General features: G+C 34.7%; 114 protein-coding genes, 3 tRNA genes and 2 pseudogenes (2 of these 119 cut by a window edge). 37 read left to right on the top strand and 82 right to left on the bottom strand.

What is annotated here, in order from left to right; genetic code table 11:
* From ACYQ3P_RS11215 to ACYQ3P_RS11185, 7 genes are all read left to right on the top strand, one after another.
* Window positions 1-44 (top strand) — tRNA-Leu (locus tag ACYQ3P_RS11215); it begins 37 nt to the left of the window's first position.
* A 357-nt stretch (window positions 45-401) separates the two neighbouring features.
* Window positions 402-1,466, top strand: a complete 1,065-nt coding sequence (gene mtnA, locus ACYQ3P_RS11210) for an S-methyl-5-thioribose-1-phosphate isomerase (RefSeq protein ID WP_460177951.1) — start codon at window positions 402-404, stop codon at window positions 1,464-1,466.
* Window positions 1,463-2,431 carry a polyprenyl synthetase family protein gene (locus tag ACYQ3P_RS11205; protein WP_460177950.1) on the top strand — a complete coding sequence of 323 codons (969 nt, stop codon included), beginning with the start codon at window positions 1,463-1,465 and terminating at the stop codon, window positions 2,429-2,431. The genes mtnA and ACYQ3P_RS11205 overlap by 4 nt, the downstream gene beginning before the upstream one ends.
* A complete protein-coding gene (gene surE, locus ACYQ3P_RS11200; RefSeq protein ID WP_460177949.1) occupies window positions 2,432-3,187 on the top strand; it encodes a 5'/3'-nucleotidase SurE in 756 nt (251 codons plus the stop codon).
* Window positions 3,171-4,550, top strand: coding sequence for an NAD(P)/FAD-dependent oxidoreductase (locus ACYQ3P_RS11195; RefSeq protein WP_460177948.1), 1,380 nt, complete (start codon window positions 3,171-3,173; stop codon window positions 4,548-4,550). Before surE ends, ACYQ3P_RS11195 begins: the two co-directional genes overlap by 17 nt.
* 376 nt (window positions 4,551-4,926) lie before the next feature.
* On the top strand, window positions 4,927-5,820 hold the full coding sequence (gene htpX, locus ACYQ3P_RS11190; RefSeq protein ID WP_460177947.1) for a protease HtpX: 894 nt from the start codon (window positions 4,927-4,929) through the stop codon (window positions 5,818-5,820).
* Between the two features lie 13 nt (window positions 5,821-5,833).
* Complete coding sequence (locus tag ACYQ3P_RS11185; RefSeq protein WP_460177946.1) at window positions 5,834-6,067, top strand: amphi-Trp domain-containing protein; 234 nt, start codon at window positions 5,834-5,836, stop codon at window positions 6,065-6,067.
* A 28-nt stretch (window positions 6,068-6,095) separates the two neighbouring features.
* Here ACYQ3P_RS11185 and ACYQ3P_RS11180 read toward each other — a convergent pair.
* The 10 genes and pseudogenes from ACYQ3P_RS11180 to ACYQ3P_RS11135 form a co-directional block, all read right to left on the bottom strand.
* Window positions 6,096-6,257: pseudogene (locus ACYQ3P_RS11180) on the bottom strand (glycosyl transferase family 1); the annotation flags it as partial.
* A gap of 146 nt (window positions 6,258-6,403) precedes the next feature.
* A complete protein-coding gene (locus ACYQ3P_RS11175) occupies window positions 6,404-6,556 on the bottom strand; it encodes an iron dependent repressor, metal binding and dimerization domain protein (protein WP_460178089.1) in 153 nt (50 codons plus the stop codon).
* A gap of 63 nt (window positions 6,557-6,619) precedes the next feature.
* Window positions 6,620-6,745: a hypothetical protein gene (locus tag ACYQ3P_RS11170; protein ID WP_460177945.1), complete on the bottom strand. Its 126-nt coding sequence runs from the start codon at window positions 6,743-6,745 to the stop codon at window positions 6,620-6,622.
* On the bottom strand, window positions 6,742-7,404 hold the full coding sequence (locus ACYQ3P_RS11165) for an HD-GYP domain-containing protein (RefSeq protein ID WP_460177944.1): 663 nt from the start codon (window positions 7,402-7,404) through the stop codon (window positions 6,742-6,744). Before ACYQ3P_RS11165 ends, ACYQ3P_RS11170 begins: the two co-directional genes overlap by 4 nt.
* Entirely contained in the window at window positions 7,401-8,153 is a 753-nt protein-coding gene (locus ACYQ3P_RS11160) for a diguanylate cyclase (RefSeq protein WP_460177943.1), read from the bottom strand. Before ACYQ3P_RS11160 ends, ACYQ3P_RS11165 begins: the two co-directional genes overlap by 4 nt.
* Window positions 8,154-8,174: 21 nt before the next feature.
* Entirely contained in the window at window positions 8,175-10,331 is a 2,157-nt protein-coding gene (gene feoB / locus ACYQ3P_RS11155) for a ferrous iron transport protein B (protein WP_460177942.1), read from the bottom strand.
* Window positions 10,328-10,555 carry a FeoA family protein gene (locus ACYQ3P_RS11150; protein ID WP_460177941.1) on the bottom strand — a complete coding sequence of 76 codons (228 nt, stop codon included), beginning with the start codon at window positions 10,553-10,555 and terminating at the stop codon, window positions 10,328-10,330. Before ACYQ3P_RS11150 ends, feoB begins: the two co-directional genes overlap by 4 nt.
* Window positions 10,552-10,782: a FeoA family protein gene (locus tag ACYQ3P_RS11145; protein ID WP_460177940.1), complete on the bottom strand. Its 231-nt coding sequence runs from the start codon at window positions 10,780-10,782 to the stop codon at window positions 10,552-10,554. The genes ACYQ3P_RS11150 and ACYQ3P_RS11145 overlap by 4 nt, the downstream gene beginning before the upstream one ends.
* Window positions 10,783-10,795: 13 nt before the next feature.
* Entirely contained in the window at window positions 10,796-11,926 is a 1,131-nt protein-coding gene (locus ACYQ3P_RS11140) for a carbohydrate porin (protein ID WP_460177939.1), read from the bottom strand.
* Window positions 11,923-12,228, bottom strand: a complete 306-nt coding sequence (locus tag ACYQ3P_RS11135) for a DUF2325 domain-containing protein (protein ID WP_460177938.1) — start codon at window positions 12,226-12,228, stop codon at window positions 11,923-11,925. The genes ACYQ3P_RS11140 and ACYQ3P_RS11135 overlap by 4 nt, the downstream gene beginning before the upstream one ends.
* Before the next feature lie 948 nt (window positions 12,229-13,176).
* Between ACYQ3P_RS11135 and ACYQ3P_RS11130 the strand changes: the two genes are divergently transcribed.
* Window positions 13,177-13,431 carry a tyrosine-type recombinase/integrase gene (locus ACYQ3P_RS11130; RefSeq protein WP_460178088.1) on the top strand — a complete coding sequence of 85 codons (255 nt, stop codon included), beginning with the start codon at window positions 13,177-13,179 and terminating at the stop codon, window positions 13,429-13,431.
* A gap of 153 nt (window positions 13,432-13,584) precedes the next feature.
* On the opposite strand, the gene ACYQ3P_RS11125 is transcribed toward ACYQ3P_RS11130, so the two are convergent.
* A tRNA-Ala gene (locus ACYQ3P_RS11125) sits at window positions 13,585-13,657 on the bottom strand.
* 468 nt (window positions 13,658-14,125) lie between these two features.
* Between ACYQ3P_RS11125 and ACYQ3P_RS11120 the strand changes: the two genes are divergently transcribed.
* Window positions 14,126-14,731: a hypothetical protein gene (locus tag ACYQ3P_RS11120; RefSeq protein ID WP_460177937.1), complete on the top strand. Its 606-nt coding sequence runs from the start codon at window positions 14,126-14,128 to the stop codon at window positions 14,729-14,731.
* Here the strand turns inward: ACYQ3P_RS11120 and ACYQ3P_RS11115 are convergent.
* The 11 genes from ACYQ3P_RS11115 to ACYQ3P_RS11065 form a co-directional block, all read right to left on the bottom strand.
* The gene (locus tag ACYQ3P_RS11115; RefSeq protein WP_460177936.1) at window positions 14,705-16,159 is read right to left on the bottom strand and encodes a DegQ family serine endoprotease; all 1,455 of its coding nucleotides are present in this window, start codon (window positions 16,157-16,159) and stop codon (window positions 14,705-14,707) included. The two genes, ACYQ3P_RS11120 and ACYQ3P_RS11115, sit on opposite strands and share 27 nt — an antisense overlap.
* A gap of 12 nt (window positions 16,160-16,171) precedes the next feature.
* Window positions 16,172-16,816 (bottom strand): fructose-6-phosphate aldolase, encoded by a 645-nt coding sequence (gene fsa / locus ACYQ3P_RS11110; protein ID WP_460177935.1) that lies wholly within the window; start codon window positions 16,814-16,816, stop codon window positions 16,172-16,174.
* A complete protein-coding gene (locus tag ACYQ3P_RS11105; protein WP_460177934.1) occupies window positions 16,813-17,601 on the bottom strand; it encodes a YkgJ family cysteine cluster protein in 789 nt (262 codons plus the stop codon). Before ACYQ3P_RS11105 ends, fsa begins: the two co-directional genes overlap by 4 nt.
* Window positions 17,582-18,739, bottom strand: a complete 1,158-nt coding sequence (locus tag ACYQ3P_RS11100; RefSeq protein WP_460177933.1) for a (Fe-S)-binding protein — start codon at window positions 18,737-18,739, stop codon at window positions 17,582-17,584. The genes ACYQ3P_RS11105 and ACYQ3P_RS11100 overlap by 20 nt, the downstream gene beginning before the upstream one ends.
* A 5-nt stretch (window positions 18,740-18,744) precedes the next feature.
* On the bottom strand, window positions 18,745-20,250 hold the full coding sequence (locus ACYQ3P_RS11095; protein ID WP_460177932.1) for an Rne/Rng family ribonuclease: 1,506 nt from the start codon (window positions 20,248-20,250) through the stop codon (window positions 18,745-18,747).
* Window positions 20,247-22,673: a TIGR03936 family radical SAM-associated protein gene (locus tag ACYQ3P_RS11090; protein WP_460177931.1), complete on the bottom strand. Its 2,427-nt coding sequence runs from the start codon at window positions 22,671-22,673 to the stop codon at window positions 20,247-20,249. Before ACYQ3P_RS11090 ends, ACYQ3P_RS11095 begins: the two co-directional genes overlap by 4 nt.
* A gap of 235 nt (window positions 22,674-22,908) precedes the next feature.
* The gene (locus ACYQ3P_RS11085; RefSeq protein ID WP_460177930.1) at window positions 22,909-25,413 is read right to left on the bottom strand and encodes a cellulose synthase subunit BcsC-related outer membrane protein; all 2,505 of its coding nucleotides are present in this window, start codon (window positions 25,411-25,413) and stop codon (window positions 22,909-22,911) included.
* Entirely contained in the window at window positions 25,410-26,492 is a 1,083-nt protein-coding gene (locus ACYQ3P_RS11080; RefSeq protein ID WP_460177929.1) for a family 8 glycosyl hydrolase, read from the bottom strand. The genes ACYQ3P_RS11085 and ACYQ3P_RS11080 overlap by 4 nt, the downstream gene beginning before the upstream one ends.
* Window positions 26,482-28,692, bottom strand: a complete 2,211-nt coding sequence (locus tag ACYQ3P_RS11075) for a cellulose biosynthesis cyclic di-GMP-binding regulatory protein BcsB (RefSeq protein WP_460177928.1) — start codon at window positions 28,690-28,692, stop codon at window positions 26,482-26,484. The genes ACYQ3P_RS11080 and ACYQ3P_RS11075 overlap by 11 nt, the downstream gene beginning before the upstream one ends.
* Window positions 28,693-28,713: 21 nt before the next feature.
* Window positions 28,714-29,208: a PilZ domain-containing protein gene (locus tag ACYQ3P_RS11070; protein WP_460177927.1), complete on the bottom strand. Its 495-nt coding sequence runs from the start codon at window positions 29,206-29,208 to the stop codon at window positions 28,714-28,716.
* Entirely contained in the window at window positions 29,205-30,929 is a 1,725-nt protein-coding gene (locus ACYQ3P_RS11065; protein WP_460177926.1) for a glycosyltransferase family 2 protein, read from the bottom strand. Before ACYQ3P_RS11065 ends, ACYQ3P_RS11070 begins: the two co-directional genes overlap by 4 nt.
* A 332-nt stretch (window positions 30,930-31,261) precedes the next feature.
* On the opposite strand from ACYQ3P_RS11065, the gene ACYQ3P_RS11060 reads away from it, so the two are divergent.
* From ACYQ3P_RS11060 to ACYQ3P_RS11050, 3 genes are read left to right on the top strand one after another with little or no spacing between them, the layout of a single operon-like run.
* Window positions 31,262-32,980 (top strand): proline--tRNA ligase, encoded by a 1,719-nt coding sequence (locus ACYQ3P_RS11060; RefSeq protein ID WP_460177925.1) that lies wholly within the window; start codon window positions 31,262-31,264, stop codon window positions 32,978-32,980.
* On the top strand, window positions 32,967-33,527 hold the full coding sequence (locus ACYQ3P_RS11055; protein ID WP_460177924.1) for a Ppx/GppA phosphatase family protein: 561 nt from the start codon (window positions 32,967-32,969) through the stop codon (window positions 33,525-33,527). The genes ACYQ3P_RS11060 and ACYQ3P_RS11055 overlap by 14 nt, the downstream gene beginning before the upstream one ends.
* Window positions 33,488-33,835, top strand: coding sequence for a Ppx/GppA phosphatase family protein (locus ACYQ3P_RS11050; protein ID WP_460178087.1), 348 nt, complete (start codon window positions 33,488-33,490; stop codon window positions 33,833-33,835). Before ACYQ3P_RS11055 ends, ACYQ3P_RS11050 begins: the two co-directional genes overlap by 40 nt.
* Window positions 33,836-33,875: 40 nt before the next feature.
* Here ACYQ3P_RS11050 and ACYQ3P_RS11045 read toward each other — a convergent pair whose 3' ends face one another.
* Together ACYQ3P_RS11045 and ACYQ3P_RS11040 are read right to left on the bottom strand one after the other, a co-directional pair.
* Window positions 33,876-35,003: an ISNCY family transposase gene (locus ACYQ3P_RS11045; protein ID WP_460177923.1), complete on the bottom strand. Its 1,128-nt coding sequence runs from the start codon at window positions 35,001-35,003 to the stop codon at window positions 33,876-33,878.
* Window positions 34,975-35,130 carry a helix-turn-helix domain-containing protein gene (locus tag ACYQ3P_RS11040; RefSeq protein WP_460177922.1) on the bottom strand — a complete coding sequence of 52 codons (156 nt, stop codon included), beginning with the start codon at window positions 35,128-35,130 and terminating at the stop codon, window positions 34,975-34,977. The genes ACYQ3P_RS11045 and ACYQ3P_RS11040 overlap by 29 nt, the downstream gene beginning before the upstream one ends.
* 191 nt (window positions 35,131-35,321) lie before the next feature.
* On the opposite strand from ACYQ3P_RS11040, the gene ACYQ3P_RS11035 reads away from it, so the two are divergent.
* The 3 genes from ACYQ3P_RS11035 to ACYQ3P_RS11025 are packed head-to-tail and all read left to right on the top strand — an operon-like array spanning window position 35,322 to window position 37,037.
* Window positions 35,322-36,068 (top strand): thiamine pyrophosphate-dependent enzyme, encoded by a 747-nt coding sequence (locus ACYQ3P_RS11035; RefSeq protein ID WP_460177921.1) that lies wholly within the window; start codon window positions 35,322-35,324, stop codon window positions 36,066-36,068.
* Window positions 36,053-36,592, top strand: a complete 540-nt coding sequence (locus ACYQ3P_RS11030; RefSeq protein WP_460177920.1) for a 2-oxoacid:ferredoxin oxidoreductase subunit gamma family protein — start codon at window positions 36,053-36,055, stop codon at window positions 36,590-36,592. Before ACYQ3P_RS11035 ends, ACYQ3P_RS11030 begins: the two co-directional genes overlap by 16 nt.
* Complete coding sequence (locus ACYQ3P_RS11025; protein WP_460177919.1) at window positions 36,582-37,037, top strand: N-acetyltransferase; 456 nt, start codon at window positions 36,582-36,584, stop codon at window positions 37,035-37,037. The genes ACYQ3P_RS11030 and ACYQ3P_RS11025 overlap by 11 nt, the downstream gene beginning before the upstream one ends.
* Here the strand turns inward: ACYQ3P_RS11025 and ACYQ3P_RS11020 are convergent.
* From ACYQ3P_RS11020 to ACYQ3P_RS11010, 3 genes are read right to left on the bottom strand one after another with little or no spacing between them, the layout of a single operon-like run.
* Window positions 37,027-37,572, bottom strand: coding sequence for a hypothetical protein (locus ACYQ3P_RS11020; protein WP_460177918.1), 546 nt, complete (start codon window positions 37,570-37,572; stop codon window positions 37,027-37,029). The genes ACYQ3P_RS11025 and ACYQ3P_RS11020 overlap by 11 nt on opposite strands.
* Window positions 37,538-40,150 carry a BamA/TamA family outer membrane protein gene (locus tag ACYQ3P_RS11015; RefSeq protein ID WP_460177917.1) on the bottom strand — a complete coding sequence of 871 codons (2,613 nt, stop codon included), beginning with the start codon at window positions 40,148-40,150 and terminating at the stop codon, window positions 37,538-37,540. The genes ACYQ3P_RS11020 and ACYQ3P_RS11015 overlap by 35 nt, the downstream gene beginning before the upstream one ends.
* Before the next feature lie 37 nt (window positions 40,151-40,187).
* Window positions 40,188-44,045: a translocation/assembly module TamB domain-containing protein gene (locus ACYQ3P_RS11010; protein WP_460177916.1), complete on the bottom strand. Its 3,858-nt coding sequence runs from the start codon at window positions 44,043-44,045 to the stop codon at window positions 40,188-40,190.
* A 134-nt stretch (window positions 44,046-44,179) separates the two neighbouring features.
* On the opposite strand from ACYQ3P_RS11010, the gene ACYQ3P_RS11005 reads away from it, so the two are divergent.
* From ACYQ3P_RS11005 to ACYQ3P_RS10990, 4 genes are read left to right on the top strand one after another with little or no spacing between them, the layout of a single operon-like run.
* Window positions 44,180-45,193, top strand: a complete 1,014-nt coding sequence (locus tag ACYQ3P_RS11005; protein WP_460177915.1) for a DUF3108 domain-containing protein — start codon at window positions 44,180-44,182, stop codon at window positions 45,191-45,193.
* 2 nt (window positions 45,194-45,195) lie between these two features.
* Complete coding sequence (gene uvrA / locus ACYQ3P_RS11000; protein ID WP_460177914.1) at window positions 45,196-47,718, top strand: excinuclease ABC subunit UvrA; 2,523 nt, start codon at window positions 45,196-45,198, stop codon at window positions 47,716-47,718.
* Window positions 47,693-48,637, top strand: a complete 945-nt coding sequence (locus ACYQ3P_RS10995) for an RluA family pseudouridine synthase (protein ID WP_460177913.1) — start codon at window positions 47,693-47,695, stop codon at window positions 48,635-48,637. Before uvrA ends, ACYQ3P_RS10995 begins: the two co-directional genes overlap by 26 nt.
* Window positions 48,634-48,996, top strand: coding sequence for a hypothetical protein (locus ACYQ3P_RS10990; protein WP_460177912.1), 363 nt, complete (start codon window positions 48,634-48,636; stop codon window positions 48,994-48,996). The genes ACYQ3P_RS10995 and ACYQ3P_RS10990 overlap by 4 nt, the downstream gene beginning before the upstream one ends.
* Window positions 48,997-49,496: 500 nt before the next feature.
* On the opposite strand, the gene ACYQ3P_RS10985 is transcribed toward ACYQ3P_RS10990, so the two are convergent.
* Window positions 49,497-50,084, bottom strand: a complete 588-nt coding sequence (locus tag ACYQ3P_RS10985) for a hypothetical protein (RefSeq protein WP_460177911.1) — start codon at window positions 50,082-50,084, stop codon at window positions 49,497-49,499.
* 311 nt (window positions 50,085-50,395) lie between these two features.
* Here ACYQ3P_RS10985 and tolQ point away from each other — a divergent pair, with 311 nt between their 5' ends.
* The 10 genes from tolQ to ACYQ3P_RS10935 are packed head-to-tail and all read left to right on the top strand — an operon-like array spanning window position 50,396 to window position 60,213.
* Window positions 50,396-51,019 (top strand): protein TolQ, encoded by a 624-nt coding sequence (tolQ, locus tag ACYQ3P_RS10980; protein ID WP_460177910.1) that lies wholly within the window; start codon window positions 50,396-50,398, stop codon window positions 51,017-51,019.
* Window positions 51,007-51,411, top strand: coding sequence for a protein TolR (gene tolR, locus ACYQ3P_RS10975; RefSeq protein WP_460177909.1), 405 nt, complete (start codon window positions 51,007-51,009; stop codon window positions 51,409-51,411). The genes tolQ and tolR overlap by 13 nt, the downstream gene beginning before the upstream one ends.
* Window positions 51,412-51,458: 47 nt before the next feature.
* Window positions 51,459-52,058, top strand: coding sequence for a cell envelope integrity protein TolA (gene tolA, locus ACYQ3P_RS10970; protein ID WP_460177908.1), 600 nt, complete (start codon window positions 51,459-51,461; stop codon window positions 52,056-52,058).
* A complete protein-coding gene (locus ACYQ3P_RS10965; RefSeq protein ID WP_460177907.1) occupies window positions 52,055-53,275 on the top strand; it encodes a hypothetical protein in 1,221 nt (406 codons plus the stop codon). The genes tolA and ACYQ3P_RS10965 overlap by 4 nt, the downstream gene beginning before the upstream one ends.
* Window positions 53,275-54,444 carry an exo-beta-N-acetylmuramidase NamZ family protein gene (locus tag ACYQ3P_RS10960; protein WP_460177906.1) on the top strand — a complete coding sequence of 390 codons (1,170 nt, stop codon included), beginning with the start codon at window positions 53,275-53,277 and terminating at the stop codon, window positions 54,442-54,444. Before ACYQ3P_RS10965 ends, ACYQ3P_RS10960 begins: the two co-directional genes overlap by 1 nt.
* On the top strand, window positions 54,437-56,248 hold the full coding sequence (locus tag ACYQ3P_RS10955; RefSeq protein WP_460177905.1) for a sugar phosphate nucleotidyltransferase: 1,812 nt from the start codon (window positions 54,437-54,439) through the stop codon (window positions 56,246-56,248). Before ACYQ3P_RS10960 ends, ACYQ3P_RS10955 begins: the two co-directional genes overlap by 8 nt.
* 36 nt (window positions 56,249-56,284) lie before the next feature.
* The gene (gene ilvC / locus ACYQ3P_RS10950; RefSeq protein WP_460177904.1) at window positions 56,285-57,298 is read left to right on the top strand and encodes a ketol-acid reductoisomerase; all 1,014 of its coding nucleotides are present in this window, start codon (window positions 56,285-56,287) and stop codon (window positions 57,296-57,298) included.
* The gene (locus tag ACYQ3P_RS10945; RefSeq protein ID WP_460177903.1) at window positions 57,295-57,918 is read left to right on the top strand and encodes a phosphatidylserine decarboxylase family protein; all 624 of its coding nucleotides are present in this window, start codon (window positions 57,295-57,297) and stop codon (window positions 57,916-57,918) included. Before ilvC ends, ACYQ3P_RS10945 begins: the two co-directional genes overlap by 4 nt.
* A complete protein-coding gene (gene pssA / locus ACYQ3P_RS10940; RefSeq protein ID WP_460177902.1) occupies window positions 57,915-58,709 on the top strand; it encodes a CDP-diacylglycerol--serine O-phosphatidyltransferase in 795 nt (264 codons plus the stop codon). Before ACYQ3P_RS10945 ends, pssA begins: the two co-directional genes overlap by 4 nt.
* Window positions 58,687-60,213, top strand: coding sequence for a 2-isopropylmalate synthase (locus ACYQ3P_RS10935; protein WP_460177901.1), 1,527 nt, complete (start codon window positions 58,687-58,689; stop codon window positions 60,211-60,213). The genes pssA and ACYQ3P_RS10935 overlap by 23 nt, the downstream gene beginning before the upstream one ends.
* Here the strand turns inward: ACYQ3P_RS10935 and ACYQ3P_RS10930 are convergent.
* From ACYQ3P_RS10930 to ACYQ3P_RS10895, 8 genes are all read right to left on the bottom strand, one after another.
* The gene (locus ACYQ3P_RS10930) at window positions 60,191-61,108 is read right to left on the bottom strand and encodes a PP-loop family protein (RefSeq protein WP_460177900.1); all 918 of its coding nucleotides are present in this window, start codon (window positions 61,106-61,108) and stop codon (window positions 60,191-60,193) included. The genes ACYQ3P_RS10935 and ACYQ3P_RS10930 overlap by 23 nt on opposite strands.
* Window positions 61,098-61,298 carry a ubiquitin family protein gene (locus ACYQ3P_RS10925; RefSeq protein ID WP_460177899.1) on the bottom strand — a complete coding sequence of 67 codons (201 nt, stop codon included), beginning with the start codon at window positions 61,296-61,298 and terminating at the stop codon, window positions 61,098-61,100. Before ACYQ3P_RS10925 ends, ACYQ3P_RS10930 begins: the two co-directional genes overlap by 11 nt.
* A 6-nt stretch (window positions 61,299-61,304) precedes the next feature.
* Window positions 61,305-62,036 carry an ATP-binding protein gene (locus ACYQ3P_RS10920; protein WP_460177898.1) on the bottom strand — a complete coding sequence of 244 codons (732 nt, stop codon included), beginning with the start codon at window positions 62,034-62,036 and terminating at the stop codon, window positions 61,305-61,307.
* Window positions 62,037-62,039: 3 nt separating this feature from the next.
* Complete coding sequence (locus ACYQ3P_RS10915; RefSeq protein ID WP_460177897.1) at window positions 62,040-62,783, bottom strand: prepilin peptidase; 744 nt, start codon at window positions 62,781-62,783, stop codon at window positions 62,040-62,042.
* Entirely contained in the window at window positions 62,771-63,091 is a 321-nt protein-coding gene (locus tag ACYQ3P_RS10910; RefSeq protein WP_460177896.1) for a hypothetical protein, read from the bottom strand. The genes ACYQ3P_RS10915 and ACYQ3P_RS10910 overlap by 13 nt, the downstream gene beginning before the upstream one ends.
* A gap of 3 nt (window positions 63,092-63,094) precedes the next feature.
* Window positions 63,095-64,444: a TatD family hydrolase gene (locus ACYQ3P_RS10905; protein WP_460177895.1), complete on the bottom strand. Its 1,350-nt coding sequence runs from the start codon at window positions 64,442-64,444 to the stop codon at window positions 63,095-63,097.
* A 1-nt stretch (window position 64,445) separates the two neighbouring features.
* Entirely contained in the window at window positions 64,446-65,648 is a 1,203-nt protein-coding gene (locus tag ACYQ3P_RS10900; protein WP_460177894.1) for a 2,3-bisphosphoglycerate-independent phosphoglycerate mutase, read from the bottom strand.
* 505 nt (window positions 65,649-66,153) lie between these two features.
* Window positions 66,154-66,774, bottom strand: a complete 621-nt coding sequence (locus tag ACYQ3P_RS10895) for an IS1634 family transposase (RefSeq protein WP_460177893.1) — start codon at window positions 66,772-66,774, stop codon at window positions 66,154-66,156.
* Window positions 66,775-66,853: 79 nt separating this feature from the next.
* On the opposite strand from ACYQ3P_RS10895, the gene ACYQ3P_RS10890 reads away from it, so the two are divergent.
* A complete protein-coding gene (locus ACYQ3P_RS10890) occupies window positions 66,854-67,300 on the top strand; it encodes a transposase (RefSeq protein ID WP_460176030.1) in 447 nt (148 codons plus the stop codon).
* A pseudogene (locus ACYQ3P_RS10885) lies at window positions 67,278-67,955 on the top strand (IS256 family transposase); the annotation flags it as partial. The gene ACYQ3P_RS10890 and the pseudogene ACYQ3P_RS10885, both read left to right, overlap by 23 nt.
* A 40-nt stretch (window positions 67,956-67,995) precedes the next feature.
* On the opposite strand, the gene ACYQ3P_RS10880 reads toward ACYQ3P_RS10885, so the two are convergent.
* Together ACYQ3P_RS10880 and ACYQ3P_RS10875 are read right to left on the bottom strand one after the other, a co-directional pair.
* Complete coding sequence (locus ACYQ3P_RS10880; protein WP_460177892.1) at window positions 67,996-68,820, bottom strand: IS1634 family transposase; 825 nt, start codon at window positions 68,818-68,820, stop codon at window positions 67,996-67,998.
* A gap of 237 nt (window positions 68,821-69,057) precedes the next feature.
* Window positions 69,058-69,699: a peroxiredoxin gene (locus ACYQ3P_RS10875; protein WP_460177891.1), complete on the bottom strand. Its 642-nt coding sequence runs from the start codon at window positions 69,697-69,699 to the stop codon at window positions 69,058-69,060.
* 104 nt (window positions 69,700-69,803) lie between these two features.
* Between ACYQ3P_RS10875 and tilS the strand changes: the two genes are divergently transcribed.
* Window positions 69,804-71,204, top strand: a complete 1,401-nt coding sequence (gene tilS, locus ACYQ3P_RS10870; RefSeq protein ID WP_460177890.1) for a tRNA lysidine(34) synthetase TilS — start codon at window positions 69,804-69,806, stop codon at window positions 71,202-71,204.
* Window positions 71,171-72,337 carry a PDZ domain-containing protein gene (locus ACYQ3P_RS10865; RefSeq protein ID WP_460177889.1) on the top strand — a complete coding sequence of 389 codons (1,167 nt, stop codon included), beginning with the start codon at window positions 71,171-71,173 and terminating at the stop codon, window positions 72,335-72,337. The genes tilS and ACYQ3P_RS10865 overlap by 34 nt, the downstream gene beginning before the upstream one ends.
* On the opposite strand, the gene hemW is transcribed toward ACYQ3P_RS10865, so the two are convergent.
* Window positions 72,273-73,412 (bottom strand): radical SAM family heme chaperone HemW, encoded by a 1,140-nt coding sequence (hemW, locus tag ACYQ3P_RS10860; RefSeq protein ID WP_460177888.1) that lies wholly within the window; start codon window positions 73,410-73,412, stop codon window positions 72,273-72,275. The genes ACYQ3P_RS10865 and hemW overlap by 65 nt on opposite strands.
* 18 nt (window positions 73,413-73,430) lie before the next feature.
* Between hemW and ACYQ3P_RS10855 the strand changes: the two genes are divergently transcribed.
* Window positions 73,431-74,411, top strand: a complete 981-nt coding sequence (locus tag ACYQ3P_RS10855) for a radical SAM/SPASM domain-containing protein (protein ID WP_460177887.1) — start codon at window positions 73,431-73,433, stop codon at window positions 74,409-74,411.
* Between the two features lie 489 nt (window positions 74,412-74,900).
* Here the strand turns inward: ACYQ3P_RS10855 and ACYQ3P_RS10850 are convergent, their stop codons facing one another.
* The 13 genes from ACYQ3P_RS10850 to ACYQ3P_RS10790 form a co-directional block, all read right to left on the bottom strand.
* Window positions 74,901-75,596 (bottom strand): MBL fold metallo-hydrolase, encoded by a 696-nt coding sequence (locus ACYQ3P_RS10850; RefSeq protein WP_460177886.1) that lies wholly within the window; start codon window positions 75,594-75,596, stop codon window positions 74,901-74,903.
* A 218-nt stretch (window positions 75,597-75,814) separates the two neighbouring features.
* On the bottom strand, window positions 75,815-75,958 hold the full coding sequence (locus ACYQ3P_RS10845; RefSeq protein WP_460177885.1) for a hypothetical protein: 144 nt from the start codon (window positions 75,956-75,958) through the stop codon (window positions 75,815-75,817).
* Window positions 75,959-75,961: 3 nt separating this feature from the next.
* A complete protein-coding gene (locus ACYQ3P_RS10840) occupies window positions 75,962-76,207 on the bottom strand; it encodes a transposase (RefSeq protein WP_460176823.1) in 246 nt (81 codons plus the stop codon).
* Between the two features lie 25 nt (window positions 76,208-76,232).
* Window positions 76,233-76,658 carry an IS110 family transposase gene (locus ACYQ3P_RS10835; RefSeq protein ID WP_460178035.1) on the bottom strand — a complete coding sequence of 142 codons (426 nt, stop codon included), beginning with the start codon at window positions 76,656-76,658 and terminating at the stop codon, window positions 76,233-76,235.
* Between the two features lie 12 nt (window positions 76,659-76,670).
* Window positions 76,671-76,829, bottom strand: a complete 159-nt coding sequence (locus ACYQ3P_RS10830) for a hypothetical protein (RefSeq protein ID WP_460177884.1) — start codon at window positions 76,827-76,829, stop codon at window positions 76,671-76,673.
* A gap of 731 nt (window positions 76,830-77,560) precedes the next feature.
* A complete protein-coding gene (locus tag ACYQ3P_RS10825; protein ID WP_460177883.1) occupies window positions 77,561-78,388 on the bottom strand; it encodes a site-2 protease family protein in 828 nt (275 codons plus the stop codon).
* Complete coding sequence (gene rimO / locus ACYQ3P_RS10820; RefSeq protein ID WP_460177882.1) at window positions 78,385-79,683, bottom strand: 30S ribosomal protein S12 methylthiotransferase RimO; 1,299 nt, start codon at window positions 79,681-79,683, stop codon at window positions 78,385-78,387. The genes ACYQ3P_RS10825 and rimO overlap by 4 nt, the downstream gene beginning before the upstream one ends.
* Window positions 79,662-80,657 carry a thiamine-phosphate kinase gene (thiL, locus tag ACYQ3P_RS10815; RefSeq protein ID WP_460177881.1) on the bottom strand — a complete coding sequence of 332 codons (996 nt, stop codon included), beginning with the start codon at window positions 80,655-80,657 and terminating at the stop codon, window positions 79,662-79,664. Before thiL ends, rimO begins: the two co-directional genes overlap by 22 nt.
* Before the next feature lie 610 nt (window positions 80,658-81,267).
* Window positions 81,268-83,673, bottom strand: coding sequence for an endopeptidase La (gene lon / locus ACYQ3P_RS10810; protein WP_460177880.1), 2,406 nt, complete (start codon window positions 83,671-83,673; stop codon window positions 81,268-81,270).
* Between the two features lie 107 nt (window positions 83,674-83,780).
* Window positions 83,781-84,641, bottom strand: a complete 861-nt coding sequence (gene galU, locus ACYQ3P_RS10805) for a UTP--glucose-1-phosphate uridylyltransferase GalU (RefSeq protein WP_460177879.1) — start codon at window positions 84,639-84,641, stop codon at window positions 83,781-83,783.
* A gap of 26 nt (window positions 84,642-84,667) precedes the next feature.
* Window positions 84,668-84,753: transfer RNA gene (locus ACYQ3P_RS10800), tRNA-Leu, on the bottom strand.
* A 40-nt stretch (window positions 84,754-84,793) separates the two neighbouring features.
* On the bottom strand, window positions 84,794-86,446 hold the full coding sequence (gene ilvD, locus ACYQ3P_RS10795) for a dihydroxy-acid dehydratase (protein WP_460177878.1): 1,653 nt from the start codon (window positions 86,444-86,446) through the stop codon (window positions 84,794-84,796).
* An 11-nt stretch (window positions 86,447-86,457) separates the two neighbouring features.
* Window positions 86,458-86,682, bottom strand: coding sequence for an HP1242/YdcH family protein (locus tag ACYQ3P_RS10790; protein ID WP_460177877.1), 225 nt, complete (start codon window positions 86,680-86,682; stop codon window positions 86,458-86,460).
* A 947-nt stretch (window positions 86,683-87,629) separates the two neighbouring features.
* Here ACYQ3P_RS10790 and ACYQ3P_RS10785 point away from each other — a divergent pair.
* Both ACYQ3P_RS10785 and ACYQ3P_RS10780 read left to right on the top strand, forming a co-directional pair.
* On the top strand, window positions 87,630-89,030 hold the full coding sequence (locus ACYQ3P_RS10785; protein WP_460177876.1) for an alginate export family protein: 1,401 nt from the start codon (window positions 87,630-87,632) through the stop codon (window positions 89,028-89,030).
* Between the two features lie 286 nt (window positions 89,031-89,316).
* Window positions 89,317-90,093, top strand: a complete 777-nt coding sequence (locus ACYQ3P_RS10780; protein ID WP_460177875.1) for a S1/P1 nuclease — start codon at window positions 89,317-89,319, stop codon at window positions 90,091-90,093.
* Here the strand turns inward: ACYQ3P_RS10780 and ACYQ3P_RS10775 are convergent.
* A complete protein-coding gene (locus ACYQ3P_RS10775; protein ID WP_460177874.1) occupies window positions 90,077-90,874 on the bottom strand; it encodes a TIGR02757 family protein in 798 nt (265 codons plus the stop codon). The genes ACYQ3P_RS10780 and ACYQ3P_RS10775 overlap by 17 nt on opposite strands.
* Before the next feature lie 442 nt (window positions 90,875-91,316).
* Between ACYQ3P_RS10775 and leuC the strand changes: the two genes are divergently transcribed.
* Complete coding sequence (gene leuC, locus ACYQ3P_RS10770) at window positions 91,317-92,582, top strand: 3-isopropylmalate dehydratase large subunit (RefSeq protein ID WP_460177873.1); 1,266 nt, start codon at window positions 91,317-91,319, stop codon at window positions 92,580-92,582.
* Here leuC and ybeY read toward each other — a convergent pair.
* The 29 genes from ybeY to ACYQ3P_RS10625 all read right to left on the bottom strand — a co-directional run.
* Window positions 92,571-93,047 carry an rRNA maturation RNase YbeY gene (gene ybeY, locus ACYQ3P_RS10765; protein WP_460177872.1) on the bottom strand — a complete coding sequence of 159 codons (477 nt, stop codon included), beginning with the start codon at window positions 93,045-93,047 and terminating at the stop codon, window positions 92,571-92,573. The genes leuC and ybeY overlap by 12 nt on opposite strands.
* The gene (locus ACYQ3P_RS10760) at window positions 93,019-94,545 is read right to left on the bottom strand and encodes an HD family phosphohydrolase (RefSeq protein WP_460177871.1); all 1,527 of its coding nucleotides are present in this window, start codon (window positions 94,543-94,545) and stop codon (window positions 93,019-93,021) included. The genes ybeY and ACYQ3P_RS10760 overlap by 29 nt, the downstream gene beginning before the upstream one ends.
* Window positions 94,514-95,380 carry a PhoH family protein gene (locus ACYQ3P_RS10755; protein WP_460177870.1) on the bottom strand — a complete coding sequence of 289 codons (867 nt, stop codon included), beginning with the start codon at window positions 95,378-95,380 and terminating at the stop codon, window positions 94,514-94,516. Before ACYQ3P_RS10755 ends, ACYQ3P_RS10760 begins: the two co-directional genes overlap by 32 nt.
* Window positions 95,381-95,479: 99 nt before the next feature.
* Window positions 95,480-96,235: an SPOR domain-containing protein gene (locus tag ACYQ3P_RS10750; protein ID WP_460177869.1), complete on the bottom strand. Its 756-nt coding sequence runs from the start codon at window positions 96,233-96,235 to the stop codon at window positions 95,480-95,482.
* Window positions 96,232-97,269, bottom strand: a complete 1,038-nt coding sequence (gene queA / locus ACYQ3P_RS10745) for a tRNA preQ1(34) S-adenosylmethionine ribosyltransferase-isomerase QueA (RefSeq protein WP_460177868.1) — start codon at window positions 97,267-97,269, stop codon at window positions 96,232-96,234. The genes ACYQ3P_RS10750 and queA overlap by 4 nt, the downstream gene beginning before the upstream one ends.
* Window positions 97,256-98,257: a SpoIID/LytB domain-containing protein gene (locus tag ACYQ3P_RS10740; RefSeq protein ID WP_460177867.1), complete on the bottom strand. Its 1,002-nt coding sequence runs from the start codon at window positions 98,255-98,257 to the stop codon at window positions 97,256-97,258. The genes queA and ACYQ3P_RS10740 overlap by 14 nt, the downstream gene beginning before the upstream one ends.
* Window positions 98,254-98,469, bottom strand: coding sequence for a DUF2905 domain-containing protein (locus ACYQ3P_RS10735; RefSeq protein ID WP_460177866.1), 216 nt, complete (start codon window positions 98,467-98,469; stop codon window positions 98,254-98,256). The genes ACYQ3P_RS10740 and ACYQ3P_RS10735 overlap by 4 nt, the downstream gene beginning before the upstream one ends.
* A complete protein-coding gene (locus ACYQ3P_RS10730) occupies window positions 98,462-99,007 on the bottom strand; it encodes an epoxyqueuosine reductase QueH (RefSeq protein WP_460177865.1) in 546 nt (181 codons plus the stop codon). Before ACYQ3P_RS10730 ends, ACYQ3P_RS10735 begins: the two co-directional genes overlap by 8 nt.
* Entirely contained in the window at window positions 99,007-100,002 is a 996-nt protein-coding gene (gene ruvB / locus ACYQ3P_RS10725; RefSeq protein WP_460177864.1) for a Holliday junction branch migration DNA helicase RuvB, read from the bottom strand. Before ruvB ends, ACYQ3P_RS10730 begins: the two co-directional genes overlap by 1 nt.
* The gene (ruvA, locus tag ACYQ3P_RS10720; RefSeq protein WP_460177863.1) at window positions 99,992-100,564 is read right to left on the bottom strand and encodes a Holliday junction branch migration protein RuvA; all 573 of its coding nucleotides are present in this window, start codon (window positions 100,562-100,564) and stop codon (window positions 99,992-99,994) included. Before ruvA ends, ruvB begins: the two co-directional genes overlap by 11 nt.
* A 4-nt stretch (window positions 100,565-100,568) precedes the next feature.
* Window positions 100,569-101,045 carry a crossover junction endodeoxyribonuclease RuvC gene (gene ruvC / locus ACYQ3P_RS10715; protein ID WP_460177862.1) on the bottom strand — a complete coding sequence of 159 codons (477 nt, stop codon included), beginning with the start codon at window positions 101,043-101,045 and terminating at the stop codon, window positions 100,569-100,571.
* A complete protein-coding gene (locus ACYQ3P_RS10710; RefSeq protein ID WP_460177861.1) occupies window positions 101,042-101,647 on the bottom strand; it encodes a D-sedoheptulose-7-phosphate isomerase in 606 nt (201 codons plus the stop codon). Before ACYQ3P_RS10710 ends, ruvC begins: the two co-directional genes overlap by 4 nt.
* Before the next feature lie 13 nt (window positions 101,648-101,660).
* Window positions 101,661-102,143: an HIT family protein gene (locus ACYQ3P_RS10705; protein WP_460177860.1), complete on the bottom strand. Its 483-nt coding sequence runs from the start codon at window positions 102,141-102,143 to the stop codon at window positions 101,661-101,663.
* Between the two features lie 45 nt (window positions 102,144-102,188).
* The gene (locus tag ACYQ3P_RS10700; RefSeq protein ID WP_460177859.1) at window positions 102,189-102,332 is read right to left on the bottom strand and encodes a hypothetical protein; all 144 of its coding nucleotides are present in this window, start codon (window positions 102,330-102,332) and stop codon (window positions 102,189-102,191) included.
* Window positions 102,333-102,454: 122 nt separating this feature from the next.
* Complete coding sequence (locus ACYQ3P_RS10695; RefSeq protein ID WP_460177858.1) at window positions 102,455-102,688, bottom strand: DUF5615 family PIN-like protein; 234 nt, start codon at window positions 102,686-102,688, stop codon at window positions 102,455-102,457.
* Complete coding sequence (locus ACYQ3P_RS10690; protein WP_460178086.1) at window positions 102,678-102,902, bottom strand: DUF433 domain-containing protein; 225 nt, start codon at window positions 102,900-102,902, stop codon at window positions 102,678-102,680. Before ACYQ3P_RS10690 ends, ACYQ3P_RS10695 begins: the two co-directional genes overlap by 11 nt.
* A 16-nt stretch (window positions 102,903-102,918) precedes the next feature.
* The gene (locus tag ACYQ3P_RS10685; protein ID WP_460177857.1) at window positions 102,919-103,515 is read right to left on the bottom strand and encodes a uracil-DNA glycosylase; all 597 of its coding nucleotides are present in this window, start codon (window positions 103,513-103,515) and stop codon (window positions 102,919-102,921) included.
* A 164-nt stretch (window positions 103,516-103,679) separates the two neighbouring features.
* Complete coding sequence (locus ACYQ3P_RS10680) at window positions 103,680-104,531, bottom strand: NAD(+)/NADH kinase (protein WP_460177856.1); 852 nt, start codon at window positions 104,529-104,531, stop codon at window positions 103,680-103,682.
* Window positions 104,531-104,938, bottom strand: coding sequence for a tRNA (adenosine(37)-N6)-threonylcarbamoyltransferase complex ATPase subunit type 1 TsaE (gene tsaE, locus ACYQ3P_RS10675; protein ID WP_460177855.1), 408 nt, complete (start codon window positions 104,936-104,938; stop codon window positions 104,531-104,533). The genes ACYQ3P_RS10680 and tsaE overlap by 1 nt, the downstream gene beginning before the upstream one ends.
* Window positions 104,935-105,378 (bottom strand): signal peptidase II, encoded by a 444-nt coding sequence (gene lspA, locus ACYQ3P_RS10670; RefSeq protein ID WP_460177854.1) that lies wholly within the window; start codon window positions 105,376-105,378, stop codon window positions 104,935-104,937. Before lspA ends, tsaE begins: the two co-directional genes overlap by 4 nt.
* A complete protein-coding gene (gene ileS, locus ACYQ3P_RS10665; RefSeq protein WP_460177853.1) occupies window positions 105,362-108,103 on the bottom strand; it encodes an isoleucine--tRNA ligase in 2,742 nt (913 codons plus the stop codon). The genes lspA and ileS overlap by 17 nt, the downstream gene beginning before the upstream one ends.
* 33 nt (window positions 108,104-108,136) lie before the next feature.
* Window positions 108,137-108,550 carry a nucleoside-diphosphate kinase gene (gene ndk / locus ACYQ3P_RS10660; RefSeq protein WP_460178085.1) on the bottom strand — a complete coding sequence of 138 codons (414 nt, stop codon included), beginning with the start codon at window positions 108,548-108,550 and terminating at the stop codon, window positions 108,137-108,139.
* Entirely contained in the window at window positions 108,550-109,488 is a 939-nt protein-coding gene (mdh, locus tag ACYQ3P_RS10655) for a malate dehydrogenase (RefSeq protein ID WP_460177852.1), read from the bottom strand. Before mdh ends, ndk begins: the two co-directional genes overlap by 1 nt.
* A complete protein-coding gene (fabD, locus tag ACYQ3P_RS10650; protein ID WP_460177851.1) occupies window positions 109,485-110,399 on the bottom strand; it encodes an ACP S-malonyltransferase in 915 nt (304 codons plus the stop codon). Before fabD ends, mdh begins: the two co-directional genes overlap by 4 nt.
* Window positions 110,396-111,577 carry an FAD-binding protein gene (locus ACYQ3P_RS10645; RefSeq protein ID WP_460177850.1) on the bottom strand — a complete coding sequence of 394 codons (1,182 nt, stop codon included), beginning with the start codon at window positions 111,575-111,577 and terminating at the stop codon, window positions 110,396-110,398. Before ACYQ3P_RS10645 ends, fabD begins: the two co-directional genes overlap by 4 nt.
* Window positions 111,568-112,350 (bottom strand): electron transfer flavoprotein subunit beta/FixA family protein, encoded by a 783-nt coding sequence (locus ACYQ3P_RS10640; RefSeq protein WP_460177849.1) that lies wholly within the window; start codon window positions 112,348-112,350, stop codon window positions 111,568-111,570. Before ACYQ3P_RS10640 ends, ACYQ3P_RS10645 begins: the two co-directional genes overlap by 10 nt.
* Window positions 112,351-112,824: 474 nt before the next feature.
* Window positions 112,825-113,019: a hypothetical protein gene (locus tag ACYQ3P_RS10635; RefSeq protein WP_460177848.1), complete on the bottom strand. Its 195-nt coding sequence runs from the start codon at window positions 113,017-113,019 to the stop codon at window positions 112,825-112,827.
* A 259-nt stretch (window positions 113,020-113,278) separates the two neighbouring features.
* Window positions 113,279-114,352 carry a glycosyltransferase family 4 protein gene (locus ACYQ3P_RS10630; protein WP_460177847.1) on the bottom strand — a complete coding sequence of 358 codons (1,074 nt, stop codon included), beginning with the start codon at window positions 114,350-114,352 and terminating at the stop codon, window positions 113,279-113,281.
* A protein-coding gene (locus tag ACYQ3P_RS10625; RefSeq protein ID WP_460177846.1) for a glycosyltransferase family 2 protein crosses the window boundary here: on the bottom strand, window positions 114,306-115,343 show its 3' portion. The gene runs 639 nt beyond the window's last position; the window shows 1,038 of its 1,677 coding nt (coding positions 640-1,677); the start codon falls outside the window, past its right edge; its stop codon occupies window positions 114,306-114,308. The genes ACYQ3P_RS10630 and ACYQ3P_RS10625 overlap by 47 nt, the downstream gene beginning before the upstream one ends.

Genomic DNA, 115,343 nt, shown 5'->3' with positions numbered 1-115,343 from the left:
ATCCAGTGGGTAACACCGTGTGGGTTCAAATCCCACCTCTCGCATTTAATATTAAAATTTTTCAGTATATTCATATAGTTCCACATTAAAAATTAAAAATATTTTCAATTACTTTCTTTAACTTCAAAAATATAAAACACATTCATAACTGTAAATCCAAATGTTGCGAAAGATAGCATAGCAATCCTAAACATCGTCACTGCAAACCTTTGAAAAAAAAGAAAAAATCTCCTCTCTTAGTAATCCTCAAGAGGAAGTTACCAAACCTAAGTTTAGTTGAGGCTTGCAATGATATGTTCACAAGGGTTTTATGTACAAAGCTCTCAATTTAGGTTTAAATTGTTGGATTTTTTTAAGGTTGTTCATGTTACAAGATTTAAATCATCAAAAATTGTTATAATATGCCTATGCTTCAATCAATCAAGTGGGAAAATGATACAGTTTACATACTTGACCAAAGACTTCTTCCAGAAAAGATAGAGTATCTCAAATGCACGCATTATGAAGAAGTAGCTAATGCAATTGAAAATCTTTCAATACGGGGCGCTCCTGCGATAGGTATCGCAGCTTCAATGGCTATTGCATTGGCTTCATTGAATATTGAAGCAACAGATGTAAATGAATTTTACAAAAAATTAAAACCTGTTCTTCAAAGAATACTCTCAACAAGACCAACAGCGGTTAATATTCGCTGGGCGGTGGAGAGAATTGATAAAATCATTCACAATAATCTTAATGCCTCTATTGATGAGCTACAATCAATTATTAAAAACGAGGCTTTGAAAATTCAGCAGGAAGACATAGAGATAAATAGAAAAATTGGTGAGTATGCACTGCCTCTTTTCAAAGATGGTTGCACTGTTATGACTTACTGTAACGCTGGGGCTCTTGCAACAGGAGGTTATGGAACTGCTACAGCAGGAATGTATCTTGCAAAAGAGCAAGGGATAAAATTTAAAGTGATTTCATGCGAGACAAGACCTGTGCTTCAAGGGGCAAGAATAACAACATTTGAACTCATGCAGGCAGGAATTGATGTTACTTTAATAACTGACAATTCTGATGGAGCTATTTTAAGAAGCGGTGCAGTTGATTTTGTAATTGTAGGGACTGACAGAACAGTAAGAAATGGAGATGTGGCAAACAAAATAGGCACATACTCATTAGCTGTGCTATGTAAGGAAAATAAAGTTCCCTTTTATGTTGCAGCACCTGTATCAAGCATAGATTTATCAATTGCATCAGGAGATGAGATTCCTATTGAAGAAAGAATTGCTGATGAGGTGACAACTATCAAGGGAGTTAGAATAGCTCCAGAGGGTGTGAAAGTTATTAATAGAGCTTTTGATATAACACCTGCAAAATATGTAACAGCTATAATTACCGAGAAAGGTGCATTTTTGCCAAAGCATATAAAATATATCTCCAACGACAAAAAAATTGAAAAACTGAGGCTTAATCTGTGAATTTAAGGGAGATTCTTCAAAGATACGAAGGAGAACTAAAGGAAGTTGAAAAGGAACTTGTAAACATATTTCAGTCTGATGCAGCCCTGATTCCTACAATTGGCTCTTACATTATAAGCTCAGGTGGCAAAAGGCTGAGGCCTCTTTTTCTTCTTATGTGTTCGGACCTTGCAGGATATAAAGGATACAAAAGAGTGATTCTTGCTGCAGTGATTGAGGCATTACATACTGCAAGTCTACTTCATGATGATGTTGTTGATGAGGCTGAGCTCAGAAGAGGCAAAAAATCTGCAAACAGGATATGGGGAAACCAAACAGTCATTCTTCTTGGCGATTATCTTTATGCAAAAGCTCTTCATATAAGCGTTGCACAGGAAAGCCTTCCGATAATGGAAGCCCTATCTCGTGCGACCTATCAAATGGCAGAGGGTGAAATTCTTCAGCTTATGAAGACAGGGGATCCAACAATCACATTTGAAGATTATATAAAAATAATAACAGGAAAAACAGCTGGGCTTATCACAGCAGCATGCAGAATTGCAGGAATTCTTGCTAAGTTATCCAATGAAAAACTACAAGCCCTGACTGATTTTGGATACCACATCGGAGTAGCATTTCAAATGGTTGATGATATTCTTGACTATGTTGCTGAAGAAAAAGCTCTTGGTAAAACTCTTGGTAAAGACTTGATGGAAGGTAAAATCACCTTGCCTTTGATTGAACTTTTAAAAAAGGCTGATGAAAAAGAAGAGATTGTAACAATTTTGAAAAAAGATAATTTTTCTGACGAAGACCTTGCAAAAATCTTAAATTATCTTAACAAATACAACTGCATTAGCTCCTCAATGCAGATAGCTAAAAATTATGTTGAAAAAGCAAAGGATTCACTTAAGGTTTTTCCAGATTCTCCTGAAAGAGATACTCTTTTTAAAATAGCAGACTATGTTATTCAGAGGAATAAGTAAATGGCTTTGATACTTTTGACAAATGATGATGGATTTTTCTCAAAAGGCATCCAAACTCTTTATGAGACATTGAAGGAAATTGGAGAAGTTGTCATTGTTGCTCCTGACAGAGACCGTTCTGCAGTAAGTCATGCCCTTACAATGCACAGACCTCTTAAGGTTGATTTAATCAAAGAAAATTGCTACAGCTTAAACGGCACTCCTACAGACTGCGTTGTTCTTGGCGTGAAAAAAATACTTCCCCGTGAACCTGACCTTGTAGTATCGGGAATAAACAAAGGAGCAAACTTGGGCGAGGATATCACTTACTCTGGAACAGTTTCTGCTGCAATTGAAGGAACAATTCTTGGAGTGCCATCTTTTGCTATTTCCCTTGTAGGTGAAAGACCTTTTAAATATGAGACTGCCTGTTACTTTGCCTTAAAAATTGCAAAGTTTATTCTTGAAAAAGGACTTCCTCAGGACACGCTTTTAAATGTCAATGTTCCAAATAAAGCTTTGCAAGAGATAAACGGAATAAAAGTAACAAGACAAGGAAAACGCTCATACGAAAACTCAATCCACGAAATTTTCTCACCGTGGGGAGAAAAGCAATACTGGATAGGTGGTGGAGTAGTATCATGGCATAGAATGGAAAACACAGATATTCAGGCAATAATGGAAGGATTTGTGTCTGTCACTCCCCTTCACATAGATTTAACAAACTACAATGCTTTGGATTATCTTATAAAAAATGGGATTGAAAAACAAATATGATGTCGTCATTGTCGGAGCTGGACCTGCTGGAATATTCACTGCATTAGAGCTTGCCAAAAACTCTAACCTAAACATTTTGATTGTTGAAAAGGGCAAAAGTATTGAGCAAAGGCATTGTCCCATGCAAAAAACTGGAAAATGCATGGATTGTCCAGTTTGCAGTATTATTAGTGGTTGGGGTGGTGCTGGAGCATACAGCGATGGAAAGCTTAATTTATCAACAGAAATTGGTGGATTTTTAAACAGATACATTTCAAAGGATGAACTTCAACAACTTATTGATTATGTTGACAGGGTTTATATTCAATACGGAGCACCTCAAAAAATCTTTGCTCCTGATATAGAAACAGTTGAAAAAATAAAGAATGAGGCATCAAAATACGGACTATTGTTTGTTCCCACAAGAATTAGACACATTGGAACTGAAAAATGCTTTGAAGTATTGAAATCAATTAAAGAGTCTCTACAGCAAAAGGTTGACTTCATTTTCAACATACCTGCAGAAAAAATTATTGTTGAAAGCAAGAAGGTGAAGGGTATTACTTTAAAAAATGGAGAAAGTGTCAGTGCTCGTTTTGTTGTACTTGCACCGGGAAGAGCTGGAAGTGCATGGCTTGAGGCAGAAGCAAGAAGGCTTAAGCTGAAGACAGAGCTTAATCCAGTTGACATAGGTGTAAGAGTAGAAGCACCTGCTTCAGTTTGTGACCCTCTCACAAGTATTTGTTATGAGCCTAAGTTTATATATTATTCAAGAACTTTTGATGATGTTGTTAGAACTTTCTGCGTCAATCCACACGGAGAAGTCGTAAGGGAAAACATAGATGGCATATGGACAGTAAATGGCCATAGCTATTCAGACAGAAAAACAGACAATACAAACTTTGCCATTCTTTCAAGCACATATTTTACAGAACCTTTTAAAGAACCAATTTTATACGGGCAAAGCATAGCTCGCCTTGCTAACTTTCTTGGACAGGGTGTTTTAGTGCAAAGACTTGGAGACCTTAAAAAAGGAAGAAGATCAACACCTGAGAGAATATCTCGCAATGCAATTCAGCCTACCCTTAAAGATGCAACTGCAGGAGATTTAAGCTTTGTTCTTCCTTATCGCTATCTTGTGAATATACTTGAAATGCTTGAAGCCCTTGATAATATCATGCCCGGAATAAATTCTTCCCATACACTTCTTTACGGAGTTGAAGTTAAGCTTTATAGTATGAGGTTGAAACTGAACAGCTCTCTTGAAACAGAGATAAAAAATCTTTTCGCTGCAGGTGATGGAGCAGGTGTTTCAAGAGGTTTGATTCAAGCTTCTGCATCTGGTATTATTGTGGCAAGAGAGATTTTAAAAAGATATGGATAAATTTTTGTAAAACTTTCTTCGCCCTGATCATAAATCACTGTAAGCGAAATAATCTTTCTCCCTGCTTTCCGTAATTTCCAAGATGCGAGAGCACAAAGTCCCCTAATCAATCTCGTTTTTCTCCATAGATTTAGAGAATAGATTGCTTCGCATCCTTCGGATGCTCGCAACAACAAAAAATAAAGGTGATGCTCAGATGACTGCAAAAATTACTTAATTTTCAAATGGTTATAGCAATTATTGATTTCTATCTGTATTTTGGGAAAAATATTAAACTTTATTGTCAAAAAATAAACTTGCATGATAAAATTTTTATAGATCAAGCTTTCAAATCATGATAATCTTAAATCTTAATATTAAATTAGTGAGGTGAAAAATGAAGAGAATACTATTGTTTCTGGCAACAAATATTGCTGTTTTATTTGTACTATCCTTAGTTTTAAGGATTCTAAATGTAGAGCCATATCTTACTTCTGTAGGCTTGAATTATCAATCATTGCTAATTTTTGCAGCAGTTTTTGGAATGGGTGGTGCTTTTATTAATCTTGCTCTATCAAAAACATTTGCGAAAATGCTTACTGGTGCTCAAGTGATTAAGACACCTTCAAATGATGTTGAAAGATGGCTTGTAAGAACAGTCTCTGAGTTAGCGCAAAAAAGTGGAATTGGTATGCCTGAGGTTGCCATTTATCAGTCTGATGATATGAATGCCTTTGCAACTGGAATGAGAAGAAACAATGCCTTAGTAGCTGTATCAACTGGTTTGTTAAGAAGAATGAATCCAGAACAGATAAGAGCTGTACTTGCACACGAAATAGCACATATAAAGAATGGAGATATGATTACGCTTACCCTTATTCAGGGTGTTATTAACACATTTGTCATATTTATATCTCGTGTTGCAGGATACATTGTAGACAGACACATATTAAAGAACGAAGAAGGATATGGAATAGGATATTTTGTTACAACAATTATTACCCAGATATTATTCGGAATACTTACCTCAATTATTGTCCTTTGGTTCTCCCGTATGAGAGAATACAGAGCTGATTTCGGAGGTGCTCAATTAGTTGGGAAAAAACCTATGATTCAGGCACTTGAATCACTGAAAAAAGCTATAGACGAACCTTTGCCAGATCAATTAAGAGCATTTGGAATTAAGGGAGGAAAGAAAGGTGGATTTGCTGCTTTATTTGCAACACACCCAGACCTTGATGACAGAATACAAGCTTTGGAGTCAAAGAATTTACCTGAATATATTCCATAAAGGAGGTTAAGCCATGTCAGAGAAAAATGTAATGTTTGAAATGGAGGAGAAGAAAACAAAAGCTGAAATTATCTCATTTCTCCGCTCACTTGCAGAACAGATTGAAGCTGGAAAAATAAAATTTGAAAATATGGAAGAGGAAATTCCAATTCCTGAGCAGATGGAACTTGAGGTAAAAATTGAAAGAAAAGATAAGAAAGACAAACAGGAGATAAGTGTAGAGGTAGAATTACAATGGAGACTATAAACTAAATATAAATCAATTCTTTTTTGTATACAGTTGCAGCTGTTTGCAGAGCATTTATCTCTAAATCGCTGTCAGGAGGAAGTAAAAGTATACGTATATCAGGATTGTTTCCTGCTCCCTCTTTAACTTCTGACAAAACTTTATCTGATTCTGGGTCATCAGTTGCTGTTCCTCCTGCAAGAATTAATTGGCATTGGTAAAGCAAAAATACTGAGAACCAGTTTTTCTCAAACCAATCAAACATTTAAAACCTTATTAACCTGAATTTCATGTGGAGGCTATCAATGTTAAAATTAAAGTTTCAAAGAACATAGCCATCTCATATGCTTTTTGATTTTATCTTGAAAAATTTCTTGTAAATTCTATTATTTTTTCTATTGTCTCTGAAGATGGGTCATGCTCAATTTTATGAACATCTCTAAGTGCGGTTTCAGGACTGACTTTCAAAATTTGGGTTAAAAAATTGTACAAAATCTTTTTTTGTTTTATATTTGTTTTTCAATTTCAAGTTCTTTTTCAGTCAAAGAAATAAAGCCATATTTTGATAATTGATTAATCCTTTCGTTTGCAATTGCCACATCCATGACAAACTTTACCTTTTTTCATGGAGCGGTATATAAGATACACCGCTCCTATAAGTATAAAGCCTGCCATGAAAATTTCAAATAAATCTGTCATATCACAGCTCCCAACCAAGTTTTTACATTATCTTTAATTGCAATAAAAGCTTCAACGACTAAAGGGTCAAACTGTGAACCTGAGTTTTTCTTTATTTCTTCTAATGCCTTATCAAAACTATAGGCTTTTCTGCATGGTCTATCCTGAAACATAGCAGAAAAAGCATCTGCCACAGCTATTATTCTTGCACCAATTGGTATTTCCCTACCCTTTAATCCTGCTGGATAACCCTTTCCGTCCCATCTTTCATGATGATAAAGGACCATATCTGTTACACCACCTTTAGTATTAAAAAATTTCACTGGTCTCAAAATATTTGCTCCTATTTCAGGATGTTTTCTAATCCACTTCCACTCCTCATCTGTCAATTTATCTGGTTTCTGTAGTATGCTATAAGGTATTCCAATTTTTCCTATGTCATGCAAATGTCCAGCAATGTGAATAATATCAGCATGTTCGGTTCTAAATCCCAAAGCAAGGGCTATCATATAACTTAGCACTGCTACTTGTTCAGAATGATTCCGAGTAAATGGATCTATTGCATCTACGGCATTGCCGAGGCATTCGCATAATTGATGCAAAGTATTAAAATCACAATTTTTAACTTCTAAATCATTAAAAACTTCCTTCAATTCAATTGAACAAACAACTGGTTTCATAAATCACCTCCAATTACAACCTTGTTTCTTCCACTTTTTTTAGCATCGTAAAGATATTTATCAGCAAGTTCAATAAGTTCATACTGGTCTTTTGGAGGTGGCAATCCTGCCACGCCAAAGCTTACTGTAATTTTTTCTCTTAAAAGATTAAAAAAATGTTGCTCTACCGCTATTCTCAATCTTTCAGCTATGTTGTAAGCATCATTTAAAAATGTTCCCTTCAACAAGATTAAAAACTCCTCTCCTCCCCAACGACAAAGAACATCTGATCTCCTTAATTTTTGCCCAAAAATCTGTGCAATCTCCTTTAAAACTTTATCTCCTACATTATGTCCGTATTTGTCATTGATTTTTTTGAAATAATCAATGTCTGCAATTGCCAAACTTAGTGGTACTCCGTATTTTTTAAATTTTTCAATCTCAAAATCCAAGATTCGTTCAAAATATCTTCTGTTTAGACATTTTGTCAGTGTATCAAAAATTGCCTCATTTTTAAACACTTCATAATAACTTTTAATTGGACAGACCTTTATTTCAGAAGCCAGTTTTTCATCAAAAGCAATCTTCATATTGTCAACAACTACAACAACTTTACCAGTTACATGCTTATCCCTGTGGACAAGTTCAATTAATTTTCCCTCTCTTAATCCCATATCCATTAATCTTTTTATCTGTTCTGAGCCTTCACTGATATTCACAATCTCTGCAATCTCACCTAAATACATATCATTTAATGAGATTGTTTTCATGGTTTAAGCCTCCGAAGAGGTTTAAAATCCCATAATTCCTCCAACCTGATAAATAATAAATGCAACAGTCCATGCTACTGTTGAGTGAAGCAGAATTGCAAGTCCATATATCTTCCATGTTCCAAACTCCTGCCTCATTGCTGCTGCGGTTACTACGCAGGGCCAATAAAGAAGAACAAAGACTAAAAAGGCATATGCACTCAATGGAGTAAATACCTGCTGGAGCCTTTCTTTAAGAGGTGTTGTCTCTTCCTCCTCTTCTGCAGAAATTGTTTTAATTTCAAATCCAAAGAGATTTTCAAATCCTTCCAACACAGCCTTTCCAAAAGCAAAAACTTGCTGTTTCAAATCATCTGATATACTGCTTTCTTCCTCCTTTTCTTCTTTTTCAGTAATATAAATCTGTGCCATTGTGCTTACAACAACTTCTTTTGCCATGATACCAGAGACAAGTGAAGCTGAGGCTTGCCAATTTCCAAATCCCAATGGTTCAAAAACAGGACTTAATGTTTTTCCAATTTTACCTAACGCAGAGTTTTCTTTCTCTACTCCGAATGGAACATTAAGTAAAAACCACATTAAAACTGATACTCCGAGTATGTATGTTCCTGCTTTTATAATGAAATGCTTTAGTTTTTGCCATGTGTGAATCATCATATCCCTAAAAGTAGGAATACGGTACGGTGGAAGTTCCATTATAAATACAGGTGCAAAACCTTTGAATAGGCTCTTTTTGAGCACAAATCCCAAGATAACCGCAACAAATATACCTAAAACATACAAAGACCAAAGCACTGTTGCTCCATGACTTGCAAAGAATGCGCCTATGAAAAGAACATAAACTGGAAGCCTTGCACCACAAGACATAAGAGGAGCAAGAAGGGCTGTAAGTTTTTTGTCCCTTTCAGTCTCCAAAACTCTTGTAGCATATATGGATGGAACATTGCATCCAAATCCTAAGATTAAAGGAATTATAGATTTTCCGTGAAGTCCTATTGTATGCATAACTTTGTCCATAACAAATGCAACCCTTGCCATATAACCACTTCCCTCAAGAAAGGTAAGAACAAACATTACCATTGCAATAAGAGGAACAAATACTAAAACAGAGCCAACTCCAGCTATTACTCCTTCAGTTAAAAGGGAAATAAACCAATCTGAAGCACCACCTGAACTCAACAAATGGGCTGTCCATTTAATGAGAAAATCATTAAAAAATCCATCAAGCCAATCACTGAAGGGTTTAGAAAAATCAAAGGAGACCTTAAAAACAAACCATAGGGCAAAAAGAAAGATAGGAATTCCCAACCATCTGTTTAGAACAATCTTGTCAACCTGCTCAGTAAAATCTTTTCTTTTTAGATTTTTTTGAGAAATCACCTCCTTTGCAATTCCATGAGCAATTCCATATCTTATATCAGCAAGCATTGATTCAGGCTCCTCACCGTGAACCTTTACAATATGGGTCTCAGCTTTCTTAATAAAATTCTCATCTCCCTTTAGTCCTATTTCCCTTAAGACAACCTCATCCCTTTCAAGCAATTTAAGGCACAACCAACGACTTGGATATTTGCCTAAAACTCCGGGGTCTTTAATTTTTAAAGGTTCTTCAATTATTTTTATAGCCTCTTCAATGTCCTCTCCATAGTTAAACTGCTTTTGATGATATTGCCTTTGTTCTTTTAAAAGAGAAACTATTTTTACAGCATTAAGAAGTTCTTTTATTCCCTCTTTCTTTGTTGCAACAGTAGGGACTATTTTTATTCCTAAAAGGTTCTCCAGTTTTTCAATATCAATTTCTATACCCTTTTTCTTAGCTTCATCGTAAATGTTTAAAGCCATAACAATTGGTATTCCAAGCTCCATAATCTGTATTGTTAGATAAAGGTTTCTTTCAAGATTTGTTGCATCAACAACATTTATTATTAAGTCAGGCTTCTCCTTAACTAAGAAATCCCTTGCAATAACCTCTTCCTGTGTGTATGGACTTAAGCTATACGTTCCCGGTAAATCAAAGAGATTAATGGAAATGTCCTCAAATCCAAATTTAGCTGTTTTCTTTTCAACAGTGACTCCGGGCCAATTTCCAACTTGAAGACTTGTTCCTGCAATTGCATTAATGAGGGTTGACTTGCCTGAGTTCGGATTTCCTGCAACAGCAACAGTTATCTCTCTCATTCTATCACCTCCACTTCAATGTTTTCTGCCTCTGATTTTCTTAGGGAAAGATGATAATTTTTAATGACAATATCAATTGGATCTCCTAATGGTGCTACTTTTTCAACCTTTAAAATTTCACCGGGCACAACTCCCATATCCATAAGTCTCCTCTTTATAATTCCAGAAGAATTATTTGATTTGATTTTTGCTTTCTGTCCAACTTTAAGTTCGCTGAGTTTCATTCAGTCCTCCTAACCATTATTTTCATTGCCATGCCTCTGCCAATTGCTATTCTTGAGTTATCAATTTTTATAAGAATAGGACCACCTCTCTGATTATCAATTACTTCAACAACCTTTCCGGGATGAAAGCCTAATGCTGTGAGATGAGAAAAAATACCCTTTCCTTTACTTATAACATCAATTATTATGCCTCTCTCATTACAACCTAATAGTGCAAGGGGTATCATCCTACGCTCCTCCTTAAAAGTGAATATTAAATCTAACTCCATAGATATTTGCTGCTTTCTTTCCATTTTCCCTTTCTTTGTCCTGCACATACTGATAATCAAGGGTAAGGTCAGAGCTTAAGAATTTGTAGCTGAATAGATTAAACTTTACATATCCTTCAAATACTTGGCTTGAGCTTAAATCAGCCTTTGAAGGAGACTTTAAATATGCATATCCTACTCCTACTTCATCGTCCTTCCTTCCCCAAACACTTCCCTTAAGATTCAATCCAAATGAGACCATTCTGTTGTAATCAACTTGCGCAGAGTCATCCTGCCAGCCTGCCCTTAGAAATGCTCCAAGTGTCTCCTTCACAAGCTCTTGGTCAAAGGATACTCCTATGCCTTTCAGTGCCTTATAGTTTTCTTCATCCCAGTCTAAAAATCTCTTGTTTGTTGTGTATGCATAAAGCCTGTAGTTACCCTCGCCCAAAGATGTCTCAAGCTTGTATCCAACCTGTGCACCTATCCAGTTGTAGTTTCTCTCAGCCTCATTCTTTGAACGCATTCCAACAACCCTAAAATGAAATCCATTTATTTCAAACTCTCCTGCAACTCCATAGTCATAATTTGGAAGATTTGCAAGGGGATTGTTAACCAATGCCTCATTCATAAACTGCCCAATTTCATCATTTGCAAAGGCATTGTCATCAATAAAGGATGTTGAGCCAATTATTCCAGCTGTAAATTTAAGGGATGTCTCCTTTGCAAGTTCAAACTTATGGGAGTACCAAAGCTCCAGAAGATGGTCCCTTGAGCGACCATTAATGTTTTTTAGGTCAATGAAAACATCATCTGCATTTGAGGATAAAGTGAAAGGATAGCTTGAATCCTTAAAACCACTTCCCTTAGCAAAGCTCGCTCTTAAGAAAAATTCATCATTTTCAGTTGGTCTCAAAGATACATTAAAATCAATAACTGCAGAGCCACGGTCTTGTCTTTTCTTTTTTGTCTCATCATCCAAGTAACCCTTGCTCATATTGAGCCACTGATAAACTGTTGTTGCTGTTCCTGAAATTGAAAACTTCTCTGTAATGTCTGCTGCATTTAAATGAAATGGAATTAGAAGAATTAATAAAGATAGAACAAGAAAGAAAACTCTCATGCCAAACCTCCTTTTTCATATAATTTTTTGAGTTGCTCAAGACATTTTCTTAATGTGCATAAGCCACAACTATGTGCCATAAAACATGGAATTCCTTTTGTTTTTGCATAACTTACAACTTCATGCTTAACTGGATGGGCAATCTTATCCGTAAATATAAGAACTGCATCTACTTTGCCAATCTTTTTAGTTACATTCTTAGCTCCTTTAGTATAAACCTTCAGTTTTACACCCATCTTTTTCGCTTCATTTTCATAATGTTCAACAAGCCTATCCATTCCTCCAAGAAGCATTATACTCATTTTAAACCTCCATTTTTTTATTTTAAAAATGTTTTATAGTTCTAATTATAACAAATCAATCTAATATTGTCAATATCGCAAAAAATTATTTTAAAATCAAAATATTAGTTGAGATATTAATGAATCAAATGTTTTAATAAAAAATAAATGCAAAATTTAAGAATAAAATGAAAACTTATGAAAATTTATATTGAATGAATAAGTTGTCAATATTGTATAAAAAGAGCTATTTAGAAGATAAAAATCAGGCATTGAAAACTCTGAAGTGCAAGCTCGAAAAAACTATTATAACTTCATTGATTTCTTCTACTTTAAGATTACCAACTTTAAATATACGATTAAGTCTTTTATTACTTGGCTAACTTAAAATTCCTTTTTTCAAAATCCTCATAAAAAATTGAAATTGCATGACTGGCTTTATTTGTTTGTATATTTATCTGGCAAAGAATTATGTCATTACCTTCCAAAGTTGAAACAACTAAAGCTATTCGCCTTTTAACTTGTGTTAGTTCAGAAAAAGGAAAGGAAAAGGAACAATCACGACTTCCCTTTTAAAAACTCTGCCATGTCTTATACTCTTTTGGGTTCATCCAATCTTTTTTGAGAGAGGATTCACAAAGTCTGCTTGAAGTCTCTCTTTTTCATCATTTATTTGGAAATAGGAAAAAATGGTTAACCATTAATTTGCAAATAACTACAATTTTTAAGGGTTTCAAAGAATTTTAAAGAAATATATAATTGAGATTGATATCTTTTTTGTTATTCTTGCTTAAAACGATTTGATTTTTTATATTTTTGATATGGCATTTCTTTTGTATACCTTTTCATTATTTAACCAGAAAGAAACTTAATTAGGAAGTGAAATTATGTTATCAGTATTAAAATTTTTTAAATCCAAAACAATGGTAAAAATGGGACTGAAGATTCGGAGTTATTAAAAAATGAAACATTGAACTTGTCTCAGGTATAAACGCGGTTAAGGATATACTGAGAAGACTTGATACAGACTATATCTTTGTAAACCCCGATACAGGAAACCGATATATAGACATTAAAAAAAGTTTTGCAAAAGCATGCAAATGTGCAGGAATTAAGGATTTTCACCTCCATGATCTAAGGCACACCTTTGCAAGTCATCTTGTAATGGCAGGAGTAGACCTTACAACAGTATCAAGGCTTTTAGGACATAAAACCATAACCTGACCTTGAGATATTCACACCTTGCACCTGAACACATGAGCAGAGCAGTAGACATCCTTGACAGCCATATAAACAAAAAATCAACTGCATATTTACTGCATAGTTTGGCAGGTAAGTAAGCATGTCTAAGGCAGGCAAGTCATTGATTTTCAAGAATGGAGCTGAGGGGAGTCGAACCCCCGACCTCTTGAATGCCATTCAAGCGCTCTCCCAACTGAGCTACAGCCCCGTTCTTTAAAAATAACATATCTTTGTGGTTATTTGTCAAATAAATTGTTCTGTTCTCTAATGTCATCGTATGTTAGATATATGGACATTGCGAGATATTTTATTTCTGAGGCTACACTTTCTTTTTATGAGATTGCTTCGCCTGCCTGTCGGCAGGCTCGCAATGACCCCTTCCTTCGACATTGCGTGTCCGAGCAGAGCGAGGAGGAAGCAATATCGTCGTCATAGTGACATAGAGCGACAGTGCTACAGAACGACAGAACTTATTTTAAGAAGAGATTGCTTCGGTAGACCTTTGGTCTGCCTCGAAATGACCCCTTCCCTTGTTATTGCGAGGAGCGAAGCGACGAAGCAATCTCAAAACATTCGTAAGAAGTAAAAAGTGAGGCGCAAGGGGTGAAAGGTAAAAGACGAGATTGCTTCGCATCCTTCGGATGCTCGAAATGACAGCAAAAAATAAAATTTTCAAATGGTTATATCAATTATTGGATTTCTATCGCTATTTTTCGGATATAATATTTCTGCAATGGTTAATTTTATGATACCTCGCTCTGGGGAAATACTTTTGTGGGATAATGTTGATGAATTAAAAAGATTGATAGATAAAATAGACTTTATTTTCAAAGAGTTCCCAGATAAATTTCAGGACACGAAATTACTTGCGGAGGAAGTAAAAGAATATATTGTACAGGTTGACCCTTTCTTTGATATTTACTCCAAAAAAGTTTGTTCATGCTGCACGCACATATGTTGTTTGAACAAAAATAGCAGATATGAGTATGATGATTTGATTTACATTTTAGCATTAAGAGAAAAATTTCCAATACCAGACAGAAATCTTAAAGAAACAGAACCATGCTACCTTCTTACAGAAAAGGGATGTAAAATTCCGCGTTATCTCAGACCTCTTAGATGCAACTGGTATCTGTGTAAAGAGCTTTACAAGGAGATGGAGTCAGCACCTGCAAGAGTTTTTAGAGAATTTTCAAATACTTTTAGTAAAATGCTTCAAGTAAGACAGCAGATGCTGAACTCCTTTTTTCAGTCATTATTTGACATTCAAAACAATATATGAAACAACTCCGTTTCTGTAAAACCAAACCACAGCCCTGTCTTTTGTTGTATTCGCAATTTTCATAAAGTCTTTTACATTCCTTATTTTTTGGTTGTTGATTTCCATGATTACATCACCACGACCAAGCAATCCGTATGCAGGTGAGTCTTGGTCAATTGAAGAAACAACCACTCCGCTGATTCTCTTGGGAATGTTTAGCTGATTTCTTATTTTGTCTGTAAGTTCTTCAACTTGTATTCCTGAAAGTACTGATTCGCCCATAGCAACTTTCTGTTCAGAGGGTTGCTCTCCAATAGTTACGCTAAGTGTATATTTTTTACCATCTCTTATTATTTCCATCTGTACTGTTTTGCCTGGAGGTGTATTGCCAACAAGATTTCTAAGATGGGCAGCATCTTCTACATTTTTTCCGTCAAAGCTTATGATTACATCTTTCATTTTAAGACCAGATTTTTCAGCAGGGCTTCCTTCCTGAACATCTGTCACAATTGCTCCTTTTATTTCCCTCATACCAAGAGTTTGAGCGATATCAGAGGTAACATCATGAATACTGACTCCGAGCCATCCACGAATTACTTTTTTGTGCTTTATTATATTTTCCATAACTACTTTAGCCATGTTGCTCGGAATAGCAAAGCCTATTCCCTGATATCCTCCAGTTGTGCTAAAGATAGCAGTGTTAATTCCAACGAGCTCTCCCCGAACATTTACAAGTGGTCCACCAGAGTTTCCGGGATTAATTGCTGCATCTGTTTGGATAAAGTCTTCATAGTCTGCAATTCCAACATTTGCCCTGCCTGTTGCGCTTACTATTCCGCTTGTAACAGTAAGATTGAGTCCATAAGGATTTCCGATAGCAATGACTGTCTCGCCAACCTTAAGTTTTTCAGAATCTCCCCATTTTATGGCTCTTATTTTGTCTGCTTTGATTTTTATTACCGCAATGTCAGTCTTTGCATCAAACCCTATTACTGTGCCGTCAAAAACTCTCTTGTCATAAAGCTTAACCTTAATTTCATCAGCGCCTTTTATGACATGGTAATTAGTAAGAATGTATCCAGACTCATCAACTATTACTCCAGAGCCGAGAGAAGTCTGTGTGAATTCCCTTTGTCTGTCAAATAGTCCTTCAAACTCGTCACCAAAAAATCTTCTGAAAAAGGGATCATTAAAGGGAAATGGCATGGGCTGTCTTTTTATCTTTTTAGTTGTATAGATGTTGACAACTGATGGTTGTACAGCCTGAACCACCTCTGCCATCGCATTTCCTATTTTTGAAAGTAACTCCTGCGATTCTTTTGAAATTTGATAATCTTGTGAAAATCCTTTTGGCTGAATATCAAATTTTGATGCAATCACAAGTCCTATGGTTATACCAATCAATATCAGAAATATTCCCGGTAAAATATACTTCCTGTTTAACCTCATATCGGATACCTCCTATTTTTTAAGCTTTTCCCAATCCTTAAGAAATTTTTCAATGCCTATGTCAGTAAGTGGATGTTTTATGAGTTGCTTAATTACAGAATATGGGATAGTAGCAATATCTGCTCCTATTCTTGCTGTCTCAAGCACATGCAATGGGTTACGAATGCTTGCTACAATCACTTCTGTGTCAAAGGCGTAATTTTCAAAAATGATTTTAATATCTCTTATTAAGTCCATTCCAAAATGACTGATATCATCAAGCCTTCCGACAAAGGGACTCACATAAGTTGCACCTGCTTTTGCTGCAAGAAGTGCTTGAGTGGGAGAGAAAACCAGTGTTACATTTGTTTTAATTCCTTCCTTTGAAAGTTTTTTTACTGTCTTAAGTCCATCCTCTGTCATAGGAATTTTGATCACTATGTTTGGGTGAATTTTGCTTAATTCAAGTGCTTCTTTGAACATATCTTCATGTTTCAATGATACAGCTTCAGCACTAACAGGACCATCAACTATTTCACATATTTCTTTGAGAAGGCTTATGGGTTCTCTGCCTTCCTTTGCGATAAGAGAAGGATTTGTAGTAACTCCATCAATAACTCCAACTTCCCATGCTTTTTTAATTTCCTCAATATTTGCTGTGTCAATAAAAAATTTCATTCCTCATCCTCCTGTGTAACCTTGATTATAAAGTTTTCTCCTTCTTTTTCTATTATTAAACCATAAACAGGTGCTAATTCAAATAAAGAACGACCTAAAAGCAAGGGTATTAAATCCTCATTAATTGATAATTTTTCTTTAAGCCAATCCCTCACGGAAGAGTCGTAAAGTATCATTTCAGCTATTTTTTCTATGTTTTCCTCTTTACCTTTTTTCAATTTGCTTATCAGTTCATCAAATCTTGCAAGGGAACAGTTTTTTTCATGCTTATCTATAATATCGTTAATAAGCTCTATGCTTCCAAATAGATTTTTTCTCGTAAGTCTTCTTTCTTCAAGTCCTGTAATTGTAATATTTTGTGACCAGCATTCATATTCACGACATACAGTAGGTCTATTTTCATATATTGTGCATCCTTCCTCGGGGTCATAAAACAGACACATAAAACTACCGAAAATTGGACGAATTTTTATGAGCTCCATTGAGCTGTAATAAGTATCTGCATCAATGGATGAGCGAATTTTTTCGTCTTCTCTGATTGTATAAATATCCTTTTCTGAAATGATACCTTTTGTAAGCAACGGCATATCTTCTTTTAGTATCACAGGGGTGTCTCTTCTACAGCATTCTCCGCACCTTTCACATGCTGTTTTTTGTGAAAATTTCATTTTTTTGGGTTGACCATCAGGTGTATAGCCGGTTACTGTATGGGATTTCTTGGCAGACGGTTTATAAACTGTACCATCTGGTAAAACTATCTCTAAATTAGGGTCTTTTTCTGTCATCTTTTTCTCCTTTTATGAGATTGTTTATAAATTCTGCGTAATGCAAAATTTTTTTATTTTTAAGAGCAAAATTAAACTGAATCATACAATTTGGGCAAGAGCTTATTATTATGTCCACCTTTTGATATTCTAAAACTTTTTTCCCCAGAATATCCATAGACTGCTTTTCAAATAAGAAAGAAAATAGTCCTGCAAATCCACAACAACCATCTTTTTTCTTGATGCCAAAATCTTTTAGTAATGATAGAATTGATTCTGTTTCTTTTGTATAATTTTTGGAATGGCATGAAACATGAAAAATCGTTGATAGTGACTGATAATTGGTGGATAGGGTTTGATGAAAAGTTATATCAGAGATTAAATCTGCAAGTTTTAAAACTTTTATCTCATCGCCAGTGAAATCTTTGTAAACATCAGAAATAAAATGGGCACAAGTAGGACATGGTGTGATTACTCCATCAATATTGAAATAATTGTAAATTTCTATGTTTTTTCTTGCAAGCTTTATCATGTCCTCTTTAAATCCTGCAGATAAAAGCGGTGCACCGCAGCAGTATTGTTTTGGTATGATAACTTCAAAATCTGCGAATGTCAGGAGATTTATGAGGGCTTCTGAAATAAAAGGAAAGTGGAAGTTTGTTGTGCATCCTAAAAAAAGTGCAACTCTTCCCTTTGGTCTGACTTTATTGAATATTCTAAAAGCTTCGTTGTCAAATTTTTTATTAGGAAAAAAAGAAAATTTTTCAAGGAAGTTTGTAGGCAATTTTTTTTGTTTTTTTAATAAATTTACAATTGGTTTAATCTGGTTTACTGTTCTTATTAGAGAAAAGAATGCTCTGGGATAAAGTGAAAAGTATTTAAAAAGTAATCCGCTTAAGCCCTTATGCATTCTCTCTCTCGCCTCGTAAACAAGATATGGCACATTCACATCAAGGGGGCAGTTGTTTGAGCAGTCTCCGCACAAAAGGCAACTGAAAACTCTTTCCCTTAAATTTGTGCTTTCTTTGATTTTATTTTCTTTGAAATAGCTTATGAGTTGAGCCCTTCCTCGTGGAGAAAAGGCTTCATTAAGAAAAATGGAGTAACTTGGACAAATATTTTTACATTTTCCGCATTTATTACATTCTACAAAGTTCATTTTTCTTAGGTTGGGATGTTTTGATGAATGTGGTAGTTTTCCTGATGGAGATTTGAGTCTTTTTTAATGGTAATTCTGATTTTTTTGCTATTTTCAAGCTCTTCCAGAGAGTCCCTCTCCTCATCAGTGAGCAGGTCTGCTACTTGAGGATTGGTTAAAACAGTGATTTCAGTTCCTTCAGGCACAGTAAGATATCTGAGCTTTCTTAAAATCTCATAAGCTACAGACCTTATGCTTTTAATTCTTCCCTTTCCTTCACAATACGGACAGCTGTCGCACAATATTTCTTCAAGACTCTCTCTTGTTCTTTTTCTTGTCATCTGAACTATTCCAAGTTCAGTAATATTGTATATCGTTGTCTTTGCCCTGTCCTTTTTTGTTGCCTCAGAGAGGGCATTTATGACCTTCTGTTTGTTCTCTTCCTTTTCCATATCAATAAAATCTATCAAGATTATTCCACCAAGATTTCTTAATCTTATTTGATAGGCTATTTCTTTGACTGCCTCAAGATTTGTACGAAGAATGGTATCTTCAAGATTTTCTTTACCAACGAATTTTCCTGTATTTACATCAATTACATTCATTGCCTCTGTCTGGTCAATTACTATGTAACCACCAGATTTCAACCACACTTTTCTTCTTAAAGCTCTGTCAAGATCAACTTCTATTCCAAAGGCATCAAATAATGGCTCGTCTCCTTCGTAAAGTTCTATTTTTTCAGTAAGGCGAGGGAAATAAATTTCTGCAAATTCTTTAAGTCTTTTCCATTCCTCGTAACTGTCAATAATCAATCTGTCTACATTCTGGGTCATAAAATCCCGCAGACTTCTCAATACAAGGTCAAATTCGCTATGAATTAAAGAAGGGGCATGGGCTTTGTCTTTCTTTTTCTGGATATTGTCCCAAAGCAAAAGGAGAAAATCTATATCTTTTTGAATTTCCTCTTCTGTGGCATCTTCGCTTACTGTTCTCATAATTAGTCCAAAACCAGAGGGTTTAATTCTTGTAGCTATCTCCTTAAGCTCTTTTCTTTTATCCTCATCCTCTATTTTTCTTGAAATTCCAATGTGTTCCATGCCAGGCATCAGCACGACATATCTACCCGGCAAGGTTATCCTTGATGTTACTCTTGCACCTTTTGTTCCGATAGGGTCTTTTGCAACTTGAACAAGAATCTCCTGTCCTTCTTGAACAAGCTCCTCAATGGATGCATCTTTGACATCAAGTCTTGAGAGAAACTCTGTATCTTCCTCTGCTTCCAAAAAGGGATAAAGCTCTTTGATTCCTCCCCTTATATCATCAACATAAAGAAATGCAGCTTTATCCAAGCCAATGTCAATAAAGCATGCCTGCATGCCTTTTAATACTTTTACAACTCTGCCTTTGTATATATTGCCTACATAGCTTGAGTCTCCCTTTCTTTCGGTATAAAACTCAACAACCTGCCCACCTTCAAGAAGGGCAACCCTGCATTCTTGCTTGCTTACATTAATTAAAAGTTCATTGCTCAAGGTTCTAATACTCCTCCGTTTTGTCTGTAAATCCTTACTCTCTTTATATATAGGTCAGTTGCGGGTATTTCAAAAATATTTTCAACAATCTCTGTAATTCTTGCCTTAATTTCTCCATCTTTAACTATTATACACACTTCTTCAGGATTAATCTGAATTTTTTCAACAAAATCTGAAAGAGGATAAGCTTTTTCTTTTCTTTCAATCACTTTATTTTGTAGTTTTTCAGTATTAATTGGAGCAAATCCATGTTCTGACTTTATTATGTATTCGTAACGGTTAATAAAGGCACTGATAGATGGAGTCTGGGGGGAAATTACTTTTGCAGATTTTATCTTCAAGCCTTCAGGCAAAAGTCTGTTCATTCTTTCAATGTATTCTTCTTTAAACTCTCCGTAAATTTTTAAGTCAAAATACTCTGCATCGGATTCTATCCCAACAGAGAGGGAAGGACCAAAGGAAATTTCGGGCTTTGGATGAAATCCTTTTGATAAAACAAATGGTATCTTTGCCATTCTCAAAACTCTTGTAAGCAGGTTTCCAAGTTCAAGCTGGGAAAGATATTTTAAAGAGTCTTTTTTTATATGGCAAAATCTCACATTAGTGATTTGTTCTGAAAGAACAGAATCTGAAAGAATGATGCTTGCTGTTTCAGGCTCATTTTTTTGTGAATGAATATTGCATTTTTCTATACCACATAAGGAGCATTTCTGTAAGCATTCTTCAGTACTTTGAAGGTTTAATGCTTTTTCAAGCTCTTTCTGAAGAAAATCTTTTTTTACTCCTGCATCAATAAAATCCCATGGAAGCTGGTGGTTGGTGGATGGTGATTGGTGAATGGGATAATTTTTTTGGGCATATTCAAATAAATCTATGCCTGTTTCATTCATTGCATCAAGCCATCTGCTGAAGTTAAAATGCTCTGTCCATGCCGAAAAACTCTCTCCCTTAAGCCATGCACTATAAATAACTTCACCAACTCGTTCATCACCCCTTGAAAGTCCTGCTTCAAGAATACTCATTTGAGGGTCATGGCCTTTATAATGAATTTTGCTTTTGTGGAATGAATTTTTTATGAAATCAAGCTTTTCCCTCATCTCTTCAAATCCAATTTGTCCAAGCCATTGAAAAGGAGTATGAGGTTTTGGAATAAAAGGAGACGCAGTTACATTAATGTCAACGAATTTTTTTGTATAATTTTTAGCAAGTTTTAAAATTCTTCTGCTTAAATTTACAATTTCTTCAATATCTTCTTCAGTCTCTGTTGGAAGTCCTATCATAAAATAAAGCTTTATGCTGAGCCATCCTTCTTCAAAAAGAATTGAGCAAGCCCTTTCAATATCTTCATTTGTTATATTTTTATTAATTACGCATCTTAATCTTTCGGTAGCTGCCTCAGGTGCAATTGTAAATCCTGTTTTTCTTGTAAATTTTATCTTCTGCGCAAGCTCTTTTGTAACTTTATCAGCCCTTATTGATGGTAGGGATATAGCGATTCCCTGTCCGGTAAAAGTATTGTTTAAAGAATCAACAAGCTCCATCAAATAAGGATAATGTCCGATGCTAAAGGAAAGTAAAGAAAGTTCTTCGTAACCAGTATTTTCTATAGACTTAACCGCAAGCTCTAAAACATTTTTTAGATTTCTAATCCTCAAAGGTCTATAAATCATGCCTGCCTGACAAAATCTGCATCCTGAAGGGCATCCCCTTGATACTTCAATGGAAACTCTGTCATGAACAATTTTTGCATATGGAATTGGTGGGACAGTTGGAAAATCAGCTTTATCTAAATTTTCAACAAATCTTCTTTTTACAGGCTTTTTCCCAACAAAGGGAACATAAAAACCTGAAATATTGCTTATTTCAAGCAGTAAATCCTCTTTTGTTCCTCCATTCTTTTTCCAATCTCTGTAAACATTTACAAGTTCAACAACTGCCTCCTCACCTTCTCCAATTAAAAAAGCATCTATAAATTGAGACATTGGCAAAGGATTCAATGCACAAGGTCCACCTGCAACAACTAAGGGATATTCTTTACTTAGTCTTTCTGTCCATCTTAAAGGAATTTGAGATAGATCAAGCATATTTAAGACAGTTGGATAAGAAAGCTCATACTGAAGACTAAAACCAATAATGTCAAATTCTTTAAGTGGAGTTTTTGTCTCAAGGGATGCGAGCGGTATCTTGTTATTTTTCATGTATTCAGCCATATCAACCCACGGATAAAAAACCCTTTCAGCATATACATCGGGCATTTTGTTTAAAATGTGATAAAGAATTTTTAAGCCAAGATGGGACATTCCAATTTCATAGATATCTGGAAAACAAAGAGCAAATCTTATAAAATTTTTGCCTTGTTTTTTTATGGCATTAATTTCGCTGTTTATGTAGCGGGTTGGTTTTTCAAATTTGAGCAGATTCATTTTTTAATTTTAATTGGTTGCTAAGAGTTATTTCAAAAGTTATAATATTTCCAAGCAAAATTAAAAGATTTTTAAGTATCATTGCGAGTTCTTTAGTTACTTCAGACCTTTGTTTCGTTATGGAGAATGCTTGGAAGCTTGAGCAGTGGTAACCACTCACAATGAAGCTTGAGAATCGCATAATTTTAGTTGTAATAAATAAGTCTATCAGTTAAAAAATTTTTATCGTATCAAATTAAAACAAATCAAAAAATAGTGAACCACCGATTAAAAATTCATTATATCCTCTGTTGACATTGCCCTTAAAGAAAAAGACCGCCTTACCAAAATTAAGATTTTTCTCTATGTATGCTTCAAGGGAACCACCAAGTTTTCCTTTCTTGCTACCAGCGTAGTTACTATTAAAGTCATCAACAGCAGGCTGGGTTTCAGGATACGGACCATTTAAAGGATATTTTGGTGAATCTTTTGTTTTTTCGTATATGTATCCAATGGCGGTTTTTATATCAATGTTTTCTGTGCAGCATTTTTTTTCTGTGTATCTGAAGCTTATTCCCGGCATAAGGAAAACCTGCGGACTATAATATCCACCGTGACCATATGTAAAATAGTTAGTGTTTTTGCTATAGTGATCAAATACCAAGAATAATCCAAGATTAACAGTCCTTTCTTTATCTAAATCCCTATAAGCACCGAAACTAATCGTACTTGAAAAATGGTTATTATTTATGACATTTTTACCTTTTAAAATATCATACTGTGCTTTTACAGTAAACCAAAGAGGTTTTGAAAGTTTAAAAGAATATTCTCCAGACACACCCGTAGATAATACCATTCCCCATTTGTCGTTTGTATAAGGGTCTTTCTGTCCAATATAGGACAAAATTGAGTCATTGACTTGCTTTCTGAATAAATTTATTTTCCAATCTTTATCATAAATAATGAAATCAATAACTGGAGTAGGACTATAAAGAGCGTTGAGAGGAGATGAACCAAGTATAATGACTAAAGAAGGAATTCCATCTTTTTTAAAGGTTATTTCAGGTTTAAGAGTCAATTTACTGTCTATTGGAGTTTGTAAAGCAGGTTTTCCATCTAAAGAAAGATAATATCTGCCAATTTGTGCTTTTTCTGAAATACTTCCTGAGTTCAAATGTTCACCTACTATGGAAAATATTAAAACATTACTATTTGGAAACGGATAAATAAGGCTGATTCTGTTTTCAAATATTTTAATCTTAGACAGTCCGCTTTCTCCTTTTTTGTACCTGTAAGAAGGTGAGATTTGGATTTTCATATATTTTTCTCTGCTGTAGCATGCTTGTTCATCTCTGTAACTAACAAAAGATGCTGTGACAGGCATACCCTCTTTGCAGTAATAATCTGAAGCAATTTTTTTCAATACTTCATCTTCCTTTTCACTTAGCATTTTCATTAAAGAAAATGCTTTTTCCCTTTGTCCATCATCAAGTAACTTACCTATTGAGGTTGAGTAAACTGTAGATTTAATGCTTGAGTCCAAGATTTTGCTGTTTTTTTCTGAAAACTCTAACGCTTCATCAATTTTATTTTGAGAAAGAAGCGTAAAAATAAGTCCCCTTAATGCATTTTGTTCTGAGGTTTTATTAAATAGCTCCCTGAATATTTCTTCAGCCTCTGGATATTTTTTATTGCTGTAGAAATGCCACCCTAAAAATTCCTTTGCAAATAAGTTTTCTGGGTCTAATTTAAGTATCCTTTGCGCATAATCAAACTTTTTTGCCTCATCTATATCTTCTCTTGAGAGATTTTTCTGAAGGATGCTGATCTCTAATTTTTCTAATTTATTAACAAACAATGTCTCTTTGCTGAAATGTGACCACTGTTGTTCTTTTAAATTTGCGAATTGTTCATATTCAATGTAAGATGACAGTTCTGCGACTATTCCATATCTGAGTTCAACAGGAATGTCTTCGCAATTAAGTAATAAAAAAAGCGTCTCCTGTCCCATCTTTTTATCAAAGGGTAGAATTTTCTTTGCTGCCTCAAAAAATATATCTGCCATGTAACATCTATTGGGTTTTTCTATGTGCCTTTGAATAAATTTCTTTAGTTCCTTATTATCTCCTGTTTTCTTTGCTTGTTCATAATCTTTGCTAACAATCTCCCTCTCTAAATCTAATAAATCTATCTCTATATTAAATTTTTTTGCTATTTCTAATGCTTGTTCAGGATTACCAGTTGCTCTCAATGTTAAAACAAAACCTTTAATGGAGTTTTTATCTTCTGGATAGTATTTAAAAAGTTTTTCAAAGTAATCCATTGCTTTTTTAAAGTTTTTATTGTTGTAATAATGCCAAGCAAGAAACTCCAGGGCTGATTTATCATTTGGTGCAATATCTAAAATTCTATTGGCATAATTTACTTTATCTAATTCAGAAACTTCTGATGTCCAAAGCAGTCTTTTTAGTTTGTCCTTTTCAGATACAACATCAGGTTTTAAGTGTATTTTTTGAGGTTTTAGTTTGGGAATTTCCCCATAAGTAATTCCTTCTTTTAGAGACTCCTCTTTTTTTGTATCTTTGGTTTCAATGGTAATGCCTGTTTTATCTTTTCTTTCAATTATTATTTCCCCTTGTTTTTCAACTCCCCTTTGTTCCCTTTGAAATGGTTTTGGAATTTTAGGAAAGGAAATAGGCGGTTCAGCAAAGGCTGTGAGCACTGTAAAAAATATTGTCATTACTGCTACTAAGGTTTTCATCTTTTTCCTACCATTGAACACAGTAAAAATAAACTCCATGAATAGTAATTTCTCTCTTCATTTCTTAAAATTTCTTTGGCTTTTGCAAATAACTCATCTGATAGCTTTTTATCTCCTATTGCTTTAGCTATCAGACTATAAACTGCATAAAAACCAGCAGGTGCATTACAATTTTTGTTTATTTGTTCGTCCTGAAGATAAATTTCAGCTGGTATGCAATTATTTTTTTTGTAAATTTCAATTAGTGAAAAGTAATCTTTTGTTTTTTCTTTTATTTTCTCTCTGTTGCTCAATGCCAGATAAAGTGGAACTCTGATTGCATCAAAGCCAAAATTTTCATATTTTAATTTGGCTTCTTCATCTGAGATTTGGACTTGCTTTTTGATTCTGATTTCATTGTTTTCTAATTCAATCCAGTTTGGAGGAAAGGCAAAAATACCAAATTTTGCCCTTCCTAAGATGAAAAGAGAACTTTCAATGATTTTTTCCCAGAAATCCCTTTCATCTAATAATGCAAAAAGTTCAAAGGCAGGAAAGATAAAGTAGGAAGGATTTACAGTAATAGTTTTTTCAGAATAAAAGCCATAATAACCCGGTAAAAGTAAATGCATGCCTGAAAAATTTATATAAAGGTGTTTCTTTATATCCGAAAGGATTGAAAAAGCCTCATTTTTGTAATCTATTCTGTTAAATTTTTCAGAAGCCTTCAGTAAAGCAAATGCAATTAATATATCTCCATCTGTTGCATTGTTGTAATCAATTACATTCCATTCACCATTTGGTCTCTTTCCCCATTGCCACGCAAAAAGTTTATCATTTTTTCGGACTTGCAGGTTATCCTTAGTCCATCTCCAAACTTTTTCAAAGGTTTCCAAATCATTAAACTCCAAAGCAAAAAGCATTCCATATCCTTGACCTTCAGAATGGGAGATTTGATTATTATGATAATCAATAATTCTGCCATCGGAAGAAATAAACTCTTTTTTAAAGGATAACCAGAAATCTATCATTTCTTCAGCCTGTAAGTTTTGAACTGTAAAAATCATAAGCAAAACAAGCAAAACTGCTTTAACTTTCATGTTTCTTTAATCTTAATTTCATAATTCCCTTGAGTAACTTGAATAATAAGAAACTGAATAAAATAAAGGTAATCAACAACGTGACTATTGTAATATAAGGATGCTTATAAACAAAATAGCTTAAAGAGTTGATCATTCCAAGCCTTCCAATGTAATATCTATCCCCATGCTTTGCAGATATTATAAATTTAAACTTTTCACTTTCAATATCTGCTTCAGGATTCAAAAGAACCGTATTTCCATCAACTAAAGCTTGCACTGATGGATTAATAAGCAGATAAGAAGATTTTTTCAGCGTTTCATGGTCGTATGAAGTAAGAATTAAAATGGTTTTTCCATTTTTCCACGGCGACTCTATTTCAGTTAATAATGCCCAATTTTTGTCCATAAAGCCTGAGAAATTGGCTATTTCTCTCTCTCCTTGAATATCGTATCTCAAAAATTCCTCAGAAAAATCTACCGGTAAAATTTTACTAAAAAGCTGTATGGCTCTGTATTCCCATGATTTGAGTTTTCTTTTTGTATCTGTCAAGGCATTGCTAAGCACATAACCTTCTGAATTCTTGAATGGAACTTTTGATTTTATTTTTTCCGGTAATTTTTCAAAATTACCTATTATTAAAGCATTACCATCAATTTTATCTGGATTTGAGATTATGTTAATGTTAACAAATGGTGATTCAGCTTTCTGAGTTAATGCACCAATAAGATTTAAGGCAGATGATATCTCTGATTCACTTTTTTCAAGAAGAACTAAAGCATTGTTTGTTGTTTTAATAAATGGAAATCCATTAGCAAATAATAATTTTAAATCTGGCATAGCAACCCATCTATCCACATTCGGCACCACAATCTTTGAATCGTCAAAGATTGTAAGTAAAAGGTTTTCTGTTTGGACAAAGGCGCAAGGGTCTTGGCTTTGGGGAGTCAGAACCGGAATGAAGGAAATTTTATTATATCCCTTTTTGAAGTCTGTCATAGGTATTTTGATCACATAGTCCTTTATATAACCACCCTTTGAGTTGTCTAATGAAATCGGTTGTATAAATTTTCCATTAACTGAAATATTTATCATGCTACTTGGTCTCATTCCACTTCCATAGGAAAAGTTCAGCAGAATTGTTAAGAAGTCGTTTGGCTTAAGAAAAGCCTCTGAAGGCATGTTAAATTCAAGGTCTACTGAACCGGCATATATTCCTTTTAACATTCGGGTTTTGTAGCCTAATTCCTTGAAAAGATAAACTTTCCCTAATTGCAGGAAATTTGTCATCGGCGATTTTTTTGAAGTATAATTTGAAATTGTTTCAACTTTGATTGCTGGCATTTTTATAAATCTGAAATCTATGAAAGAAAAACTTTCAATTAGGTAATTCAATTTTTTCCTATCATCCGATGATAAGGCAACAACTGCATATTTTTGACCCTGTGGATGGGACAATATTGAGATGCCATCTGCGGTTATTCTTTCTCCTAATAATTTCCTTGTAAATTGATTTGTACCTATAATCACATTGTCCATATCATTTTTGATTTCTTTGCCTATTTGAAATTGAACAGGTCTGTATTTTAGCCTTAATGCTATTGCAGATGCTGTTTTCATTGCAGATAATATATTTTCATCATTAAAATTTTCAACTACTAAGTTAACTGCATAAGATGGAAAAATTTTGTCATCAAACAAAAATTCGTCAATTGAACTCAGAAGCATTGGTATTTCTTTTTGGGTATAATCAATGTTTAAAACCGCTCTGTCAAAAAATAAAGTTGTCCACAATTCTTCTGCTGCAGGGTCTTCGCAAAATTCCTGCGAGTGCTGAGCAACCTTAAAGACAAGTTCGTTGTAGATAGGTTTGATAAGATTTACTGGAATCTTAATTTTCATCTTTCCCTCTGGCAATTTGTTTGAGAGCCTTACTTGACCAATTGGCTTATTGTTAAACCAAATTGATAGCTGGGATCTATTCTCAATGAGGGAGATTGAATTTATAATTTCCAATTCAAGCTCTGCACTTGTAATATTCCATCTTTCGGGAAAAGGTAATTTCAAAGAATATGAGTTTGATATTCCTTTTAAAGTTACAGGTTCTACATAAACAACTTTGGACAAAGGTATAGAAATCTTCTCTGCATTCGCAGAAATAGGATTAACTATTAATGCTAAAAGAATCAAAAAAATAGTTAAAATTTTGTCTTTAAACATTTTACGCATTTTCCTCCTATTTTAATAATATCTATTGCCCTTTTTAAATACATATTCACACGCAACTAAAAATCCCTTTAATCCTCTGCTAAAGAGGAAGAAAAAGTTTGTAAATATTGTTTCAGATTTTTCCCTTTCCTGTAAAAATTTTTCCCATCTGTCGCTGTAACTGTAAACATATTCAACAATTTGGTCAAAACTGTTTCTTTCGGAAAATAAAAATCCTACTTCTAATTTGTCATTTTCAATATTAAACCTCTTAACTAAGGCTTCAAACTCAAAAATTTTACCATCAGGAGCTTTGATTTTTAAGTAACAAAGTTGATTTAGTTTAATTTTTTCAAACTTAAAGTTTGAGATGAATTTTATTCCAGATAACGATAAATCGTCTATTTTTCCCTTAATGACTATATTTAAATCTTTGAATTTCACCTCCGCCTCGTCATAGGCTTTTATTCTATGCCATCTACGCAGCTGCCTTGCTTCATACAAAGCACCGATGCTACTTACTATCAAAAAATGCTAAAGAAAAGCCAAGCAAAGCCAACAGTAAGGTAAGCCCTCTCATTAGGAATTGAAATAAACTTTATGAGACCGATTGGAATAGCAATTAAAAGAAGTGCTAACATTATAAAATAACCAGCAGAATATCTATTTAAAAAGCTTTCTGTTAATGTTCCTCCTTTTGGAGTAACTTTGAATTGAGGAAAACGGGGATTTAGAAAAACTCCTATAATCGGCAAGATAAGATATAAACTCTGTACAGTTTCAAATATCTCGCTAAAAAATGGTCTTCTGATATGACCATACCTGTAGTTAGCAAAAACTCCTGCTGCCCAAAGATAAGGAATTGTATAGATAAAAATTTGCTGAATGCTTGCATTATATATTGACATTCCAAAAGCTATATAGAAAAAGGGTGCTACCAAAAAGATATTCCTTGCAAATCCAAAAAACCAAAACACAATGCTATTGAGATAACATAGTCTCTGGGCTAATGATAACCCTTTGATCAAAATTGGATTTTTCAATAAAAATATCTGAACCATTCCCTGTGCCCATCTACTTCTCTGAAGAAGAAAATCGTCAAAGGTCTCGGGAGATAAACCTGCTATCATAGGTTTATCAAAATAAACACTATTGTATCCCTTTGAATGAAGAGTTAAAGCTGTTTCAGCGTCCTCAGTTATAGTCTCACCGGCTATTCCTCCAACTTCCATTAAATATTTTCTTCTTAGAACAGCTGCGGAGCCGCAAAAAAATGCTGCATTCCAGAAGTCTAATCCCTTTTGTATTCCCCTGTAAAACATCTCGTTTTCCCATGGAATTTCCTTTGATATTTTAAGATTTTTCTCTAAGGGAGAGGGATTTACAAAAAAATGTGGAGTCTGGACCAAAAAGAGCTTTTCATCTTCAAGAAAGTAGGCTACTGTTTTTTTGAGAATATCCTTTGTAGGAACATGATCACAGTCAAGTATTAAAATTAAATCTCCTGGTTGTGGTTTATGCTCGCTATAACTAAACCAAAGTCCATCATAGTCAGTATTGTTTTCATAGCCATCCTTAGTTAGAAACAATGCATGGTTGATATTACCTGCTTTTGCATGAACATTTTTTTCCCTTGTAATGTAGTTTATCTTCAGTTCCTGGGCAATCTTTTTAAACGTCTCATGCCTTTCCCAAGCCTCCCTTGCCTTTTGGGGATTTTTATCATTTCTTTTCTGTAAAGTTCCTCCATCATCTAAAATGTAGATATTTAGTTTTTCAGCAGGATATTCAATTTTCTTGCAGGCAATACATGTGATTTTAACAATGTTTGGGTCTTCATTATAGGTAGGAATGAAAATATCAACAACTGGTAGGTCTTGTCTTGATGTATCAACCTGCTTAATTTTTCTTTCCAAAGGATGAATGTATACAAAAGCACCAAGAAGAAAAATAAGAATTGCATATGTTTCAGCAAGATAGAGAGCATACATCGGAATACTTTCAACCAGCGTTGTATATCCGAGTGTGTCAAAAGTTCTGAAAAACCAGTATCTTAAAACAAGAAAAGTAGTTGCTGAGATGACAGTAATTCTGAAAATTGGATTTTTTGAAAATAGTTTGCTTTGAGATAACAGAATCACGAAAAATACAGTTCCATAGGCAAGAAAAGCTTGAAATTTGTAGTCCGCATTTATAAGAGCGATATTTATTAGAAAAACTGCGATGAGTAGCAACGAAAATTTTCTCATATAGAATATGATAAAGAATTTTTCTTGAATTTACAAGCTGCGATTTTTTTCAAAATGTGGGTACATTGCTGTCAATGTGAGTCTCTTTTTTAAGCAATAGCATGGCAATATAGAGCAAAGTTTATCTTAATTTGCTTATGACGAGAAGCCATTCGCGAGCCAAAGGCATGGCAAATCTGAGTAAAGGCAACATAAATTATTTAATTTTCAAAGATTTATAGTAATTTTCAGATTTATTTCACCATTTTGAGAAAATCACTGGCACTCATTTTTAATCTGTTTATGATATACTTATTTATAAAACTTTTGAATTGAAATGATGGAGGTTTTTTATGAGATATTCCAATCTATTTATTCCAACAATGAGAGAAATTCCTTCTGGTATCAACGCGGTTTCTCATATTCTCATGTTGAAAGCTGGATATGTAAGGCAATTAGCTGCTGGACTGTTTATTTTTCTACCCCTCGGTTGGAGAGTATTAAATAAAATAAATACAATTTTAAAGGAAGAAATGGAAAGAATTGGTGCACAGGAAATATCAATGCCTATTCTGCATCCAGCTGAAATATGGCAACAGACAGGAAGATGGTATACGATTAAAGAAGAGATGTTTCGTTTGAAGGACAGAACAGGAAGAGATATGTGTCTTGGAATGACGCACGAGGAAATCATGGCATGGATTGCAGCAAAGGAAATAAAGTCCTATAGACAGCTTCCTCAAATATGGTATCAAATTCAAACAAAGTTAAGGGATGAAGCAAGGCCAAGAGGTGGTGTTTTAAGAACAAGAGAGTTTATTATGAAAGATAGCTACAGTTTTGATACAGACTACGAGGGACTTGACAAGAACTATAAATTACATGCAGAAGCCTATCATAGAATATTTACCCGCTGCGGTTTAAAATACTATCAAGTTGAATCAGACCCGGGAATTATGGGAGATATGGAATCTCACGAGTTTATGGCTCCTACTCCAGCAGGAGAGGATGATATAGTTTTATGTGAGAAATGCGGCTATTCTGCTAATATAGAGGTTGCTAAAAGCAATATTGCCCCACCCCCTAAAATTATCATGGAATTCAAAGAAATTCATACGCCCAATAAAAAAACAGTCAAAGAGGTTTCTGAATTTTTAGGCTTTGATGAACGATATTTTATTAAAAGTTTGCTTGTTATAACTGATAAAGATAAAGAGCCTGTATTGGTCTTAATTAGAGGGGATCAGGAAATAAATGAAAAGAAATTGGCAAGAATAATTGGGGAGTTTTCATTTGCAAATCAAGAAGATGCAACGCAAATATTAGGAACAGAAATAGGATTTATAGGACCTTTAAATCACAAAATCAGAATTATTGCAGATAACTCAATTGATAAAGATTTATTCTATATTTCTGGTGCCAATAAGAGAGATTATCATGTTCAAGGAATAGTTCCCAATGAACACTTTAATGCAGAGTGGCATGACTTAAGGAAAGTCAAGGAAAAAGAGAATTGTATCAGATGCGGCTCTCCAATAAAAATTGAAAAGGCGATTGAAATTGGAAATATATTTAAACTTGGAACTAAATACACAGTTCCTCTTAATGCTACATTTTTGGATAAAGATGGCATTGAAAAACCAATTATAATGGGTAGTTATGGAATAGGACCTGCAAGGGTTGCGGCTGCTGCAATTGAGCAGAATAATGATAAAGACGGAATAATATGGCCCAAAAGTATAGCACCCTTTGACATTGAAATAATTCCTCTTAATATGTCAGACGAAAAAACCAGAAAAATCGCAGAAGAGCTTTATGATAAACTTACTGAAATCTACAACAGCTTCGCTGACAGACACATGGAAGTTCTCATTGATGATAGAGATGAGCGACCGGGCGTAAAATTCAAAGATGCAGACCTTATTGGAATTCCAATTCAGGTTGTCATTGGAGAGAAAGGTTTGAAGTCAGGTAATGTTGAAGTAAAAAAGAGAAGAACAAAGGAAAGTAAGATGGTTCCAGTAAATAAAGCTGTGGTTGAAATAATTAGCTCTTACTATGAAACTTACTGAAAATATTGCGGTAATAGATATTGGAAGCAATACAATCAGGCTTCTTGTAGGAAAAATAACTAATACAAAAATCAATAGAATTTTTACTGACAGGGTTGTTACAAGACTTGGAAAAGATATTCCTATAAACAAAAAATTAAACGATGATTCTATAAGAAAATCAATTGAAACAATTGGAAAATTTAAAAAAATTTCTGAAGAATTTCAATGTAAATGTATAATTTCTTTAGGAACAAGTGCGTTAAGAGAGGCTATTAATAGTAAAGAATTTTGTGAAAAAATAAAAATATTATTTGGTCTTGATGTAAAAGTTCTCTCTGGAGAAGAAGAAGCATACTTTACATTAGAAGGGATTAAAACAGCTCTACCCTACACTCTTGCAGATATTTTTGCTGTTGACATAGGAGGAGGAAGCACTGAATGGATTTATGAAAATAAGGGAAAAATTTTAAATGAAAGTATAGATATAGGTGTGCTAAAAGCTAAGGATATTGAGGATGTTAAAAAATTAATAGAAGAAAAAATAAAAAAAATCTTCCTAAAATAAGCCAGCAACAAATATTTGCTACAGGAGGAACTGCTGTAACTCTTGCGATGATGTTTTTAGAATTAAATGAGTATATTCCAGAAAAAATACATCTTACTGAAATTTCAATTGAAAATCTTAGAAATTTTATAAATAAAATTTCTAAACTTCCTGTTATGCAAAGAAATATCATTCCGGGGCTTCCTTCTGATAGGGCTGATATTATTCTTCCCGGTCTTGTTATACTTGAAACAATTTGTAATTTATTAAATACCAAACAAATGATAGTGAGTGATTATGGTTTTATGGAAGGAATATGTTATTACTAAAGTCAAGTCACACTTTATTACTACATTAAAATGTCACATTTTATTTTAAGCTTCTCCTCCAAGGGTGATTAGCTGCAGGTTTATATTTTTTCTTTTCCTTCTGCTCTCTCTGTTCCTCTATATAAGTCCTGAGATTTAAAATCTCTTCTTTCTCTTTAAGTCTCTCTTTTTCTGTCTTATCTAATCCTTTTATTTCTGAATATCCTATACGTTTGCCTTCCCATAATATCTCCATTCTACCGTCTCTAAGTTCACAAACCTCTACCCGTTTGCCTGCAAGGCTCTTAATTCCCTTTACACGAAGTATCTGATAAACTCCTCCACAGTATCTTAATGTGTTGTCTTTGTTCACTTTTCTTGGATGTTTTATTGAAAAGACAAGGTCAAGGTCTTTTTCTTTAGCCACAGGCATATAAAGACTCTCTACAGAAAGAGTGTATCTACTGTTACTCCATGTAAGAAATTCCTCTTTGAGAAACTTGTTAGCCTCATCATAATCCCTTATACCACTTAATCTCATCTCCTTAATAAGCCTGTCCTGAAAAAATCTAAACTTACGTTCAACTCTTCCTTTTGCCTGCGGAGTATTTGCATTGATTAGTTTAATCCCCAATTCATTTAATGCTCTTGCAATCTGGGTTTCTTTATGTTGTACTTCAACATGATAGTGAAGCCCTCCATGTCTTGTTGTCCTAAAGTGAGAGGCTTTATCAGTGTATAAAGCCATAAAGACACCTCTTTGCTCTATATATGCTCTTATTACTGACATATTTGCCCATACTGTCTCAGATGGATGAAATTCAGCATACACAAATCCATCTGCATCATCTATCATTGCTACAAGCCACCATTGCTGCCCAATACCTTCAATCCACCTATGTTGAGATGAATCCATCTGCACAAGCATTCCTGCCTTAGGCATCCTCCTTCTCCTTCGGTATACTTTTCTTTTCTTCTTAGGTTCATGTAACCCTTCCTGTATCAATATCTTTCTTATACTTTCATAGCTTAAGTTAATGTCATGAACATCCTTAAGTTTATCCTTAAAGTGAAGTATGTTGAAATCCCAGTACAAAGACTTTCTCAAGCTTATGATCTCATCCTTGACGGAAGAGTCAATCTTTAGGGCTGTGGGTGGCTCAGGTATTTTCCTTAAAAAGTCCCTCAAAACCCTGAAACTTGAACCTCTCCTTTAGCCTTAAAACCTGTCTGTAACTCAACCCTAATATCTCCTGAGCTTGTTTAAGGGTTAAAAAGCCTGATAAGACTTGATTCATTACTTCAAACCTCTTCAACTCTTCCTCCGTAAAAATGTATTTTTTTCTCCATAAAACCTCCTTCCTTTAGATTGCTTGCCTAAAAGAAGGAGGTTAACATATATGTGACATTTCAATTTAGTAAAAACAGATGACATTTTAATATAGTAACCACAGTTTTATGGAAGGAATAATGAAAAATTATAAAGCTTTTTGTTATAATTAAAGTCATGCAAAAAAAGTTTAGCAGACCAAAATCACTTAAGAATGTTCCTTTTAGATATTGCCCCGGCTGTGGACATAGCATAGCCCATAGGCTGATCGCTGAAGTTATTGACCGGTTTGGAATACGGGAGAAAGTTATTGCAATAGCACCAGTTGGTTGTGCTGTTTTTGCATATGATTACTGGGATTTTGATGTTCTTGAAATTCCTCATGGAAGACCTCCAGCTGCTGCAACGGGTATGAAAAGAGTATGCCCTGATAAGATTATTTTTACATATCAGGGTGATGGTGATCTCGCTGCAATAGGAACAGCAGAAATAATCCATGCAGCTAACAGGGGTGAAAATATTTGTGTATTCTTCATAAATAATGCTAACTACGGTATGACTGGTGGGCAAATGGCTCCTACAACTCTTAAGGGACAAAGAACAACAACCACACCTTTTGGAAGAGACCCCCATCAGGCTGGTTATCCAATTCATGTGTCCGAACTTCTCTCAGGACTTGAAGGCTCATCATTTATTGCAAGAGGCTCTTTGGATAGTTATAAAAATATTGTGATTACAAAAAAATATATTGAAAAGGCATTTAAATATCAGATAGAAAACAAAGGATTTAGTTTTGTAGAAATGCTCTCTCCCTGCCCTACTGATTGGGGCATGACTACTGAACAAGCAATAAAATGGCTGAGAGACAATATGATTACAGAATTCAAATTAGGAGTTATAAAGGATAAATGGAGCAACGAATAATTATCGCAGGTTCTGGTGGACAGGGAATACTTTTCTTAGGAAAAGTAATAGCCCATTCAGCTATGAAGCAAGGCAAAGAAGTAACATGGTTTCCCTCATATGGCGCTGAAATGAGGGGGGGAACAGCTAATTGTATGGTTGTTATCTCAGATGAATTAATAGGCTCTCCAATAGTAAAAAATGCAGACTACGTTATTGCACTAAATGAAGCTTCGTACAAAAAATTTATGGAAAGAGTCATCCCTGGTGGTTGTCTAATATATGATGCTTCATTAATAAAAAATTCTGAATTCAAAAACGATATCAAATTTTATCCAATTAATGCCTCACAAGAGGCTGCTCAAATTGCAAATCCAAAGTTAGCTAATATGATTCTTTTGGGAGCTTTTATCAAAATATCTAATTCTATAAGCATTGATAAAATCATTGAAACAATTGAAGAAACTATTCCGCCAAAAAGAAAAGAAATGATAGAAATCAATAAAAAACTTATCTTAAGAGGTTTTTCAATCCTTGAAAATTAGAAAGGCAAAAATCTCTGATATAAAAACAATTCATAAATTAATCAATGAGTTTGCCAAAAAAGGTGAAATGCTTCCTCGTTCATTAAACGAACTTTACGAAAATGTTAGAGATTTTTATGTTGCAGAGGAAAATGAAATAAAAGGAGTTTGTGCATTACATATTTTATGGGAAGACCTTGCAGAAGTCAGATCCCTTGTGGTTAAAAAAGAATATCAGAAAAGTGGGATCGGAACGAAGCTTGTAAAAAAATGCTTACAAGAAGCGAAATCCCTTGAACTCAAAAGAGTTTTTGTTCTCACTTATATCCCTGATTTTTTTAAAAAAATAGGTTTTAAGGAAGTAGATAAATCAAAGTTACCTCAAAAAATCTGGGGTGATTGTATTAGATGTCCGAAATTCCCAGAATGCGACGAAACTGCTCTTATTTACGAAATTAGGGAATAAAAATTATTCTTATTTCAGCAGTTTGCTTTAATTCTTCAATATGTTCTTTAAGTTTTGTATTTAATTCTTTCTCAAATAAATATTTTTCTATATCGTTCCTTATAGCTTTATACTCATGCCCTTTAAATTTATCTTTATTTTGTTCGTAGTATTCCCTTATTTTAGTTTCAGGTATAATGATTAATGATTTTACTTTAAGGTCAACATAACTGTTAATTATTTCCTCTTCTTTTCCTTCAACAAAAAATTCCTTTGCATTTTTCAGTAGAAGAGTTCTGTTTATTAAGATATTGACAACCTCTTCGCTTTTTATATCAGGAAATTTTTCCTTTAACTTGAGAGCTTCTTTATTAAAATCCTCAAGTGTTATAGCTATGTTATCCACATAAGCAACTAGTCTGTTTACTATTTGAAAATCAGATGCAATTGCTTCGCTGTTGACTGCTATTAACAAAAAAATAATGCTACAAGCCACAAACAGCAAATTACGAAAGAGCATTCTAAAAAGTATGACCAATGCTAAAATGTATTTCACCACGAGATTCTCCTTCTTCTCTATTTAATTTGTATCCATAGTCTATTCTTAATGGTCCTACAGGAGTTTTATATCTTAAACCAACACCTGTGGTGTATTTTAATTTTGAAACACTGGCATCCCCTACTCTACTCCAAAGATTACCAAAGTCAAGAAAATTTATAAGATAAAAGTTTTTTCCGAGATAGGTTCTTAACTCTACATTTCCCATTAAAAAAGCATTACCGCCTGTGGGTTGATTGTTTCTTTTAGGTCCTAAAGTGTTTTGTGCATAACCTCTTACAGAATCTCTTCCTCCCAAGAAATATCTTTCAGATATTGGAAGTTCTTCAGTTTTTCCATAAAGCCAAGCCCAACCAGCTCTAATGGAATTTGCAAGTACAAGCCATTTTGTCAGTTCTGTGTATTTATTAATGTAAAAAGAAGTTTTTAAAAAATTAATTTCTGAACCTAAAAATTCATTGCTTAGTTTTGAAGTAACTCCAGCTAACCAGCCCTTATGCGGATCAAAAGCATTATCTCTGGTATCAAAAATTAAAGAGGCTTTAACTCCACTTATAAACACTCTTCCAATATCAATGTCACTAATCACAACTTCGGGTTTTACATCCCAAGTTTTTGAAGATGTTAACTCATAAAGAAGTTCTGCTTTAAAGGTGTCTGTAAACTTTTTCTCAAATCCTGTTGAAAGTCCTAATCTTTTAATTTTGTAAATGATATCTTTAGTGTCAATGTTTTTTACATTCATTTTCTCTAATATTAAAGAAGATTTAAATGTTAAGTCTTTCCAAAACCAAGGATCAACATATGTTATGTAACTTCTTGATTCTAATGTACTTAATTCAACTCTTGTGAAGATTTGCTTATTTAGACCAAAAAGATTTATATATGAAAGTTCAAAGAAAGCTTTTGCTCTCTCATATTCACCATAACCAAATCCAATTTCAAACGCTCCAGCAGGAATTTCTTCAAAGTTGTAAATCAAGTCAACTTTGTCATTAAGTATTTCTGGAGTAATATCTATTTTTGAAAAAAGTCCTGTTCTATAAAGAGCCTGTCTTTCTTCATCAATTGTATAAGGATTGTATGGCATTCCTTCTTTTGGCAAAAGTCTTTGATAAATGAATTTGGTTTTTGTTTTCTTATTTCCAAGAACAACTGATTTGCCAAAATACTTCTTGCTCTTTGGCTCTACTTCAATGTTTATATAAGCTTTGTCTTCAATAATTTCATAATTTCCTTTTAATACAACATCAGAGTAACCGTTTTTTATATAAACATCCCTGATTTTTCTTCTAATCTCAAGAAAAACTGATTCATTGAAGGGCAAATCTATATAGTCTTTTATTGAATTTAATGCATCTTGCTTTAAAAGGTCATTTTTCACCAATACATTTATAGAAGTTATTTTTATTAATTTGCCCTTCTGAATTCTGAAGATAATGCTTACTTTATCATCTTCTTCTTTAATCTCGGGATTATAAACTTCAGATTTGTAATATCCTTTTGATTTTAAATATTCTTCAATTCTTTTTTTGTCATTTGTAATTTCATCAGGATTAAATGGTTGTCCCTCTCTATTTGCAAGAATATTTTTTAATTCCGTGTCAGATAAATCCTGTGGTTCAAATATTATTTTTTCAACAAATTTTCTTTTTCCTTCGTTAACGAAATATACAATTTTCCACTCATCTATTGTTTTTTCTATTAAAGGGACAATTCTGACATTGAGAAAACCGTTTATTTTATAAAAATTGATAAGGCTGTTAATTGTATCTTTTATAATTATTTCGTCTATTTTGTCTTCAAAATGAGCCATCACTATATCTTTTAAATCTCCTTTTTTTAGATAATCGTTTCCTTCAATTTCCACGGTTAATTTTATTCCTTCTTTAACCCTAATAATTAATTCACCGTCTTTGAAAGTATAATTTATTTCAGAACCGATTAATCCATTGTTTTTCAAATACTTTTTTGTTTTTACTATGAAATTCTCTATCTCAACCCTGTCAAAGGGCTCCCTTGGAGTTAATGGAAAAAGATTTTTAATATGTTCATCTGAGATGCCTTCCCATTTTATATTTTTAATTCTTTCTGGTTCTCCCTCTTTTATTAAAAAGACAATTTTTACATCATGATAAGCATTGGTAATAGTATGAGTTGGAACTATTTGCCAATTAACATTGTTTGCTCTATAACCTCTCTTTGTGAGTTCTGTTTCAATATTTTCTTTAGTTTTTCTTAGAGATAATTCCGTTAACCTGTCTCCTTTTTTTATTTTCAGAAGTTTTTTATAAAATTGCTCTGAAAAATATTCGTTTCCCTTTATTTCTATTTCTTTTATTATGGGCTTTTCTATTACGCGGACTTTCAGAGTCTGATTTTTATATTCAACTACTATATCTTCAAATATGTTTTTTAAAAACAATCTTTTAATTCCTCTGTTAATTTCTTTTTCATCCAATGTCTTATTCTCCTCAACTCCCAAAAGATATAAAAATTCCTTTTGCTCCAACGACCTTAGACCTTCTATTTCTATTTTCTGAATTGCCTTCTCAACATTTATTTCATTAGCCATAGAAGAGGATATTGATAAAAATAGCAACAAAATAAAGCTAACGAAACTCAAAACGGAATTTAATAGCACCTGATAGTCCTCCTATTTCATCTCTTATGCCTACTAAAGAAATACCTTTTTTGATAAAATATTCAATTTTAAAAATATGTTCAACATTTTCACCTGTAGCAGTTGAATAAGTTACTATCATTTTGCCATCCATTAATTTTTTTCCAACCGTTACCTTAGGAGTTATTGAGCCTGTATTTTTTGAAATAGTTGGCTCAACAGTCATAACATCCAGCCCTGTGATGCCTCTTATCCTCTCTTGAATAGTCTCTTGCATTTGACCAGTTATGAACGAAGCTGCTTCAGATGTTCCAGGAATACCTCCAGAACTTTGCCCTAAAACTAATAGATTCAACAACTCTTGTTCAGATAAGGGAGGATTTGAACTTAGTAAAAGATTGAATTGGTCAATATAGCCATTTATATTAAGGCTAACATTGTATTTGTCCACAATAGTTCTTGCGGAAAGATTTATATATGGATTTGTCGGTGATGACTCAGTAAATTGAGCAAGTAATCTTAAAATTTCAAAGCGATTTCCCCTAAAATAAACCCAACCACTTTTAGCATTTATCCAGCCAAGAAAAGAAGGCTCATGCAATGAACCTCTTAATAACAAATCACTGTTTAGAGTCATTATAGCAAGGTTGTTGTTAACAAAAAAATTATTAGCCTGAATTCTTACATTAAATTTAAGTCTGTTCAAAAAGTTTTCGCTTGATGTTACAGCTTTAGCAGAAGAGTTACTAAGAGCTAATTTAGTCCAGTCAAATCTCTCTTCATAGACACCTCTATTTACTTTAACAATTCCTGATAAAATAGGTTGATTGTAATCTCCTGTAAGATATAATTGACCATCCATGTAAGCCCAACATTTTGGTGTAAAAATCCATCTTATATCAGAAATTTTTCCAGATACGGCAAACTGTTTAACTCCAAAATTTTCAAGATAGATAGTGCCAGATGCATCAACTTTGCCTTGTGAAAAATCTCCATAAGCTTTTTCCAGAATTAAACGATTTTCATCAAAGGATATAATAGCATTTATGTTACTAAAAGAAGGAATGTCTTTGCTTAGCGTAACTGTTGCGTTATTAATCTCAATCTCTCCTGCAATTTCAGGATGTTTCTTGCTTCCATATATATATACCTGCATGGAAGCCCTACCCCTTAAGTCATCTACTTTGAACAAAGTTTTAAAGGGTCTCAGGTCTGAGTTACCGTCAAGCAAGATATCAAAATAATCAACTATTCTACCTTTTATTGTTAATTCAGTGGATTGTCCAATTAAAATAATTGGTTCAATATAGACATTTCCGTCTTTTATATTTATTTTTGCCAAATTTTTATTGCTGAAGCCCATTCCATACATTCTACCAAATATCCTGTTCATATCAATTTGAGCATTTAGCTTCTCACCAACAATTTCTCCGTTAATTTTTCCATCAAGAAGAACGACTAAGTCCTCAGGAAGATTGTTTATAAACATGGCAATAAACGAATCAACTCTTGCAGATTTAATATTCCCTCTGAATTGCCATACAGATTTAGTTGGTATACCTTCAACTACAAGCGAAATATTTTTTTGCAATAGAGATTTTATTGAAATATTATTGTCTTCGTAATGAACCGATAAATTGCCAGATATATTTTTACCATTTCTTACTTTTACATTTAGGTTAGAATCTGCTGTGAATTTAGGATTTTTTAATATGCCCTGCAGAATAAATTTTAAATTATCAAGATTCACCTGCTGTAAGTATTTAACTCCTAACTTATCCGTATATTTTTGGGCTAACTGAGTAATGTCAAATAGCTTTGAAGCTCCAGAGAGATTTATGTTGCCGTCAAAATTTAAATATCCCGAAGCATGTAAAGATTGCTTATTGGCAAAAAATTCTGCCCTCTTTATGTGTAGTGAATCCTTATTAATCGCAATATCTGCAGATATCTTGTCTAAAATTTTTTTTGTTCCAATAAATATCGGCTCTGAATACAACTCTGCGGTGACTGTACCTCTTTCTTTAATATGTCCTTTCAGATTCAAATTTGTATTTATTCCGTCATTAAAAGCCTGCACGTAGAAATTTTTTATAGGGATATTTTTTGCGAAAAATTCCATGTCAAATATAGGATTTTGTAATTCAAAAAGGTATTTGGCATTAGGAAATAAAATTTTGCCTTTTATTGAGAAGTCATTAGCTGAAATATTGCTTACAAGAGTATTTTTATTATAAACAATGCTACCAGTTATGTTGTTAAATGAAATTGATTGATTTTTTATACTTTGCTGTAATTCGTCAAAAATTATGTTTATATCATTAGATGTAAAATTCATTTTAATTTCAGGATTATCAAAACCACCATAGATGCTTCCAGTTATATTTGCATCTCCATGGATACCTTTTTGATAAGGAATCAGAAGTTCATCAATATCATTGCTTTTTCCTTTAAAATTAAAAGATAAATAGTTATTTTTGATATCAACATACCCTTCAGCATGGGCTTGTGTTTTATTAAGAGAAAAGTCAAGAGTCTTGAAACGATAAACATTATTTACAGTGTCAAAATCACCCTGTATCCAATTTATCTTTCCTCTTAAATCTTCCGGGGTTTTGGCTGTCCTCATGTAAACAAATGAGCCACAAGGTGAAAATTCTTTGCCTTGAGAGCTAATCCAACCCTTTACCTTTCCTTCTGCAATTCCGGCATTCCAGTGAATTAAATCAAAAACACCACTACTTGATATGTTATTTAGTTCAACAAAAACATAGTGTTCTGTGACTTTTGGCAATGTTATCCAAACATGAGCCTTTGCTTTCCCTCCGTAAAGATTTACATCACCATCTGTAAATTCCAGTATTCCTTTTTTATATAAAGCCTTTGCATTTAATTTTTCTATTTGTATACCCAATATGTTACCATTCTTTAAATTTGCTTTAGCTTGCACTTGAAAATCAGAAAGAGGACCTTGAAGTTTTCCTTTAGATATTTCTATCCAACCATTTAATTTTTCTGAGACTTTTAAAATTTGCATTAATTCTTCAAGGAAAAATTCACCGCCAAAGGATAAATCAAGATTAATTTTATCAAGCCATTTTTTTTCATCTACTAAATTAATCTTGCCATCAATATTAATTTCACCATAACCTGATGGGGTTAAACCAAAGAATTTCATCAAAGATTTTAAAAAAAGTTTCCCTGAAATAATGAATTCTCCCAAAAATTTGCTATAATCCAATTTCCCTTCAGATTTAACAAGAGAGTTTGCATCAAAAATTTTAAGTTCTTTAATAAATAGCTCGCTTTTTCTGATCTTAAAAAAAGCTTTCAGATTAGTATCAACATTTGGATATTTTGATGAAATAATTTTAACATTGGAAATAAAAGATATTTCAGGCTCAGATTTAAGATTTAATCGGCTGTGTATTTCTGAAAGTCTTAAGTTTAAATCATTGTCATATAATAGCGAACCTGTGATACTATTGAGTTCTATATTATTGAACTTGAATTTAAAAGGGAATTTGGATGGTTTTTCTAAATAATCCTCAATATGCTTTATAGTCTTATTAATTGTTTGATAATCAAATGAATATTCGCCTTTATAAATTACTACCCTTCTAATAGGTATTTCCTTATTAAAGAAATTTACAAATCCCGGATAGAGTTTTAACATATCTATTTTTAGATACTGCTCTTCAGAACTACGAATTAATATATTTTCTGCTTCTAATTTCAGCGGGATAAGATTAATATAAATCTTCTCAATTGAAACTTCCATCCCTGTGATATCTTTCAACTCATCAGTCAATGTTTTTTGTAAAAGCGGAGTGATATTAAACTTCACTATTAAGGACAGGACAATTATAAGCAAGAAGACCGCAAAAAGAAAAAATTTTTTACTCAGTCTCAAACTCATCATAATCCTTTCATTCTATCTTTGTTTTATTCTATTGGTCAACTAAGTGTTATACTAATTATATGAAAACAAGATGGATCATAGTTGGGCTAATCATTTCTTTAATAATCCATACAACGCTCTTAGCCTTTCTTGGAAAGGCTAACCTTTCTATTCCCTCATTTGATTTTATTGAAACATACTTTTTTGAAAATAAATCAAAAAATACTACGGCAGTAAAAAATGAAATTCCTAAATCCGATAAAGATATAAATAAATCCTCTGAGTCAGAATCCTCTGAACAAACAGAAGACAATGCTTTAACTAAATCAAATGAAACTATAAACACCTCTTCTCCAACAGATAATGCTATTTCCAAAGAGACGATAGCCAAAAATGAGGACATACAGACAAATTCCAATATTCAGACACCTAATCCTTTTACTCGTTTTCTTAATGAAACAATGAAGTTTGACATATACTGGAGTGGAATATATGTAGGCTCGGCTGTTATATATGTGAAAGGCAATGAAAATGAAATATCAATAACCTCAAAAGTCAATTCAGCAGGTTTTATCTCCAATTTTTACTATGTAAATGACCATGCTCAGAGTAAAATAGAGTACGGAAAGCCAAAATACTTTGCATTAGTGCAAATAGAGGGGAAGCATAGAGGTAACAAAGAAACTTTTTTTGATTATGAAAATAAAGAGATTGTATTTATAAACCACATCAAAAATAATTCTACCTATCACAAGGGTATTGACAAAATTTATATGGATGTCCTTTCGGGATTTTTCTATCTACGAACCAAGCCTTTAAATGTAAAAGATTCTATAGCCATAGATATCTTTGATAGCAATAAATTTGCAACGGTAAATGTGCAAGTAATCAAAGAAGAGAAAATAGAGCTTAACAACAAAGAAGTAGATACAATTGTCATTAAGCCTCAATTAGATACAGAAGGGCTTTTCAAAAGAAAGGGAGATATAATAATCTGGCTCAGCAATGATGAAAATAAAATACCGCTAAAGGTAGAAACAAAAGTTCCAGTTGGAAGAGTAGTAGCAGAATTAAGGAAATATAAAAAACAATAAAGATGCAAACAAGCATCATAGTAAAAGGCGCCAGACAACATAATCTCAAGAATCTTGATATAATTCTTCCAAGAAATAAAATTATTGTCATCACAGGTCCATCAGGCTCAGGGAAGTCATCGCTTGCAATGGATACTCTTTTTGCTGAAGCTCACAGAAGATATCTTCAAAGCCTACCTATTGAGGCAAGAACTATATTTGAACAAATCCAGAAGCCAGATGTTGACTACATAGAAGGACTTTCTCCAGCAGTTTCAATTGAACAGAAAACAATTTATAGAAGCCCTCGTTCTACTGTTGGCACTATTACTGAAATTTACGATTATTTGAGATTACTCTATGCTAAAATTGGGATTCCATATTGTCCTAAATGCGGAAAGGAACTTGCATATCAAGATATCAACAAAATGGTTGAGCAGATTATGAATCTGCCGGTGGGAACAAAAATTCAGATTCTCGCACCAATAATAATTGAAAAAAAAGGTGAACATAAGGCAGAAATTGAAAAAGCAAGGGCAGAGGGATTTATCAGAGCAAGAATTGATGGAAAAATTACAGAGCTTACTCAAGACTTAAAACTTAAAAAAAATGTAAGGCATACAATTGAGCTATTGGTTGACAGAATAATTATCAAAGAAAATTATAAGAAACACATTAAAAGAGCAATTGAACTTGCGACAAAATATTCAAAAACAGTGGTTGTCAATCTTGTTGATGAAAACAAGGATATTTTATTTAGCACAGTTCTCGCATGCCCCACATGCGGAATAAGTTTACCAGAAATAGACCCTAAGCTTTTCTCTTTTAACAGCAAATACGGTGCATGTCCACACTGCAGAGGACTCGGTTACGAAAATATAGCTGATGAGGAGGAGATAGACCTTTTAAATTTAACAAAATGCAGTAGATGTAATGGGCAAAGATTAAGAGCTGAGGCATTGTCAGTAAAAATAAATGGTAAAAATATTGCTGAATTGTCAAATCTTTCCATTGATGAACTTAAAGAATTTTTCTCCGAAATAAAATTAAATTCCTACGAACAGGCAATTGCTGAAAGAATATTGAAAGAGATATTCATCAAATTAGAATTTTTAGAAAAAATTGGAGTCGGTTATCTTAGTTTAGACAGACCATCATTCAGTCTGTCTGGAGGAGAAGCTCAAAGAATAAGGCTTGCTACCCAGCTTGGCTCTCATTTAAGCGGAGTTTTATATGTGCTTGATGAGCCAAGTATTGGATTGCATCCGAGAGATACAGCTAAATTAATAAACAGCATGAGAGAGCTTGCAAGGCGAAATAATACTTTAATTATAGTTGAGCATGATGAAAACACGATAATGAATGCAGATATGGTTTTAGAACTCGGTCCAACTGGTGGCAGAGAGGGAGGTTATTTAATTGCATTGGAGACTCCGGAGGATTTGTTAAAAAATGAAAATTCCATCACAGCAAAATATTTAAAAAAAGCAAATGGGATTCCAATCCCCAAGCAGCGAAGAAAATCTAAGAATTTCATTAAAATCTTCGGAGCTGAAGCCTTTAACTTAAAAAAAATCAATGTGGAAATACCTTTGGGAGTTTTTGTATGCATTACAGGAGTAGCTGGTTCAGGAAAGAGTACTCTTATATATGAAGTCCTTTATAAAGCATTCTTAAAGGAGCGATATAATTCTAATATTGTTCCAGGGAAATATGAAAAGATTGAAGGATTTGAGAACATAGATAAAATTGCCCTTGTTGACCAATCTCCTATTGGAAGAACATCCCGTTCAACACCAGCAACATATACTCAGGTTATGACAGAGATAAGAGAAATTTTTGCATCTCTACCTGACGCAAAGGTAAGAGGATACTCAAAATCTCATTTTAGTTTTAATTTATCAGGTGGAAGATGTGAATCATGTCAGGGTGATGGAATGAAAAAAATCACCATGCATCTACTTCCAGATGTATATGTTCTTTGTGACACTTGTAAAGGTAAAAGATATAAGGAAGAGATACTTAAGATAAAATACAGAGATAAAAATATCAGCGATGTACTGGATATGACTGTCTCAGAGGCAAAGGAATTCTTTTCAGCATTTCCTAAATTAAGTTATAAACTAAAAATTATGGAAGACATTGGACTGGGATATATCACTCTTGGGCAACCTGCCCCTACCCTTTCTGGAGGAGAAGCTCAAAGAGTCAAGCTATCAAAGGAACTGAGCAAAAAACCAACTGGCAAGACATTATACATACTTGATGAACCAACAACTGGACTTCATATGGTAGATATAGAAAGATTGCTAAATATATTACAAAAGCTTGTAGATATGGGAAATACTGTCATTGTAATTGAACATGACCTTGATATTGTAAAATGTGCAGACTGGATAATTGATCTTGGACCTGAAGGAGGAGCTAATGGAGGCTATATTGTAGCTTCTGGAACGCCTGAAGAGATTGCAATGAATTCAAATTCTTATACAGGGCAATTTTTGAATAAAAAATTGGACTATGAGAGAGTTATTCTTAGTTTCTGAGGAAGATCAGGGAAAAAGAGTTGATTTGTTTGTTTCAGAAAAATTAGGCATAACAAGGGTAAAGGCACAACAGCTCATTGAAGAAAATGCAATAACAATAAATAATACTTTAAAACCAAAAAGTTACAAGCTAAAACTTAATGATAAAGTTGAAATTACAACCCCAATTCTTTCATCTGATAATGTTTCAGACCAGTTAGTACCCCAAAACCTTCCTCTTGATATCATTTACAAAGACGAATACATTGTTGTTATGTCAAAACCTGCAGGTATGGTAGTTTATCCCTGTGCAGGACATACTGATGGAACGGTTATGAACGCCCTTGCCTATCATGTTAAAAAACTCGCAACAGTCGGAGGACCGCTTAGACCCGGAGTTGTTCATAGACTGGATAAGGAAACCTCAGGGATAATGGTTATTGCCATAGATGATAAGGCTTATTACAAAATAATTGAACAATTTAAAAAGAGAGAGGTAAAGAAGGAATATCTAACAATTCTATATGGAATAATTCAGGGAAAAGGGAAAATCAGCTTGGCAATAGGAAGAGATGAACATGACAGAAAGAAAATGTCTGTAAAATCAAAAAGAGCAAAAGAAGCCATCACAGAGTGGGAAGCAGTTAAAAATTTTAAAAATTATACCCTCGTCAAAGCAAAAATATTGACAGGAAGAACTCATCAAATAAGAGTTCATTTTTCATCCATTGGACATCCTGTGCTTGGAGATAAAACATACGGAAGGAAGACATATATAGAAATCGGAAGAAAAAAAATTCCTGTGCCAAGACAAATGCTCCATGCCCATATACTTGAATTTACACATCCTATCACAGGAGAACTTCTTCGTTTTGAAGCTTCTATACCAGAGGATATGAAAAACATCCTAAAAATCCTAACAGAGGAAAATAGCAGATGAGTTTACCATCTGAAATACTAAATGAAATCCTTGAAAATACAGAAAAAAACTTTATATGCCTAAGATGTGGAGAATGCTGTTTCAGATGGGCTGTAAAATTTAATAATGGATGGAAAAAGCCTGAAAACAATAAATGTAATTATCTGGAAGATATTTCTATAAACAATGGCACATACATAGAAGCAAACTGCAAAATTTATAAAGACCGTCCAGAACAATGCAAAAATTTTAAAATAGCTTTTGCAACAATATGCCCAATAGGACTCTATAAATGGAGCAATTTAAAAAAATCTAAACCAGACATTCAACTTCCTGAAAGGATAACAAAGATTTTAGAAATTTTGCAAAAATATAGATAAATTAACCTAAATTCTGCTATTCTTAATTGACATTGAGAATGGTTGCCACGCCTTTGGCTCGCAAGAGGCTACTTCGGGTTCTTCATAGCAACGTTTTCCCTTACTTTATTTCTAAGTATACTCTTCCATCATTGAGAGGTATCACCTCTCATTTTACTGCAAGGACTTTCTTTTCCATCATTGCGATTACGTGGGAGGTGAGGAGGAAGCAATCTATTCTTTCTCTATGCAACGGAAATAGAGATCACTTCGGCACCTGAGTGTGCCTCGGATGACAAAAAAGAGGTCATTGCGAGGAGCGACAGCGACGAAGCAATCTCTACTTTGTTTTCTCAATAAAGCCTTATTAGACCCCACTTCATCAACTTTTGAATAAAAAAATTTTAAAATCAATGAGTTATAATTTTTAGATTAGCCTACAAAATTCTCTCGCACTTTCGTAAGTTCTGAAAATCTTATCCCCTACTCCCAATATTCTAAGTATCTTTTTATGTTCCTCCTTAGCTTTGCTCATAATCCTTATTTTCTCCCAAGTATACTGAGGTAATATCATAAAGCAACAACTTTGTCCCTTGTGCTCCCGTCTTATAAAAATCATCTAACACATTATCCATCTTCTCATACAACTTGTCCATTGCCCTGTATATCTCATTTACATGCATATCCTCTTCCCTTAAATCAAACAGTTCCATAAAACCACTTCTTCGTATCCATCCCACTGATGCATACTTACTCCTTGGCTCTATTATCCTGTTAAGCACTACTGCCAAAAGCAAATCTCTTACCTTCTTTGGAAAATGCCTTAACCATCCCAGAAATCCTATCTTCATCATAAATCCTAACAGTAACAGTATATGCCCTACTGAAGTTGCATCCTCAAAAAACTTGTCTTTGTCCACTACAACCTTTTTCTCAGGTGACTTAAGCAGTTGCCTTATTTTGGAAATAAGAGGCTCACCTAAGTGAGTGATATTGGCAATTTTTTCATGCCTAACCTTTTTAGTTTTTTTGTCTCTGTAAGCTTTAGATATTTCGTAGGTTTTGTATTTTTTACCTTTTTTTGTTGACCAAGATTCTTTTACGAACATAGTTACCTCCTTTTTATATTAGTATACAAAAATTAGACAAAAAAGTCAATATTTAAGGGAATAAATAAGCAAAAATAATAAAATTAGATTAGACTACAAAATTGAATGAAAAAAGATATAACTTATTGAATTATAAAGCTTTTGATATCTTTAAAGGCTGAAAATTGATGAAGTTGGGTTAGAGACTGCTTCGCCAAGATTACCACACTATCGCTCGCAACAGGGGGCTCGCAGTGACGATTGTCTATCTCTATTTTTCGGTTTAGATAATTATTTGACATTTGGTTAATAGTTATTTTAATATTTTGGTTATGGAGCTTACGGTAATTGACCTTATAAAGCAAACAGGCTTTGTAGCTAAAGCCGTTCTTTTAATCTTGCTTTTCTTTTCTATTTTTTCATGGGCTATCATTTTTTACAAGTTAAAAGTATTTAAAGCAATGAAAAGGGAAAATGAAAAGTTCTTTAATGCATTGTTGAACACCAATGAACCAAAAGATTTATTTGCAACTGCGAAAAGGTTTGATTTAAGCCCTCTTGCCTCTCTTTATAGAAATGTATTTGTTGAGATATACGGTAAAGATACTTCCAAGCTTGAAACTATTGTAAGAAAATACTCCTCTGATGAAGCAAATAGGATTGAGAGTTATCTTGGTTTTCTTGCAACAACAGGTTCTACTACACCTTTTATAGGACTCTTTGGAACTGTATGGGGAATTATGGATTCCTTTCGTGCAATCGGAATAAAAGGTTCCGCATCATTAGCAACAGTTGCTCCTGGAATTGCAGAGGCTTTAATAACCACTGCTGCTGGTCTTTTTGCAGCCATTCCTGCGGTTATTGCATACAACTACTTTACATCGCATGCAAATAAAATTATAAACGAAGTAAATGATTTCTCCGAGACCCTTTTAAAATATCCATGGAAGGATTAACTCCCCGAAGAAGATCAACCATAGCAGAGATTAATGTAACTCCATTGGTGGATGTAATGCTTGTATTGCTTATAATTTTTATGATTACAGCTCCATTAATGAAGCATGGTATAGATGTTAATCTGCCAAAAGCTAAAGGAAAAAGCATAGAAGAAACAGAGAAAATCAACATTGTTATCACAAAGGAAGGAAAAATTTACTTAAACGATAGTATTGTTAACAAAGATAACCTTCCAAATTTATTAACTTCCTTAAAAAACGATAATACAACAGTGCTTCTCAGAGCAGACAGAGATGTAAATTACGGTCTGGTTGCTGAAGTAATGGGAGAGATAAAATCTGCTGGTATAGAGAGGATTGGAATAGTAACAGAACAAAAAGAAGTCAAATGACAAGCAGGATTTATAATTCGTTTTTCTTGTCTTTGTTTTTGCATTTTTTGCTTTTTTTAATTTTTGCTGTTGTGACAAAAAATTCATATCATGAGGTTCAAAGTATTAGTGTTACATTGATTGAAACACCAAAAACAGCTCTTCAAAGTAGCGAAAATATTCAATCAGAAAATAATCCCAAGTCTTCAGAAACTCTTACTAAGGCAAAAACAGAAAATATCGCAAAGGAAAGAGTGACAGAGAAAAATGCTATAGAAAAACAAAAATTAGAAAATGAAAGACTGCTTCAGGAAAGATTAGCAGCATTGCAAGCCAAAAAAAGAATACTTGAAAAGGCTCAAAAATCTGAAGAAAGAGGTCATGGAGCAATACAGGGTGTGTCATCTGCTCAAGTTTCGCAAACATATTTATCTTTGATTTCTTCGCTTATTCGGCAAAACTGGAACATTCCAGAGACAATTCCAAAAAACCTTGAGGCAATTGTATTAATAAGAATTCTTCCTGATGGTCAGATCATAATTGAAGGGTTTGAGCAAAAGTCTGGTAATGCTATTTTTGATGCTTCCATAATTAGGGCAATTAAAAATTCTTCTCCTTTGCCATCACCAAAAAATGAGATAAAAATCGGCTTGAGGTTTAAACCATGAAAAAAGTTTGTCGTTTCTGGTTTTTGATGATTAGCTTTATCTTGTTATTTATAATAACTATTCACCATTCACCATCCACCATTCACCAAATAAATGCATCTCAAATTTATCTTGATATTACACAGCCTGGAATAAAAAAGCTAACCCTTGCCATTGAAGGTTTTGATAAAACTCCGAAAATCTTTGAGACTATAAAAAACAATCTTGAATTCACAGATTACTTCAAAATCTATGGTCCATTTCCATATAGGGGAGAAAAGTTTGACCCTTCACTATGGAAAGCTACGGATGTAGAAATAGTCATAAGGTCTGATATTCAGGGAAAAATTATAATAAAAGTCTTTACTGTCACATCAGATTCTCCAATATTTGTCCGAGAATACGCTCCAAAGGACGATGAAAATAATGGGAATTTAATATCTGCTGATATTTACAGGCTTCTTACAGGAAAAGAACCACCATTTTTTAACAGGATTATCTTTTTAAGAAAATTTAAAGTCTCCACTGGTATATTTATTAGTAATTGGAATGGTTCTCATATTACAGATACAGGGATTAGAAGAGAAATTATTTCAAGAGCGATTTTAAAGAACAATAAAGTCTTTTTCTCATCACTTCAGCAAAACTCTTGGCATATAGAGGTTTTTGATTTATCCTCAAAAACAAGCAGAGAAATAATTAAAAGCAAAGCCTTGCTTCAGCTGGGAGATGTTATTGATGATTATAGATTTATTTATCTTCAAAATGATGGTGACATATCTCAAATAAAAACGTATGAGCCTTCAGGAAAGGCAAAAACTTTATCAGCTTCAAGATGGATTGAATCTTCTCCAAGAATCTTAGGCAATAGAGTATTTTTTGTCTCAAATAGGGCTGGCTCACCTCAAATTTATGAAATTCAAGACAGCATAAGCATCCGAAGAATAACATTTCAAGGAAGATACAATACAGAACCTTCAATAAGCCCTGATGGCAGTAAAATTGCCTTTTCATCGCTTGTTGGTCATTTTCAGATTAATATTTTGGATTTAATATCTAACTCCCAAACTCAAATAACAAATCAGGGGAATAACGAACACCCTTCTTTCTGCCCAGATGGTCATTTTCTTACAATTATGTCAGACAGAAGGGGCAAGAAAGAGTTGTATCTTATAAGTATTGATGGATTAGTGCAAAAACCCTTAACAATCGGATATCTTCCATATTGCACAAGATAATGGTATATTCTGGAATTGACAGATTTGAAAAGTTGCTTCCTAAAAAATTTCATGGAGCAAAAGCAGGACTCCTCATACACCCTGCTTCTGTAAATAAAAATCTCATTCATACAAAAGATATTCTTCTTCAGAGCAAAAAAATTAAAGTTAGGGCATTTTTCGGGCCCCAACATGGAATATTTGGAAATACCCAAGATAATATGATTGAATGGGAGGGATTTATAGACAAAAACACAGGGCTTCCTGTTTATAGTCTTTATGGACAAACAAGAAAGCCAACTCCTCAGATGCTTCAAGGGCTTGATGTTTTGATTATTGATTTACAGGATGTTGGAGCAAGATATTATACATTTATATGGACAATGAGTCTGTGTATGGAAGAATGCGAAAAATTAGGATTACCAATTATTGTGCTTGACAGGGTAAATCCAATTGGCGGACATATCACTGAAGGTCCAAATTTGCAGGAAGATTTCAAATCCTTTGTCGGACTTCATCCTATCTGTATAAGACATGGAATGACCATTGGAGAACTCGCATTATATTTTAGAGAGCAATTCTATCCAAAGCTTGAACTTAATGTTATACCTCTTAAAGGTTGGCATAGGAAAATTTGGTTTAATGAAACTGGGCTACATTGGGTAATGCCTTCTCCTAATATGCCAACCCTTGATACAGCAGTGGTTTATCCGGGAATGTGTTTTTTTGAAGGAACAATCTTAAGTGAAGGACGAGGCACAACAAGACCCTTTGAAATATTCGGAGCACCATTTATTGAGCCTGAAAAATTAGTTAAAAGACTTAAAGACTTTAAGCTAAAGGGCGCTGTATTCAGACCCCTTTACTTTACACCAACTTTTAATAAATTTACAGGAGAGCTTTGCGGTGGTGCACAGATACATGTTGTAGACAGGGAAAAATTTAAACCTGTTCTTACTGCGGTTGCAATACTTTTGGCAATAAAAGAGCTTTATCCAGAGGTTAATTTATGGAGAAATCCGCCATATGAGTACGAATTTGAGAAACTGCCCTTTGACATCCTTGCTGGCTCTGAAAGATTAAGAAAAGACATTGAAAATGGTACTTCTCTTAAGAATATTGAACTGTGGTGGCAGGAAGAACTGAGTAAGTTTGAACAAATAAGAAAACAATATCTGCTTTATGATTAAAGGCTTTATTCTTGCTGCAGGATTTTCAAAAAGACTTAGACCAATTACAGAGCATATTCCTAAACCTTTGCTACCAATAGCAGGTCAATCTGTTTTAGAACATGTATATGGTTTACTAAAGGATGCAGGGATTTCTAAATTAGGAATAAATCTTCACTACAAAGCAAATGAAATTGAGCAATACATAAAAGAAAAAAATCTGCCCCTTTCCATTTTCTATGAAAAAGACATTCTTGACACCGGCGGAGCATTGTATAATGCAAAAGATTTTCTTAAAGACAGTATATTTATTGTGCATAATTCGGATATATTCTGGGATGGAAACATTGATGAGGCTTTAAATTGGCATATAAAAGAAAAAAATGACATAACTCTTCTTGTCCATGATTTTTCTCCTGACAATAAACTTTTGATTGACGAAGAATTAAACTTTCTGGAAATTATAAACCAATCAACATCAAGCAAAGACAAACCAATTAAATTAGCATATACTGGAGTTTCTATCTACAATCCCCATGTTCTTGAGCTTTTACCGCGAGGACCATCTTCTCTTATACAACTTTGGATAAAATCCAAAGAGTTAGGAGCAAAAGTTAAAGTATTTTGTTCAAAATATAATTTTTGGCACGACATAGGAACACCAATTGGTTACGCTCGGGCAGTTTTTGATAAATTAAAAAGAGAATTTACATCTGTATTTGTCCATCCATCCTCTTCTGGTTGTGAGTTGATCAAGCCAAAAGGATTTGTTGTAGTAGAGAAGGATGTCAAAATTGAAAAACCTTTCAAAGCGGAGAATGTAATTATTCTTCCAAATACAACCTTTTCACCAGAAAACGAACATATTTCAGACTCCATCATTTGTCAAGACTTTATCATTAGCATATCTAAATGGCAGAGGGAAAAGGAAAGCTTAATTGGAGGAGGGTCAACAAGAAGATATTTTAGGGAGAAAAACAAAATTATATGTGTATATGAAGAAATGAACCAAGAGTTTGAGCAAACTATAAAAATAGGAAATTTTTTAAAACAGCATGACTTTCCAGTGCCTGAAATCATTGAAATAGACAAGTCTCATAAAACAATAATCTTTGAGGACCTTGGGAATTTAACGCTTTACAGCTGGCTTCAATGCAAAAGAGAGAAAAAGCAAATAACTGAAATATATAAAAAAATCATTGATAAAATTGTCCTATTGCATGGAAAAATCTCAAAACAAGCTCTTTTGATGGATTTACCAAAATTTGATTATGAATATTTCAGATGGGAAAGCGATTATTTTCTTAAAGAATGTGTAGAATCGGTATTCAAAATTAAAACAAAAGAAATTGACCAAGAACTTCATACAATTGCAGAAAAACTCTCAAAAACAGAGCAAGTGATTCTCCACAGAGATCTTCAAAGTCAAAATATAATTTTAAAGGATGGAAAAGTCTATTTTGTTGACTATCAGAGTGCAAGATGGGGTCCTGCAGGATATGACTTAGCATCTCTGTTGTGGGATCCTTATGTTTCTTTAAATGATGAAACAAGAGACGAAATTTTAGAATGGTATAATCATAAAGCACAGTTAAAAAATGATAAATTCTACGAAGAACTTTCCCTTTGCAGAATCCAAAGACACATGCAAGCACTTGGTGCCTATGGATTTTTATCTTTAAAAAGAGGCAAGAAAAGTTTTTTAAAATTCATTCCTCCTGCCATTAGTCTATTACTACAAGATATTGAGCAATGCAGTATTGAACTGCCTCAGTTAAAAGAACTATTAAAAGTTTTGAATAGTAAGGCTTTAAATGTGTTATAATTGTTAAATTTTTTAAAATTCATTGGAGGTGAATAAATGAAGATTTATTATGATTCGGACGCCAATTTAGATGTGCTTAAAGGAAAGAAGATCGCAATTATCGGATACGGTAGTCAGGGACATGCCCATGCTAATAATCTTAAAGACAGTGGATTTGACGTTGTTGTAGGTGTCAGAAAAGGGAAAAGCTGGGAAAAAGCTGAGAAAGCCGGACTTCAGGTTATGACCGTTGCAGATGCATCAAAAATAGCAGATGTGATAATGATTCTTACTCCAGATGAGCTTCAGGCTGATTTATATAAAAACGAAATTGAACCAAATATGAAAAAAGGTGCATTTCTTGCCTTTGCTCATGGATTTAATATCCATTTCGGACAGATAGTCCCTTCTGCTGATACCAATGTTTTCATGGTTGCTCCAAAAGGGCCCGGACATCTTGTAAGAAGCGAATACTTAAGAGGACGAGGAGTTCCTTGTTTAATGGCAATTCATCAAGATCCATCAGGAATTACTAAAGATATTGCACTTGCATACGCAGTTGGAATTGGTGGCGGAAGGGCTGGAATAATCGAGACAACATTTAAAGATGAGACTGAAACTGACCTTTTTGGAGAGCAAGTGGTTCTGTGCGGAGGCTTAACAGCACTTATCACAGCAGCCTTTGAAACATTGGTAGAGGCAGGATATCCACCAGAGCTTGCATATTTTGAGTGCCTTCACGAAGTCAAGCTTATTGCTGATCTCATTTACGAAGGTGGAATCTCAACAATGCGTTACTCCATAAGTAATACTGCTCAATACGGAGACTTAACAAGGGGTCCTAGAGTGATAAATGATTCCGTAAAAGCTGAGATAAAGAAAATTCTTTCAGAAATCCAGAGTGGTGAATTTGCTAAGGAATGGATACTTGAATGCAAAGTTGGAAAACCTGTCTTTAACGCACTCACAAAGAAGGCAGAAGAGCATCCGATTGAAAAGGTTGGAGAAAAATTAAGAGCAATGATGCCTTGGCTCAAAGAAACAAAGCTTGTGGATAAATCAAAGGCATGATTAGAAAAGAAGGGCTTCCTTACATTGGTGGAGCATTATTTCTATCATCCTTTTTCTATTTGCTATGGCTTACTCCAATTGCAATTGGTTTTATCATCTTGAGCTTGTTTTTTCTTTACTTTTTTCGAGACCCAGAGAGAATACCACCTTCTGATACAGGCGTTGTTGTATCACCTGCTGATGGCAAAGTAATTTTAATAAGACAAGGGAGTAAGGGGCTATGTCCCCACTCCCATACTGAAATAAGCATATTTATGTCTCCACTTGATGTTCATGTCAACAGAGCGCCTTTTGATGGAAAAATAAAAGAAATTGTTTATACTCCGGGTAAATTTTTCTCTGCATTTAAAGAAAGAGCTTACAGGGAAAATGAAAATATAAAAATTACTTTGGCAACGCAGTACGGAGATATAATAGTCAGACAGGTTGCGGGTTTTATTGCAAGAAGAGCAGTTTGTTGGGTTAAGGAAGGAACAGAAATAAAAAAAGGTGAAAGATTTGGAATGATCAAATTCAGCTCCAGAGTTGATATATGTCTTCCTTCAGAATTCAAAATTACGATAAAAGAAGGTGACAAAGTAAAAGCAGGCGAAAGCATTATCGCTGTATTAGAAAAATGATAAAAGTGAAAAGAAAAAAAATAAGAGACTCTCAAAAACAGCCTGCAAGGGGAGTTTATATACTTCCCAATGCACTCACCCTATGCGGAATGCTATTTGGTTTTTATGCAATTATAGCTGCAATAAACGGAAAATTTATCCATGCAGCTTGGGCAATAATTTTGGCTAATATTTTTGACGGACTTGATGGATGGGTAGCAAGACTAACGAGAACCACTACAAGATTTGGGGTTGAACTTGATTCTCTTTCAGACCTCGTTGCCTTTGGTGTTGCACCCTCAATTCTTATTTATAAATGGGCACTTTTTGACTTTAGCAGAGTTGGATTTGCAATAACCTTTCTTTTTGCAGCATGTGGAGCTTTAAGACTTGCAAGATTTAATATTCAAACAAGTGGTAGCAAAGCATTCAAAGGACTTCCTATCCCTGGTGCTGCAACAGTAATAGCAGCTACTGTTTTATTTTGTACTGAAATTCTTGACTACAAACCTGAGAAAGATATAATATTTCTTTTTTTAACAGCATTTCTTGCCTTGCTGATGGTAAGTAGTCTAAGATTTCACGGTCTTAAGGAAGTTGATTTTAAAGAGAAAAAGCCCTTTTGGATTCTGCTTTTCTTCATCCTTCTCTTGTTTTTTATTGTAATTCACCCGCCAATTTCTGTTTTTATACTTGCCTGTATATATGTGGTTTCAGGTATAATTGAAAATATAATCATTTTTATTAAAAAAAGAAAAAAGTTACAAACTAAAAAGGAAGAGGTGAAAGATGAGGAAAATCAAAATATTTGATACAACATTAAGAGATGGAGAGCAATCCCCCGGAGCTTCTATGAATGTTGATGAAAAGATTCAGGTAGCTAAACAGCTCAAAAAACTTGGCGTTGATATTATTGAAGCAGGATTTCCAATAGCATCTCCTGGAGATTTTGAAGCTGTAAACAGAATCGCGAAGGAAGTAAAAGGTGTAACAATTGCTGGACTTTGCAGAGCCAGAAATGAAGATATTGAAAGAGCTGCCGAGGCTCTACAACCTGCAGAACAAAGAAGAATACATACTTTTATCGCCACATCTGACATACATTTAAAATACAAACTTCGCATGAGCAGGGAACAGGTAATAGAAGCTGCTATAAATGCTGTAAAAAAAGCAAGACAATACACAGATGATGTTGAATTTTCAGCAGAAGATGCAACACGAACAGATTGGGATTTTCTCTGTAAAGTTACAGAAGAAGTTATCAAAGCAGGTGCAACAACTGTAAATATCCCTGATACTGTAGGATATATAATTCCCCAAGAATTTGGCGAACTTATTGAATATTTATTTAACAAAGTTCCAAACATAGACAAAGCTACAATAAGTGTTCACTGTCACAATGACTTAGGACTGGCTGTCTCTAATTCTCTTACAGCGATTTTAAAAGGTGCAGGACAAGTTGAGTGTACCATAAACGGAATTGGAGAAAGGGCAGGAAATGCAGCTCTTGAAGAAATTGTAATGGCATTAAAGGTAAGAAACGACTTTTTCAAAGCAGACACCAACATAGTAACTCAAGAAATTTACAGAACAAGCAGACTTGTCAGCAAAATTACAGGTATGGTTGTTCAACCTAATAAAGCTATCGTTGGTACAAATGCATTTGCCCATGAGGCAGGAATCCATCAAGATGGAGTTTTGAAAGAAAGAACAACTTATGAAATAATGAAACCTGAAGACATCGGAATCCCAAGTTCAAAAATTGTTCTTGGCAAACATTCAGGAAGACATGCATTTAAGAAAAGACTTGAGGAACTTGGATTTACTCTTACCGATGAAGAGCTTAACCGTGCCTTTGAAAGATTTAAAAGGCTTGCTGACCAGAAAAAATATGTTTTTGATGAGGACATTGAAGCCCTTGTATCTGATGAGGTTTTAAGAATTACAGAAACCTATGAATTATTAGATATTGATGTATCAAGTGGAACAAAGAAAAAACCATCTGCCTATGTTAAAATGAAAATCAATGGAGATGAAAAGGAAATCTCCATTTCTGGTGATGGACCTGTAGATGCTGTTTATAAAGCAATAACAGAACTTACAGGCTCAAAAGCCTCACTGAACAAATTTGAAATAAAGGCAATAACTGGTGGTACAGATGCACTTGGAGAAGTTACAGTTATTCTTGAGGAGTCAGGCAATACTGTAAGGGGACATGGTTCAGATACGGACATAATAGTAGCTGCTGCAAAGGCTTATGTAAATGCACTAAATAAACTTGCCTTAAGAAACATTAGGATCCAGCAGAAGAGCTAATTTTTATCTTGGATTGGATTTTTTCTCTTAATCTGCAGAAATTGCAGGTTGTTGCTGTAGTTGGATAACCGCATATTTCACATGGATGAAGTTCTGGCTCAGCTGTTAAGAATATTTGTCTTACTTTTAAAAAGTTCTGATAAAATCTTAGTTTTGAGCCAGGAGAATGCTCCTCAAGTTGATTTAGAAGTTGTTTATAAAATATAGAAGTTGCTCCAACACTAAATGGACATTCATCGCGAATATATTTTATCTTGGCATTTATCGCATAAGAAGCCATTTCCCTTTCAGTACAAAGAACAAGGGGCTTGATTTTTTGGACTAACTTATCTTTAGAACTCAAATTAGGTGTCTGTCTTCCGAGATAGTCTGTCTTCCAATCAAGAACATTATTTAATAATGTAGCTACCTCATCATCAAGATTGTGTCCTGTGGCTAAAATAAATCCTCCTTCGTATGCAACCTTATTCATTATGTATCTCTTTATCATTCCACAAACCGAGCATGCTGGCCGACGCACTATCTTTGAAATATCCTTAATTCCATAACCATTGAAATATTCCCTTACATCCTCAATTTGAAGCTCAAGTCCGTGTAAATTTGCAAAATTTTTAGTATATTCCTCTGATTTATCAGAATAATCATTGATTCCTAATTGAATATAAAGTCCTTTTGTTTTATAGCCTAACCGATTTAATATATGCCAGAGACTTAAGCTATCCTTTCCTCCTGAAACAGCCACCATGACTTTTTGTCCATTTGCTATGAGATGATAATCCTTTATTGCTTTTTGAACTCTGCGCAAAATAAATTCATCAAAACATTTTGTGCAAAGAGAAAGATTATATGCTTTTAATTTAACAACTGCCTTTTCACCGCACATTTTACAGCGCACGATTTCCTCCAGAAATCACGGGGATTATTTCAACCTCGCAGTCCTCTAAATGCTCGTCAATTGGACAAAGCTCATCATCCTTAACCAAAATATATGCCTCTTCGTTTAACCCAAGAGTTTTTAAAATTTCTATTCCTCTTATTTTGCCTTCAAAATAGTATTTTTTATCAGCAAGTATAACAGTTACCATGCTTTATCAAACCATTAGGCTCAAAATAAAATAATAGGCAGACCTTCCTGATGTGCCATGATTAATTGACCATTCGTGGGCTTTTTTTAAAAGTTCAGGCGCAGGAATATTAATACTTTGTCTTTTTGCATATTGTTTTACAATTTCTAAATACTGCTGTTCTGAAAATCTATAAAAACCTATTTTCAAGCCAAATCTCTCAAGAAGAGAGACTCTCTCCTGAAAAGCATCCTCTGGAAAAAGTTCATCATCTGAGGAATAAGAAGGCAAAAGATTTCTTCTATTAGAAGTTACATATATAACTGAATTTTCAGGTATTTCCTCAATTCCTCCATCCATTACGATTTTTAAATTTATAAATTCCTCCTCATTTTCTTTAAACGACAAGTCATCAATGAAGAGAACAAATCTTAAACTATCTTGCTCATAAACAATGTCATAAAGAAAAGGAATTGTAGCTATATCTCTCTTTAAAACCTGAATAAGTCTGAAAGGCGAGTCATTAAAATAATTTATCAATGCCTTCACAAGGCTTGTCTTTCCAGTGCCCCTCTCTCCCCAAAGCAAGACATTATTCACTTTTTTGCCTTCAATAAATCGCTTTGTATTTTTAATGACCAGCTCCTTTTGTCTTTCAATTCCTAAAAGTTCATCCATCTGAACTTTGGGCAATCTTTTCACAGGCTTTAAGAATTTTTCCTTCCCATACCAAACAAATGCGGAATTGCTATCAAACACTTTTCACCCCAAATACCATTTTAAAATTGTCTCTCCAATAAATAAACTTATTATCGCACCAAGCGAAAGGAAAGGACCAAAAGGAATTTTTCTGTTCCCAGTTTTTTTCATCATTACAATTCCAACAATTGAACCAAAAAGACTTCCAATAAAAACCGTAAGTAATGCAAACTTCCATCCAAGAAAAGCTCCAACTGCAGCATTTAGTTTTATATCTCCTCCTCCCATTCCTCCCCTGCTTAAAACTGCGACTATAAATAAGCTTCCACCTCCGACAAGAATGCCAATCAAAGATTCCTTTATCCCGAATGAAAGGGCTGAATGTTCAAAAGGAAGAAAGGAGCAAATTATACCCAATATTATTAGTGGAATGGAAATAATATCTGGTATTATTTGAAAATCAAGGTCTATAAAGCTTATAACTATCAAAGCAGAGATAAAAATTAATACAAAAAATATCTCAACAGACAGCCCGAATTTAAGAAAAGACAATACATATAAAACACCAGTGAGAAATTCAACCACTGGATATCTAAAAGAAATCTTCTCTCCACAATATGAACATTTTCCTTTAAGAAGAATGTAACTTACCAAAGGTATGTTATGATAAGGCTTTATCGCATTATCACAAGCTGGACAAAATGATTTTGGTAAAATTATTGATACTCCTCGTGGAATTCTATAAATACAAACATTGAGGAATGAGCCAACTACAAGGCCTAAAACAAAAAAAATTAGAATCTCCATCTACTCATCTCTTCCAATTCAGAAAGTCTTTTCTTTTGAACTTCTATTTGAGCCTCAAGTTCCCTGATTTCTCTCATTAGAAATGAAATTTTTTCATCTTCGCTTAAATTTATATCTTTTCCAAAGGAATCATACACTTCCTTACCAATTTTTTTTAGCAATTCATCCCTTTTTTCATTAAGTTTGTTTAGTTCTGCGATAATCTTGAGGACATTAAGCTCAATCTTTACTCTTTCTGAAATAATCTCTGCCCAGAATTTAAAATTTTTAAGTCCCTGTAAAAAATCTCTTTTAATGGTCTCTATCATGCCCTACCCCACTTTATCAAGATGTCTGACTTTAAATCTTACTCCAATAGAATTAGCAATCTCTTCGCATTTCTTAACATCAACTTCTTTCATATCAACCACTGTCACCTGAACATCAGGAATATATTTTTTAGCCTCTTTTATAAAATCAATAACTGCCTGATAGGCATTTGGAAAATGCGGATTACATATTTTATTATAAGTTTCCTCATCCTGTGCATTCAGACTTATTGATATTGAATCAACCAGACCTTCAATCTCAGGCAAAATGTTTCTTCCATGTATCAAATTTCCATGTCCATTGGTATTTATTCTTATTTTACCACCTTTTTCCTTAATCCATTTTCCAACTTCCTTTATTAAATCAAGTCTCAAAAATGGCTCACCGTAACCACAAAATACTATCTCCTTGTATGCCTTAGGCTCGCCAATTGCCTGAATAACTTCCTCGGCAGAAGGCTCTTTCTCAAGCCTAAGGTTATGACCTTTTACATAGTCAGTATGAAATCTTACGCAAAATTTACAAACATTCGTGCATCTGTTTGTTACGTTGAGATAAAGGGAGTCTCTGATTTTATATGCAATCTCACCTTTTGGAATATCTCCAATACCAAAAAGCCTGTAAGCATTCACTTTAGTTATTCTTTCAATGTCTTCAACTGTGACTCCTCTTATTTCCGCGAGTGCTTTGGCAGTATAGACCAAATAGGCAGGTTCATTTCTTTTGCCCCTGAAAGGCTCTGGTGCAAGATATGGAGCATCGGTCTCTATTAGTAAATAATCATCAGGCACAAAGTTAGCAACTTCCTTAATTTTTTTACCATTTTTAAATGTGACTACTCCTGAGACTGAAATCATAAATCCAAAATTTATAACCTCTTTTGCCTGTTCAACATTTCCGCTGAAGCAGTGCATGACACCTTTGCGGACTCCTGAGTTCTTTATAATTTTCATTGTATCCTCAAATGCTTCGCGAGAATGTATTATTACAGGAACTCCAACTTCTTTGGCAATCTCAAGTTGTTCTATAAAAGCCTTCTTTTGAATATCTCTTGGAGAGTGGTCATAATGATAATCAAGTCCGATCTCTCCAATAGCAACTACTTTTGGGTGTCTACTAAGCTCATATATTTTTTTTATTATCTTTCCATCAAAATCCTTTGCATCATGAGGGTGAATTCCTACAGAGGCATAAACCATTGGATAGGTGTCAGCAATTTCAACTACCTTTTCAAGACTTTCAACATCAGAGGCAATTGTGATGATAGTATTCACTCCTGCATCGTATGCTCGCCTTATTACATCTGAGATATCATTTTCAAACATTTCAAGATGGCAGTGAGTGTCTATCATACTATGCACCATACTTTTTGAGTCTTAATGAGTTTGCAAGCAAAAGCGGCATTATTGCCACTGCGGGGATAATTCCAAGTTCACCTTTTAGGCACTCCCTTTCAGTAAAGCTTTGAACCGTACCTCCTAAAACATAGGGTGATTTAATAAGCAATGGAACAGGATGCCAGCTATGACTCTTAAGCAAAGATGGAGTAGAATGGTCTCCTGTAATGACTAAAACATCTGGATTTAATGATAGAAATTCAGGAAGATATTTATCAAACTCCTCTATTTTTTTCGCCTTAGCCTCAAAATTACCATCTTCACCGTATGAGTCAGTCTTCTTTATGTGAACAAATATGAAATCATAGTCCTTATAAACATTTTTTAATACCTCAATCTCTTCTTTAATGTCTCCTTCAACTGGAATTGTTTCCATTCCTAAAAGCTTTGTAATACCTCTGTACATTGGATAAACTGCAATTGAGCAAGCCTTTAATCCATATTTCTGCTCAAAGGATGGAATATCAGGCAAGGATGAAAAACCCCTAAGAAGGACAAAATTTGCCCTTTCTTCGTTTTTTAATATTTGAGAAGCAAGGTCTATGAACTTCTTAGCAATTTCAGCAACTTTTTCAGCTTGTTTATCAAATGGCACAGGTTCAAGGGGTGCTTTGCCTTCTTTCTGAGGATCAGTGTCCTTTACCATTGCTTCACTCTCTTTTATTTCATGGGAAAATCTCATTACAAGGCAAAATCTGTGTTCCTTTCCCGGTTTCAGAATAATTTCAACACCTTCAATTTCTTTTATCTGCGATGCAAGTAAGCCTGTAAGTTCAACATTCTTTTCAGTTGGTATTCTTCCAGCCCTTCTGTCAACAATAACTCCATCTCTGATTGTTGCATAATTGCATCTTATCGCAACATCTGTCTTCTTAAGCTCTATTCCCAAACCCAGAGCTTCAAGTACACCTCTTCCAATCTCGTATTTCAATGGATCATATCCAAAAACTCCAAAATGTCCAGGTCCACTTCCTGGAGTTATTCCATAGCTAACAGGAACATGAAGTCCACAAGCAGAAACCCTCGCCAGTGCATCAAGATTTGGCTTATTGGCTGCTTCAAGCTCAGTTTTTCCATTTATCGGCAATCCTCCAACTCCGTCAAGAAGAAGAAAAATTATCTTTGTATTGTTTTTTTGAACCAAAGAAGTAATATTCATCTCATGCCTCCAAAGAGAAATAATAATTATGATAACAAAAAAAGCCTGTTTAAAGCATCTATAAAACTTAAGATAGATAACAATGCATCACTGCAATCTGAATTCTATAAGGTTGTTTCAGTGTTTTGGGACAGCCATAAAATTAAAAGGGGGAGACTTATTATCAAATCATTTCAAAGAGGTTTTTACTTTTCTGGTCATTGAGAGAGGTCGCCATGCTTCGACTCATTATATATTTTGCAACCTAAGCAATCTTGCATTTTAATGTCCAACAAAGAAAGTTCACACACTCCGCCTTCGGTAAGGCTTGCAATACCTACCTCATCGTAATTACGATGAGTAATAGCGACGAAGCAATCTCGGTTTTATGTCCTATATGACAAGCTTGCGAGCATGCAGAAGCTTCCAATGTCAGCTCAACAAAATTTTTATATAAAAAACTCACTTTAGCCCCACTTCATCAACTTTTGAATAAAAAAATTTTAAAATCAATGAGTTATAATTTTTAGATTAGCCTACAAAATTCTCTCGCACTTTCGTAAGTTCTGAAAATCTTATCCCCTACTCCCAATATTCTAAGTATCTTTTTATGTTCCTCCTTAGCTTTGCTCATAATCCTTATTTTCTCCCCCTCTATCTCAAAACCTCCTATCCCTATCTCATAAAATTTGTCCAAACACTTCTTCAGACTGTTTTCTTTGCTCTCCCTTAACCATCCTTTCTCCTTCAACTCATCCATTAGCCTGTTTAACACTGTCTGGGCTACCACACATAAAAATATATGCGTCCTTACTCTCCTGTCTTTATAATGATATATCGGTCTTATCTCTACAAAATCCTTTAACTGCTTGAATGCATCCTCCACTGTCTGTAATTCCTTATACTGCCTCTCTATCTCTTCATCTTCTTCCTTCATTAATGTCGTCTGCAAAATATACTTCCCACACATATCATATGCCTTCTTTATAGCTTCTTGCTTTGCTATTATCTGAAATCTGCCTTCTTCGTATCTGAAATCATAATAATTCTCAGCTCCACTTTTTGTCAGTTTCCTTTGCGCCCTCCTCAGTATTTTCTCCCTGTCTCTTAGCTTTCCTCTTTCTACCATCTGCCTTACTTTTTCCAATGCCTCCCTGCCCCTTTTAAGTATGGAGGTTATAATAAAATTGTGTCTATTGTGCAGATATTTTTTGGATTAGAGGAAAATGGGAACTAAAAAGAATAATAGCAAAAAAAAAACAATTTATGGAATAACCTTAAAAAAGGAGGAATGGGAAGTGATAAGGCAGTTTGGGCTTGAAAATTTTATTAAAGAAATTGCAGAGATGCCACCTCAGGAAAGCATTAAAGTTTTAGCTGAGATGCTTTTTAATTTATTGATGAAGAAAGAAAGAGATTTTTTTGTAGAGGCAGACTCTGACAACAAATCAAATGGGTTTTATCAAAGACAGCTCGGATGTATGTTTGGAAATTTAAATTTGTCAGTGCCAAGAGACAGACAGGGAAGATTTCGCTCCGCAGTGCTACCACCTCATTGGAAAAGATTTGACAAAGATTTTGAGGATTTCATCCTAAATCTGATTCTGCAGAGTTATTCTCCATCAAAAATCAAAAGTCTTCCAGAAAAGCATGAATCTTCCATATTCTCCTGAGCAAATAGAGGAGTTAAAAGAGGAGTTATACAGTAAAGCAAAAGAATTAGTAAGCCAAGAACTGCCTTCTGATTGTTTTGCCCTATTTTGTGATGCATATCATACAGAGATGAAGGATGAAAGCAGAAGAATTCGTAAAGCAGTCATCTATACGGTTTTAGGGATAGATATGCAGATGAAGAAAGATTTGTATGGGTATTATGTTTTTATTTGCTCAGAAGACAAAGGAGATTGGCTCAAGATATTTAACAATCTGATTAGCAGGGGATTGAGGAGAGTAATGATAATTGTCTGTGATGATTTTCCAGGGTTTAGTGAGGCTGTAAAAACCTTATTTCCTCAAACTGACCATCAACTTTGCCTTGTTCATATGCAAAGAAATATTTACAAAAATATGTCAAAGGCTGATGCAAGGCAGTTTAGTGAAGAGATTAACAGAATAAAACACATAGGCGATTATGAGGATACTGTCAGGGAATTTGAAGATGTGCTAAAGAGATTTGAAAAGAAATATCCTGCCTATATAAAGATGCTAAATAGCAAGAAGGAGAATTATTTTTGTTACAAGAAATATCCAGAAGAGATAAGAAAGCACATATATACAACGAACGCGGTAGAGAATATAAATAGCAGGCTGGAAGTCTTAAGGGTAAACTCTGGAGGGTATTTTCAATCTGAGAAAACTGCATCAGTGGCTATATATGTGATAGTAGATAAAATAAGAAAAGGCAGATGGAGCAAACCGATGGCTGTATCTCGTGGGGTATTGTATGAACTTCAACAAATGTTTCAGATGAGATTTGCGCATGAGACACAAAATTCTTGACAACTGTCTCTATAACATCAAAATGCACTGGAAATTTATTCTCGTTCAAACATAAACACAACAATACTTGCTTTTTATCGGGCTTCCCATCCCTTGAGTATCCATATCTTGCAAGCCCCAGAGGTCCTTGACCCTCAAAGTATACTGAGGTAATATCATAAAGCAACAACTTTGTCCCTTGTGCTCCCGTCTTATAAAAATCATCTAACACATTATCCATCTTCTCATACAACTTGTCCATTGCCCTGTATATCTCATTTGCATGCATATCCTCTTCCCTTAAATCAAACAGTTCCATAAAACCACTTCTTCGTATCCATCCCACTGATGCATACTTACTCCTTGGCTCTATTATCCTGTTAAGCACTACTGCCAAAAGCAAATCTCTTACCTTCTTTGGAAAATGCCTTAACCATCCCAGAAACCCTATCTTCATCATAAATCCTAACAGTAACAGTATATGCCCTACTGAAGTTGCATCCTCAAAAAACTTGTCTTTGTCCACTACAACCTTTTTCTCAGGTGACTTAAGCAGTTGCCTTATTTTGGAAATAAGAGGCTCACCTAAGTGAGTGATATTGGCAATTTTTTCATGCCTAACCTTTTTAGTTTTTTTGTCTCTGTAAGCTTTAGATATTTCGTAGGTTTTGTATTTTTTACCTTTTTTTGTTGACCAAGATTCTTTTACGAACATAGTTACCTCCTTTTTTATTTAGCATACAAAAATTAGACAAAAAGTCAATATTTAAGGGAATAAATAGGCAAAAATAATGAAATTAGATTAGACTACAAAATTGAATGAAAAAAGATATAACTTATTGAATTATAAAGCTTTTGATATTTTTAAAGGCTGAAAATTGATAAAGTTGGGTTTAGATAAAAAAAGCGCCCGATTGGGCGCCTGAGAAGTTGTTTTCTATTGCCTTTGATATTAAAGCTTTTTGTAGCAGAACCACCAATCAAAGCATTCATACTGTTTTGGTCTTTCCTGAGCTGTCTTCACATCTGATGCAGGTGGAATTATAACCTTGTCTCCAATGAGTTCATTGTTGGGCCAACCTGCAGGAATTGCAACTTTATTTGCATCTGATGTTTGAAGTGCCTTCACTGCCCTTACAATTTCATCAATATTTCTTCCAATTTCCTGAGGATAGTAAAGAATAAGTCTTAAAATTCCATTGGGATCAATTACAAACACCGCTCTTATTGTGTTTGTTCCTTTAGCTGGACTTATCATGCCAAAAGACTTTGCAACTTCTCCCATGTCATCTGCGATGATTGGAAAAGTAATCTCTACGCCAAGTTTTTCCTTAATCCATTCCACCCATTTGATATGGGAGAATACTTGGTCAATAGAAAGACCAATAAGCTCACAATTAAGGGCTTTGAACTCGTCCATTCTTTTCTGAAATGCAACGAATTCAGTTGTGCATACCGGTGTAAAATCTGCTGGATGGCTAAAAAGAACAACCCATTTTCCTTTGTAATCAACTGGGAAGTTAATAACTCCATGAGTGGTTTTTACTTTTCTGTCCTCAATTTTTTCGCCAATTAATGGCATTCTTGTTTCCATGCAACACCTCCTAAATGATTTTATTTATAATTAATATAAATTAAAAATAGATAAAATGTCAATCCCTTTTAATTTATTCTTTAAAATCTGTTAAAATTAACTTCATGAACATTGTTGATAAAGTAAAAAATACTGTTGAAAAGTTCAATATGCTCTCCCTCAATGATCATGTTCTTGTAGGTCTGTCAGGTGGTCCTGATTCAGTTTGTCTTTTAAACATCCTTAAATTATTTAAGCAACAATATAAACTAAAAATCTCAGCTGCATATATTGATCACGGATTGAGACCTGAAGATGTTCCAAAGGAAATAGAATTTTGTAAAAAAATGTGCGAGGAATTAGATATTCCATTTTATACTCAATCAATTCCAGTTAAAGATTTTGCAAGACAGGAAAAAATTAATATTCAGGAAGCTGCCAGAATTTTAAGATACGGAGCCCTTGACCAGATAAGTTTAAACATTAAAGCCCATAAAATTGCTGTTGCCCACAATGCAGATGATCAGGCAGAAACTGTAATCATGAGGCTTTTAAGAGGCGCAGGTCCAGCAGGACTGTCTGGAATTCCTCCTGTTAGAAAAAAAATTATTCGGCCTCTCATTGAAGTTGAAAGAGCCGAGATAGAGAATTTTCTAAAAGAAAAAAACATCCCATATATCATTGACCCTTCAAATGAATCTCTTAAATACCTAAGAAACAAAATAAGGCACACTTTAATGCCTATAATAAAGTCCATTCAGCCGCATGCAACAAAAATTATTTCAAGAACCGCTGATATCCTTAGGGAAGAAAATGATTACATAAATGTAGCAGTGACAAAGGCTCTAATGAGACTGATGAGTAGAAAAACTGACTATAAGGTTGAACTTTTTGTTAATCCAATGGAAGTTTTAAATGTGGTCATCTTACGAAGAGCATTAAGGGTTGCAATTGATAGCGTTAAAAATTTAAAGGGCATTGATTTTGAACATATTGAACAGATTATAACTCTTATCAAAAAAGGGAAGCCCGGTGACAGAATTTATCTGCCGAAAGGAATCAGAGCAATAAAGGGTTACTCCACGCTTATTATAACTTCTGAACCACCTAAAAAACTTTCTACTTATACAATTGATCAGCCTCAGGAAATATTTCTTGAAGAAGCATCGCTTAGTTTAAGCATCAAAGAATTTGAACTAAATCAATTAAATCAAGATTTACAAGCCCTTAATTTTGGTGATGGAAAAAAAATTGCATACATTGATGCTGATAAAATAAAATTTCCCTTAATTGTTAGATGCAGAAGACCAGGTGATTATTTTTATCCTTTCGGTTTTGGTAAGAGAAAAAAACTTCAGGATTTCTTTGTGGACGAGAAAATTCCAAGAGATGAAAGAGATATAGTTCCAATTATTGAAAGTGAAGGTAAAATTGTCTTTATTGCAGGATACAGACTTGACGACAGATTTAAAATTGGAGATAATACTAAAAGATGCTTAGAAATAAAAGTCATACCAAAAATTTAATTTTTTTCTTTGTATCTGTTTTTATATTGCTTTTTGCGCATTCATCAAACGCTCAAGAAGACGTTTCAAAATTATTAAAAGACAAAATTGACCTTATTCAACAAAAATATTTCAATTCAATCGTATCCTTTCCAAAAGCAGTCGCAGTTGCCATTGATAAAAATATTGCCTTAATTCCAGCTTCAGCTCTTGATGAGCAAAAAAACCTATCCATAATCGCATTAGATTCAAAGCTTAATATAGCTGTTGTGAAACTTCCCACTGAGCAAACTCCTGTTAATTTCAAAGCTACAGATAAATTTGAAGAAGTTTATTTTCTTTTAACGATTTTTGAACAGCCCATAATTATACTCATTAAGGGAACTCAAAGGGATAATAAAATTGAAATAGATGGACATTATCCTTTGGGGTCATTGCTTCTTTCCTTTGATTTATCGCCTGTTGGAATCATTGTTAAGAATGAACCTTTCTCTGAGGCTTTAGTTATTAGTTCTGTTTATCCTGAAATAAATAAAATGATTTACAGAAAACCCGGCTGGATGGGACTTCAAGCTCAAACAATTAACGAAGAACTCAGCAAAATTTTTAATGTGTCAGAAGGCGTTGTTATAACAAACATCTATGAAGGCGGACCATCTGATAAAGCTGGACTGCAAAGAGGTGATGTGATTACAGAAGCCAATGGTCATAAAATTAAAGATTTAAAAGATTTGCAAAATCTTTTGTCTACTAAATTTGCTGGTGAAACTTTAATGTTGAAGATAATAAGAGACGGAAGTCAAAAAATTGTTAATGTAATACTTGAAGAACCACCAGAAAGCTTGTCTTCAACAAAAAATCAAGCTATACAGGGAATAAAAGGCGTTAATATAGCGGAAATTCCTGATTCTCTGAGAAAAAATATACCAAAATCCATCAAAGGCGTCTTGGTAAGCAAGATTGAAGAGCTTAGCCCAGCTCTTGGAATTCTCAAGGAAGGCGATATTATTGTTGAAATAAATAAAAAACCTATTAACAATACCAAAGATTTCAATGAAACCGTTGCACAATCTACAAACAGGGATTTACTTATCCTTGTTTACAGACAGGACAGTTTTCAATATGTAATAATACCCGCTCAAAAATCTCGTTAGAAATTAACATTCCTTTGTCTGTAAGTCTAACATTATTCCCGATTATTTTGACCAGTTGCTCATTTTGGAAATCTTTAAAAATTTTTAACAAACATTTTCTCTTAACAATAATGCCTTGTCTTTTACGTAACCCGAGAAATACTCTTTCCTTTAAAGTTTCTGCTCTATTTACTACATAATCATCTATCCAAGCTAATTGATTATCCAGCAAAGCTTTTGAATAGCTAAACAAATCTGCGGGATTGTGAAATCTTTTATCAGCTATAAATGAATGGGCTGAAGGACCGATTCCGAGATAGGATTTTCTATTCCAGTAGCTCAAATTATGCTGACATTCAAATCCTTTCTTTGCAAAGTTTGATATCTCGTATTTTTTTAATCCATTTGCCTCAAGAAATTCTGTGGCAGAGATATACATTTCAACAATCTCATTCTCATCTGGCATTTTTAGTTTACCCTGCATGATTTCCTCATACAGCTTCGTTTTCTCTTCAATGGTCAACTCATATATTGAAATATGTTTAATTTCAAAGCTTAAAGCGATTTTCAAATTTTCTATCCAATCTTCAACTCTTTGAAAAGGAATACCATAAATCAGATCAATGGAAACATTCAAAAATTCCTTGTTCAAGGCAAAATTTACAGCATCAAGTGCTTCTTTTGAATTATGAATTCTTCCCAGTGTTCTAAGCTCATTATCTCTAAATGACTGGACTCCTATGCTTATCCTATTTACACCTAAATCTTTAATAACTGAAAGTTTTGTATTGTCTATTGTTCCCGGATTAAGCTCCATTGAAAACTCAGCATTATGACATACCTTGTAATTCAACTTTAACCCATTAATAAGCTTGCTTAATCCCTCAGAGCTCAAGCACGAAGGCGTTCCACCGCCTATGTAAATGGTTTTAAGTTCATGTGGAATTTTTGCTGTTAGCTCCATCTCCTTTAAAATTGCCTTAATATAGAGCTTTTCCAAATGATGATTCCACTGGATAGAGTAAAAACTGCAGTATTTACATTTTTGCACACAAAATGGAACATGCAAATAAAGTGATTGAAAAAACTCTTTCATAATTCTATAATATCTCAAATGAAGCTTTTAGAAAAATTTCTAATGCCTCGGCTTTCATGGATTCAACTTGAAGTGTCTGGCTTGTGTAATGCGTCATGTTTCTACTGTCCCCACACAACATACAGAAAAAAATGGAAAGGTAGAAATTTTTCTATCTACGAATTCCAAAAGATAGTTCCATATATAGAAAAAGTTGATTTACTCTATCTTCAAGGATGGGGAGAACCATTCTGCAATCCTGAATTTTTCAAATTTGTAGAGATTGCCAAAAAATTAGGATGTAAAGTTGGAACAACTACAAATGGGATGTTGATTAAAGATAGCGATGTAGAAAGAATAATAGATTTGCAGATGGATGTAATTGCATTCTCACTTACAGAAAATAAAACCAATGATAAAATGAGAGAAGGCACTAAGATAGAAAAGGTTCTTAAAGTGATTGAACAAATCAATGAATTAAAAATTAAAAATTCTTCATCAAACCCAATAATCAATATTGCATACATGTGTCTTAAATCTAATTTTTCTGAACTTGATGAAATTCCAGATACCTTTCACTCTAAAGGTATAAGTACAGTTGTTGTAAGCTTCCTTGACTTTATTCCTAATGAATCTCTCAAGGCAGAAGCGATACTTCCTCAGACTGAGGAAGAATTTAAAAATTTAAATGAAAAAGCCTTAGAGATTATTGAAAAATCAAATAAATATAATTTATCCTTATCTTTTAATATTCCTCATCCATCCCATAGACGAGCAATGTGCACAGAAAAACCCTTATATACGCTATTTATAAACTCGCTCGGATATGTCTCTCCTTGTGTATTTACCGGTATTCCTGCAGAAAGAAATGAAAATATTTATTTTGGCGATATAAACAACAAAACACTTCCAGCTATTTGGAGACAAAGGGAATACAAAAAATTCAGAAAAACTCACTGCTCATCAAATCCTCCCTCTGTCTGCAAAACATGTCCAAAATTAAGAATATTTAATCCATAAAGATATGGATACCGAGAACGGATATAGACATTTGTCAATGCGAACTTAAGATCCAAAAATAGCGATAGAAATCCAATAATTGGTATAACCATTTGAAAATTAAGTATTTTTTGCTGTCATTGCGAGCATCTGAAGGATGCGAAGCAATCTCTTTGAAGGGAAAATGGCAAGATTGCTTCCTCCTCGCTTCGCTCGGAGTCGCAATGACGAGGAGGAGAGAGACTGCTTCGCCCCATCGAGGGACTCGCAGTGACGGTATGGTGAATTGCCACGCTATCGCTCGCAACAGGGGGCTCGCAGTGACGATTGTCTATCTCTATTTTTCGGTAAGACTTCCCGAAGGTGAAGAGTTACAATCTCTTTATTGCAAAAAGAATGTGAGATTTATGCGGGACTTTGCTCCTTGCAATGACTAAATGGTAGATGTCTGCCCACCGATGGAATAAATTCACTCAATAACATCTGAAAATCACACAAATTAGGAAAAATTTATTCTTCCTTTAAAATTTCTACCCTGACCTTGCCTTTTAAGAGTTCTTTAAAAAGATGAGCATCTTTTTCAGTTCCAACAATTTTTCCATAGTGCATTGGTATTGCCAGTTTTGGGTTGATTGCAAGAGCTGCTTCCACTGCATTTTTAACATCCATAACATATGTTCCTGAAACAGGTAAAAGAGCTATATCAGCTTTGATATCTTTCATCTCTGGGATAAAATCTGTATCACCGGGAAAGTATATTCTGTTACCCTTTATAGTGAAAACAAAGCCAACCCATTCATTTGCTTTTGGATGGAATTTTAATCTTTCCTTTACCACATTGTAGGCAGGAACAACTTCTATATCTACTCCTTTTACCTTTATTTTGTCTCCGGGTTTGACAATCCGTATATTACCAGTCAGCTTAGAAGCACAATCAGGTGTGGTAACTATAATAGTGTCTTGTGATTGCAATTTTTTTACATCCTCTGGAGAGCAATGGTCAAAATGGGGATGAGAAATTAGAATTATGTCTGCATAGTCATTCTTTTTCAGTTTAAAAGGATCAGTAATAATCACTTTTTCGCCGACAAATTTAAAGGTATCATGCCCCAGCCAATGAATATTTTCTAAAATATCAGAAGCTGAGGCAGTGTAACAAAAAAGTATGTTAAAAAAGAAGATTAAAAAGAGAACCAATCTTTTCATTTTTAAACCCCCGTTTTTTCTTTTTATTTTTTATAAAAAATGAGCAAAAGTCAAGTATCACTTGACTAATGGATATACTTTGCAATTAATAAGAACCTAACTTGTCCGATTTTTAAGCATCATTGCAAGCGATTCAACCTTGCTTTTTTATTGAGATTGCTTCGGATGTGGAGACTGTTGCGAGCCGAAGGCGTGGCAATCTCTCGCAATGTTCCGTGTTAATTTGTCAAGTATTTTTTTCCATTCATTGCAATTTCTTCATTGTATGGTATCCCACTTTTTAAAACTCCATATACCTGCCTTATTAGTTTATGGGCTACTGCTATCAATGCCTGTATCTTGCTCTTGCCCCTTTGTATCATCCTCTAATACAATGCTTTGCATGCCTTATTATATCTCATCGCTGACATCGCTGCCATATACAATATCTTCCTTATATATGCACTCCCCTTCTTCTGTATCCTCCCCTTTTTCTTTACACTCTTGCCCGATTCATATACTCTCGGGCTTATCCCTATATAACTGCCTACTGCCTTTACTCTGTCAAAATTTTCAAAACATCCAAGCATTGATACTGCTATGCATGCTGTCCTCTTGCCAACTCCAGGCACACTATCCGCTAACTTTATCTGTTTCTCATAACTGGCCTACCGCCAATTCTTCCAATTCCTTCTCCATCTTCTGTATTGTTTCCTCTGCATTTTTTATGAGCTCGTTAAAATTTTCTATTACTGTATCTACCATTATCGGTTCATATCTTAATGCTTCTCTTTGATTCTTTAAACAATTAAGATGTTTCTGAATCTTCGCAAGGCAAGTTAATAGTATCTTAATCTTCCGCTGGGGTTCATCCATTGGTTTAAATAATCTTATCTCTTCGCAAATCTCCACACACTCAGCTATCACTGCAGAGTCTATTTTGTCTGTCTTCGCTCTATTAAACTTTGCATCCGCAAGTTTCTTTGTCTGCAGCGGATTCAAAATTGCTACCTTATACCCTTGCTCATATAAGGCATGGGCTAATTTTAAATGATAAACCCCTGTATGTTCCATAACAACCAGTATATCCTCTTTTCAGCAGTCAGGTAGCTCCTTTTTCAAAGCCTTATGCAACTGCTCTGCATGATTCTTTAGATTGAAAGAAGCTCTTTTACCTTTACCTCTTTCCCTAATTGTTACTGCTATGGTATCCTTTGCCACATCTACTCCAACTATGAACTTCTCTTTTGTCATTTCTCTTCCTCCATTTGATTTTTTTGTTTTTCTTCCCTTATCCTATCATCGTGGGAACTCATTCAGGCTGTCTGAGCCTAATGTTCCGTTCAGGCTTAAGGGAAGGGAGAAGGTGGGGGACAACATTGCGAACGGTCTTTAAGACCTATGACAAATCGTCCTTGCCCACCTTCTTTCTTCCTTTTATTTTAACTTATCCCTGTTTAGTGTCCATATATTTATCATACGATGACAAAGGAAGGGGTCATCGCGAGCCTGCCGACAGGCAGGCGAAGCAATCTCGTAAAAAGAAAGTATAGCCTCAGAAATAAAATCTCTCGCAATGTCCATATATCTAACATACGATGACTAAGAAGGAGGAACCCTCGCAATGATTTTCCTTTTCAGTCATTGCGATCGAAGCGAGGCAATCTCGTCTTTTTCATGAGATTGCCACGCTTGTCAGTCGACAGTCTCGTCATTACAGGAGAAAAGCCTGCGTAATTATCGTACTACGAGTCATTGCGAAGTATTCTCACGCCGCATCATTACGAGGCAGACCGAAGGACTACCGAACCAACCTTAAAGCCTACTGCAAACAGAAGGCTTTGCGACCTCTTGAAATGAGCAAAAAATGAAATTCATCGCAATGGTACGCAAAAACTGCAAAAAGCAAGGAAAAGTCATGTCTATAAGTGATGGATTGAAGGATTGCCATGATATAGCTCTCAAGTACATAACAATGGGAATGATTAAAACTTAAAAGGTGCTGGAATAAAAGTTAGAATAAAAACAATGAAAGAGAGCATTCCGATAATTTGTCTACTCTTTGACAGTCTTTCTTCCCATATCATAATTGGCGGATGATCTACGCCTAAAAGAAGAAGAAGCAAAGACCATACAAGCCAGCCATACCAGTAAAAAGCTCCTAAAATAGCAATTGCAATCAAAAATGCCCTTGAAATATAAGCATGCAATCTTCCAAACAAAGCATATGCAATATGCCCTCCGTCAAGTTGCCCAACAGGTATAAGATTCATTGATGTTACAAATAGTCCTATCCATCCAGCAAAAGCTATTGAATGAAGAAGAACATCATGTCCTTCGGGAACATTGCCAATAATAATTTTTACAAGAATTGAAAACAATATTGAATCACCAAGAATAAACATATCATCTTCTGTGCTAACAGGAACTATCTGTGACATATTAAGTCCTACAATACAAGCTATTAAAGATAAAACAGAGCCTACAAGAGGACCTGCTGCTCCAATGTCAATCAATGCTTTTCTTGTGAATATTGGCGACTTCATTTTAATGAAAGCACCAAAGGTCCCAATAATTGATGGAGCTGGAATAAAATAAGGTAAAGTTGCCTTAGTTCTGTGAGCTTTAGATGCAAAATAGTGTCCCATCTCGTGTCCAAGAAGAATTGTCATTATACTTACTGAAAAAGGATATCCTTCAAAAATTCTGTTCGGCTCTCTGAATATATTAATTCCCTGCTGAAGCGTTCCAGCAAAGAGTGTTGTAAATATAGTTGCAACAAATAAGATTAAGGGAACTAAATACTTTTTCACTTAACAATAACTCCTTTAACATCATATTCATAAGCTTCTGATATTAAAACTTTCACCCTTTCTCCAGCCTTTATTCCTTTTATATCATCCAATATCACTACTCCGTCTATTTCTGGAGCATGACAGTAAAGTCTTGCAATGGCAATATCGCCATCAAGATAATCTACCAAAGCATCATATTTATTGCCAACAAGAGCTCTGTTTTTTTCAAGTGAAATTATAGCTTGTCTTTCCATGATTTCCTCATATCTTCTATCTTTTACATGCTCAGGAATTTGACTTTTCATACTGTAGGCTTTTGTTCCTTCTTCCTTTGAGTATTTAAACACTCCCAAACGATCAAACTGAACTTCCTCAATAAAATCAACAAGTCTGTGAAACTCATCTTCTGTCTCAGTAGGAAATCCAACTATAAAAGTGCTTCTTAAAGTAATACTTGGAATTTCCCTTCTTATCTCTTTGATTTTTCTTAAATATTCTTTTTTGCTTCCCTTTCTTCCCATAAGCCTGAGAATTCTGTCCTCAGAATGCTGCATTGGAATATCAAGATATTTTACAATTTTTTCTTCGGTAGCTATAATCTCTAAAAGACTTTCATCAATTTCTGTGGGGTAAAGATAAAGAAGCCTAATCCAGAAATCACCTGTTATGCTGCATAAATCTTTAAGCAACTCCTTAAGTGAGTACCCTTTTAAATCTTTTCCGTACTGTGTTATGTCCTGCGCAATTAGGATAAGCTCTTTTATTCCAGATGTAATAAATTCCTCTGCTTCTTTGATAATTTTTTCAGGCTTAATGCTTCTAAAAGGACCTCTTATTGATGGAATGATACAGAAAGTACATCTTCTGTTGCATCCCTCTGCTATTTTCAGGTATCTATAGCTTGGAGGTTCAACGGTATATGGAGAACTTTTAAAGGATAGAGCATTATTATCTGAAAAATCCTTCATATAATCTACAATTTTTTCTTCCTCATTGACTCCAAAAATTGCGTCTATTTCTGGAATTTCCCTTTTTAATTCTTCAGCATATCTTTGAGCAAGGCATCCAAATACAATCAACTTTCTATCATGTTTAAATTTCACAGCGGTTAATATTTCATCTATTGACTCTTCCTTTGCATCACCAATAAAACAACATGTGTTTATTAAAACAAAGTCAGCCTTTTTGTATTCTTCAACATAAGAAAAACCTTCTTTCTTTAACGTTTCAATTAAATGCCTTGAATCCACTGTGTTTTTAGGACATCCGAGTGTGATAATGGTGAATTTTTTCATGATTTGAAATGTTGCCAACCTTCAGGCTTTGCGGGAATTCTACCATGTGCAGGGTCAATAAGGTAAATTCCCCTTTCATTTATTATTCTTCCAATAGGAATAAGTCCAAACTCCGAGGCATCTTTATCAGATATTACTATAAGTTCGTAGTCCTCACCACCTGAAAGCACAAACTGTAAAGCTTTCACATTGAGATAATCAGCTATTTTTTGAACTGCTGGGTGAATAGGAATTTTTTGTAAATCAATCTCAGCACCAACTTCGCTTTCCTCGCACAACCTGAATAAATCAATCAACAAACCATCGCTGATGTCTATCATAGCCTTAGCAATTCTTTTAAATTTATCAGAATTTCTTGCTCGAGGCATAAGATGTCTTTCAAGTAATTCAGAAAAACTTTCTCCAAATATATTTGAATATTTTTCAAAGTCGCTGAAATTTTTTATACTTCTTACTTCGCTTTTTTCTTCATCAGAAAGATTCATGAGAAAATGAAGTCCTGCAGAGGAAAGACCAGTTGGAGCTGTTATATAAATTGTATCACCCTCTTCTGCTCCTTTTCTTAGTATGGGTATGTCTGTTTCTCCAACTGCAAAACCTGATAGCACTACTTTTTCGCTTTTTGAGAGGTCACCACCAAGCAAAAATCCATCATAATATCTTAAAGCCTTATCAATGCCCTCAAAGAGTTCATTAAAATCTGATTCTGATATTTTCTCTGGCACTCCCACTGAGAAAAGAAATCCCAAAAATTTGCCTCCCATTGCGTAAATATCGCTCACATTTACTGAGACTATTTTAAAGCCAAGATGATAAAAAGATGTATAACTAAGGTCAAAATGAACTCCCTCAATCATCAAGTCAGTTGTAAGAAGAGCTTGTTTTTTTAAAGATAAAACAGCGGTATCATCTCCAATTCCAATGCCTAATTTTTCAGGAAGCTGAAATCTATTCCTTAGGTCTTTGATAATATCTAATTCATTTTTTTTCATTTCGCTCCTGCTTTTTGCTTTTTTTCCTAATATTGCTATTCCTAAATGTCATCGCGAATAATCGCCACGACTTCGGCTTGCTGCATACTTTTTCCATTAAGGAGATTGCCACGCCCCACCTTCGGTGAGGCTCGCAATGACGGAATAAGATGTCCAACATTGAGACTCCTAATCCCCCTCTTGTCATTGCGAAGTATTCTCCCTCCCTGTCATTGCGAGCGAAGCAAAGCAATCTCGCCTTTTCATTCCCTAAAAAAGAGATCACTTCGGCTTGCTTCGCAAGCCTCGTGATGACATAAGGAGTGTCATTGCGAGAAGCGAAGCAATCTATTCTCTCTTTTTGCATTAAGGAGATTGCCACGCCTCACCTTAAATGAGGCTCGCAATGACCACCTTTGTTGTCATTGCGAGGAGCGCCAGCGACGAAGCAATCTCGTCTTTTTGAAGTTGTTTCGCAGTCCTTCGGACTGCTCACAATGACATAAGGGTAGATTACACCCCTAAACTCGCAACCACAGAATTTGCTACATCTCCCTTAAGCAGACTCGCAACGACATTCCAACCAATATTTCAACCAATATGTCAACAAATATTTTGTATAAAAATCCTCTCAATTTTGCCTTTTCGTGCTTTTTGATTTTGCTTTTGTAAATACATGTTTGAGTACTTCGTCCATAGACTCAACAAGTATAAATCTCATACCCTCTTTAACATACTTTGGCAAATCTTCAAGGTCTTTTTCGTTTCTCTTTGGCAGAATAACAGTTTTGATACCCATTCTTTTAGCTGCAAGAACCTTTTCCTTTAATCCTCCTATTGGCAGCACCCTGCCTCTTAAAGTAATCTCACCTGTCATAGCAACATCTTTTCTTAATGGCTTTCCTGTAAAAACTGATGCTATTGCAGACGCCATTGTAATTCCTGCAGACGGTCCGTCTTTAGGAATTGCGCCTGCAGGCACATGGATATGAAGGTCCATAGTGCTAAAAAGTTTTTCATCTATTTTTAATTCCTTTGATTTTGATTTTACATAGCTTAAAGCAGCTTGAGCAGATTCCTTCATAACGTCTCCAAGCTGACCTGTAAGAATCAGCTGCCCCTTCCCTTTCATTAAAGTAGCTTCAATATATATTACATCCCCACCTGCCTCAGTCCATGCCAAGCCTGTTGCAACTCCGACTTCATCCTTTTTCAACTCCTCCTCAGGCAGATATTTCGGAGCACCTAAGAGTTTGGAAACATTTTTGGGTGTAATATAGAATTTTTTCTTTTTTCCTTCAACAATATATTTAGCCACCTTTCTACACAGATTGGCAATTTCTCTTTCAAGATTTCTGACTCCAGCCTCTCTTGTATAATGGGTGATTATGTATCTTACGGCACTGTCGCTTATTTTGAGCTGATTTGTTGTTAGTCCGTGTTCATCAAGCTGTTTTGGTATTAGATATCTCTTTGCAATCTGAAGTTTCTCCTCTTCTGTGTATCCAGAAAGGTAGATAATCTCCATTCTGTCTTTAAGAGCTGAAGGGATAGTGTCTGCTATATTTCCAGTGCAAACAAACATTACATTGCTTAAATCAAAAGGGACACCAAGATAGTGGTCTACAAAGCTGTTATTTTGCTCAGGATCAAGAACCTCCAAAAGAGCACTTGCTGGGTCACCTCTGAAATCCATTCCAAGTTTATCTATCTCATCAAGCATAAATACCGGGTTATTTGTTCCTGCCTGCCTTATTCCCTGAATTATTCTTCCCGGCAATGCACCAACATATGTTCTCCTGTGCCCTCTTATTTCTGCTTCATCCCTTACACCTCCAAGTGAAATCCTGACAAATTCTCTTCCAAGAGCCTTTGCAATTGAACGACCTAAAGATGTTTTTCCAACTCCAGGAGGTCCGATGAAGCAAAGTATAGGTCCTTTCATTCTTTTTTTGAGTTTTCTGACACTCAAATATTCAAGTATTCTTTCTTTAATTTTTTCAAGGTCGTAGTGATCCTTATCAAGAATTTCTTTTGCAGCCTTTATATCAAGCCTATCCTTTGTTGAGCGAGACCAAGGCAGTTCTGTGAGCCATTCAAGATAAGTTCTTACAACAGCTGCTTCAGCTGCTTCTGGATGCATCCTTTCAAGCCTTTTTAATTGCTTTTCAGCCTCCTGCTTAACTTTTTCTGGCATTTTAGCGTCTTCTATTTTTTTCCTGAATTCATTAATCTCCTCTGCTTTTTCATCTATATCTCCAAGTTCCTTTTGAATAGCTTTGAGTTGTTCTCTTAAAAAATACTCTCTTTGTGTTTTATCAATTTCGCTTCTTGCTTCGTTTTTGATTTTTTGTTGTAATGCAAGAAGCTGTATTTCACGATTAAGAATATCACTGACTTTTTTCAGTTTTTCTATCGGTTCTGTGTATTCAAGTAGTTGCTGAGCTTCCGAGCTTTTTAAACCTAAATTGGATGCAATGAGGTCTGCCAACCGTCCGGGTTCATCAATATTTTCAATTATTACCATTGCATCGGGTGGAATGTTTTTTCCAAGATTTATAACCTTTTCAAGTTGCTCTTTCACTGTTCTTACAAGTGCTTCTTGCTCAAGTGTGACTTCTTTTATCTGCTTATCCTCAATTTTTTCTATTTTAGCCATATAAAAGCCTTCTTGTTGTGAGAACTCTATTGCCCTTGCCTTTGTAAGTCCCTGAACAAGAATTTTAAGCCTTCCATCAGGAAGTCTCAACATTCGCATTATCATGCAGACTGTTCCTATGTTGTAGAGATCAGATGGTTCAGGATTTTCAATATTAAAATCTTTCTGGGTAAGCATAAGAATTAGCCTGTTTGTATTTAAAGCATGTTCTACTGCCTTAACAGATAAATCTCTTCCAACAAAAAGTGGGATAATCATATAAGGGAAAATGACTATATCCCTTACTGCTAAAACAGGTAATTGCTCAGGTATTTCTATTTCCTTATTTTCCTGTCTTTCTCCATTCTGTTCATTATTTTCATTTTTTATTTCATCCATTTTTGATCCTCCTACTTTTTCTTTTTGTAAGGCAATTTTTTTATTTCCTTTATAATTTTAACAATTTTCTAAATGATTTTGTGATTTTTTTGATGAATTTTTTTACTTTAAAGGCTTTGGGCTTTGTCTTTTAGAAAAATTTTGAATTCTGATGAGAGTTCTGGGTCCTTTAGGGCAAATTCTATAATCGTCTTTAAATAACCCAATTTTTCTCCAGCATCATATCTATGTCCTTTAATAACATATCCATAAATTGGAGATTCATCTAAAAGCATCTTCAATGCGTCTGTAAGTTGTATTTCTCCTCCTTTGCCGGGTTGAACTTTTTCAAGATGTTTAAAAATATGCGGAGTAAGAATATATCTACCAATGATTGCGAGATTTGACGGAGCTTTTGATTGTTCAGGCTTTTCAACCATATCCTCAATTTGATAATAATCGCCTGTCTTTTTCCCTGCAACAATTCCATAACGAGATACATCACTCCATGAAACCTCTTCCAATGCTATAACACTCGCTTTTGTCTTTTCATAAATATTTATCATATCTGCTAAAACTGAATATTCAGGATCAATTAAGTCATCACTTAGTATCACGACAAAGGGCTCGTTATTTACAAACGGTTTGGCATATAAAATCGCATCTCCCAGTCCCTTTGGTTCCTTTTGTCTGATGTAGGCAAAATTAAGATTTTCAAAACAGTTTATCTTTTCCAAAAGTTTTAGTTTTCCAGTAGCCTTGAGCCTTTCTTCAAGCTCATAGGCTTTATCAAAATGGTCCTCAATGGCTCTTTTATGTTTTCCAGTGATAAAGAGAAAATCCTTTATACCAACCCTTTGTGCTTCTTCAACAGCATATTGAATTATTGGTTTGTCAACAATAGGTAGCATTTCTTTTGGGGAAGCTTTTGTAGCTGGTAAAAATCTCGTGCCAAGTCCGGCAACAGGAAGGACTGCTTTTGTAATCATATATGCCTCCTGTGGGAAATAAAAAATGCCGGAGACGAGACTCGAACTCGTACGGAGGTCACCCTCCGAGGGATTTTAAGTCCCTTGCGTCTACCAATTCCGCCACTCCGGCTATTTTTAAGATAATAAAAAAAACAAACTTTTATCAAGTCTTACTCTAATATCGCTCCTTTATCCGCAGAACTCACCATTCTCATGTATCTGCTAAGATAGCCACTTTTAATCTTTGGTTTTGGAGGTTTCCATGCTTTAAGTCTTTGATTAAGCTCTTTTTCAGTAATCTTTAGCTCCAATTTCCTCTTTGGAATATCTATCAATATTCTATCTCCGTCTTTAACAATTGCAATTGGACCACCCTTTGCTGCTTCTGGTGATACATGCCCAATACAAGGACCCCTTGTTCCACCTGAAAATCTTCCATCTGTTATCAAAGCAACAGATTCGTTAAGTCCCATTCCAGTGATTGCACTTGTTGGAGATAGCATTTCTCTCATTCCGGGACCACCAGCAGGACCTTCATATCTGATAACAATTACATCACCTTCTTTTATCTGACCAGCTAAAATTGCTTTCATGGCATCTTCTTCTGAATCAAAACAGCGGGCGATTCCTTCAAATTTAAGCATCTTTGCAGATACAGCTGTCTGTTTTATGACTGCTCCATCGGGTGCAAGATTACCTTTAAGAATCGCAATTCCACCCTCTTTATGATAAGCCTTTTCAAATGAACGAATGACATCCTCATCATAAATCTCAGCTTTTTTTGCGATATCTTTTATGTCCAAACCCGATACAGTCGGATTTGAATAAAGTTTATCTTTAAGTCTCTTTAGCACAGCAGGAATTCCTCCTGCCCTGTAAAGGTCTTCCATATAATGCTGTCCTGAAGGTATAACATTTACGATATGCGGTGTTTTTTTGCTTATTTCATCAAAAACTTCCAGTGGCAGGTCAATTCCAGCTTCATTGGCAATAGCTTTTATATGCAAAATTGTATTAGTAGAACCCCCCAAAGCCATATCCACTGCTATGGCATTGTAAAAGGCTTCCTTTGTAAGTATTTTTCTCGCATTAACTTTCTTCTTGATAAGCTCAACAATTTGCACTCCTGTGTCAAAAGCCATTCTTCTTTTTTCAGACATTACCGCAGGAGTTGCTGCCACACCCGGTAAGCTCATTCCAAGAGCCTCTGTTACACAAGCCATTGTATTTGCAGTATACATTCCTTGACAAGAACCAGCTGTTGGACAAGCACAAAGCTCAAGGGCTTGCAAATCCTTTTCTGTTAACTCTCCCTTTTTAAACTTGCCTACTGCCTCAAATGTATCGGATGTAAGATTTCTTCTTACGCCTTTGTAGTATCCACCAAGCATTGGTCCAGCAGTAAGAACAATTGCAGGAATATCAAGCCGAGCTGCAGCCATTAGCATTCCCGGAGTAATTTTATCACAGTTTGTAAGAAGCACAATTCCATCAAACTGATGAGCCTCAACTATGCATTCAATAATGTCTGCTATCAATTCCCTTGATGGCAAAGAAAATTTCATTCCTTTATGTCCCATTGCTATTCCATCACATATTCCCGGTATTCCAAAAAAGAAAGGATAGCCGCCAGCAGTATGAATTCCCTTTTCAATAAATCTTGCAAGTTCATTCATTGATATGTGACCCGGAATAATGTCAGTAAAGCTGGTTGCCACACCAATAAAAGGCTTTTTCATTTCTGTCTTTGGTAATCCAGTTGCGTAAAGGAGTGCACGATGGGGAGTTCTCTCAAGTCCCTTTTTTATTATATCGCTTCTCATTGCTATATCTCCTATGAAAGTTTTGCTTTATACTGCTTTATGAATTCAGCTATTTTATCCTTTTTATAAAGCTTTTCCTTTTGCAATCTTTTCTTTTCAATTTCTTCTTCAGGTGTTAAGTAAGGCTTTTTGTTCATCTCGTCAATGATATCATCCAATTGTTTGTGTTCTTCATAAAGCTTACGAAACTCTTCATTCTCTTTCTTAAGGATTTCAATGATCTCTTCCTCTCTCATTTCACACCTCCAAAGAAGTTTTTTTAAATTTTACTACAAATGAAAAAAAATAGCAATTTTAATTTTACTCTAAATTTACCAATTCTCACTTGTAATTACTACTACGAGCAAAGCGAGGAAGAAGTCATCTCTCCTTTTTATATTCTAACTAAATAAGAGATCACTTCGGATTGCTTTACAAGCCTTGTGATGACAGGAAAAAATGCCTAGCAAGCCTCGTGATGACGGGAAAAAATTGCTTTGCAAGTCTTGTGATGACGGAAAAAAAATGCATAGCAAGCATCGTAATGACGGGAAAAAAATGCTTAGCAGGTCTCGGGGGAGACAGAGGTGGCATCATTGCGAGGGAAGCGACAAGGCAATCTTGCTTTTTATGAGATTGCTTTACCTGCCTAAGAACAGACGAAGCAATGACCTCCCTCCCTGTCATTTCGAAGGACGAAGTCCCGAAGCAATCTCTTCTTTTTTCCCTTCAATAAGGAAAGGGATTGCTTCGGCATCCTAACGGATGCCTCGCAATGACAGGATGGGGTCATCAAGGAAGAGAGATTGCCGAGCCTCACCTTAGGTGAGGCTCGGAATGACAGAAAAAGAAATTCAGTGAGGCTTGCAATGACCCAGACGGAGGATAACTGCAATGATGAAGAAGAAAAAAGCTTGCAATGACTATCCTTGTCGTCATTGCGAGGGCACAAAGTGCCCGAAGCAATCTCTTCTTTATTTTTCTATAAAGCCTTATTAAAGACTGCTTCGCCCCAGATTGCCACGCTATTGCTCGCAACAGGGGGCTCGCAGTGACGAGTGTCTATCTCTATTTTGGGGATTAACAAAGGTTTTGCAAAAATCGCTCAAAATAGGTTTACTTTGGTAATAACTCAATTTATCTTGCATTAAAATGGCAATTTATGCTATAAAAAGTGAAATTTTTTGCAAGGAGGTTTTGGCTTATGAAGAAAATGCTTCTACTTTTTTTATCAATTATTTTTACCCTAACCTCATACTCAATTTGCACCGCGATTGAAAATGAATGGGGTGCATCTTTAAGGTTAAGGCAAGAAATTTGGGACAATGTTGTTGCATTAGGAACTAATCCGACAGCGCAGCCTGACAGGAATTTCTTTAGGTTAAGGGTGCAGATTTGGGATAAGGTTAAGTTTGATGATACTTTTTCAGTCTATGCAAGGCTTACAACGGAGCCAAAGTATTTTATTGGAGATTATAAGCTTCCTCTTGATAAGAAATCTCCTGTGGATGGACAGAGATTTGACCAAGATGAGATTGTATTTGATAATCTTTATTTGGATATCAAAAAGCCGGGGAATCTTCCTGTTAGCTTTAGAATTGGAAGACAAGATTTCTTAGGTCCTGACATGTATGGAGAGGGATTTTTAATACTTGATGGCACACCGGGTGATGGTTCAAGAACTTTTTATTTTAATGCTATAAGAGCAACTTTGCATCTTGCAAAAGAGCACAATATTGATATTGTCTATGTTTCAAATCCTGAGAGAGATATTTTCCTTCCAAGTATTCATCCATCCTATGATGATGGGAGAAAAGTTGCATATATTGAACATAAGAAAAGACTTACTGGTTCAAATGAGAGGGGTTTCTGGATTTATGGAAGGCATAAGTTAGCTGATTTTTTAAATGTTGAGCCATATTACATTTACAAAAAAGAAAAGGAATCAGACTTTATTAAACAGGAATCATACATAAACACCTTTGGATTAAGAGGTGTGCTTACAATTGAAAACTTCAAATTCAGAGCTGAAGCTGCAAAGCAGTATGGAAAATATGAAAACGGAACAAAAAGAAGAGGATTTGGAGGATATGCCTTTGCAGGATATGAATTTAAAAAGTGTCCTGTAAGTCCTTTACTTGAGGTTGGATATGTTTATCTTTCAGGAGATGACCAAAACACTACGGATAAAGATGAAGGCTTTAATCCACTTTTTTCAAGAGCTCCCCAATGGAATGAGTTGATTATTTACACCCTTGTTCCAGAAACTTCAGGAAAAGGTGGACCAATTCCAGGTTATTGGACAAATATGAAAATTTTTGTAACAAATCTCGTAATAAAGCCAATCAAGGATATGAGCCTTAAGCTTAGTTATCAACATCTTTGGGCGGATGAAAAAACAAATATAACTACAGGTAATTACAAAGACATGTTTTCAAATGATGGAAAAGACAGAGGACACCTTTACGGTGCTGTATTAAGTTATAAATTCACAAAGAATCTTGACGGATTTATTCAGTATGAATACTTTGATCCAAAAAGCTTTTACTCAAACAAAGCAGAGTCAGCAAAATTCTTTAGATGGCAGCTTCAGTTCAAGATTTAACATAAAGGCTGGGCATCAGCCCAGCCTAAATTAGACCTCAATGGAGAGATTTTTAGTGAAGACCTTTGTGTTAGCCTGTCATTGCGAGACTCACCGAAGGTGAGACGTGGCAATTTCATAAAAAAGGCGAGATTGCTTCCTCCTCGCTTCGCTCGGAGTCGCAATGACGGTATGGATTGCATGGCAGTGACGGAAAAAAAAAGCCTTTCTATAGCTGAAGGCGTGGTATCCATTTGAAATGACGCTTAAAAATCGCTCAATATTAAATTAAAATGGAGGAAATACGATGTTAAAAAGACTTATAATTATACTAATATTTCTGCTAAGTAGCATATATCCCGCCTATGCGTGGGATTGTATGACACATGCCTATATTGCAAAAATGGCAGGATTAAACATTCCAGAGGCTGCATGTATGCCAGATATAACAAGAGATGACAATTATGACCTTCTTGCACCATTTCATTATCACGATGCAGCTCCTAATACTGTTGTTACAGTTGATTACATTGATAAATTCAAAATTACGGAATTACAACTTCTTCACAATGGTAAAAATTTCAAGGTTTATGTTCCCCGTCCTGCAGGAGTTTTGTACTGGAGGATTGTTGATATTTATGAAAAAATGAAATCCCTTGACAAAACAAAGCCTGACAATAAGCTTGCCTATCAATACTATCTTGCGACAATAGCTCACTTTATCGGAGACCTTTCCCAACCCCTTCATAATTTTCCTTATGGAGATAACATTGCAAGCGATGGAAAGATATATGAAAATGAAGGCAATTTTAACCGTGAAAATCACATAAAATTTGATGAGGCATTCAGCGAATATTTGAAAAATGATTCGGATATAAATAAAAAAATTATGAATGCAGTTAAAGAAATTAATTTAGAATCTACTGAAGACCTAAAAAGAGAAATAGCAAAAATTGCAAACTCTGCATTGGAAATTGCGAATAAGTGTTACATTGAAAATAGAATTCCAAATGAAGAGGAGCTAATAAAGCAAGTTGCATCATCAATATCTCTTTTAAAAGCTGTGGTCAAATCAACGAATTGATGTCACCATGACATAGAACAAAATCATATTTTAAAGGGTCTTGGGAGTCTAATTGTTTTAAATTTTGAGTAATTTCAACGGCTGATTTTAAATCTGGAGTTTTTCTTTTCGTAAGTCCCAATCTTTTTGCCACATTCCAAACATGAACATCAAGGGGAATAAGAAGTTCATCTGGCTTTATGCTGTTCCAAATGCCAAAATCTATATCTTTGTCTCTTACCATCCATCTTAGAAAAAGATTTATCCTTTTGCATGGACTCTTCTTTGCAGGATGAGGAAGAAAATGCAGAAATCCATTTGTTTTAATGTTTTTTCCATAAATAGGTGATAAGTCAACTTTTAAGGCTTCATCCACAAAGTTAGATATTCTCTTAACTTGCTTGAGTAAAGGTTCTTGAATATCATTTTCTAAAGGGTTGCACTTAAAATAATTTTGCAAAGTGCCTGATTCTCTAAGTAAATTCTTAAGCACAAATATAAACGCTGAGATATCGTATATGTTGCTGAATCTATATTTTAAGTTTTTTTTAAGCAAAAACTGAGGTTTAAAATTTATGACAAAATCAGCAGGATGCTCTCCCATAATTTTGAAAAGTTCATGAAGAAAGTTACAAAAACACTTAATACTTCCGTAAGCAAAGGATGAAGCAATTATTGCAGAGACTTCAATATCAAGAGGGTGGGAATATTTTTTTGGAAATTTAATTGGGTCATTTTGTATGGCAGATTCAAAGTCAAATTTGCTGTAAAGGCTTTCAAGCTTTTCTTTAAGGTGCATCATAATTTATAATATCTAAATTAAGCGATTTTTTTATACCTATGTTGAGAGTTTTTTCAGTATTATTGCAAGCATAATGAAGCAATTTTGTATTTTTAGATTGCGATGCTATCGCTCGCAAAATAGGAGTTGCAGTTATAAAAATTAGCATTAAAAGCGAGATTGCTTCGGGTGCTGTTGCACCCTCGCAATGACGAAGAAGGGACTTTATTGGAATGAAGAAGCATGTGGTTTTTGCATTACGAGAGAAACCCTCGCAATGGCTTCCTTTTATTATCATTGCGATGGCTTCCTTTCATGGTCATTGTGATGACTTCCTTTTATTGTCATTGCGAGCGAAGCGAAGCAATCTCATAGACTGTTTTGGGACTTTGTCCCCTGCAATGACTTGAAAATCGTTCAATTTAAGTAATAGAATTTTAAATCAATATTTGGAGGGAAGCAAATGGGAATGACAATAACAGAAAAAATTCTTGCAGAACATGCAGGAAAAAAAGAAGTTTCTCCTGGAGAAATAATAAATGCAAAAGTTGATGTGGTATTAGCAAATGATATTACAGCACCAATTGCAATAAAGGAGTTTGAAAGATTAGGCGTGAAAGATGTATTTGACAAAGAAAAAATTGCCCTTGTGCCTGACCATTTTACTCCACAGAAAGATATAAAAGCAGCAGAGCAGTGCAAGATGCTTAGGGAATTTGCAAAGAAATATAATATAAAACACTATTTTGAAATTGGAAGAGTTGGAATAGAGCATGCTCTTTTACCTGAAGAAGGCATTGTCCTGCCGGGAGACCTTATAATAGGTGCAGACAGTCATACCTGCACATATGGTGCTTTAGGAGCCTTTGCAACAGGTGTTGGCTCAACTGATGCAGCTGTCGCTATGGCAACAGGTGAGTGCTGGTTTAAGGTGCCAGAGACAATCAAGTTTGTATATTATGGAAAACTACAGAAATGGGTAAGTGGAAAGGATTTAATTCTATACACAATTGGAGATATTGGAGTGGATGGAGCATCTTACATGGCTATGGAATTTTCTGGCGAGCTTATTGAAAACATGCCTATGAGTGGAAGGTTAACGATGTGTAATATGGCTATTGAAGCTGGTGCAAAAACAGGAATTATTGTTCCAGATAAAATTACTGAAGAATATGTAAAACCTCGTGCAAAAAGACCGTATAAATTTTATACTTCTGATCCCGATGCAAAATATTTTGATATAAAAGAGTATGATTGTTCAAAGATACCACCTGTAGTTGCATGCCCACATCTTCCATCAAATGTTTTTCCAGCTGCAGAACTTACTCATATAAAAATAGACCAAGTTGTAATTGGTTCATGCACAAATGGAAGGCTTGAAGATTTAAGAGAAGCAGCTATGGTAATTAAGGGAAGAAAAGTTCATCCAGATGTAAGAATGATTGTAATTCCTGCAACGCAGAAAATTTATATGCAGGCAATGAAAGAAGGACTTATTGAAATATTCGTTGAAACTCAGGCTGTTGTCTCCCCTCCAACATGTGGTCCCTGTCTTGGTGGGCATATGGGAATTCTTGCAAAAGGTGAAAGAGCCATTGCAACAACAAATAGAAACTTTGTTGGAAGAATGGGACATCCTGAATCTGAAGTTTATCTCAGTTCTCCGGCAGTAGCTGCAGCTTCTGCTGTGCTTGGTAGGATTGGAACTCCGGAGGAATTAGGACTTTAACGCTTTTAAAATTTTATTTTCCATTTGTCGCATTTTTTTTGCATCCTGAGGGGAGGCTTCATGGTCATAGCCTAACAGATGAAGTATGCCGTGAACAAGGAGTCTGTTTATTTCCTGCCAAAAAGTTGCTCTATACTGCCTTGCCTGAATGAGAGCTTTCTCGGGATTTATCAAAATTTCACCAAGATAGATTTCATCTTCATGTGTTTCATCAATGAAAGAAAAAGATAAAACATCGGTTGGGTAATTTTTGCCTCTGTATTTGTAATTTATCTCCTTCATCTTTTTACTGCCTATTAAAACTACTGAAATGGAAATGATTTTTCCCTCAGAGGCTTTCTGGCAAATTTCTTTGGACAGGAGCCTTAAAATTTTCTTTGATGAAGATAATACCCTTTGGGGTGATATTTTTATCTTTCTTTGTCTATTAATTACATCAACTTGCAGTTTCAAGCTTTTTTTCATCTTTTTTCTCTTCAGGATATGGAATTCTTCTGTGAAAAATGCCTGTTAAAACATGCTCAAATTTGATTTTAATATTATTCAAATCTTTTAAAGTTATATCACATTCATCAAGTTGTCCATCAAGAAAGATTTTTTCAATGATTTTGTCTATCAGATTTGAAATCCTTGCTGGTGTGGGATCATCAAGGGCTCTTGATGAGGCTTCTATAGCATCAGCAAGCATTATTAATGCAGCAAGCTTGGTTTGAGGTTTAGGACCCGGATAGCGATAATCCATTTCAGATGGAGGAGTTTCTTGTTCTCTTAATGCCTTTTGGTAAAAATATGTAATCAATGAACTGCCATGATGCTGTTGAATGATATCTTTTATAATTTCTGGCAGATTAAACTCATTTGCGAGTTCAACTCCGTCTTTAACATGGGAGATTATAATTAAGCTGCTTAGGTGGGGACTTAGTTTTTCATGTTTGCTTACACAGCCTATTTGATTCTCCACGAAATATTCAGGCATTCTCATCTTACCTATGTCATGATAATATGAAGCAACCTTTGCAAGGAGTGGATTTACTCCAACAACCTCAGCTGCAGACTCTGCAAGAGTGCCAACAATGATACTATGATGATAAGTGCCGGGTGCCTCTAAAGAGAGCTGTTTCATTAGGGGGTGGTCTATATCAAGAAGTTCAATAAGACTTAGTGGAGTGGCAATATTAAAAAATTTTTCCAACAAAGGTAAAATTAAAAAACATAATGCGGATACTGAAAAACCATTAAAAAAGGAAAAAACAAGCAAAAGATAAGCTGAAGACAGAGAGAATTGCTCAGATATTAACATAATAGAAATACCAGCAGTTATAGTCATTAAAATTATGTATACTCCTGCATTTATTATATCACTTCTTTTTTTCACTCTTATCAGGGTAAAAGCTGCAACAAGACATGTTATAAAAACATAAACTGGAAACAAAGATGTTTTAATCCAGATGCTGACTAATAAGGTTAGAACCAACGAGAAAGTAATAGCAGTATGAAAATCAAAAATCATAACAACTATTACAGCGCCTATGGCTAATGGAATTCCAAAGTAATGAAGTAAGTATTGCTCAATCCCTAATCCCTTTGAAAAAATATTAAAAAAATACTCAAATGCTCTACAGACTATCAGATTGAATAAAATAAGAATACCAAGAAGAAAAAGCATTTTTTTCTTTGCAAAGTATGCTGGTTTGTATCTCCTTAAATCTCTGTAGAAAAATACAAGAATAATAAAAACTAATGTGAAAACTCCTAAAAAAGATAAAACTCCAGATTTGTAATCATGCAATAGGAAAGAAGAAAGAAATGTTAAAAAAACAATAAAATAAAGTGCTTCTTGTTCTATGAAAGGTATACTTCCTTTGCCATTTTGAGTTTTTTTAAATTTTTCTATAAACTTTCTTATATTGCTTTTATCTTTTTTTGCTTTTTTAAGTGTCTGATTGTCTTTCGTATTTTTCATATGCCTTTATGATTTTTTGAACGAGTCTGTGCCTTACCACATCTTTTTCTGTAAAATAAATAATCCTAATTCCTTTAATATCCTTGAGAATTTTAACTGCCTCAACCAATCCTGATACTTTTTGAGGAGGAAGGTCTATTTGGGTAATATCTCCTGTTATAACAGCCTTTGAGCCAAAACCAAGTCTTGTAAGAAACATCTTCATCTGTTCAGTGGTTGTATTCTGTGCTTCATCAAGAATTATAAAAGAATCATTCAGTGTTCTTCCTCTCATAAATGCGAGAGGAGCTATCTCTATTGCTCCCTTTTCAATTAATTTGGAAGCTTTATCAAGGTCAAGCATATCATAGAGTGCATCATAAAGAGGTCTTAAGTAAGGGCTTACTTTTTCTTCTATAGCTCCCGGGAGGAATCCTAATTTTTCTCCTGCCTCAACTGCAGGTCTTACAAGAACAATCCTTGATACTGTTCGGTTAAGCAGAAAATGAATTGCCATTGCCATAGCAAGATATGTTTTACCCGTGCCAGCTGGACCAATTCCAAAAACTATGTCATCCTTAAAAATTGCATCTATATACTGTTTTTGCGTTTCTGTTTTGGGAATAATAACTCTTTTTTTTGATGGTATTGGTATTCCGCCCTTAAAAAGCCCAACTATTGAAACAGGCTTTCCCTCCTTAAGTGACTGAATAGAATGCATCACATCCTCTGGTTTAATAACATATCCCTCTTTGTTAACAGCTCTGATTTCTTCTATTATCTGCTCAGCCTGCTTGACTTCAACTTCATCTTCTCCTTGAATAATGAGTTTATTGCCTCTAACGCTTAAACTCACCCTCAAGGCTTCTTCAATAAGCTTAAAAATTTTATCTAAGCCTCCGTGAAGGAACGGATATTCACGCTCTTCATCAAGTTCTAATGTCTTTAAAATTTTTTACCTCCTCTTTGACTCTTTTGATAGCTTTAAAATGAAATTTTCAAAGCCCTTTTCATTCAATTCTGAAGAGATTAGCTTAGCTTCTTGAAAAGTTTTGTATTTACCAACTCTTACTTTAAATAAATTTTCTTCTTTCGTAATGAATGACTTATATCCCTGTTGAATAAGCTTGTCATTCATTTTGTTTGCCTTTTCCAAATCTGAAAACGCACCAACCTGAATTGTAAAATAAGGCTGTTTTTCAGGAGATTTTGATGTGGCAGTTTTTGTTATTTTTTTTGCTTTTGATTTAATTTTTGGTTTTTCTTCTGTTTTAGCTGACTCAACTTTACTACTTTCTTTTAGAGGCTTTGTAGTTTGTTCATCCTTTTTTACTTGAACTTTTTCTTCCTTTGGAGAGTTTTTTTCAGTGCTGGATTGGGCAAGTTGTTTTTGCTGAACCTGCTCTTCTTTTGGTTGAATCTGCTGAGTTTGTTCTTTAATTTGTTCTTGCTGAGGAGGCTGTGTTTTTTCTTGTTTTTGCTCAACTTGTAAAGGCTGGGCTTCCTGTTTTGTGGCAAAGGCTGTTTCTACAGTAGATGGCAACACTGTTTTTTCTGAACTGTCAGGTTTTTGAATATAAATCTGTTTTGCAGGCACAGTAAAATAACCTATTAAATAGCCTATAATTATGCCTAATATTGCAATAGATGATAGAATAACAACAAATACTTTCTTATTAATCACGATTAGTTCATCTCCCTTTTGTATCATAAGATTAACATAGCATCACCATAGGAAAAAAATCTATACTTTTTCTCTATGGCTTCCTTATATGCTTTTTTTACTTTATCAATTGAGCAAAAGGCATACAAAAGTGCAAGAGGTGTAGAACGGGGAAGATGAAAGTTCGTAATTAATGCATCAACTATTTTAAATACATAACCAGGGTAAATGAAAATGTTAGTTGAGCCTCTGACTGTAAACTCATCTGAACCCATATCAATAAATTTTCCTGATGCATATCCCTCCAAAGCCCTCGTAGTCGTTGTTCCAACAGAAAAAATCCTTTTGCCTGATGCCTTGACCTTTTCAATCTCATCCAATAGTTTTCTTTCTATTTCAAAATACTCTGCATCCATTTGATGCTTTTCCACATCATCTGATTTGATTAATTTAAATGTCCCCACTCCAACATGAAGGGTAATTTCTCTTAATAATACTCCTTTTTGCACAATTTTTTTAAGAAGCTTTTCTGTAAAATGAAGACCGGCTGTTGGAGCAGCAATTGAGCCGTTTTTCTTTGCATATACTGTTTGATAATCCTGCCTATCTTTGTCCTCAGGCTTTCTTTTTATGTAAGGTGGTAAAGGCATAAATCCTTTTTCATTGATGAATTTTTTTGCAAATTCTGGGTTCATATCTGGAAATATAAGCTCTTTGCCTTGAGAGTTTTTTCTTATAAACAAAAGCTTATCGTCAACATAAACCTCACCTTCATAACTTCCCTTTGTCATTACTTCCCAAACTGTATTATTATCTTTAAAATCTTTTTCATGAATAAGCAAAATTTCTATCTTTCCTCCAGTAGGTTTTTTACCAATAAGCCTTGCTGGTATAACTCTTGTATTGTTTATTATAAGCATATCACCTTCTGTAAGATAATCTACGATGTCTAAAAAAATTCTGTGTTCAATTTTACCAGATTCTTTATATAAAACAAGAAGGCGAGCTTTATCTCTTTCTTTTATAGCTTCCTGAGCGATTAGTTCAGGAGGGAGTTCAAAATCCAGTTCAGTGATTTTCATTGAGCTTTGATATCTCCGTACCGGGATAAAAGTAAGATAAAATCTCTTTATAACTTTTCCCTTCCTGTGCCATCTGAAATGCACACCACTGGCACATTCCAACGCCATGTCCGTATCCCTGTCCTTCAAATATTACGCCATCACCTTCAACTTTTATGGATTTGATCATTGTGCTTGGTAATAATGACCACTGAAGGAGTCTTCTTAATTCTGTTGCTTTGATAATCTTTTTTTCTTTTCCATTTAAGAATGCAAGCTCCTTTACTCTACCTGTGCTTGTATAGCTTATAATCTTTACATCTGAAATTTTCTTCATAGATAAAGACTTTTCAAGTATTTCAAAGCTGATTTTCTTCTCCCAAAGAGTATATGGAGAAGGAGTAAATGGAAGTTCAACAGGCTTTAAATAAGGATATTCCCTGCCAAATACTTCCTTTGCATCCTCTGTTTTTTCTATACTGCAGGCATGATAAAAAGCCATAATTGGCTCTCCATTGTACGTTAATATCTCACCTTTTGTTGCCTTTACTGCCTTTTCAACTTCTTCAGATTTTATATCACCCTTATATACCTGATGAAAAACAGAAGAGGTAACATCATAAAAATTTCTTTCTCTGTTTCTAATGATATGAGTAACCGCATAGGTTCTTGCCAAAACAGCTTGTGCTTTAAGTGCCTCTTCGGGCCACTGAATGCCAACTTCAGAGGCAACAACTCCTTTTACATACTCTTCTAAATTAACCACATTAATTAAAAAATAGCCATCCTCCCCCTTCCAGATTTCTATCTCTCCCTCATATGTAGAACCTGAGACAATTGCCTTTGCTGCTACTTTTTTAATTTTCTTCAAATCATTTTGCTGAGGTCTTCTATCACCCAATAGGACCCTTATATAAGAATTGCTGTTTTGCTCAATTGCAAAAAGCTCTGATGGTGTTATCAAAAACAAAAATATAATTGTTGCAACAAATATCTTTAAAATTCTCATCTTCGGCTGAAAATATAAAGCAATAGTGAAAGTATTATGCTTAAAACTATTGATGTCCCGAGAGGAAAATATAAAGTGAAGTTTCTTCTTTCAATAACTATATCTCCTGGAAGTTTGCCAATAAATGGAATTTTCCCTGCAAGCATCATAATTAATCCGATTAAAATTGTTATTGCTCCGACAATAATTAAAAACTTGCCTATCTCATTCATAATCAATCCTCTTTAAATATCTCTCAGCCTCAGAATAGATGCATCCACAATATTTTTGTCTGTAAAGTTCCAATTCTTTCGCAATCTGCATACCTTCCCTGAATCCTGCTCTAAAATCCTCTGGAACGAAGGATAATTTATATTCATTCTCTAGTTCCTTACCTATTTGTAATATTTTATCAAAATTCTGATAAGGACTTACCAGTAATGTAGTTGAAAAATGGCTAAATCCTAACTCCTTTGCCTTCTTTGCTGTTTCCTCAAGCCTTAATCTGTAACAGTATTGACATCTTTCAGCTTCTTTACCACTAACCATACGAATAAATTTGTAAAATTTTGTGTAATCATCATCGTAAATAACCTGAAAATTCCATAGTTTTTGCAATTTTTTCAAAGACTCAAGCCTTGCTTTGTATTCAGTATAAGGGTGAATATTCGGATTAAACCAGAATACTTTTATATCAAATCCTTTATTTTTTAATGACTTATAAGGGAAAATTAAACAGTTACTACAACATGCATGAAGTAATAGCTTCATTAAAATAACCTTTCTGGTATTCTCTTTTTTAAAACTTCATAAGCAAGCCTTGTTGCTACCCTACCCCTTGCTGTTCTTTCAATGAAGCCTTCTTGCATGAGATAAGGCTCATAAACATCTTCTATGGTGTCTTTGTCTTCCCTTAAAGATGCTGCTATTGATTCAATTCCTGCAGGTCCTCCATTGAATTTTTCAATAATCGTAAGAAGAATCTTTCTGTCCATCTCATCAAGCCCGTAATCATCAACATCAAGAGAACTTAGAGCTTCCTTTGCGATTGTTATATCAATATTATCTCTTCCCTTTACCTGCGCAAAGTCTCTAATTCTCTTTAAAAGTCTATTTGCAATTCTCGGAGTTCCCCTTGAGCGTCTTGCAATTTCCATTGCTGCATCATCATCTATTGAAATTCCAAGTATTCTTGCTGACCTTGATACAATTTGCTGTAACTCATCGTGAGCATAAAACTCTAATCTGAAGACAACGCCAAATCTGTCTCTAAGGGGTGATGTAATAAGTCCTGTTCTTGTAGTAGCACCAATAAGTGTAAATCGTGGAAGATTTATCTTTATGGAACGAGCAGAAGGACCCTGACCAACTATTATATCCAGTGTGAAGTCTTCCATTGCTGGATATAAAATCTCTTCAACAACTCTTGGAAGTCTATGAATTTCATCTATAAATAAAATATCCCTGTCAGAAAGATTAGTTAAAATTGCTGCCACATCTCCTGCCCTTTCAAGCACAGGCCCAGATGTGGTTTTTATGTTAACACCAAGCTCATTTGCTATAATTGAAGCGAGTGTTGTTTTACCAAGCCCCGGAGGACCGCAGAATAAAACATGGTCAAGGGGCTCTCCTCTTAAAAGTGCTGCTTTTATAAAAACTTCAATGTTTTCTTTGATTCTCTTCTGACCTATAAAATCCTTTAAAGTTTTAGGTCTTAGGGTAATATCTAATAGTTCATTATTTTGCAATGTTTCTCTATTCTGCATATTTCCCCGCCAGAAGTGCTAAGCATTCTTTTATAATTGAAGCTTCATCCTTGTCTTTGCTATATACTTTTTCAAGGGCTTCTTTTGCATCCGTTTTCTTGTAGCCTAAGTTTAAAAGGGCAGACAAAATATCATCATACCCTCTATCAAATTCATGCTTAATTGAAGGTAAAATACCTCTCAACTCAAGAAGAATCCTTTGAGCAGTTTTTTTGCCAATTCCCGGCACTTTACTAAGGGCTTTTATATCTTCCTTTTCAATGATATTGTAAAGATTTATACTATCATAGGTTGAAAGGATATTCATTGCAGTAGCGGGACCAATGCCTGAAATTTTAATTAATTTTTCAAATAGTTCTTTTTCATACTCATCTAAAAAACCGTATAGTTCAATAGAGTCTTCTTTTAAACAAAGGGAAGTGTAAATTTTCACATCCTCGTCTTTATGAATAAATTGTGATACTCTAATTGGTATCCTTATTGAAAATCCTATCCCTCTTACTTCAAGAACTAATCTGTCTGGCTTGATCTGAACTGCTTTACCTCTAATAAATGAAAGCATTTATTTATTTTAACACTTTTAAAAGGCTTTTTGAATTTATATGGCAAATTGCTACAGCAAGGGCATCTGAGCTATCATAGGAAAACTTTCCATCACAATTTAAAAAATGCCTTACCATACTTCTTACTTGTATCTTATCAGCCCTTCCATAGCCTGTAATGGCTTTTTTTATCTCTGTTGAACTGTACTCAAAGACAGGTATCTGATGCTGTGCAGCTACTAATAGCGCAATTGCTCTTGCGTAGGTTAATACAAAGGAAGAAGGAATTGTTCTGCCAACAAAGGCTTTTTCTATTGCCATCTCATTAGGTTGATATTTTTCTATGATTTCATTCAGAGTCTGATAAATTAGATTTAGCCTTTCTGGTATGTTAATATTGTGAGCAAGATGTAATGTTCCTGCATGAATCATCTCCATTGAATAAGAAACTATTCCATAACCAAAATGTCTGCTTCCCGGGTCTATACCTATAATTCTCATTGTTCTGTCTTTCTTTTGGTAACTGGTAATTCAAAAAGAATGTCTTCAACAAGTTCACATAAAATATGCCCTAAAGTGATATGGGTTTCCTGAATTCTTGGTGTTTCCTCTGATGCTACGGCAAAGGCATAATCAACTTTTGATATAAGTTTTTCACCTTTTTTGCTTGTAAAGGCTATTGTTTTAAGCCCTCTTTTTTTGGCAACTTCAATTGCTTTAATAACATTTCTTGAAGACCCAGAAGTGCTTATTCCTATTGCAACATCTCCCTTTTGACCAAGTGCCTTTATTTGTTTTGCAAAAATCTCAGAATAATCATAATCATTTGCTATGGCTGTTATAACAGCCATATCAGTGTTAAGGGCTATTGCTGGAAGTCCAGGTCTTTCCCTTTTAAAACGATTAACAAATTCTGCAGCAATGTGCGAAGCATCTGTGGCGCTTCCACCATTTCCAAAAATAAGAATCTTTCCTCCCTCACTTAGAGTCTTTGCAATTAATTCTGCAACTTCTTTGATAATGGCAATATTTTCTTTAAAAAACAACTCTTTAACCTTTATAGATTCCTCATAGGCATTTTTAATTTTTTCCTCAATTTCCATTTTTTTCCTCCATTCATTCTTCTTTAAAACAAGGATAAAGTTTATCATATGTAGCAAGTATATGCTCAGGAACAACTCTGACATCTTCAAGAATGGTCATAAAGCCGACATCTCCTGCCCATCTTGGAACTATATGCCAATGAAGATGTTCATCAATGCTTGCTGAAGCAACAACTCCAATATTTAGTCCAACATTAAAACCTTCCGGATGCATGACTTTTCTAAGGCATTTTAAAGACTTTACAGTAAGAAGCATGCACTCAGTAAGCTCTTCTGTATTTAACTCCTCCAAAGTGTGAACATGTCTATAAGGCACAACCATGAGGTGTCCAGAGTTGTATGGATATTTATTCATTATTATAAATGCAAGCTTTCCTCTGTAAAGTATTAGATTATCCCTATCTTTGTTCTCTTTAGGCTTATCACAAAAAATGCATCCCTTCTCCTTCTCACCCAAAATATACTCTATTCTCCACGGCGCCCATAATACTTTCATCCTAAAACTCCTGATAGTACTTATTTACAACATTAAATTCTTTTTTCACCAAATCTCTCTTGTTCTTATCTTTTTTGCAGTAATAACAGTAAATTTTCCTTGTAAAGCATCTCCATACTTATCAATTACAGTTGTTAAAGATATAGAAATTTCCTTAAGTTCTTCAGGTTTATATCTTAACAAAAACAAACAATTTTTTTATAAAACCTTTGTTAGTCTGTCATTGCGAGCCTCGCCGAAGGTGAGGCGTGGCAATCTCATAAAAAAGGTGAGATTGCTTCGCTCGCAATGACAATTGGGAATCGCTCAATTTATATATTAACAACATCCCCCCTAAACTTTTTTTTATGAGCAAAAATCCATTCTCCAAAATCTTTATCTTCTGTAATTAGAACTGCATTAAACTTTTTTGCAAGATTTAAAACCTCTTTGTCAGATATTCCCCTATAATTTTTTACAATAGAAATAACTTCTATGCCTTTTTTGTCCATCTCTATGACTAATCTGTAATCAACACTTTCGTCAATTAAGAGTTTAATAGGCAATCATTTCCTCCTGAGAGATAACATCTGCGGAATAAGCAATTGCTGCTTGTATATCTTCCTTTGTCAACTGAGGATATGCTTTAAGAAGTTCTTCAACTGTCATCCCCTCAGAAAGTTTTCTTAATATTAACTCTACTGTAACCCTTGTTCCTTTAAAAACTGGCTTACCAAGCATTACATCTGGATTTACAACTATCCTTTCTTTGTAATTTATGGTCATATTTTTCCTCCTACGAATGATTCTTTATATACTTTAATGCCTCTTGAGCATCTTCCCATGTAAGCCATTTATCTTTTCTGTTTCTTAGTAGATATGCAGGATGAAATGTTGGAACCACAGGAATACTATTGTAGGAAAAAACTTTGCCCCTTATTTTTGATATTGCCAAATCTTTAATTTTCCCCTTCATTCCCATTAAAACATAGGTAGCAACCTTACCAAGCGTCATGATTACTTTCGGTGAGATAATTTCAATCTCTTTTTTTAAATATTCAAAACACGAAGATACTTCTTCTTCAAGCGGATCTCTATTATTTGGAGGATGGCATTTTACAGTATTTGTGATATAAACCTCTTCCCTTTTAAAGCCCATTTTTTGAATTAAACTCGTAAGCAGTTTTCCAGCTTCTCCAACAAATGGACTTCCCTGCCTATCCTCATCTACTCCGGGAGCTTCTCCTATAAACATTAATCTCGCTTTGATGTTTCCCTCACCAAAAACAGGATTTGTTCTGCTTTTACTTAATTGGCACTTTGTACATTTGCCAACTTCTTCTTTAATTTTTTCAAGCTCAGCTTCTATATAAATCTCATCTTTTAAATTCATTGAACCTGCTGACTGTATAGAAGAACGAGACTTCACCGGCGTAGTTGCTCCTTGCAATGACAAATAAGATTGCTTTCGCGCTCTTAAAAAACTCTCAATAAACTTCGCAGGTAATTCGTTAAAACCCAGAGATTTATAATATGTCAATATGTTAACAATGCTTTCTATCTCTCTCCCCACTTAAGCTTCTCCCTCAAAATCTTAAAATAATCTCGTCCTATGGGTGCAATGATATAAGTTTTCTCTTCAGCTATTTTGCATCTAACTTTATCGTTCTTCCTTAATGGAAAGCCAATATGACCATCAATTGTTAAAAACACATCTTTAGCAGGTGATGCTATCACAATATCAATCACAAAATCATCTGGCAAAACAACAGGTCTAACAGTTAGCGTATGGGGGCATATTGGAGTAAAAACAAGTCCTTTGAGCGTTGGATAAAGAATTGGTCCACCAGCTGAGAGATTATATGCAGTTGAGCCGGTTGGCGTAGAAATTATTATTCCATCAGCCTTAATTGTAGAAACATAAGTATCGTTTATAATTAAGTCAAAATCTGAAATTTTTGCCATAATGCCTTTTCCAATAACAATGTCATTCAAACCAAGATATTTTGAAATTATCTCTTCGTCTCTAAAAACCTCTGCACTGAGCATGCTCCTTTGTTCTATTTCATATTTCCCAGAGAATATTTCTTCAAGGCATTCAAAAACCTCTGTGCGGGGGACTTCTGTTATAAAACCAAGATTACCCATATTTATGCCTATTATTGGAATTTTTTTTCCACCTACAATTCTTGAAACGCTTAGTATAGTTCCATCTCCTCCTAACACTAAAAGAGCATCTGAAGAACGGATGGTTTCAAGTTCTGAGTGGGTAAAAGTTGAAAACTCTCCTACAGAATGAAAGAGCTGGCAATCACTTTTTTTGTTTTTTAGCCATTCTTGAATTTTTAAAGCTGTCTCTATTGCTCTGTTGTCATTTTCTTTGTAAAGTATTGAGACTTTTTTAAACATTACAACTCCAAGTTAAAGACTCTTGTTTTTTCATCAACTAAATCTATTTTAATCTTTAATGAATTTTCAGGCAACTCAGTCAATCTCTCAGCCCACTCTATCACACATGTGCCTGTATCAAAGTAGTCCCATAGTCCTAAATCCTCCTTAGAGAGGTCATCAACCCTGTATAGATCAATATGATAAAAACCCTTTTCTTCATAATTTGAAATAATCACAAAGCTTGAACTTGCAATATCCTTTTCATCTATTCCAAAGGCTGAAGCTATTCCTTTTGTAAAAACTGTTTTACCTGCTCCCATTTCTCCATAAAGAGCAACTACCTTTATATTTTCCCTTTGAATAAAACTGCCTATAATTTTCCCAAAAATTTTTGTCTCGTCCTCAGAATAAGTATATACTTTCATTTTTTGAAACTTTGATAAATGAATAGCACTATACCAATACTAATGGCAGTGTCAGCCACATTAAAGGCAGGCCAATGAAGTCCTCCAATATGAAGATCAATAAAATCAATCACATAGCCGTATAAAATTCTGTCTGTAATATTGCCTAAAGCGCCTGCTATTATTAAAGAGTATACAAACCAATTTTTAGGGTCTTTTAGGCACATATAAACCAAAAGGGCAGTGGCAATTAAAGCTATGAGTATAAAAAATCCTGAGCCAAGAAATTTAAACATTCCAAATGCTGTGCCGGTGTTTTCAACATATACAAGATTAAAAAATGGAAGAATTTCAATAATTCTGTTAGGAGAAAGATATTTTAATGCCAGATACTTTGTAAACTGGTCTAAAAGATATATGAAAAAGATGATAAAAAAAGGCTTTTTAAGATTTAAGGACATGATAGCATCTTGGACAGACATCAGATATTTCAAGATTGCCAACCATTGGAGAATAATTCCAACAACGCTGACACTTTTGTCCTTCAGCTTTTTCTACCTCTACGGTAAACTCTTTCTCGCCTACATCTGCAACTTTTACTTCAGTTTGAGAGACGATAAACAGAGTTGGAAGAAAATCTAAATAGGGTTTAAGAAATTCATTTAAAACTTCGTTCACATTAAGTATTATTTTTGCTTCAAGAGAGTTACCAATGAATTTCTCCTGTCTTTTTACCTCAAGGGCTTTGTTTACTTCATCTCTTATCTCAATAAGCTTTTCCCATCTTTTTTCAAGCTCTCCATCAATGTAATCCTCTTTAATCTCAGGCATTTCAGAAAGAAACACACTCTCAGCTTTCTTATATGGAAGATGTTGCCAAGCCTCTTCAGCAGTAAAGGAGAGAATTGGAGCAATTAATTTTATCAATGACTCTGCAATGTTGTATAAAACCCATTGGGCAGCCATTCTTTCTGGGCTGTTTTTCTTAAATGTATAAAGCCTGTCTTTGAGTATATCCAGATAAAAGGCACTCATATCAGTAACACAGAAGTTGTGAACTGCATGAAATACCTGATGAAATTCAAATTCTTCATAAGCTCTTCTTACCTTTTTGATAAGTTTTTGAAGCTTCATCATAGCCCATCTGTCAATCTCAAGAAGGCTATCAGAATAATCTTTACCATCAAAGTCGTATATATTGCCAAGAAGATATCTAAGTGTATTTCTTATCTTTCTGTAAGCTTCAGTAAGCCTTGAAAGAATCTCTTTAGAAAGCTTCATATCATCTCTGTAATCCTCTGCAGAGACCCAGAGCCTTACAATATCAGCACCGTTTACTTTGATTATTTCTTGCGGAGCTATCACATTTCCAAGAGATTTTGACATCTTCCGCCCCTGACCATCCACAGTAAAGCCATGCGTAAGAACAATTTTATAAGGTGCCCTTCCCTTGCTTCCAAGAGAAGCAATCAATGAGCTTTGAAACCATCCACGATGCTGGTCACTACCTTCAAGATACATGTCAGCGGGCCAACTGAGTCTTGAATCTCTTTCTAAAACAGCTGCGTGGCTTACTCCAGAGTCAAACCAAACATCAAGGATATCCTTTTCCTTTTGAAATTCCTTTCCCCCACACTGGGGGCAGGAATAATTTGGCAGGAGTTCATCAAGTTGAAGCTTAAACCAAACATCTGAGCCTTCCTTTTCAACAAGCTCACATATTTTGTCAAAAAGCTTTTCATCATTTATAATGTATCCGCAGTTTTTGCATACAAATAGAGTAATTGGTACACCCCAACTTCTTTGACGGGACAGACACCAGTCAGGTCTTCTTTCAACCATTGAATAAATTCTTTCCCTTCCCCACGAAGGAATCCATTGGACTTTATCAATCTCCTGCAGAGCCCTTTCTCTTAGATTTTCGTGACTCATGGAGATAAACCACTGTGTTGTTGCTCTGAATATGATAGGCTTTTTACATCTCCAGCAGTGTGGATAGGAATGGGTAATTTTACCTTCCCAGATAAGATTTCCTTTATTCTTTAACAGTTCAATAATCTCTTTGTTGGCTGAAAAAACATTCTGACCAGCAAAATATGGAACTTCTTCAGTAAATCTTCCTCTGTCATCTACAGGTGCATAAATATCAAACCCATGCTTTAATCCTGCTTCATAGTCTTCCATACCGTGTCCCGGTGCAATATGAACAATACCAGAGCCTTCTCCTGTTTCAACAAAATCAGCTGTAATAACTATGGACTCCCTTTCAATAAAAGGATGTTTCGCCCTAATTCCCTCTAAATCTGCACCTTTTATCTCAAAAATAGGTTTCTCATCAAACTCTATTTTTTCTTTAAGATTTTTAATTGCTTCTTTGACAACTATAATTACACCAATGGAAGTTTTTAAACCAACATAATCAAAATCAGGATGCACTGCAAGGGCTAAATTTGCAGGAAGTGTCCAAGGAGTTGTTGTCCAGATAACAATATAAACAGGCTCATCATTTACTGGAATTTTTCCTCTGTCAATCAATTCAAAGGCAACGAAAATTGAAGGAGACTCTTTCTCAGCATACTCAACCTCTGCATCTGCAAGGGCTGTGATACATGATGGACACCAATAAACAGGTTTTTTGCCACGATAAACATAACCTTTTTTAACAAAGGTTAAAAACTCTCTTACAATCGTTGCCTCATAGTCATTGGACATTGTGATGTATGGAGTATCCCAGTAACCAAATACTCCAAGACGAATAAACTCATCCCTTTGAATGTTTATAAATTTTTCTGCATACTCTCTACAAAGCTGTCTTTTTTTGAAAATATCAATCTTTTCTTTGTCTTTGCCAAGAGATTTGTCAACCTGAAGCTCAATCGGAAGACCATGACAGTCCCATCCGGGGACATAAGGGCAATACTGCCCTATCATTGAATGATATTTGACAATTATGTCCTTGAGAATTTTATTCAAAGCATGCCCGATGTGGATGTGACCATTCGCATAAGGCGGACCATCATGAAGAATAAACTGACCATTACCTGACTTCTTATTCTTTTCCTGCAGTTTTTCGTAAATTTTATTTTCCTGCCAAAATTTTAAGAATGAAGGCTCCCTTTCAGCAAGGTTAGCCTTCATTGGAAAATCAGTTTTCGGTAAGTTTAATGTATCTTTGTAATCACGCATAAATTAAAGATTACCACAACAATTAGCTAAAATTCAAATAATTTCCAAAGCTGAAAAGAAATAAGGGATCTCATAAGCAGCTGACTGAGAGGAGTCAGAGCCATGAACAGCATTCCTTTCAATATTTTCAGCAAAATCCTTCCTTATTGTGCCTTCCTCTGCTTGTGCAGGATTAGTAGCTCCCATAATTTTTCTTACTCTTGCTATAGCATCTTCGCCCTCAAGAACCATTACAACAACAGGTCCTTCTGACATAAAATCAGTTAGGGATTCATAAAAGGGTCTGTCTTTGTGAACAATATAAAATCCTTTAGCCTGCTCTTTGCTCATCTTAATTTTTTTGAGTGCTGCCACTCTTAAACCCTGTTTTTCAAATCTTGATATAATCTCTCCAATTAGATTTTTACTTACTGCGTCAGGCTTAATTATAACAAGGGTTTTCTCAATCATATTTTTCCCTCCTCCTTAAGAATGTTTATCATTCCCTTTACTTCTTCAGTGGAATTAATAAAAGCTTGAAATTCCTCTTCTGTAAGTTCTACTTCAATGATTTTTTCAACACCTTGACTGCCGAGAACAACAGGAACACCGTTAAATACATCCTTTGCTCCATACTCGCCATCAAGATATACTGAGCAAGGCAGAATTCTTTTCTCATCAAGAAGTATTGCCTTAATCATCTCAAAAGTTGACTGAGCTGGTGCATAATACGCAGAACCTGTCTTAAGAAGGGCAACGATTTCTGCTCCACCTTCCCTTGTCCTGTTGACAAGAGCATCTATTCTTTCCTTTGTAAGCCATTTAGAAAGAGGAACGCCTTTAACTGTTGTAAATCTAACAAGTGGAACCATGTAAAGTCCGTGTCCACCTAACACGAGTGTTTCAATGTCTCTTGGAGAAACACCAAGTTCCATAGAAATAAATGTCTTAAATCTTGAAGAATCCAAAATTCCACCCATTCCAATTACTCTCTGTCTTGAAAATCCTGACACTGCAAGAGTCAAGTAAGCCATAACATCCATCGGATTTGTTACAACAATGTATATGGCATTTGGGCATAAAGGTGTTAGCTTTTGCACTATTCCACCAACTATATCCGCGTTAGCCATCAACAGGTCTTTTCTTCTCATTCCGGGTTTTCTTGCAAGCCCTGCTGTTATAACAACGATGTCAGCTCCAGCAAGGTCTTCAAGATTATTTGTGCCATAAACATTGGCTTTAACGCCTAAAACTGCTGTATTCTGAAGAATATCAAGGGCTTTACCTTGAGGCATGCCTTCTACAATATCAAAAATAGCAACATCGGCAAGTCCGCTATTTGCAACAAATAAAGCAAGCGTTGCACCTACATTTCCTGCACCTACAATGGATACTTTTTTTCTCATTTTAATGCCTCCTTAAGTTTTTCTATGTCACTGAAGTTTTCAACATTGAAAACCTTTATGCTTGGCTCTATTCTTCGGATTAGTCCTGAAAGTACTTTACCCGGACCAATCTCAACAAAAGTATCAACTCCTTTTGAAATCATATATCTTACGCAATCCTGCCATCTTACAGGCATGTAGAGTTGTTTTATTAAAGCATCAATTATATCCTTAGCTTTAGTGCGTTCATTTGCATCCACATTGCTTACAATTGGAACAGAAGCATCTTTAAAACTAAATCCTTCTAAAAACTCCTTTAATTTCTCAGCCGCCTCTTTCATGAGAAGACAATGGGATGGAATGCTTACTGCAAGGGGAACAACTTTTTTTGCTCCCCTTTCCTTTGCAGCTGCTGAAGCCTTCTCAACCCCCTCCCTTTGACCAGAAATGACTATCTGTCCGGGACAGTTGAGATTTGCAAGGTCTACATAAAAAGTATCAATGCTATCACATATCTGTTTAAGTGTATTTTCATCTAATCCTAAAACAGCTGCCATTGCGCCTGCGCCTTCAGGCTGTGCTTCTTGCATAAGTTTGCCCCTTTTTCTTGTAATCTTCAGGGCATCTTCAAAGGAGAAAACCTCAGCACAAAGGCAGGCTGTATACTCACCCAATGAATGTCCAGCAACATAATCTGGTTTAATGCCGATTGCCTCAACTTCCCTCAACAAAGCATAGGAGACAGTAAGAATTGCAGGCTGAGTATTCTCAGTTTTATTTAATTCGTTATCTGATCCTTGAAGACACAGAGTTTTAAGGTCAAATCCTAAAACCTCTTCAGCTTTCTTGAAAATATCGCTTTTGCTTTCCGCAAAGTCCTTTCCCATCCCAACATATTGTGAGCCTTGTCCCGGAAAAACAAAGGCTATCATTCAGAGACTCCTTCTTGAAGCTTCTTAATCATCAGAGGAACAATTTCATAAACATCACCAACAATTCCATAAGTGGCTACATTGAAAATAGGAGCATTTGGGTCTTTGTTTATTGCAACAATTATATCACTTGACTGCATTCCAACCAAATGCTGAACCGCACCTGAAATTCCACAAGCAATGTATAACTTCGGGCAAACTGTTTTTCCTGTTTGTCCAACTTGATGGGCATATGGAATCCAGCCTTCATCAACTGCTGCACGGGATGCTCCAACAGTTCCTCCAAGAAGGTTTGCGAGTTCCCAAAGAATTTGGAAACCCTTCTCTGTTCCCAAGCCTCTTCCACCTGAAACTATTACTTTTGCGTCTTGAATGTTGACCTTACAGAAAGATGTATCCTGAACTCTTTCAAGAACTTTAACTCTTCCACTTGGGTTAAGAGGCTCTATTTTTATAATATTTCCAGTTCTTTGTGCATTATACTCTCCCCTTTTCATAACACGAGGTCTTACAGTTGCTATTTGTGGACGACTTGTAGGAGAGACAATCGTTGCCATTATGTTTCCGCCAAAGGCAGGTCGGATTTGAAGAAGATTTCCAGTTTCTTTATCTATCTCCAATCCAGTGCAGTCTGCTGTTAATCCGACTTTCAGTCTTGCAGCAACTCGTGGAATAAATGACCTTCCAATGGCTGTCGCTCCTGCAAGAAGTATTTCAGGCTTCTGTTCTTGTATAAGTTTTACTAAAGTTTTTGAATAAAGCTCATCATCCAAAAAAGCGTAGTCAGGTGAATCAACATAGTAGACTTTGTCAGCTCCCCATTTTATTAGCTCCTCAACTTCCTGAGATGGTCCGAACAATACTGCAGAGAGCTCTGTATTTAATTCATCGGCAAGCTTTCTTCCAATTCCTAAAAGCTCATAGGCAACTGAGGCAATTTTGCCATTTGATTGCTCAGCAAAAATCCAGACACCTTTGAATTCTTCCTCTCTTATTGCCTCTTTTCCTCTTTCATCTATGATTGCTGATTCAGGACATGAGTCAACACATGCACCACAGAGTGTACAAGCTTCTGTTATGAATGCCTTATCATCTTTGAGAATAATTGCTGCAAATGGACATACATTTACGCATGTTCCGCAACCTGTGCATTTTTCTATATCAATTTTTATAAGCATCCTAACCTCCTCAGTTCTCTGATTAATTTCTCAACAATTTCATCAGGTGTGCCTTCAAGCATTGTTCTTTCACCTCTTGGAGGTGGTGCGAATATATTTTTAACCATTGTTGGAGAACCCTTAAGTCCGATGTTTTCCTCTTCAGCTTCAATATCATCGGCATTCCATTTTGGAATAACTGCCTTCTTGGCAGCCATTTTTCCTCTTATTGAAGGAGGTCTTGGGACATTGAGCTCTTTTACAACAGTAATTAGGGCTGGAATAGATAGGGCAATTTTTTCATAACAGTCATCCATAAGTCTTTCTATTATCATTTCAGATTGGCTAACGCTTTCAATTTTTCTTACATAAGAAACATGCGGAATATCAAGAAACTCAGCCATCTCTGGACCAACTTGTGCGGTATCCCCATCAATTGCCTGTTTGCCACATATAATGAGGTCAAAGCCAATTTTTTTGGCAGCCTTTGAGAGTGTATAAGCAGTTGCCCAAGTGTCTGCTCCTGCAAATCTTCTGTCTGTAAGCAAAATCGCATCATCAACTCCCATTGAAATAGCCTCTCTTAGAACTTCTTCTGCCTGAGGTGGACCCATTGTAATTGCTGTAACTCTTCCGTTTGTCTTCTCTTTTAGCTGAAGTGCTGCCTCAATAGCGTGCAAATCATAGGGATTCATAATACTTGGCACACCTTCTCTTATTAAGGTATTTGTTTTTGGATCAATTCTTACCTCTGTTACATCTGGAACCTGCTTAATGCAAACAATAATCCTCATTATTCCCTCCAAAAAACTAATTGAAAATAAATTATACCCTAAAATGAAAATAGTGTTCAAATAAATGGCTCTCCCCATGCATAGAGAGAGAAATCCAAAATTTGATATAACTATTTTTCGTTATCGTTGCAAGCATTTTAAGACTGAGTGATAATATCTCAAAAAAGTTATCAATTGAAAGCATCTTCTCTCATAGTCATTGCAAGCCTGCCGTCAGGCATTCTTGGCAATCCCCTCTATCCCACTTCATTAAATTATGAATAAAAAAATTTTTAAATCAATGAGTTACAGCTTTTGATTAGCCTACAAAATTCTCTTGCACTTTCTTAATTTCTGAATAAATTCTTATCAACTACTAATATTCTCAATATCTCCCTCTGTTCATCATTAAGTTTACTCATAATCTTTATTCTCTCCTCCTCTATTTCAAACCCTCCCACCCCTAAACATCAAATTTTCTATAATATAAAAAGGCTATATAGCAGTCTTGGAGGCAAAACGCCTTAGAGGTTTATCCCAAAAATAGCGATAGAAATCCAATAATTGGTATAACCATTTCAAAATTAAGTATTTTTTCCTGTCATTGCGAGCATCCGAAGGATGCGAAGCAATCTCTACTTTGTTTTTCAATAAAGCCTTATTAGAGACTGCTTCGCCCCAGATTGCCACGCTATCGCTCGCAACAGGGGGGCTCGCAGTGACGAGTGTCTATCTCTATTTTTCGGTTTATGGGAATGGTTCGTAAATATTTTGTTGCAAAATTTGGGTGCATCAGTTTTTATAAACAACAAAAAGTTTGTATTTATAATGTTCCAAAAAAGGGCATATCACAGACACATCCAAATACATCACATCTGTAGAAGAGTTTTTAGTTTATGAACGTTAACTAAGAAACTCAGGAGTACCATTGCACAACTTGAATTAGTTTTTAAAATGGTAACCTTTTTAAAATTTCAAATGGTTGGTGAATGTTAAGAACATTCTCATAAACTTTTAAATATCTTTCGACCATCAAATCTGCAGTAAAGTTCTGTTCAACATGATTTCTACATTTAATTGGAGAAATTTTATGAATGTGTTTGAGCTTTTCAACCATTTCATCTATCATATTTTCACAAGATACAATAAATCCTGTAACTTCATCCACAACTATTTCTGGAACACTTGCTCTGCGAGGAGCTATTACAGGAGTACCACATGCCATTGCCTCAATCATCACGAGCCCAAAGGCCTCGTTCCATCTTATTGGCATCAGAAGAGCTATTGCACCTTTTAAAAGTTCAACTTTTTCCTCATGGCTCAGCTCTCCCTTAATAATCACATTTTCTTTATCCTCAAAGGCTTTCACTTTTTGTTCAAAAAAATCTTTAAATTCATTTCTTATTTCTCCTGCCAGAATAATTGGAAGTCTTGCTTTTTTTGCTACCTCAATTGCTATATCGGGTCCTTTATATGGCGAGAATGTTGCCATAAAAAGAAGATACTCTCCTTCTTTTTCGCTGAACTGGTACTTTTTAATATCAATTCCATGATAGACTGTAGCTATGTAATTTAAATAGGGTGCAAGTTGCCTTTGGGCATTACTTATCGATACAAAATATCTATCCTTAAATTTTTCTGCAAGAATTTTGGGTTCAGGAGGAAGGCTGCTATGAAGCGTTGTTATTACTGGAGTTTTTATAAAAGAAGTAAATGCTAAAGGAACAAAACCATTATGATTATGAATTATTTCAAATTCATGAGCACACTTGGCAACTATTTCTCCCTGAAGAATATCATAAGAAAGTTCCTTCCAATCAAATCCTCCTAAGATTTCATAAAGATTTTTTTCGATGATTGGAAATAATTTGGCAGAAGTTTTTGAGTCACCAGAGGCAAATAAAGTAACCTCATGCCCTCTTTTTATTAAACCTTCAGTCAGATGATAAACTACAAGTTCAGTTCCGCCATATTTCTTAGGAGGCACTGGCTTCCAAACTGGTGCAACAATTCCAATGCGCATTTTTCGAGTTCCCTATATGCTTTTTTTCTATTTTTTTGTATACTTTAAACCATTTATATGCAAATAATGAGGGTAAATATATTATTGCGGTAGTGGTCAGTAGGATTGCAACAAGATAATACTTTTTTATTAATGCCATGGTAGCAAATAAAAGAGAAATAAAGATTACTGTTATTTTGGCAAATGCATCTTTAATAAATCCGGCAAATTTGATATCTTTTTTTATCTTAGGAGTCCTCCAAAATTCTCGTTCTCTCTTTATTAGACAGAGAAGCCATGCAATAGACATCACCCATGTTAATGAGAAATATGCCAGTAAGGCTGAAAAACCTTTTACAAAGGGCAGATTATGAAATCTTGGTAAGACAACAAGAAAACCCAAAATACTGGTGAGAATAAACCCAACAAATGGGCCAATTAGGGATAATGAAATTTTTTCTGCGTTCTGTTGATCCAAAAAAATACTGATACATAAAAGAATCCAGGGAATGAAAAGATTATTAAACCATACAGTATTTAAACCAAAATAACATATTTTTTGAGAAATATTTAGCTTCCTTGATAAAAGATTTCCAATATTTTTTATTATTGTTTGCATATTTCCAAAGGTCCAACGGAATCTTTGCTTTTTATAAGAACCAAAAGTAAATGGCATAAGACCTTTTCCAAATGATCTATCAATGTATATAGTCTTCAAACCTTTGTTATGAATTCTTATTCCAATTTCGCTATCTTCAGTAATAATCTTTTCATCCCAACCACCAATCTCTTCAAGACACCTTTTTCTAATAAGTCCCATGGTACCCATAAATGAGGCTGCATTGTATTCATTGCTAGAATTCATTATAATTGAGAAGAAATATCTATACGCCCAGTATATGCCTTCCATTGATGGAGGAACTTCTCTGTAATCCTGAGGAGTCTGAACTATCGCAATCTTGGGATCTCTAAAAAAAGGCACAGTTTTTTTAAGGAAATCTGGCTCAACTTC

This window comes from Thermodesulfovibrio hydrogeniphilus (assembly GCF_054657355.1).
This window is presented reverse-complemented; position numbering and strand designations above follow the sequence as displayed.

What these genes read in the sequence shown, in the direction of transcription:
- ACYQ3P_RS10905 (WP_460177895.1), bottom strand. Translation starts at nt 64,444, where the DNA reads ATGATAGACACTCACTGCCATCTTGAAATGTTTGAAAATGATATCTCA.
- ACYQ3P_RS11115 (WP_460177936.1), bottom strand. Translation starts at nt 16,159, where the DNA reads ATGAGGTTAAACAGGAAGTATATTTTACCGGGAATATTTCTGATATTG.
- fsa (WP_460177935.1), bottom strand. Translation starts at nt 16,816, where the DNA reads ATGAAATTTTTTATTGACACAGCAAATATTGAGGAAATTAAAAAAGCA.
- ACYQ3P_RS10685 (WP_460177857.1), bottom strand. Translation starts at nt 103,515, where the DNA reads ATGAATTTAAAAGATGAGATTTATATAGAAGCTGAGCTTGAAAAAATT.
- ACYQ3P_RS11145 (WP_460177940.1), bottom strand. Translation starts at nt 10,782, where the DNA reads ATGATACCCCTTGCACTATTAGGTTGTAATGAGAGAGGCATAATAATT.
- ACYQ3P_RS11100 (WP_460177933.1), bottom strand. Translation starts at nt 18,739, where the DNA reads ATGAACTTTGTAGAATGTAATAAATGCGGAAAATGTAAAAATATTTGT.
- ilvC (WP_460177904.1), top strand. Translation starts at nt 56,285, where the DNA reads ATGAAGATTTATTATGATTCGGACGCCAATTTAGATGTGCTTAAAGGA.
- hemW (WP_460177888.1), bottom strand. Translation starts at nt 73,412, where the DNA reads ATGAAAGAGTTTTTTCAATCACTTTATTTGCATGTTCCATTTTGTGTG.
- ACYQ3P_RS10890 (WP_460176030.1), top strand. Translation starts at nt 66,854, where the DNA reads ATGGGAACTAAAAAGAATAATAGCAAAAAAAAAACAATTTATGGAATA.
- thiL (WP_460177881.1), bottom strand. Translation starts at nt 80,657, where the DNA reads ATGAAAAAAAATGAATTAGATATTATCAAAGACCTAAGGAATAGATTT.
- ACYQ3P_RS11150 (WP_460177941.1), bottom strand. Translation starts at nt 10,555, where the DNA reads ATGAAACTCAGCGAACTTAAAGTTGGACAGAAAGCAAAAATCAAATCA.
- ruvC (WP_460177862.1), bottom strand. Translation starts at nt 101,045, where the DNA reads ATGAGAATTATAGGTATAGACCCGGGAAGCAGACATTTTGGTTATGGA.
- ACYQ3P_RS10645 (WP_460177850.1), bottom strand. Translation starts at nt 111,577, where the DNA reads ATGCTTATAAAAATTGATATAGAAAAATGCACAGGTTGCGGAACATGC.
- lspA (WP_460177854.1), bottom strand. Translation starts at nt 105,378, where the DNA reads ATGTCCTTAAATCTTAAAAAGCCTTTTTTTATCATCTTTTTCATATAT.
- ACYQ3P_RS11075 (WP_460177928.1), bottom strand. Translation starts at nt 28,692, where the DNA reads ATGTTTAAAGACAAAATTTTAACTATTTTTTTGATTCTTTTAGCATTA.
- ACYQ3P_RS10955 (WP_460177905.1), top strand. Translation starts at nt 54,437, where the DNA reads ATGATTAAAGGCTTTATTCTTGCTGCAGGATTTTCAAAAAGACTTAGA.
- ACYQ3P_RS10705 (WP_460177860.1), bottom strand. Translation starts at nt 102,143, where the DNA reads ATGAAAGTATTATGGGCGCCGTGGAGAATAGAGTATATTTTGGGTGAG.
- ACYQ3P_RS10855 (WP_460177887.1), top strand. Translation starts at nt 73,431, where the DNA reads ATGAAGCTTTTAGAAAAATTTCTAATGCCTCGGCTTTCATGGATTCAA.
- ACYQ3P_RS11170 (WP_460177945.1), bottom strand. Translation starts at nt 6,745, where the DNA reads ATGACAGATTTATTTGAAATTTTCATGGCAGGCTTTATACTTATAGGA.
- uvrA (WP_460177914.1), top strand. Translation starts at nt 45,196, where the DNA reads ATGCAAACAAGCATCATAGTAAAAGGCGCCAGACAACATAATCTCAAG.
- ACYQ3P_RS11105 (WP_460177934.1), bottom strand. Translation starts at nt 17,601, where the DNA reads ATGACAGAAAAAGACCCTAATTTAGAGATAGTTTTACCAGATGGTACA.
- ACYQ3P_RS10680 (WP_460177856.1), bottom strand. Translation starts at nt 104,531, where the DNA reads ATGTTTAAAAAAGTCTCAATACTTTACAAAGAAAATGACAACAGAGCA.
- ACYQ3P_RS11015 (WP_460177917.1), bottom strand. Translation starts at nt 40,150, where the DNA reads ATGGCTAATGAAATAAATGTTGAGAAGGCAATTCAGAAAATAGAAATA.
- ACYQ3P_RS10960 (WP_460177906.1), top strand. Translation starts at nt 53,275, where the DNA reads ATGGTATATTCTGGAATTGACAGATTTGAAAAGTTGCTTCCTAAAAAA.
- ACYQ3P_RS11080 (WP_460177929.1), bottom strand. Translation starts at nt 26,492, where the DNA reads ATGAAAGTTAAAGCAGTTTTGCTTGTTTTGCTTATGATTTTTACAGTT.
- queA (WP_460177868.1), bottom strand. Translation starts at nt 97,269, where the DNA reads ATGAAAATCACTGAACTGGATTTTGAACTCCCTCCTGAACTAATCGCT.
- ACYQ3P_RS10915 (WP_460177897.1), bottom strand. Translation starts at nt 62,783, where the DNA reads ATGGAGATTCTAATTTTTTTTGTTTTAGGCCTTGTAGTTGGCTCATTC.
- ACYQ3P_RS10640 (WP_460177849.1), bottom strand. Translation starts at nt 112,350, where the DNA reads ATGAGGATTATTGTTTGCATTAAGCAGGTTCCAGATGTAACAGAGGTA.
- ACYQ3P_RS10730 (WP_460177865.1), bottom strand. Translation starts at nt 99,007, where the DNA reads ATGAAGCTATTACTTCATGCATGTTGTAGTAACTGTTTAATTTTCCCT.
- ruvA (WP_460177863.1), bottom strand. Translation starts at nt 100,564, where the DNA reads ATGCTTTCATTTATTAGAGGTAAAGCAGTTCAGATCAAGCCAGACAGA.
- pssA (WP_460177902.1), top strand. Translation starts at nt 57,915, where the DNA reads ATGATAAAAGTGAAAAGAAAAAAAATAAGAGACTCTCAAAAACAGCCT.
- lon (WP_460177880.1), bottom strand. Translation starts at nt 83,673, where the DNA reads ATGGATGAAATAAAAAATGAAAATAATGAACAGAATGGAGAAAGACAG.
- tilS (WP_460177890.1), top strand. Translation starts at nt 69,804, where the DNA reads ATGAACATTGTTGATAAAGTAAAAAATACTGTTGAAAAGTTCAATATG.
- ACYQ3P_RS10790 (WP_460177877.1), bottom strand. Translation starts at nt 86,682, where the DNA reads ATGAGAGAGGAAGAGATCATTGAAATCCTTAAGAAAGAGAATGAAGAG.
- ACYQ3P_RS11065 (WP_460177926.1), bottom strand. Translation starts at nt 30,929, where the DNA reads ATGAGAAAATTTTCGTTGCTACTCATCGCAGTTTTTCTAATAAATATC.
- ACYQ3P_RS11160 (WP_460177943.1), bottom strand. Translation starts at nt 8,153, where the DNA reads ATGAAAACAATCTCATTAAATGATATGTATTTAGGTGAGATTGCAGAG.
- ACYQ3P_RS10880 (WP_460177892.1), bottom strand. Translation starts at nt 68,820, where the DNA reads ATGTTCGTAAAAGAATCTTGGTCAACAAAAAAAGGTAAAAAATACAAA.
- leuC (WP_460177873.1), top strand. Translation starts at nt 91,317, where the DNA reads ATGGGAATGACAATAACAGAAAAAATTCTTGCAGAACATGCAGGAAAA.
- ilvD (WP_460177878.1), bottom strand. Translation starts at nt 86,446, where the DNA reads ATGAGAAGCGATATAATAAAAAAGGGACTTGAGAGAACTCCCCATCGT.
- ACYQ3P_RS11135 (WP_460177938.1), bottom strand. Translation starts at nt 12,228, where the DNA reads ATGAGTATAATGCTTCTTGGAGGAATGGATAGGCTTGTTGAACATTAT.
- ACYQ3P_RS11085 (WP_460177930.1), bottom strand. Translation starts at nt 25,413, where the DNA reads ATGAAAACCTTAGTAGCAGTAATGACAATATTTTTTACAGTGCTCACA.
- mtnA (WP_460177951.1), top strand. Translation starts at nt 402, where the DNA reads ATGCCTATGCTTCAATCAATCAAGTGGGAAAATGATACAGTTTACATA.
- ACYQ3P_RS11090 (WP_460177931.1), bottom strand. Translation starts at nt 22,673, where the DNA reads ATGAATCTGCTCAAATTTGAAAAACCAACCCGCTACATAAACAGCGAA.
- ACYQ3P_RS10935 (WP_460177901.1), top strand. Translation starts at nt 58,687, where the DNA reads ATGAGGAAAATCAAAATATTTGATACAACATTAAGAGATGGAGAGCAA.
- ACYQ3P_RS10830 (WP_460177884.1), bottom strand. Translation starts at nt 76,829, where the DNA reads ATGACAAAAGAGAAGTTCATAGTTGGAGTAGATGTGGCAAAGGATACC.
- ACYQ3P_RS10965 (WP_460177907.1), top strand. Translation starts at nt 52,055, where the DNA reads ATGAAAAAAGTTTGTCGTTTCTGGTTTTTGATGATTAGCTTTATCTTG.
- ACYQ3P_RS10735 (WP_460177866.1), bottom strand. Translation starts at nt 98,469, where the DNA reads ATGAATGAGATAGGCAAGTTTTTAATTATTGTCGGAGCAATAACAATT.
- feoB (WP_460177942.1), bottom strand. Translation starts at nt 10,331, where the DNA reads ATGAGAGAGATAACTGTTGCTGTTGCAGGAAATCCGAACTCAGGCAAG.
- ybeY (WP_460177872.1), bottom strand. Translation starts at nt 93,047, where the DNA reads ATGAAAAAAAGCTTGAAACTGCAAGTTGATGTAATTAATAGACAAAGA.
- ACYQ3P_RS11030 (WP_460177920.1), top strand. Translation starts at nt 36,053, where the DNA reads ATGGAGCAACGAATAATTATCGCAGGTTCTGGTGGACAGGGAATACTT.
- ruvB (WP_460177864.1), bottom strand. Translation starts at nt 100,002, where the DNA reads ATGCAGAATAGAGAAACATTGCAAAATAATGAACTATTAGATATTACC.
- ACYQ3P_RS11120 (WP_460177937.1), top strand. Translation starts at nt 14,126, where the DNA reads ATGGTTATATCAATTATTGGATTTCTATCGCTATTTTTCGGATATAAT.
- ACYQ3P_RS10985 (WP_460177911.1), bottom strand. Translation starts at nt 50,084, where the DNA reads ATGTTCGTAAAAGAATCTTGGTCAACAAAAAAAGGTAAAAAATACAAA.
- ACYQ3P_RS10995 (WP_460177913.1), top strand. Translation starts at nt 47,693, where the DNA reads ATGAGAGAGTTATTCTTAGTTTCTGAGGAAGATCAGGGAAAAAGAGTT.
- ACYQ3P_RS10710 (WP_460177861.1), bottom strand. Translation starts at nt 101,647, where the DNA reads ATGGAAATTGAGGAAAAAATTAAAAATGCCTATGAGGAATCTATAAAG.
- galU (WP_460177879.1), bottom strand. Translation starts at nt 84,641, where the DNA reads ATGATTACAAAAGCAGTCCTTCCTGTTGCCGGACTTGGCACGAGATTT.
- ACYQ3P_RS10900 (WP_460177894.1), bottom strand. Translation starts at nt 65,648, where the DNA reads ATGAATATTACTTCTTTGGTTCAAAAAAACAATACAAAGATAATTTTT.
- surE (WP_460177949.1), top strand. Translation starts at nt 2,432, where the DNA reads ATGGCTTTGATACTTTTGACAAATGATGATGGATTTTTCTCAAAAGGC.
- ACYQ3P_RS11055 (WP_460177924.1), top strand. Translation starts at nt 32,967, where the DNA reads ATGAAACTTACTGAAAATATTGCGGTAATAGATATTGGAAGCAATACA.
- ACYQ3P_RS10750 (WP_460177869.1), bottom strand. Translation starts at nt 96,235, where the DNA reads ATGATACAAAAGGGAGATGAACTAATCGTGATTAATAAGAAAGTATTT.
- ACYQ3P_RS10850 (WP_460177886.1), bottom strand. Translation starts at nt 75,596, where the DNA reads ATGAAAAGATTGGTTCTCTTTTTAATCTTCTTTTTTAACATACTTTTT.
- ACYQ3P_RS11060 (WP_460177925.1), top strand. Translation starts at nt 31,262, where the DNA reads ATGAGATATTCCAATCTATTTATTCCAACAATGAGAGAAATTCCTTCT.
- ACYQ3P_RS10760 (WP_460177871.1), bottom strand. Translation starts at nt 94,545, where the DNA reads ATGAAAAATACGAAAGACAATCAGACACTTAAAAAAGCAAAAAAAGAT.
- ACYQ3P_RS10925 (WP_460177899.1), bottom strand. Translation starts at nt 61,298, where the DNA reads ATGGTAACTGTTATACTTGCTGATAAAAAATACTATTTTGAAGGCAAA.
- tsaE (WP_460177855.1), bottom strand. Translation starts at nt 104,938, where the DNA reads ATGAAAGTATATACTTATTCTGAGGACGAGACAAAAATTTTTGGGAAA.
- ACYQ3P_RS11165 (WP_460177944.1), bottom strand. Translation starts at nt 7,404, where the DNA reads ATGAAACCAGTTGTTTGTTCAATTGAATTGAAGGAAGTTTTTAATGAT.
- ACYQ3P_RS11185 (WP_460177946.1), top strand. Translation starts at nt 5,834, where the DNA reads ATGTCAGAGAAAAATGTAATGTTTGAAATGGAGGAGAAGAAAACAAAA.
- htpX (WP_460177947.1), top strand. Translation starts at nt 4,927, where the DNA reads ATGAAGAGAATACTATTGTTTCTGGCAACAAATATTGCTGTTTTATTT.
- fabD (WP_460177851.1), bottom strand. Translation starts at nt 110,399, where the DNA reads ATGATAGCCTTTGTTTTTCCGGGACAAGGCTCACAATATGTTGGGATG.
- ACYQ3P_RS10775 (WP_460177874.1), bottom strand. Translation starts at nt 90,874, where the DNA reads ATGATGCACCTTAAAGAAAAGCTTGAAAGCCTTTACAGCAAATTTGAC.
- ACYQ3P_RS10865 (WP_460177889.1), top strand. Translation starts at nt 71,171, where the DNA reads ATGCTTAGAAATAAAAGTCATACCAAAAATTTAATTTTTTTCTTTGTA.
- ACYQ3P_RS10945 (WP_460177903.1), top strand. Translation starts at nt 57,295, where the DNA reads ATGATTAGAAAAGAAGGGCTTCCTTACATTGGTGGAGCATTATTTCTA.
- ACYQ3P_RS11140 (WP_460177939.1), bottom strand. Translation starts at nt 11,926, where the DNA reads ATGAGAGTTTTCTTTCTTGTTCTATCTTTATTAATTCTTCTAATTCCA.
- ACYQ3P_RS11035 (WP_460177921.1), top strand. Translation starts at nt 35,322, where the DNA reads ATGCAAAAAAAGTTTAGCAGACCAAAATCACTTAAGAATGTTCCTTTT.
- mdh (WP_460177852.1), bottom strand. Translation starts at nt 109,488, where the DNA reads ATGAGAAAAAAAGTATCCATTGTAGGTGCAGGAAATGTAGGTGCAACG.
- ACYQ3P_RS10630 (WP_460177847.1), bottom strand. Translation starts at nt 114,352, where the DNA reads ATGCGCATTGGAATTGTTGCACCAGTTTGGAAGCCAGTGCCTCCTAAG.
- ACYQ3P_RS10845 (WP_460177885.1), bottom strand. Translation starts at nt 75,958, where the DNA reads ATGATACAAAGGGGCAAGAGCAAGATACAGGCATTGATAGCAGTAGCC.
- ACYQ3P_RS10990 (WP_460177912.1), top strand. Translation starts at nt 48,634, where the DNA reads ATGAGTTTACCATCTGAAATACTAAATGAAATCCTTGAAAATACAGAA.
- ACYQ3P_RS10875 (WP_460177891.1), bottom strand. Translation starts at nt 69,699, where the DNA reads ATGGAAACAAGAATGCCATTAATTGGCGAAAAAATTGAGGACAGAAAA.
- ACYQ3P_RS10780 (WP_460177875.1), top strand. Translation starts at nt 89,317, where the DNA reads ATGTTAAAAAGACTTATAATTATACTAATATTTCTGCTAAGTAGCATA.
- tolQ (WP_460177910.1), top strand. Translation starts at nt 50,396, where the DNA reads ATGGAGCTTACGGTAATTGACCTTATAAAGCAAACAGGCTTTGTAGCT.
- ileS (WP_460177853.1), bottom strand. Translation starts at nt 108,103, where the DNA reads ATGCGTGATTACAAAGATACATTAAACTTACCGAAAACTGATTTTCCA.
- tolR (WP_460177909.1), top strand. Translation starts at nt 51,007, where the DNA reads ATGGAAGGATTAACTCCCCGAAGAAGATCAACCATAGCAGAGATTAAT.
- ACYQ3P_RS10740 (WP_460177867.1), bottom strand. Translation starts at nt 98,257, where the DNA reads ATGAGAATTTTAAAGATATTTGTTGCAACAATTATATTTTTGTTTTTG.
- ACYQ3P_RS11005 (WP_460177915.1), top strand. Translation starts at nt 44,180, where the DNA reads ATGAAAACAAGATGGATCATAGTTGGGCTAATCATTTCTTTAATAATC.
- ACYQ3P_RS10785 (WP_460177876.1), top strand. Translation starts at nt 87,630, where the DNA reads ATGAAGAAAATGCTTCTACTTTTTTTATCAATTATTTTTACCCTAACC.
- ACYQ3P_RS10910 (WP_460177896.1), bottom strand. Translation starts at nt 63,091, where the DNA reads ATGATAGAGACCATTAAAAGAGATTTTTTACAGGGACTTAAAAATTTT.